This window comes from Streptomyces sp. 8N114 (assembly GCF_052245835.1).
Taxonomy (GTDB): Bacteria; Actinomycetota; Actinomycetes; order Streptomycetales; family Streptomycetaceae; genus Streptomyces.
The window spans coordinates 56,314-169,409 of sequence record NZ_JBQQBT010000002.1 but is presented as its reverse complement, the minus strand read 5'-3'; the positions used below and the strand labels follow the sequence as shown (position 1 = coordinate 169,409).

The window sequence follows — 113,096 nt, the reverse complement described above, 5'->3', positions numbered from 1 at the left end:
CGACGAGGTCGTCGAGCCGCCTTCCGCCGGTGACGGGCCCGTCGGTCACGGAGTGGTCCAGCGGCACGATCAGCAGCCGCGCGGAGTCACCTCCGTACAGCCGCCGCAGCCGCAGCCTGCGGCCGAACGGCGTGTTCAGTTCCGTTGCCATTCCTTCTCCTGCTCGAGAACGGGAAGCGGCTTCTCCTGCTTCAGGACGGGAAGCGATATGCCGTGAGCGTGGCCGTACGGTCTATCGCCGTACTTTCGGGCACCTATCGCATTTCCGGCGCCTCCGGTCGATACGGCGCGTACCACTCGTTCACGGAGGATGGCGCCTTCGAGGGCACGCAGCTGCTCGCCGGGTTCGAGACCGAGCTCGTCGGTGTACCGCAGCCGCAGCTCGCGGTAGACCCGCAGCGCATCGGCACGCCGGCCCGACTGGTAGAGCGCCAGCATCAACTGGGCGCACAGCCGCTCCCGGAAGGGGTGGTCGGCCACGTGGCTCATCAGCTCACCGACGACGCTGTGGTGCCGACCCAGATCCAGCTCCAGGTCGAAGCGTTCCTCGGCGGCAGCGACCCGCTCCTCCTCCAGCCGCGCGGCGGCACCGGCGACCAGCGCGCTGTCCAGCCCCGCGCCGAGCGGGCCGTGCCACTCCGCTTCGGCGGCGCGCAGCAGCCGTACGGCCTCCTCCGCATGGCCGTCGCGCGCCGCGTTCCTGCCGCGGGCCGCCAGTTCGCGGAAGCGCAGCAGATCCACCTCGCCGCGGCCGGCCCGCAAGGCGTACCCGGCCGGGTGCGTCTCGACGACCTCGCCCGCACCGGCTTCGGCGAGCCTGCCGCGCAGGTTCGAGACGCAGATCCACACCTGTCCCTTGGCCGAGGCGGGTGGCCGCTCGCCCCAGATGCCGTCGATCAGCCGGTTGACCGGCACCGCCTGGCCGGCCTCCAGAACGAGCAGTGTCAGCAGGATCCGCTGCCGGAGCCCGCCCACCCGCACCGCCCGGCCCGCGTGTTCGACCTCCAGCGGCCCCAGCACCCGGTACTGCGTGTCCCCCATGTGCCCTCCCCATCCGCGTAGGGCTCCACCCTCGCGGCCGGCCCTCTGGGGACACATCACGTACATCCGGGATAGCCGGACGCGGCGGGCCGGGGGTTTCAGGGGCGAAGCCCCTGAAATTTGTCCCCGCCGCAACGGCGACAAGCCACGACGGCGAGGGGCCGGCGGAAGACCGACGGGCTGGGCCGCAACGCCCGGTCACGCGTAGCGATAGAACCGCGTGTGGTCCAGGAGGTCCGCCGGGGACATGGTGCGCCACGGCGGCAACTTCATGCGCAGCGATGGGACGTCAGCCGTGTCATCGCTGGGCAGATAGTGGGGCACGTCGGGGTGGAGCCGCATCCAGTCGGCCCAGATCTTGTCGATGAAGCAGTGGTGCAGGAAGAAGACGGGGTCGTTGGGCGAGCCGATGTAGAGCATGTGGCCGCCGACCCAGGTGTGCCCGGCGCCGTGCAGCTTCCCCAGGTGGGCCTCCCACGGGAACTTCGCGTATCCCTCAAGGTGGTTGCGGAAGCTCTCGTAGGGCGCCTCGGAGCCGGAGGTGTAGTTCCAGGGCGGGCAGTCGTAGACGGTCAGCGCCATGGTGTCCGCCAGCTCCTTGGGCGTGGGCAGCTCGGGAATGAGGCTGCCCAGCTCCCGGACCAGGAAGTCGCGGTCGTCCTGGGTGTAGTGGCCGTTGAGGGAGGGGTGTTCGTCCCCCACCGGGACCACGCTGTTGCGCAGCACCCAGCCGTTGTCCCGCGCGAACGGCCCCGTCATCACCCGCCGGTCGCCCGGGCGTCCGTCGCCGCCCATGAACTCCTCGTCCCACAGCGGCGAGTCGGCGCCGTGGTCGGTGGTCCAGTCCCAGTACGGCAGGGTGACCCGGGGGTCGACGCGGCGCAGCGCCCGCTCGAAGAGCAGCAGGTACTGGCGGTGCCAGGGGAAGAACCCCGGGTTGATGTGCCCGAGCCGCTTGCCGGTGTCCTTGTCGATGTAGTCGGTGGAGTTGATCCGGATGTGGATGCGCACGAGTTCGTCGTAGTAGCCGCGGCGCTTGATCTCCTTGACGGCGGCGACGAAGCGGCGCTTCTCCTCGCGCGACAGATCCAGGTGGTTCCTGCGTACGTGTGTCACGCCTACGCCCCCCGGTGCCCTGAGTGGCCCGCGCCGTGTTCCAGGGGCAACAGCTGTGCCCCGCGCAGTTCTTCGACCGCCCGGCGAGCCGCGGCCAGCGGGCCGGCGGCCGGCCCGTAGTGGCACATCGCGCTGAGGTAGGCGTCCTCGCCGAGCTTCATCAGATGAAGCTCACGGCCGTCGATACGGACCGTCTGTGCGCCCTTGTGGCCGGTGATCTCGATGTTCCGGCCTCGGTAGGTCTCGGTGTGTACGGGCGCTGCGGCTGCCTCGGTGTCGGCGGCCGCCTTGCCGGGCGCGTCCTCGGCCGAGACCATCACCCAGCCCGCGGCCCCGGACAGCGCCATCGCCGTTCCGAGGCCCGTCGTGGCCTTCACCATCTCGCGTCGTCTCATCTTCTTCCCCGTTCTCTTCCCCGTTCGGACTTCGAAGGTCAGGGCAGATCGCCGACGACGCCTTTGGGCTCCAGCAGGAACCCGGTGAAGCTGCCGTCGTGCGGAATGCCCGGGGCGGTGTGCCAGGGCGGTACGGCGCCCGTGGTCACCTTGCGGACCGTGGGCTCGGCGACCGCGTCGGCGACCAGGCCGGTACGCGCGGTCAACAGGTTGAGGGCCAGCGAATCCCGCAGCGGCGCCGTCCCGTCCCGCGGCTCCCACGGGGCCACGACCAGGAACGGGAAGGGCAGTTCGGTGCCGACGGCCGGGTGGTCGTGCCGCGGTGCGGACAGCACGACCGGACGGGGACAGTACGAACCGTCCGGCAGCCGCACCGCGACCGGACGGGGGTCGAAGCGCGCGCTGTGGTCCTCCAGCCCCTCCGCCAACCGCGCCACCTGCCGGGTGAGTTGCCCGGCACGTTCGGCGCCGACGGCCGGAAGCACGGCTTCGGGATCGGTCACCGGCAGCGCCGGGATGCGGCTGAGCCGCTCGGCAATACGGTCGGCGGTCTCGGCCGGCGGCCCGTTGACCAGCAGCACGGACAGGTTGGTGCAGCGCGTACCGCCGTCGAAGGACACGGCGTGCACGAGGTGGTCGAGCACCTGGTCGGTGAGCGGGGTGTCCAGCAGCGCCTTGGCCCGGCCGGGGCCGCGGACGGCCACGGATTCCCGGCCGCGCCACCGGCTCACTGCGCTCTCCTCGCCGTAGACGATGCCCACATCGGCAGCCTCCAGCAGGAATTCGCCCACTTGGTGCTCGCTGGGCAGCACCGCCAGCCGTCCGGCGGGCAGCCCGGCGGCCAGCAGTGCCGCGGCCAGCCGCGCCGGCGTCCACGGGTCCCGACTGCCGGGCCGTACGAGCACTCCGTAGCCATGGAAGAGTGCCTGTGCCCAGGCGCCGTGCGGCGAGGGGTGGTTGCTGGCCATCACCGCGGCGAAGACCCGGCCCCGGGGCACCCACCGGGTGCGCAGGCCCTCGCCCAGCTCGCCCGAGGGCAGCTCCGCGGCGGTGACCTGGCGCAACTCGGCCAGCTCGGCGGCCAGTTCGTCCAGCGACCGGCGTACCGCGCAGGAGGCGAGGCCGGTGCTGAGCGCCACTCGCCCGACGTACCGTTGCGGCGTCTCCCCGGCGAGCTCGTCCTCGGTGAGCAGCTTGGCCGCGCGGGCGAAGAGCGCTGGATCGGGGGCGGGGCCGGGTACGGCGGCGCGCACCGTGTGCACGGCGCCCTGCGCCATCAGCCGCGGGGCGAGCCCCACATCGGCCAGCGGCTCGCCGTGCACCCCGCTCAGCTCGGTGCGGTCGGCGCTGGGCTGCGGCCTGCCGTCGATCAGCGGGTCCAGGACGGGGAGCCGGTCAGGAGCGGAACGCGCGCGTGCCGCCATCAGTAGACCCCTTCGATGAGGTCCTGCCCGTCGGCCGCACGGTAGGGCGCCAGGTCGGCCAGCCCGTCCTGTCCACCACCGGGCGCCGGCGGTACGCGCACGGCGGTGTCCCGCTCCAGCACGTTGGGCAGCAGCATCTCCTCGCTGACCAGATGCAGCCGCACCCTGCCCCGCTGCCCGTACGGCACCACCGCACCGGACTCGTCGACGGGCTGGACGAGGGTGGTGTGCGGGTGCGTCTCGAAGACACAGGCATGGCTGTCCCCGGGCGCGGGCGGGCGCTGCGGCGCGAGTCCCATCAGGGTGTTGCCGTAGACGCCGATGAGCCGCGCCTCGGGGAGGAAGACCTCGTCCAGCTGACGCAGCGTCTCGGCCGAGGCCGAGGTGCCGCTCCAGATGACGGCGCGTACCTGACGCCGCACCCGCTCCAGCAGCGCGGGGCGCCCGCACAGGCTCTCCAGCAGCGGCGGTGTGCTGCTCAGCACCTCGATGTGCTGGGTGGCCAGCACGTTCTCCGCCTGGTCCAGCAGATGCTGGACATACTCCTCGGCGAGGTCCTTGCGGCCCTGCGCCACGGCGCGTTTGACCCAGCGCGGGTCCAGGTCGACGGTGTGGCACAGGCCGCCTCCCATGGCCGCGTGCCGCAGTACGTCGGCGCCCACGACGTGCGGGCCGCTGGGCGCCAGGCAGAGCCAGTCCCCGGCCGGGGGCAGCCCCGCCGCCAGCAGCCGCTCGCGGGCCCAGCGCAGCATGGGCAGCCGCCCCTCACCCGACACGATCCGGGCGGGTGCGCCGGTGGTGCCGCCCGACTCGTGCACCCGGAACTCGCGCCCCGCCAGACCCCGCGGCACGAGGTCGCGTACGGGCACGGTGCGCAGCTCGTCGCTGACGTCGGGGAAGCGCACCAAATCCGCTGCTGAGCGGATGTCGGCAACGGGGTCGAAGCCCAGGCCGGCGCGTTTGCCGAGCCAGAACGGGGAACCGGTGTCCGGATCGAAGTGCCAGGCCAGAAGCGTACGCATCCGGCTCTCGAAGTCGGTGCGTTGGGCGCTGTTGCTGGCTGTGCTGTCTGTGCTGGCGACGGACGCCGCCGGGACCGCATTCATGCTGGGAACCTCCGCTGTTCCGCTGTGCCGATCAGGGTGCGCGGGGCGCCTATCCACAGGTTTTCGTCCGGCTATCGCGCCCCGTCAGGGCGTGTCCGGCGGATCTTGCGTACCCGGCATGGGGGCTGCGCTTGCCCACCCTGCGCCCTGGGGGCACCTCCCGGACGGAGTCTGGGGGAGCAGACTGCCCAAGCTTCGCAACAGGGAGAGCGCCCCGAAGGGGCGCGGGGAACTGCGCGACCAGCCACAACGAACCCGCAGCCCGCGGCGGCCGGGCAGGGGCACCCCCTCATCGGCACAAAGGAGGGCCCCGCAAGATCCGCCGGACCAGCCCTACCGCGCGGCCCCCGGCAGAGCCGCAGGCCGCGGAAGAGTCAACGCAACCAGCGCGCCGACCAGCGGCAACAGGCCGATGAGCCCGAGCACGGTGGTGAGCGCGTAACTCTTGGCGAGGGCCCCGGCAACCGCCGAGCCGACACCACCGCCGACGAAAAAGGTCAGGTTGAGCAGCGCGATAGCGCCCCCGCGCCGCATCGGCTCGATCAGCCCGGACAGCAGGCCCGTGGTGACCACCTGGGTGACGGCGAAGGAGGCGAACCCGAGCGAGGCACCGGTCACGATCAGGGCCGGTCCGCCGGAGGTGAGGCCGGTCAGGCCGAGCGCCACGGCTGCCGCCGTCGCCGTGCCCGCCAACAGCACATTGCCGCGGCTGCCGGTGGTGAACCGGCTGGCGAAGCGGGAGAGTACGGCGCCGACGACGGCTCCGGGCAGCAGCCACAGACCGACCGCCAGCACGCTCCAGCCGTGCGAGCCCACCAGCGCCTGCGGTACCGCGTACATGGCGCCGAACAGTCCGGCGTAGACCCCGGCGCCGACCACGGCCGCGCGCAGGAAGGCGCCGTTGGTGGCCAGTTGCCGGGGCACGAACCCGTCGGGCTCGCGGGCGATACGCAGGACGAGTCCGACGGCGCCGAGCACCAGCAGCGCGGCGATGCCCACGGTGAGCGTGGCGCCGAGCTCCAGTGCCGAGGACTGGACGAGGAGCAGGAAGGAGGCGGCGGTCACGGTCAGCAGCGCGGCGCCGGTCAGATCGGGTGCCTTGCCGGTGCCCGGGCGTGCTGCCGCCTGCCGCAGACAGAAGGGGACGGCGAGCACCGAGAGCGCGGGCAGGATCAACGCGCCCCGCCAGTGCATCCACTCGGTGACGAGCCCGCCCGCGAGAGTGGCACCGGCGGAGAACAGCGCCATGGTCGCGCCGAAGATCGCCAGAATCCTTGGCCGCGAAGCGGGTTCGGAGCCGGCGGCGAGGGCCAGCGCGCTGGAGGACATCGCGCCGGAACCGGCCGCCAGTACGAACCGCCCGGCGACCAGCGTGCCCAGATTGGGTGCCGTCAGACAGATCACCGCGCCCAGCAGCAGCGCGACGGTGCCGGCGAGCAGTGTGGTGCGGATGCCCCAGGTGTCGGAGAGCCGTCCGGACAGCGCGGTGCCCACGCCGAGCGCGAGGGCGTGCGCGGTCAGCACCCAGGCGGCTCCGCCGGGGGTGGCGTGCAGCGCGGCCGCGACGTCGGGGAGAGCGACGCCCGCGGCGGTGACGCCGAAGATGGCGGGGCCGAAGAGCGCTCCCAGCCGGACGCCGGCGGACCGGGCGCTGAGCGTGCCGGCACCGGTGGCAGGCTGTGCCTGGCCCGGCGCCGAGGAGTTGGTCGTCATCGCTGAGTCCTCTGCTGAGTGGTCAGGGTCGCTCGGTGGTGGCCGGAGCGTGGGGATCATCGACGGCGCGGCCCGGCGCCGGCGGGATGTTGTGGTTGAGCCGGAAGAGGTTCTCCGGGTCCCAGGTGGCTTTGAGCTGTCCGAGCCGGGCGTAGGTCTCGCGGTCGTACGCCGTCCCGGCGGAGCCCGCAGTCCCGGGCCCGGCAAGGAAGTTGACGTACTTCAGCCCGGTGCCCCAGGGCGCGAGCGCGTCCACGAGCGGGGCGGCCGGGGCGGTGCCGGGTGCCGTCGGCGGCGAGATGGTGGTGAGCGCGAACCGCGCTTCGCGGTGTCCGACGGCGTTCGGCTGTGCGGGGGCCCGGCCTGCCGCGCCGCCCAGGTGCCGCAGCTCGATCACGTAGTCGTCGCAGTCGGCGCTCTCACCGGCCAGGGCGAGGAGGCGTGCGACCGCGTCGTCGCCGAGGTCGGCGAGCATGAGGGAGTTCTGGTGGTACTCCTGGGGCCCGTCGGGGTCCATGTGGATGTCGCCGACGGCGGTGTAGGGCATGTCCCCGACGGTGTCCAGCATCGGGTGCAGCTCGCGCAGCGGCTCCACCAGCCGTTCCCCCTCCTCGGGCGGTCCCGCATGGGCGACGCGCACATGGACGGTGAGCCGGCCGCGCAGCGGTTCGGGGGTCTCCGGCAGATCGGGCAGCCGCAGCAGGGCGAGCGATGAGGTCATCTCCTCGGGCACCGTGTCGGTCCACTTCCGCCACACCCGCAGCGCCCGGCCCGCCTGCTCGCCCGGGTAGAAGAGACCGCCGCCGTACAGCCGCGACACGGGCACGAGGCCGAACTCCAGCGCCGTGACCACGCCGAAGTTGCCCTTGCCGCCACGCAGCGCCCAGAACAGCCCGGGGTTCTCCGCCGGGCTCGCCACCCGCGGCATCCCGTCGGCGGTCACCACCTCGATACGGGTGACATGGTCGGCCGCGTAGCCGTACTTGCGCGCCAGCAGCCCGAGCCCGCCGCCCAGTGTGTAGCCGACCACGCCCGCCGTGGGGGACGAGCCGTTGAGCGGCGCCAGCCCATGGTGCGCCGCCAGGGTGATGACCTGGTGCCACTGTGCGCCGGCCGCGGCCCGCGCGGTCCTGGTAACGGGGTCGACCGTGACGGAGCGCAGGTGCCGGGTACTCAGAAGCAGGCCGCCGGCCGAGGCGGCGGCCGGGCCGTGACCGGTGGCCTGCACTCCGACCGGCAGCTCCCAGGTTCGTGCGAAGTCCACGGCGGCGCGGACATCTGCGTCGCACAGCGCGACGACGATCAGCGCCGGCCGGTGTCCGGAAATCCGGTTGTAGCCCGCGAGTTCGGTTTCATAGGCGGCGTCCCGCGGCAGCAGCACCTGTCCGCGCGTCTGCTCGACGAGCCGCCCGACGGCTTCGGGCGGTGGTGCCTGCGGTACGTGGTGCTCCCAAGTGGACGTCACAGGGCCTCCTGCGGCATGGGTCGAGGTGAACGCCGTCATCCTGCGGGAGCTTCACGGAGCGTCACATCCCTCATCTGAGGGGGTCGGCCTAGAACAGAGGCACATGCCCGGCCCTGGTGGGCATGCAGGAGCGTGGAAACGGATTCCGCTCGCGACGTGCCGCGTTGACGAGTCCCGGCTGCCAACGAACGGGTCCGGAACGGATTTGGACACACTTCCGCATACCGGACAGGAGAAGCATCGATGGGAGACGCTGCGCCTCTGGTGCATACGGCCATCACCATCACCGCGGTGGTCCTGCTCATTCTCAAGGCCAAGGTCAACCCCGCGCTTGCGATCGTGCTCAGCGCCATCTACCTCGGCATCGTCTGCGGCCTGGGTGCCGAACACACCCTGGAGATCGTCAACAAGGGCTTCGGCGACCTGATGGCCAAGGTGGGGCTGCTCATCGTGTTCGGCGTCCTGCTGGGCACGCTGCTCTCGGCGCTCGGTGCCATCGAGAAACTGATGGAGCTCCTGCTGCGCATACTCGGCCCGAAACTGCTGCCGTACGCCTTCGCCCTCCTGCTGGGAACGGTCCTCCAGTTCATCTTCACCGATGTGCTGTTGGTGGTGTCCGCGCCGCTGGCCCGGTCCCTGGGCGCCCGTATCGGGCCGGGCGGTGCGGCGCGGATGGCGGCGGCCCTGGCCCTGGGCCTGGAGGTGGGAGTCGCGCTGTCGGTGCCGGGCATCGGCACCATGGCGCTGGCCGGACTGCTGGACATCCCGCTGGGGGTCATACTGCTGTACGGCCTGCCGGTGGCTGCCGTAACGATCGTGCTGACGCTGCTGCTGTTCAGCGCACTGGTCAAGCGGGGCTTCTGGGACCCGGAGCGGGACGAGAGCCCGGAGCCGCCCGCGGAGACCGGCTCGCCGGGGGTAGCGGATGTGGGGCAGGGCCCGGCGCCGTCGAGTACGCCGTTGCTGCTCTCGCTCTCCCCGCTGCTGCTCGCACTGGTCATGATCGCGGCCGGCGCCGTCGCCGAGATCGCCGGATGGCGTTCGCCCGTCGTGGGCTTCCTCTGCAACCCGATCGCCGGGCTGTTCATGGGCCTGATCTGTGCCTCGCTGATCGCGCGGCGCCGCCTGCCGCGGGGCGCGGTCGGCGAAATGTTCGCGCAGGGCTACCGGACCAGCGGCCCGATCCTGGTGCTGCGGGGGGTGGGTGGCTCGCTGGCCGCGGTGGTCGGGGCCGTGGGACTCGGGGACATGGTCGAGGACTGCGTCTCGGCCGGCACCTGGGCACCGCTCGTGCTGGTCTGGCTGATCGCCGCCGTCCTGCACATGGCCATCGGCTCCGTCATCACCGCCGCCATCACCGCGGCGAGCATTCTCGCCCCGCTGGCGCCGGACCTGGACGTGGAACCGGTGCTGGTGGCCCTCGCGGCGGGCGCAGGCTCGCTGTTCGCCATTCACGCCACCAGCAACACCTTCTGGCTCCTGCAGACCCTGCTCGGCCAGACGACGCGCGGAGCGCTGAAGACGGTGACGATGACCGTCTCGGCTGCCTCCGTGATCGCCCTGCTGCTGATCCAGGCGGTGAGCCTGGCGGTGTGAGCGAGCAGTGAGGGGACTGAAAACCTCGAGATCGTGACTACGGTTTCCTCACCCGACCGGAATCCGTTCCACGAGGGCGCATTGACCCTCAAGAACAGCAGCCACCCATCTTCTTGACCACGGATTTCGTCGAAAAGAGGGTCTTGACTCCGCATCGCCTGAACAGCTTGTATGCGCTGACCGGAACGGTGCTTCCGTCACTCGGACTCCCCCCACCGCGACGCGGTGTCTCACCGGAGGCGATACCCCTCCCCGCCCAGTACGCACAGTACGAACGGAACAGCATGACCGACACCCTCGAAGAGAACAGCAAGCCCAAGCTCACCCGCTCCATCGGCGTGGTGGGCGGCACGCTGCTCACCCTGTCCTGTCTGACCCCGGCCTCGTCACTGTTCGTGATCGTGCCGGACTCGTTCAGCACGCTGGGCACCGGGACGGCACTCACCATCACCGTCGCCGCACTGCTGTGTATCGGCGTCGCCTGCACCTACTCCGAGCTGGGCACCCTCATCCCGAGCTCGGGCGGTGAGTACGCCATGGTCGGCACCCTGATGGGCAGGCTGGCGGGCTGGCTGGTCTTCGTCCTGTCACTGATCGTTGTCATGATCGTGCCGCCGATCATCGCGTTGGGCACCGCCGACTATCTCGAACCGCTCGTACACCTCGATCCGCAGTTCGCAGCCGCCGCCGTGATGCTGCTGTCCACCGCCATGGGCCTGCTGGATCTGCGGGCCAACGCCTGGATCACCGGTGTCTTCCTCGCCCTGGAGGTGGTGGGGGCCGCCATCGTCGCCTTCCTGGGCTTCACCCACACCCAGCGCTCCGCCTCCGTACTGGTGAACCCCGTCATGGACGCCGGCCACGGCCACTCCACGCCGGTCACGGCCGGTCTGATCGTCGCCGGGCTCGCCACCGCGCTGTTCATCCTGCAGGGCTTCTCGACCGCCGTGTATCTCGCCGAGGAGATGGAGAACCCGCGCCGTACCGTCGCCCGCACCGTGCTGTGGACGCTCGCCATCGGGTTCGCGGTCGTGATCGTCCCCGTCGTCGCGATCACGCTGGGCGCCCCGGATCTGCACGCCCTGGCCGGCGGCGACATCGCGGGCATGGTGCAGCAGTGGAGCAATTCCGCCGTCGGGACGTTCATCAGCCTGTGCATCGCGCTGGCGATCATCAACGCCGCGATCGTGATGGTCATCCAGAACTCCCGGGTCGTCTTCGCCTCGGCCCGTGACTCCGCCTGGCCGGCCCCGGTCAACCGCGCCTTCTCCCGGCTCGGCAAGCGCTTCGGCTCCCCCTGGGTGGCCACACTGATGGTCGGCGTACCCGGCGCGATGCTGTGCTTCGTGAACCTCGACATGCTGAGTGAGGTCACCGGGGTGGCCGTGGCGGGGATGTACGTCTTCGTCGCGCTCGGCGCCCTCGCGGCACGCCGTACGGCGTACAAGCACCGGGCCGCCTGGCGTATGCCGCTGTGGCCGGTGCTCCCCGCGCTGCTGATGGCGGTGCTGCTGTGGGTCCTGTGGCAGCAGAGCGCCGAGAGCCTCGCCATCACCGGCGGCATCATCCTCGCCGCGGCCGCCTACTGGGCGCTCTACCTGCGCCCGCGCCGGCAGACGCACTGGGTCATCTCCGTCCCCGAGGACGACCAGGCCCCGACCCCCACCCAAGAGGACAACCGGGACACTCTCCAACCTGTCTGACGCGGCCCGAAGGGGCGCGCCCCGCGGGGAACTGCGCGAGCAACCACAACGAACTCGCGCCACCCGCAACAACCCCAACGGTGCTCCCCTCCCCCGATGCACATGCTGACCTGCAGATCTGTGACCTAGCCGAGACGAGGGATCGATCGCGCCGTCGGCAACCGTGGCCGATAGTGTTCCTACGCAAACGCGGGGGCACGCGCGTTAAACGAGCGAGCGCAGACGTCTCCCCCCGCACCGAGGAGGGGAGCCATGACCTACCCGAGCCCGCCCGAACCCCCCGGCAACGCCGGGGGGTTCGGTCAGCAGCACCCCGGCCCACCCCCAGCGGCGCCCCCGCCGATGCCGCCGGGCCCGCCGGGAACGCCCCCGGGCCAGGGCGGCGGCCTCCACCCACAGTGGGCGCCCGGACAGCACGGCGCACCCGGCATACAGCCGGGGATGCCGCCCGGCGGAGTGCCCGGCGGGATACCCGGAGGCGGCATGCCCGGCAATGGGCTACCGCTGCCGCTGCCGCCGAAGAAGAACACCGGCCGCAACTGCCTCACCATCTTCCTCAGCATCGTCGGCGCCCTCGCCCTCCTCGCGGGCGGCGGACTGACCGCACACACCATCTCCAACGCCAACCAGGACATCCCCAACCGCTCCGGCTTCGGACCGGACATGTGGCGCAACGAGCGGGTGGACACGCTCTTCCCCAAGACGCTCGGGCCGAAGACCAACTCGCAGTCCGGCGCGGACGACCCGAAGATCGCCGAGTGGCACCGTCTCGGCATATCCGAGAAGACCGACTGCGCCGGCGCGCTGACCGGAGCACTGGCCGCCGAGGCGGAGAAGCGGGGCTGCAAGGCGGTGCTCCGCGCCACGTACATCGATCCGACGGGCAACCTGGTGGCGACCGTCGCGCTCATCGTCCTGCCGGACGTCGAGGATCCCGCGGACGGGATGACCACCTTCTTCGACGCGGAGAAGGACAAGCGCACCGCGAGCCACGGCGTCAAGGCGCTCCCGGTCCCGGACACGGCCGCCGCCGGTTGGAAGGACGCCAACCGCAACGGCTCGGACGGCGTACAGGTCACCGACCTGAACCTCCCCTACGCCGTCGCCGTCTCCGCCGGCTCCGCCGACGGCCGCAAGGCGGGTCATCTGCCCGGCGAGTGGGGCAGGACGGACCTCGACGCCAAGTCGGACCGCATGCCCTGGCGGGAGGCTGCCCACTCCCTCGCCAGCGACCTCAATCTGCATCTCGGCGACCTGCTGCTCAAGGAGACGTCTTGAACCGGGGCCTCATGAACCGCCGGCGCATCGGCACGGTGATCGCCACTGCCGGACTGAGCGCACTGCTGTGCACGGTGACCGCGACCCCGGCACAGGCCGACACGCCCACCAGTTGGGAGTCCCGGGCCCTCGGCCTCTCCTCAGCGCAGCGCACCACCCAGGGCGAGGGCGTCAAGGTCGCCGTCCTGGACAGCGGCGTGGAGAAGGACCATTCGGCCCTCGCGGGCAAGGTGACCACCGGCCCCGACTTCCTCAAGGACGGCCTTCAGCCCGGCGATCCGCGCTGGGGCGGCCACGGTACGGCGATGGCCTCGGACGTGCTCAAGGTCGCCCCGAAGGCCGAGATCCTGTCGGTGCGGGTGATCGACGACAAGAAGGAGCACGACGCCGACGACTGGAAGACCGGGCCCAGCCCCGTCGCCCAGGGCATCGAGTACGCGGTGAACCACGGCGCCGACGTCATCTCCATGTCGCTGGGAGGCGACTCCTTCGGCTCCAGTTTCAACGAGGAGGAGACCAAGGCCCTTGCCCACGCCGCGCACAAGGGCGTGACGGTGGTGGCCTCGGCCGGCAACGACGGCGATGTGTTCAACGACTCGTCCTATCCCGCCGGCTATCCCGGTGTGATCGCCGTCGCCGCCGTCAAGCAGGGCGGCAGCCGGGCGGAGTTCTCCACCGTGCGGACGTACAACACCGTCGCGGCGCCCGGAGTCGGCATCGTCAGCGCGAAGAACACCGGCGGCTACGAGCCCGTCAACGGCACCTCGCCCGCCGCGGCCCTCACCTCCGGTGTGGTGGCCCTGATGCTCGGCAAGGACGACAAGCTCAAGCCCTCCCAGGTCCGCGCCATCCTCACCAAGACCGCAGCGCACCCGCCGGGCGGCTACAGCCCGCTGGTCGGCCACGGCGTGATCAACGCCGCGGCGGCCGTACGCGCCGTCTCCAAGCCGCCCGCCGACCGAGCGGCTCCCGCCGAGTACAAGGGCAAACCGCACCTGGCCTCTCGCACCAACGTCAAGCCCACCCAGCACCCGCCGATGGACACGGCGCTGCTGACGATCGGCCTCTCGGCGGCGGGCGTCGGGCTGCTGCTGGTCGTCGGCGCGGTCGTTGTCAGCCGCATGGGCCGCCGCCGCACCTCCACTACGCCGCCCCGCCACGGCCTCGCCTAAGGGGGTGCCCCTGTCCGTTCATCCCGGACTGCGAGTGCGTCGTGGCTTGTGGGGGCACCTCCCGGCCGGAGGCTGGGGGAGCAGTTCCCCGCGCCCCTTCGGGGCGCGGGGTCTCTTTCCGGTCAGGGCGCCATGCGCAGCCCGTCCTGCTTCGCGCCCCGGCTGAAGACCACCTTCCGGATCGACCCGTATGCCTCGTCCTGCGCCGCGTCGCCCGCGCCGCGGCTCGCCTTCGAGGCGAGGTTGATCAGGGTGTGGCGCGGCGAGGTCTGCATCATGAACGGGGTGAATTCCGCCTTGTCGACGGTCCATTCGCCCGTGCCACGCTGCGCGCTCCTCGGGGGCACGAAGTGGAACCGGGCGGCAGTGCCCATGCTGCCGCGCGGGTCGTTCATCTTGCCGGCGATCTGGTCACCCATCCCGTAGACCACCCAGGTTCCGTTGACCTTCTCGTAGGCCTGGGGAATGTGGGCGTGGGTCCCCAGGATCAGGTCGATGTCCCGCCGTCCGTGCGAGCGGGAGGCGGTCAGCTTCTTGGCGACGGAGCGCTGGAGCTGGTCGGGGTTCTCCTGCCACTCGGTGCCCCAGTGCAGGCTGGCCACCACCACGTCGGCGCCTGCGCGACGCGCTGCGCGGGCGTCCCGGATGATGCGTTCGGGCTGGATCAGGTTGACGAGCCAGGGCTTGTCCTCGGGGATGGAGATGCCGTTGGTGCCGTAGGTGTAGGAGAGCTGCGCGACCTTGGCGCCGCCCGCACGCAGTATCGCGGGCCGGCTGCGCTCCCGGGCCGAGCGGGCGGACCCCACATGCTTGAGACCCGCGGTGTCCATCGCCTTGAGGGTGCGGGTCACACCGTCGGCGCTGTCGTCCAGCGTGTGGTTGGAGCCGGTCGAACAGGAGTCGTATCCCGCGTCCTTGACGGAGCGGGCGAGCTGCGGCGGCGTCTGGAAGAGCGGGTAGCCGGTGAACGGCCCGCCGTCGGGGCCGTAGATGGTCTCCATATGGCAGATCGCCAGGTCGGCTTCCCGGGCCGGCGGCTTGGCGGCGGCGATCATACGGCTGAAGTCGTAGCCGGAGCCGCCCGCGTCCGCACGCGCCTGCCGGATGATCGAGTCGTGCACGAGCAGATCGCCGGTGGCGAACAGCGAGAACCCGCTCCGGGCCCTCTCGGCGCGCTGCCCTCGGGCCTGCGCGGCCTGCTCCCCCTTGCCGTGTCCGGCCCGGGCACCGTCCCGGCCGGAGCCTGAGCCGGAGCGCGAGCCGCTGTCCGAGTCCCCGCACCCGGCCACGACGCCGAGCAGCGCGGCGAGTGCGAGTGCTGCCGAGGCGCGGACGCCGGTGCCGCGGACGCCGATGCGGCGGACGCGGGCGCCGCGGGGGCCGGTGCGGCGCGGGCAGGTGCGGTTTCTGGTGTGGTGGGGAGCGTGGCCGGGGGCGGTGTTGGAGATCATCAGAGCTCCTCCGTGGCGAGTAAGTCATATAAGTCCGATTAATGGCACTGGACGATGACTCACCACGGGCCCCCGGCAGCGACACCGCACCTACGGCCGAACGGCCCACAAAATGCACCCGGTCCATCGTTCGCTGTGCTCGCGGATCACCCTGCGCTGTCCCTCCCCCGGTTCCGGCAAGGGGGCGGCCCTGCCCGCAGCCCGCGGGCTGCGGGTATGTCGTGGCTGTGGGGGCACCTCCCGGCCGGAATCCCCCAGCCTCCGGCCGGGAGGTACCCCCAGGGGGAGCAGTTCCCCGCGCCCATTACGGGGCGCGTCTCCCCTGCGAAGCTTGGGCAGTCTGCTCCCCCGGCACGCCTGGAGGAGCGCCCGGGACGGGCCCGGCTCAGGCGCGGGTGACGATGTGCCGGAAGAGGGCGCGGAGGGCGGCGTTCGAGGCGGGCGGGAGGGCTGCCTTGTCCAGTTCGGCGTACGCCTCCGAGAGCTGCCAGGCGGATATCTCGTGCGCCGCGGCCCGCCCGCCCGCGTTCTCGATGAGATCGGCCAGTTCGTCCGGGGGCGGCGGGCAGGCCGGGCCGCCGCCCAGCGACCGGGCGAGGGTGCGCGCTGCCGGGTTGCCCGCCCGCAGCGCGGTGATCAGCGGCAGGCTCGGGCCGCCCTCCCGCAGGCCGCTCATGACGGGCCGTCCGCTCAGCCCCGTACCCGACCAGAGGTCCTCGATGTCGCGGGCCGCCTGCACGGCTATGCCCAGGTGGTGACCGGCGCGGGTCAGCACCTCGACGACCCGCTCCTCGGCGCCGCCCAGCAGTGCCCCGCCCGCCAGCGCGCACTCCAGCAGCGAACTGGTGCGGGCCGCCGCGACCGCCGCGTACTCCTCCACGCTGATCCCCTCGGGTGCGCGGCGGCGCAGCGCCAGTTCGGCGGAGCGGCCACTGATCAGCCGGGACGTGGTACGGGTCAGCAGCCGCAGCACGGCTGCCCGCTCCTTCCGGGCCGCCGCGCCGCCAGGCGCCATGGCGCCCGCCAGCCCCTCGGCTCCGGCTGCCCCTAACCCCTGCGTGCCGGTTGCCGTCAGGTCCTGGGTTGCGGTCGCCGTGAAGTTACTGGTGGCTGCGATCGGCTCCGCGCCGTCGGGCCCGGTGCGGGGTCCGTCCGGGCCCGCGCTCTCCGCCCCGGGCCGGGCTCCGTCCGCCCCGGCCGGCTCTCCGGACAGCAGCAGGCAGCGGGTGGCCGCGCCGAGCAGCGCGTCACCGGCCAGCACTGCCCAGCCCGTGCCGTAGACCGCCCACACGGCTGAGCGGCCCCGGCGGAGCGCTTCACCGTCCATGACGTCGTCGTGCAGCGCGGCCCAGTTGTGGACCAGTTCCACGGCCGCGGCCCCCGGCAACGCCGCGGCCGTGGAGGACTCCGGCGCCCGGCCGTCCCGCTCCGGCTCGCCCGCGCCCGCCGCGTGCAGGGTGAGCGCCGCGTGCGGGTACGGCCCCGGGGTGACGCCGTAGGTGGGGCTGCCGTCCGGCCGGGTCCAGCCGAAGTGGTAGCCGCAGACCCGCCGCAGCTCCGGCTGGAGCGCACCGACGGCCTCCCTCAGCACGGGTTCTGTCCGCTCGTGCGCGTACGCCAGCAGGGAGGGTGCGGCGGGGACGTCGGAGAGGTCGTGAGTCGTCATACCGGAGCGGCTTCTCCTTCCTCCGGCCCAGGCGCGCAGAGCAGCGCGAAGCGTGTGGGAATGGTGCGCTCTCAGTAATCGGCTTTCCCTCCCCCCGGCCCTGTGACTCCCGCTCGGTGGGTCCGGTACGAAGCACGCGGGGGCGCAGGGGGCGGTAGAGCGCGACAAGGGGCAGCACGGCGCAGGCAAGGGGCAGCAGGACGGAGCCCAGCGCGTGAAATGCGAGGTGTGAGCTGCTCGCGGCGTGCAACCCGGGACACATACGCACCGCTCCCGGATGCGGGTGGGTACGCCAGGGGCGAGAGTGAGAGCGCATGCGCCCGCGCTCGGCGGGGTCGGCGGGGCAGCTGAGGTCTGGCATGTACGAAGGGTCACGAAGGGGCAGGAGGAGCGATGGCACGTCCGGTCTGGAGCGGAGTGATCACCTTCGGGCTGGTCACGGTTCCGGTGCGGATGTACGCCGCGACCGAGGACCACACCACCCACTTCCGCCAGTTGCAGCGCGGCACCAACGACCGGGTGCGCAACAAGCGGGTGAACGAGCGCACCGGCAAGGACGTCGAGTACGACGACATCGTCAAGGGGTACGAGATCGCCGACGGCGAGTACGTCACCGTCGAACGGGAGGAGCTGGCCGAGATCGCCCCCGGCAAGTCGCAGGTCATCGACGTCAGCGGGTTCGTGGAGGCGGCACAGATCGATCCGGTCCACTACGTCCGCGCGTACTACCTCTCCCCCAGCGGCGACCAGTACGGCAAGCCGTACGAGCTGCTGCGCGCCGCACTCGCCGAATCGGGGATGACCGGCATCGCCACGTTCGTGATGCACAGCAAGGAATACCTGGTGGCCCTCCGGGCAGGCGACGAGGCGCTCACGCTGCACACCCTGCACTGGGCGGACGAGGTACGCGACCCCCGCGAGGAGCTGCCCGTGCTGCCGGCCCACGAGCGGTCGGGCAGCAAGGAGCTGAAGACGGCACGGCAGCTGATCGAGAGCATGAGCACGGCGTTCCGGCCTCAGGACTACACCGACACCTACGAGGACCGGGTGCGGGCGCTGGTCGAGGCCAAGGCCAAGGGAGAGGAAATCACCCCGGAGGAGGGCCCGCCCGAGGCCACCAACGTCGTGGACCTCAGCGAAGCGCTCAACCGCAGCATCGAGCGCGCCCGTTCCGGCAAGCGGGAGACCAGGCGGGAGACCAAGGACAAGGGCCGCAGCTCCCGGCGCAAGGGCCCGGCCCTCGCCGAGCTCAGCAAGGAGGAGCTGTACCAGCGCGCCACCGAGCAGGGCGTCAAGGGCCGTTCGAAGATGAGCCGCGAGCAGCTGCTCGATGCACTCGGCGGCTCCCGCAAGGCCGCCTGAGCCGCGGCCGTCGCGTTCTCGATATCAGGGACGGTCACTCCGAGGTGGTCGATTCCCCGTGACACATTCTCCGGGGTCCATGCGCGGGCTGCATATGCGCTCCATTCGTTCTCGATGATGACGCGAGAACGGGCAGTACACATACGGGAGTTCAGCATTCGGCCGCCGCCGCGCAGCACCGCGGCTGCGCCTTCGCAGCCTCTACAGCGGAATATCCGCGCAAATGATCTTTCCGCTGCCGGGGTGCAGCCGAATGGTGACGTCGCGGGCCAGATGGCAGACGATGGGCCAGCCGAACCCGCCGCCATCTCCGTCGGCGAAATCCTGCGGAGTACGGTCCCGGGGAAGCGTCGAACTGGAATCTCCGACTTCGACCGTGACGGCGTCGTGCCCGGCGGTCAGCCGGAAGTCCCGGACCCCCTTGCCGTGCCGGAGCGCGTTGGTCACCAGCTCGGATACGACCAGCAGAACTGTCTCTGCGGCGTCGGACGAGGGCGGCGACGAGACCGTGGCCAGGAAATTCCGAGTGACCCGGCGGGCCTGAAAACTGCTGCGCAAATAGCGTGTCCGCACTGTGTCCGCCGCAACACTCTCCTCGTCGCGGAGGGCCGCTGCCTGTTCCATGCCTGTCTCCCGTCTCCGCAGGGCTGTTGCCGCCGAATGCGACCGGACCCGCGAATGTGGGGGTCTTTCCTCTTCCGGTGAGGACTCGCACCTGGGCGAATACCTCTCCGTCCGCTGAACGGTGCCCCGTGTGAACGCTCGAACGGCTGAGGGGTCAGTTACCCGGGGCTTTCGTCTTCATGCATAGTTCGTCGCGGAAGGTACGGACCGGGAAAGGTCAGACCATTCCGGGGGCAGTTGACGATCATCTCGGCCGACGACCGCCCACAGGGAGGCCGCACGGCCCTCGGGATGCGCCCGCCGCAGCACCTGGAAGGTGTCACCCTGCCGGGCGGCAGGACGTACGATCACTGTGCAAGGGGGGCACTGGCGGACGAGTCGCGGGCAACCGCTCAGGCGCCGGGTTTGGGATACTCGGAGACCGCAAGTCCGATCAGGGCGGGACGCGCAGAACACCGGCTCCGTGCCGGGGGACGGAGGCGGAGTGAGGTCGCGGGAGAACGACCGTCTGGCCATCACGCCGCTGACCGTCAAGGACGAGTGCGCGGTGCTCCGCTTCAGCGGCGAACTGGACCGTGCGTCCGAGGAGTTCTATCTGGACCGGATCGGCGCCGTGGTCGCCACCGGGTACCGCCACTTGGTGCTGGACGTGACCGCCCTGGTCTTCTGCGACTCCCGGGGCCTCAACTGCCTGCTCGCCCTGCGGTGGCTGCTCCAGCGGCGGGAGGGCAGTCTGCTGCTCGCCTGTGTGGGGCGGCGACTCGCCGCGGTCCTCGCCCTCACCGGGAGCACGGAGATGCTGCCCGTCTTCTCCAGCGTCAGCGAGGCACTCCGCTCCCTCCCCGCCGACCAGCGTCCCGACTGGCCTCCTACCGAATCCGCGGAGCTGGACATTCCGCTGCACAGCCCGGAGCCCCTCGAGACCTCCTGGCAAAAAGACGCCAACCCCCACCTCCCCATGAACCCCGAGGGCATGGACTCCTAGCGGCAGAACACGCGCACCCGGCAGGGGGACGCGCCCCGAAGGGGCGCGGGGAACTGCGCGCCCAGCCACGACGGACCCGCAGCCCGCACGCTTCCCAGCAGGAGCACCGCGGTGTCGCGGCGGCACCGGACGAGACCCGGGCGAGGATGGAGGGCCCGACCCGCACGCCCTCCCAGCAGCGCAGCGCCCTCGCAGCGCAGCGCCCTCGCACACTAGGAACGGTCCATGGAGCAGCAGCAACAGCCCAAAGCACTGTCCACCCGGGCGTTCGTGCTGTGGGGCCTCGGCCTCACCCTGCTGGTGGTCGGGCTCAGCCTCGCAGCGGGGTCCGAGGTGCGGCTCGTCGGCCTGCTGATCTTCCTCCCGGCCATCGCGGCGAGCGTGGGCACCGTACGGCAGACGCAGGCCGCGTCCGTATGGGCGACTGCCGGGGCCGTGGTGTCCGTCGCGATCCGGCCCGGCTACCACCTCGACGACGCCATCGCGCTGGTGCTCACGCTGCTCTTCGCCGGGCTCGCCGTCATCGGGGTGCGCTGGCGCATCGCGCGGGACACCGAACTGCTGCGGCTGCGCTCGACCGCCGCCGTCATCCAGCAGCACATCCTGCACCCGCTGCCCGAGCTGACGTCCCAGGTGCGGGTGGACGGGGTCTTCGAACCGTTGCAGGAGGACAAGCTGTTCGGCGGCGACATCTACGACGTCGCCGCCACCCCGTACGGCACCCGGGTGCTGATCGGCGACGTTCAGGGCAAGGGGCTGTCGGCGGTGGGGTCGGCCTTCGCGGTGCTGGGCGGGTTCCGCGAGGCGGCCCACCGGGAGCCGACGCTGACCGGCCTGGTGGACGTGCTGGAGAAGTCCGTGGTCCGCCACAACGCCTACGCCCGGCACTCGGGTGAGCCGGAGCGGTTCGTCACGGCGCTGGTCCTCTCGGTCGACCCGCTCGACCGGGGGACCGGGCAGGCGGTCAACTGCGGCCATCTGCCGCCGTTCCTGGTGCGGGACGGCCGGCCGCCGTGCCAGGTGGGACTCGGGGAGACGGGGGTGCCGCTGGGGCTGGCGTCGCTGGTGGGCGAGGAGCGCTCGGCGGCCGGTTTCGGCTTTCCGCCGGACTCGACCCTGCTGCTGTACACCGACGGTCTCTCCGAGGCCCGGGACCGGGACGGCGCCTTCTACCCGCTCATCGAGCGCCTCGCCTCGCTGGTGGAGGCCGCGGGGTCCGCTCCCGGCGACCCTGCTCCGGAGCTGGCCCGTGCGCTGCGCGACGACGTACGCAGCTTCACTCACCCTCATCAGCAGGACGATCTCGCGATCCTCACTTTGCAGCGGCTCCCCGCCTCTTCCCAGGCCACCGCATCCGCCCAGCTGCCCTGACCGGTGCGCTGCTCGCTGCTCGTAGCGGGACCGGTCCGCGGATGACGGGGACGACCGTTATCGTCGGTGCGGACGGGGACGGTGGAAGCGCCGGGGCGTGCCGCCGAGGGGGATACGGAGGGGGAGCCGCATGACATCCGGCCAGGGGCGGCTGCTCGCGGTCAGCGATCTGCACGTGGGCATGTCGGCCAACAAGCCCGTCACCGAGGCACTGCGCCCGCTCACCGACGACGACTGGCTGATCGTCGCGGGAGACGTGGCGGAGCAGTTCGAAGAGGTGGACTGGGCGCTGCGGCTGCTCAGCCGGCGGTTCGCCCGCGTCATCTGGACGCCGGGCAACCACGAACTGTGGACACCGCGCGGCGACCCGGTGCAGTCGCGGGGCGCCGCGCGGTACGCGCAACTGGTGGAGCTGTGCCGGTCGTTGGGCGTCGTGACGCCGGAGGACGCGTATCCGCGCTGGGCGGGACCCGAGGGCGAGGTGGTGATCGCGCCGGTCTTCCAGCTGTACGACTACACCTTCCGGGCGCCCGGGACACACACCAAGGAGGAGTCGCTGGCCCGCGCCCACGCCTCCGGGATCGTGTGCACGGACGAGTATCTGCTGCACCCGGACCCGTATCCCGCGATCGACGACTGGTGCAGGGAACGGGTCGCCGAGACCGAGAAACGGCTGGACGCCGTGGACCCCGCGACTCCGCTTGTGCTGGCCAGCCACTGGCCGCTGCTGCGGGAGCCGACGGACGTGATGTGGTACCCGGAGTTCGCGCAGTGGTGCGGTACGGAACTGACGGCGGACTGGCACACCCGGTACAACGTGGCCGTCGCCGTGTACGGCCACCTGCACATCCCTCGCACCACCCACCACGACGGGGTCCGGTTCGAGGAGGTCTCCATCGGCTACCCCAGGGAGTGGCGCCGCCGCGGCCATCCGCGCGGACTGCTGCGCCAGATCCTGCCCACACCGGACGACAGTTGAGCCCAGGGGCCCTCGTCGTAGGGCCCCTCAACTCTCCGGACGATGCAGCTTCTTCGCCCGGCGTACGGTGGCGAACAGCAGTGCCGAGGTGAGGCCGACAGCGGTCGCCACCGGCCGCAGCAGTGAGGCCGCCTGCGCCCCCGGATCGAGGACGCCGCTCAGCCCGATCCCGGCGGTCAGTGGGCCGACCGCCGTCAGGAACGGCGCGGCGTACCAGAAGGCGAAGACGAAGACGCTGGCGTCGCCCGCGGGAGTCACCAGGCCGAGGGACAACAGATCCGTCCGCACAGGCCCGCGCGCTGCCGCCAGCACCGCTGCGGCGGCGAACGGTGGGACGCACAGCGGCATCAGCAGCAGCGCCCACCCACCGCCGTGCAGCGCGAACGGCACAGCCGCCAGCAGGGCGAACACCACGCCGATCAGCACGGGGACGATCGTGTGCTGGACCATCAGGGAAGCGAGGCGGAACGGCGACCAGGAGGAGCGCCGTATGTCGTCCGCCTCCAGCCGTGCGGTCTCCGCGAGCCTGCTCACCGCGAACCAGCCGAGGGCCAGCGCGAAGGCGAGTACGACGATGCGGGCCTTTCCCTCCAGCGCCACCGCGAGCCCCACCGTGCCCGCTGCCGCGGCGGTCCACAGGGCGGCGCTCACCACGCGTCCCGGAGCACGCAGCAGGGCGACGGCATCCCGCCATACGACGACGAGCCGGCGCGAGCGCGGCATGGGCAGCCGACGCCGGGTGCCGGTTGCGCCGTCCGCGAGGGCTTCACCGACCGCGAGTTTGGCAGCACGCAGTTCGGCGGACCACAGTACGGAAGCGACGGTGGCCGCGGTGGCGGCACGCGCCCGCAGCCGCCGGGTGGGGATCGTTCCTGCCGTCCGGAAGGCATGCGCGACCGCTGCTGCCGTACCGGAGCACAGCAGCACGAGGGCCCACGGCCAGCCCGCTGCCTGCCCACCTGTCGCGTGCAGCACCGGCAGCGCGGCCCAGCCCCACGGCCCGGACCACAGCTCGGCCGCCTCCACGAGTGCTGAACGCCGGCCCGTCGCCGCCCACGCCGCCTGCCCGGCGAGCAGCGTCAGCAGCAGCACGGCGTACGGCGTGAGGACCCGCACCCGGCGCGCCACTGCGGCACTGCGCTCCACGTGGAGGGCGAGCGCGGCAGCCAGCAGCGGCAGGCAGACACCGGCCGGCAGACACAGCCCCAGCGCGGGCCCCAGCTCCGCCAGTCCGGTCAGCCGCAGCAGCACGGCACCGCCGACCGCGCACAGCGCTCCGCCGACGGCCGACAGCACCACCGTCAGCCGGAAGGCGGGCCGCAACACCTTTGCCCGGCGTACCGGTTGGGCCAGCAGCCAGGCCAGGTCGTGCCGCGGCACCAGCACGGGGCCGCGCCACAGCGCGTCCCGTGCCGCGAGCACCGCGAGACCGCACGCGAGCAGGACCAGGGCGGCCGGCATCGCGCGGCGGACCGCCTCGGCGGTGCCGTCCTGCGCGGTGAGGTGCCCGAGCCGCTGGACGAAGCGGTAGCCCAGCGTGCTGCCGTAGCCGATGGCGAGCAGCAGCACTGCGTAACCGGTGACGGCCAGGTCGCGGTTGCGCTGCTTGCGGTAGGCGCGGCGCTTGACGTGCAGCCAGCGCAGGGTCTCGGGAGTACGGTCGTCGGCGTCCGTCCACTCCGCGCCACCGGGCTCGGACCCGGGCTTGTCGGTCCGCTCCGTACCGTCCCGCTGGGCGGTCCCGCTCACCGGGCGCCGCCGGATCCGGCAGCCCCGTCGCTGCCTGCGGCACCGGTGCCGGACGCCGCGTCCAGCTCGTCCAGCACGGCTGGGCCGCCCTCGGCGATGACCTTGCCGTCCTCCAGGACGACCACATGGTCGGCGACGGCGTGGACGAGCTCGGCCTGGTGGGTGGCGAGGAGCACCGCGACACCGTCGGCCTTCTCGCCGCGCAGCAGCTCCGCGAGGCGGATACGCGCTGACGGGTCGAGCCGCTGCTCGGGCTCGTCCAGGACGAGCAGATCGCGGGGCCGCACCAGGGCAGCGGCCAGTTGCAGGGACTGCGTCTGGCCGGAGGAGAGGGCCGAGGGCAACTGGTCCGCGTGCCCGGACAATCGGCGGTCGGCCAGCACCTGGTCGAGCCACACGTCCGCGTCGGCAACTCCATGGGCCACGGTGATCAGTTCGAGGTGTTCGCGGACGGTGAGGTCCGGATAGAACGCGACGGTGTCTCCCGAGACGGCGACCCGGGCGCGCACCTCGGGGTCGTCCTCGTCGACCGGCCTACCGTCGAACAGGGCCGTACCCGTGGTCGGCCGGTCCCGCCCGCAAGCGATGCGCAACAGCGTCGACTTGCCCGACCCGTTGTGCCCGAACAGTGCAGTACAGGTGCCGGGAAACACCTCGAGGTCGAGGGGGTGGAGGGCGTCCCGCTCACCGTAGCGCCGGCTCACGCCCGCCAGCCGCAGCAGCGGTTCGCCGTAATCCCCCGTCTCGGCCATGGGTGTTCGCGTCATCCCTTCGGGTGGCCCGGCCGCTCGTCGGTCCGGTGGTCGGTCCGGTGCAGCATGTGGACGGTGACGGGCTTGCCCAGGAAGGTGTCCTCCCGCCCCCGGGTGAAGCCCAGCCGTTCCGCGACGCGCACGGACGCTGCGTTGCCGTGCACGATCATTGCGGTGAAGTAGTCCGCGTCCAGCCGCCCGAAGCCCCAGTCCACGACAGCGCGCGCCGCTTCGGAGGCGTATCCGCGGCCCCAGCACTCCCGCCGGAACGTCCAGCCCGCCTCCACCTCGTCGAAAACCTGCCAGTAGTTGAGGCCGCAGCGGCCGATGAGCTCGCCGGTCTCCTTCGACTCGACGGCACACATCCCGTGCCCGCGCTCGGCCCACTGCCGCTCGATCTCCGCAAGGCGCTCCACAGCCTGCTCAGGCGTGAACGTGGGTACGAAGCGGGTGACCTCGGGATCGCTGTGCAACTCGACGAAGAAGTCCAGGTGGTCCGAGATCAGCGGACGCAGCAGCAGCCGCTCCGTCTCGATGACGACGCCGCTCCCGCTGCCGTGGGCGGGGAAAACTCGTTCGGTGGGGCGCATGGCGGCCATGCTCTCAAACGATCGTCGTCAGAAATGATCGGGTCACACATGACCGGGGAAGGGTGCTCGGTAGCGCCGGCTTTGATCAGCGGTCACAGCATGGCCATTGCGTCATACTCCTGTCACAGCCAGCGAAGGGCGCTGACCATGAGGGCGATTGGTTGGATAACCTGCAAGGGCGGCGCACCGCGGTCGAGACGTGGATGCGGGTGACGGGGAGGGACTGTCGATGCCGGATGCTCGGGGGAGCTCTGAGGAGAGCCGGACGCCGGGACTGCGTCCGCGGCGGCTGGTCGACGAGACGAAAGAGGCTGACCAGGAGCGCGGCCGGGGCGGGTTCGCGGCGCTGAAGGAGCGCTGTGCCGCGCTGGCCAGGTCCGCCTGGACGGCCGTGCGGCCCAACCGGCGCCGGGCGACCGGCTATATCGCGCTGGCTTCGGTCAGCGCGCTGGTCGGTACGTCCGTCGTGGTGGGCTCGGGCAAGGCAGGCGCGGTGCCCGATCTGGCCGACGTCGGCGCCTGGCTGACCAGTTCCCGCACCGGCGAAGCCGCGCACGCCAACGGCCTCACCGGGGACGTGGACGGCAAGGTGAAGCTGCCCGGGATGGGCGACCATCCGGTCTCCATCGCGCAGGACGGCAAGACAGTGCTCGTCCTGGACGAGAAGACCGGCAAGCTCGTACGGATCGATCCCTCGCAGCTGACCGTCGAGCAGTCCTCGCGTTATGGGACGGGGCTGCAGTTGGTGTCCGGCGGCCGGTACGCCTATCTCGTCGACCCGGTCAAGGCGCGGGTGCAGCGCATCGATCCGGTGCGTACGACGCCGATCGGCGCCCCGGTCGACCTGGGCTCGGGACCGCTGGGCAAGGCGGTGGCGGACCCGAAGGGCACGCTGTGGGTTCCGGTGCCGGGCAAGGGCACGGTCGTGCCGTTCCCGCACGGCAAGAAGGCGCCGGGCATCAAGGTCGCGGGCAAGAGCAGCAAGCCCGCCACGCTGGTGATGACCCTCGCCGACGGCCGCCCGGTGGTGACCGACACCAAGGGTGGCACGGTGACGCTGCTCAAGCGCACGGGGAGCGGGATGCGCTTCAAGCTGCCGGACAACATCACCAAGGCGCCGACCGGTTCGGTGCTGGTCCCCGCGGCGACCGCCGGGGACGTGGTGCCGGTACTGGCGAAGAACTCGGGCCGGATGGCGCTGGTCAACACCCGTACGGGCTCGCTGACGACCGCGTTCGTGGGTTCCTCGAACCACGAGTACGGCACACCGCAGGTGCTGGGCTCGAAGGTGTACGTGCCCGACGAGAGCAACGGGACGCTGAAGGTCTACGACACCGAGGAGGCCGCGATCACCAAGCCGGTCAAGGTGACCGGCAAGCCCGGCAAGTTGAGCCTGTTCGTCCGCGACGGACTGCTGTGGGTCAACGACGCGGACAACGCGACCGCCGTGGTGATCAACTCGTCCGGGCGCGTCAACCGCGTGCACAAGTACGACACCGATGTGCCCTCCGGCCGTAAGCCCAAGGAGAACGACCGTCCCGGTGACGACGGCAGCCGCGACCCGGCACCGGGCCCGGAAGCGCCCAACCCGCTGCCCGAGGGACCCTCGGGCCCGGGCCGGGACGATACGCCTTCGGGCCCCGACGCTCCGGCGGAGAAGCCGGGCCGCAGCGACAAGCCCGGCAAACCCGTACCGAAGCCGAAGGACCCGAAGCCCTCGGGGCCGGACGAGGACGAGCCCGCGAAGCCGCAGCCGCCCGGCGTCCCGCAGGCGGAGTCCGGCTCCGGCGTCATCCGCGTCTCCTTCGCCCCCTCCTCCGGGGTGAAGCCGACCGGGTACCGGCTCAAGGGCGCGCCGCCCGGTGCCGAGGTGAAGCCGGGCAGAACCGGCCCCGGCGGGCCGTTCACCTTCGAGGTGAACGGCGGCTCCTGCGACCAGCAGTACACCTTCACCGTGGAGGCGGAGTTCTCGGACGGACAGAAGGTCGAATCGGGCCGCTCCGGGCCCGCCCGGCCGTGCGTGGCCCCGGGACAGCCGCAGAACGTCAAGTACACGTTCCCGCAGGGCGGCAAGGGCATCGACCTCACCTGGCAGGCGCCCGCCAACGCGGGGAACGGCACCACGTACACCGTCACCGGCGCGGGTCCCGACCAGGACAACAACCCGCGCAACACCCAGGCCACGCTGCGGAACCTGCGCAACTTCCAGACGTACAACGTGACGATCGCCGCCAAGAACGGGGCCGGCTCGGGAGGCAGCGTCGTCCAGCAGGTGAATCTGTCCAACACGAAGACGATCCGCGTCGCCGACAACGTGAACGACGGCGACGACGTGGGTGTCCGCAGCGAGCCCACCACCCAGGGCGGAACGCGCCGCGGCAGCATTCCCGCCGGACAGACTCCCGAGCTGAAGGTGATCTGCCAGGTCAAGGGCAGCCCGGAGGAGCACGACACGCACAAGTGGAAGAGCGACGTCTGGGACCGCATCGAGTGGGAAGGCGGCACCGCCTACATCAGCGATTTGTGGGTCGGCACCAGCAATCATCGCGAAGGTAAGTTCTCCCCGGAGGTCTGGCAGTGCGACTAGAACATCACCAACCGGCCGCGCCCGCCGCCCCCGCCTCCGCGGAGTCCGTCGCGCTGCTCGCGCAGTGCTTCCACGCGCTCGGCGACAACATCGAGCGGGTCGTCAAGGGCAAGCGGGACACCGTGGAACTGGCACTGGTGTGCCTGTTCTCGGAAGGACACCTGCTCATCGAGGACGTACCGGGGACCGGCAAGACGACGCTGGCCCGCTGTCTGGCCGCCTCCCTGGAAGCCAACTGGCACCGGGTGCAGTTCACGCCCGACCTGCTGCCCTCGGACATCACCGGGGTGACCATCTACCGGCAGAACACCGGCACGTTCGAGTTCCTGCCGGGTCCAGTCTTCGCCAACATCGTGCTCGGCGACGAGATCAACCGCGCTTCGCCCAAGACGCAGTCCGCGATGCTGGAGGTGATGGAGGAGCGGCAGGTCACCGCGGACGGCAGCACCCACCCGGTGCCGCGCCCCTTCATGGTGATCGCCACCCAGAACTCGGTGGACATGGGCGGCACTTATCCACTGCCGGAGGCGCAGCTGGACCGGTTCCTGATGCAGGTCACCCTGGGCTACCCGGACCACGCCTCGGAGGTCGCCGTGCTGTCTGGCGCGGCGTCGCAACCGGCCATCGAGCAGCTGCCGACGATCGCAACGGGCAAGCATGTCGCGGAGTTCATCCAGGTCGCCCGGCAGATCCAGGTGGCGCCGCAGCTGTACGACTACCTGGTGCGGGTGGTCGCGGCCACCCGGGAGCTGCCCGAGGTGCGGCTGGGCGCCAGCCCGCGCGGTTCCGTGGCACTGCTGCGTGCGGTGCGGGTGCGGGCCGCGTCGCAGGGGCGTACGTACGCGCTGCCGGAGGACGTCAAGGCGCTGGCCGGCCCCGTGCTGGCGCACCGGCTGATCCTCACCCCGGAGGCGGAGCTGAGCGGCCGCAGCAGCGCCGATGTCATCGCCGAGGCGCTGGCCACGGTTCCGGTACCGCAGGCGGGGGCACACGGCTGATGCTGTCGCCGACAGGTTGGGGGGCACTGGTCGGCGGCGCGGCACTCACGGGGGTCGGGTACGGGTTCGGCTACGCGGAGGCGGCGATCCTCGGGGTCGGCTGCCTGCTCGCGGTGGGCGTGGCTCTCGTCTGGACGGGGCGCTCGCCGCAGCTGACGGCACGCCGCCGGGTCACTCCGCGCAAGGTGGCGCGCGGGGACCGCGCCGAGGGCTCCGTCACTCTCGGCAACACCGGGCGCCGCACCCGGCGCGGGATGGAGGCCACCGACAGGTGCGGCGAGCTGCCGCTCACCCTCCAGGTGCCGCCGCTCGCAGCCGACGCCGAGCACACCGTGCGCTATGCGCTGCCCACCGAGCGGCGCGGCCGGATCGCGCTGGGCCCGCTGCGGCTGGAGCGTACGGACCCGCTCGGACTGGCCCGCCGGGTACGGGTCTTCGGGCCCGGCGAGGGCGGTACGGACACCCTGCTGGTGCGGCCGCGGGTGTGTCTGCTGCCCGTCCTCCCTTCGGGCACGGCGCACCATGTGGAGGGGCCGACCTCGGACACCGCGGACGAAGGGTCGCTGACCTTCCACGCGCTGCGCGAGTACGTGCTCGGCGACGATCTGCGGCGGGTGCACTGGCGGTCCACGGCCCGCACCGGAACGCTGATGGTCAAGCAGTTGGTGGACGTCTCGCTGCCGCACACCACGGTCGTACTGGACACCCGGGCCACCGCCTACCGCACCGAGGACGACTTCGAACTGGCCGTGGACAGCGCCGCGTCCGTCGCGTTCGCCGCCGCGCGCTCCAACTTCCCCGTCGATGTGCTGAGCGAGACCGGCCCGGTGCTGCGCACGGACGGCGCGGGTGGCAACGACGCGGAAGCACTGCTGGACCGGCTGGCGCTGGTGCGCCGTTCGGACCGCACTTCGGCGGCGGGGGCTTTCGACGATCTGGAGCGGGCGCGCCGCCGCGGCTCCCTCACCGTCATCACCGGCACGGGTGATGTCACCGGGCTGAGCGCACTGGAGCGGGTGCGCCGCCGGTTCGACCGGACGGTGGTGCTGCGGGCCGGGGCGCAGGCGGAGGACGACCCGCACGAGCCGCCCAGTGTCGGCAGCGATGTTCCGCAGCTGCGGGTGACAGGGCTCGATTCCCTGCTGGCAGCCTGGCGTTGGGAGGCGGTGCGATGAGCCCGGCCTCCAGCCCCCGTACCGCCGCGCTGCCCGGCGTGAGCCCCGCAGGCTCCGCCGGTCACGACGGCCCCTCGTGGGCGCCACCACGTCCGACGGCGGCCGAAGTGCCGGGCCCGGCGCCGACGATCCAGGGCACGGACGACGGGACGACCGGCAGCGGGCCGGACGACGGCCGGGTGCGGACTGCCCAGCCGGCGCCGCACCGGCTGTCGCTGCGCCGTCGGCTGTGGTCGCTGCTGCCCGTCGCCGGGCTGCTGGCCGGTGCGGGTCTTGGCTTCCACCGGGTGTTCCCGACGGGGCCGCTGCTGCCCGTGCTGGTCGTCGCCGTGCTGGTGCCGATGGCCCTCGCGGCCGGGCTGTTCCTGGCACAGGGCCGCAAGGGACGCCCGGCGCCGCTGTGGCCCTCGCTGGTGCTGGGTGCCGTGGTGTGGCTGGTGACGGCGCGGGTGACGCTGTTCCAGGACGCGGCGGGCGGGCTCGCCTCGGGCGGTGCCGTCGGTGAGGTCTTCTCGGCGCTGCTGGACTCGCCGCACGCGATCCTCACCACGATCCTGCCCGCGCCGACCGGCCCTGACTTCCTCGTACTGCCGCACGCGGTGGTGTGGCTGGCCTCGCTCACCGCCACCGAGCTGGCGCTGCGGACCCGTTCCCCGCTGCTGCCCGCGCTGCCGCCGGTGCTGGCCTTCGGCTTTCCGCTGGTGCTGGGCGTCTCGGGGCCCAGCTCCAACACGCTGCCTGCGACGGGTCTGGTGGCCGGTACGGCGCTGCTGGTGCTGCTGCGGTCGCGGGCGGCCCGGCGCGGCACCGTACGGGCGCTGAGCACCGGGCTGCCCGTCGTCGCTGTACTGGCGCTGGCCGCGGCGCTGCTCGGGCCGCGGCTGCCGGGGCTGTCCTCGCGCGAGCCGTTCGACCTGCGCGAGGATGTGCGCCCGCCCACGGTCCACCCGCAGTCCACCAGCCCCCTCGACCAGGTGGGTGCCTGGCTGCAGCACCCGCAGACGCGGCTGTTCACGGCGCGGACCGCGGGGAAGGAGCACAACTGGCGGCTCGCCGTGCTGGACCGCTACGACGGAGTGAAGTGGACGTCCGGCGCCGAACTCGCCCGCTCCGGCGGCCGGGTGCCCCCGCAGCTGGGCGCCGACCCGGGCCGCCGCGAGCGCGTGGAGCAGCGGGTGACCGTCCAGAACCTGCCCGGCATCTGGCTGCCCGCCGCGGACCGGCCCTCCTCGGTGGAGATCACCGGCAAGAGCACCAAGGGCAGGGACGGCAAGGGCAAGAGCGGCAAGCGCGAGGGCGACGGGGCCGACCCCGAGGCGAGGCAGCTCGCCGTCGATCCGGCCAGCGGCGTGCTCGCCCTCGGCAAGGGCGGCGCCATCGGTACCCGGGTCAATCGCGGGCTGTCCTACACCGCCGTCTCACAGGCGCCGGTGTTCGACGCGAAGCGGCTGCAGTACGCGGCCGTGCCGGACGGGCCCGCGTACACGACGCTGCCCCGTACCGACGCGACGGGCAAGCCGATCAAGGCGGTCGAGACGTTCTCGAAGCTGGCGGCCACCGCCACGGCCGGCAGCAGCTACCCGTACGAGCAGGCGCACAAGCTCGCCGCCTGGCTGCGCGAGCGCTACCGCTTCGACCCCAAGTCGATTCCCGGGCACGCCTATCGCAATCTGGAGTTCTTCCTCACCACGGGCAAGCACGGCACCTCGGAGCAGTTCGCCGCCTCGTTCGCCGTGATGGCGCGGACGCTGGGGCTGCCGACGCGGGTCGCGGTCGGCTTCCGCGCGGACGGCGCCGACAAGAAGGGCACCAGGCAGCTGACCGGGCGGGACGCGCTGGCCTGGCCGGAGGTGCGGTTCAAGGGCGTCGGCTGGGTGCCGTTCTATCCGACGCCGGGGCAGGCGTCGGAGGACGGTTCGTCCGTCCCGCCGGCCGGCCAGCCCAAGGAGCGCGAGAAGGCCGACCGGGACATCGCCGAAAAGCCCCGGCCGTCCGTACCGCCCAAGCAGCAGAACGACGGCAAGGACCGGGACAGCCAGGCGGCACCGGACGACGGCGGCGGACTGCCCGCGTGGGCGTACGCGCCGCTGGCGGTGCTGGTGTTGCTCCTGGGGTACTGCGGCTATGCGGCCTGGGCCCCGTACCGCATCCGCAGCCGGCGCCGTGGCGCCCGCGATCCGGGGCAGCGGGTGCTGGGCGCCTGGCAGCAGATCGTCGACCGGCTCACCGAGATCGGGCTGCCGCCCACCGCGGCGCACACCGCTACCGAGGTGGCGGCCTTCGGGACCGAGCGGATCGGCGGCAGCAGCAGCGAACAACTGCCCGCGCTGGCCAGGCTGGTGAACGAGGTCGGCTATGGGGGCCGGACGCCCGACGAGGCGACCGCGGACGCCGCCTGGCGGCACTGCGATGCGATCGAGGAGGTCGTCGCGCGGACGGTACCGCGCCGTGAGCGGGTCAAACGGGCGCTGCGGCCCCGCACGTTGCTACGTCACAGCCGATCAGGAGCACGCCAGTGAACGCCACACCGAGCTGGGGAACCGCGAAGACGGTCGGTACGACCGGCCCCGCCGCCGCGGCTCCCTCCGCATCCGCCGACGTGCCTGTCCTGCCCGACGGCTACCGGCCCCGGCGAGTTCTCGCCATGGGCGCGCTCAGCACGGTGGTGCTGTGCCAGGAGGTGTCGAGCAGCCGGGAGGTGGCCGTCAAGGTGCCGGCGCCGAGGGTGGAGGACCCCGCGCGCCGCCTCGCCGCGCACTCCGAGCTGCTGGCCGCCGGCGCTGCCGCCAAGCACCCGTGCGCCGCCACGGTCATCGACGCCGGAGCCACCAGCGCTGAACAGCTGTATGTGGTGGAGGAGTTCTGCCCGGGCGGCTCGGCCCAGGACCGGCTGGCCGCCTCCGGCCCGTTCCCGGTCGAGGACGTGCTGGTGATCGGCGTACGGCTGGCCCTGGCGCTGCACTCCTCGCACCGACGCGGCGTGCTGCACCTGGATGTGCGCCCGGCGAACATCCTCTTCGACGCCCAAGGCGGTCCGCTGCTGGCCGGGCACGCGCTCGGCCGCGTACTCCAGCGTGCCGTACCGTCCCTGGGCGCCGTCTTCGACCCGGCGTACGCGGCACGGGAGATGTTCGGCTGGGAGGCCCCCGGTCCCGCCGCCGACGTGTACGCGCTGGGCGCGACGCTGTACGCGCTGCTGGCCGGTGAGCCCGCACGCGCTGAGGCGGTACGCCAGGGTGGCTCGGCGCCGTACGAGGCGGTGCTGGCAGGCGAGCTGCCCCGGCTGCCGCGCGGCGATGTGCCCGAGCCGCTGTATGCGCTGCTGCACCGGATGACGGCTCCGCACGCGGAGGGGCGGCCGCCCCTGACGGAGGTGCACCGCATCCTGCGGATGCTGCTGCCCGTCTCGTGTGCGTCCCGGGTTCCGGATCTGCAACCGGAGGCCGACCCCGAGATTCCGCTCCCGGGCTGGGACCCCGCCGACGACGCCCTGACCGAGCCGCCGCCGGAGACGGACGACGACCCCGACTCGCCGGAGGCCGTCGCACGCCGCCGCCGCACCCGCAACCGGGTGCTGGCCGCCGTCGGGGCACTGCTGCTGGTCGGTGGGGCCGGGCTGGCGCTGTTCCTGGTGCGGTCCGCGAACCAGGCGAAGCACGAGAACGCCGACAAGCCCCCGAAAAAACCGGCCAAATCGGCGCACCCACTGCCCAGGGGCCAGGTCCCGGACTTCCAAGCCCAGGATGTGAAGGTCACCAGGGTCGGCAAGCAGGTGCAGGTCGTCTGGAGCAAACCGAAGAAACCGCAGCCCGTCTACGGCTACGCCATCACCGCGCAGTCCCGCGACGGCGAGACGGTGAAGGTGAAGAACACCAACGCGGACGAGCCGAGCGTCATCTTCTCCTCCCCGCCCGTCAAGCCCGGCTCCTGCTACGTGGTCACCTCACTGGTACAGACCGCCGACGGCAGCGTGGGGCTGGCTTCGGCGGAGTCGGTGTGTGACAGGGGGGAGCAACCCGGCTGAGCGGCCCCCCGCGAATGTCAGTGCGGCACGTCACAATGGCGGAATACGGCTGCTGCTCCACCGTGCGGAGCGGGGGAAAATGCCGTACTCAGCAGCTTTGCGGCGTACGGCGGTGCGGTTCGCGCCGTCGGCCGACAACGGGGGGAGCAAGCGGGATGGGTGAGTTCACCGGAGTCGATCCACTTCGGCTGCGCGAGTTGGCCGACGCACTGCAAGGCTTGGCGGACGCGCTGGACACGGAAGGCGGCACCATTCATGGCCTGTTCTCGAAGTGGGAGGGGGCGCTCAGCCAGTCGGTCCTGACGCAGCAGACCACCCAGGTCGCCGACGACGCACACAACATGGCGCTGCGGGCCTCCCTTGCCTACAGCCTCTTGCTGCAGCCCCGGTTCACCTCGGCGAACAGCCCGCACACGAACTGGGTCAACATCCAGTGGGACGTCTCGCAGATCGACACCGCGCTGGAGGGACAGCGGGAGGCAGTCGCCCTGCTGGAGGCGTTGAACGACCCCGACAATCCACAGTCCCGCACCACCATCGAGATGCTGTCCCAGTCACTCGAGGACCACGCGGACGACCCGGCGTATCTCCAGGCGTTCGTGAACAACGGGGGCCTGCACGCGTCGGCACAGGTGGCAGAGTTCCTTCACAACCAGGACGGCACCCACGGCAGCACCGTGCTCTCCTCGGACTCGCAGGAGATTCTCGCCAACTTCGGGCTGGCCGTGCAGTCCGCCACCAGCCTTGCCGAGCAGGGAAAGATCAATGTGTCGTCCACGTACTTGGAGCCGCTGACGAACCCCCCAAACGGGAACATGTGGTCGGTGGGCATGCTCTTCCAGTACGGACCGACGGGCGACAAGTGGGACCCGAAGGTGTTGTCCACGGTCGGCGGCGCCATGCTGGACTGGCGCTCGAATCAGCAGATGCGTCCCAACTACTCCGAGCCCACCATCCTGGGCACCGGATACGTCCCCGGCGGTTACGTCGAAGGCGACAACCCCTGGTACGACAGCCTGGGCCTGGATGTCTCGTACATCACGGTGGGTGCCGACGACGCCGCCGACCGCATCCAGGCCATCGCCGCCAACGACCCCTCGGTCATCCTCATGCAGCGCGTCAGCGAGAACCCGGACGCGTCCCGCCTGCTGCTGACCGGCCCTGACGGCGACGATCACGCCAAAGTGCTGGTCGACGACAAGTGGCATACTCCGGGCCCGCAGTCGTTCAACGAGGCCCAGTGGCCGGCCGCCGTCATCACCGCCGCCACCTCGGACCGGGCCGGACACCCGGCGGAGTCGGCCGAGGCCGCGGCCAACGTCATCAACGCGGGAGCGGCCGAGTACGGCGACGAGAAGGACAAGAGCGACTACGAGAAGTCGCAGTATCCGGTCCCTGGTCAGATCACCCACGCCCTGGCGCAGGTGTTCGCGACGTACGTGCCTGATTTCGCCCAGTCCCACGGCATGCCCTCGGACCAGGCGGCAGCGCCGGCGACCGGTGCGGACAATGCGGGCATGCTGATCGTGGGCCACGAGACGGCGCTGAATTTCATCAGCGTGATCGCGCAGAACAGCGGCGACGCCGGACACCTGGTCAACTCCGTCAACGCACAGATCTCCCTGACGGCCGCGCACGGAATGGACTCTCCCGAGGCGACGACCTACTTGAACAACCTGGCCGAGTTGCAAGGCGTGGTGACCGCCGGCGCCGACCAGGTGGGTCTCGACGCGGCGAAGCTGAAAGACGAGGCGAACAAGACGGCGGTGCTGTGGGTGGACTCGGTCGGTGGCGCCATCACCGCCGTTCCGGGGCCGGACCCACTCGGGTGGGTCCAGACAGCGATCACGGCCGGCCTGCCCGCCGTGAAGGAAAGCTTCTCCACGGACAACGCCCAGAAGTACCAGGACGAGTCCGGATCGAAGTTCTACGACGACCAGTCGTCCATGCGGCTGCCACTGCTGCAGGGCCTGGTCATCAGCGGAGAGATCGAGCCCCCCGAGAACCACCCGGAATGGTCGAACGGACAGATCACGCTCGACGATGCAGCCGATCTGACGGACTTCAACAGTTGGTGGCAGCAGGTCGCGGCGGAGCAGGGCGGCACGTTGGACGGATTCGACGACGGTATGCGGGACGCCTTCGAACGCGGAAACAGCGCCAACTGACAAGAAACCCGCGCCAACTGACAAAGGGGGAAACATGGGCCAGTCGGAAGCCGATCTCTGCAGACAGGACATGGCGAAAATCGAGACCGCGGTGAGCAATATCCGCACGGCCGCGAAGAAGGTGACCGATCTGATGGGCCCCGACACCTGGACGGGCACCTCGGCGGACAACTGGGCCGGCGACTTCAACGGCCGCATGAGTTCGCTCGGCTACCTCTTCGACTCCTACCCGGCGGAGGAACAGCGGCTCATCACCAAGGCCGGGGAGGCAGAGCCGAAGTAGGACGTTCGTGCACAGCCGTTCAAGCACATCGGCTGAGTCGCCGGGAAATCCGGCGACTCAGTTGATGGGCACGAACCGCCGCTCGCCGGTCTTCGGGTCGGGGGGTCCGAGATACTGCTGACCGACGACGTGATCCTCCTTCGCCCCCACTGTGCCCTCGAAGCCGAAGGGGATGCCCTCGATCGTCACCTTTGCGCCCGCCTTCACCTCGGTGGCTTTGCCCTGGTAGGAGACAGCGCTCACCTGCCCCCGCTGGTGCGCCAGTTTGGTGAAGAGGTCCGCGTCGGGAGCCGGCGGGCCGGACGGGACGCCAGGGTTGATCAGGGCGGAGGCGGGCGGAGTCTGCAACCACTGCCGCGCGGCGGCCTGCTCGTCGGCGGCTGCGCCGATCGGCACATTGACCGTCACGACGTTGGCGTTGGTGCCCCCCGACTTGTAGGAGCCGGAGACCTCTGCGGACTTGACGTCGAGTTCGCCGCCGAACGATCCGTTGAGCTTCCCCTCCACTGTCCGGATGAGCCGGACAGCGGTGATGTTGGTGTTGGGGTCCGGGTTGTTCTTGTCCCGGACCACCTGGATCGTGCCGTTGAGGACACCCCCGCTTTCGACCTTCTTCCCGTTGTTGCCCGCGGTGGCCGTGCCTTCCACGACGAAGTCCCGGCTCTCCGTCACCGTTGGGGGCTTGCCGGGGAGGGTGCTGGTGATGGTGGACATGTTGCCGGCGAACTTGGCGTTGAGGGTCAGGTTCCCGTTTGCGATCTCGAGGCTCGCCTCCGTCCCCAGCGTGCCCGTCTTGATCTGTGGCTCACCGATCCGCTTCAGAATCTTGTCGATCTCCATCGTGGCAACGCCCATGGGGTTCATGTCGGGCGCCATCTCCTGCTGCCGCAGCATGAATACCTGGTGGATGTCCTGCTGGAGCCGGTCCGCTTCCGCCTTGTCCTTGAAGACCCAGGTGTCGCCGATCTCCAGCTTGACCGCACCGCTCAGAGTCAGCGCTCCCCCGTTGTCGACCTTGACCCCGGCCTGCCCGTTGTTGATCATCGTGACGCGATAGGTGCCGTCGCTCATCTGCTCGGTGCGGAAGGCGAAGCCCTGGCCGATCTCGAAGATGCCCAGCGACAGCTTGACGCCGCCCGAACTCTCCTCGCTCGACGTCTTGTAGGGCACCACCTTGAAGTAGGCCAGACTCGCCGCCTGCTGCTGGATCTCCGGGGGAAGCCCCTTGAGCGTCTCCAGTACCTCCGGCTTCAGGTACAGGTACTGCTCGCGCTGCGCCGGTGTCAGACCCGCCCACCACTGGGCTATCGCGTCCTCGCCCGCGTTCGGCTTCGGTGTGGCGTTGAGGTCGACCGGAGCGTCGAACAGGCCGCCCGCGTCCAGTTGGGCGCCGAGCGGGGCGGCCTGAGCGACCTGCTCCAGCCGGTCGATCCTGGTACGGATGTCGGTCGCCGTCTGGCGGAGGAACGGATCGACGGAGCCGGGCATCGGCCCGGCGGCAAGCGCCCCGGCCGACATGGAATGCGGAAACAGTTCCACCGGGAAGTCGGTCACGCTCGATGTCGTCGGCAACGGCAGCGGCGCTCCACCCGGCATCTGGAGGGTGGTGAGCACAGGGTCGAGTTCCGGGCTGGTGCTCACCCGCTGCGGCGCCACATCGTTGGCTGCCGCCTCCAAGATCTGTGTCAGCTGCCGGTGCAAGGGCACCATCGAGCCGGCCACCGTGTCCAGGTGCCCGGCCAGCTCCCGTACCCTCGCCGGATCGAAGCCTTGGAACTGTCCCATCAGCGACCCCCTGTACCGGCCGCAGCTGCCTCTTGGTCGAGCAGATCGGCCTGGTTCTCCCAGGTCTGCGCGCTGGTGCGCAGCCCGTTGGCCATGCCCTCCAGCGAGCCCTGGTAGTTGCGCAGCGTTCCTGTGATGCGTTCGGCGTACGGGCCGCTCCACACGCCGTCGGCAGTCGCCTTGGCCACCCCCGAGCTCAGCGTGGAGCCCAGCGAACCGGCGAGGGTGCGGGCCTGTGCCGCGTGCTGCCGAAGGCGCAAGGCCCGAGCCCGCGCCTGCTCCGGTGTCTCCCCCGGTCTCATCGCTCCCAACGTTCCCCCCTGCTGATCAGCCACCGTTGAGCGGTATCTCGATCGTAGGACGAACTTTTGGACGCGAGCGCTCTGTTGCATGATTGCTACGCAGAGCAGAGCGCATCAGTGCAATGGCCGACGAGTCTGGACCACGGAACGGACACCGGCCGACCCCGGGGGAGCTCATATGGAACTGCGGCTTACTGCCGCCGACGCCGCGGGCGGGCGGCGTGCGGACCTGCTGGTGGATGTCGAGCCCGACGCCGCAGTCGGGACCGTCGCGCGGGAGGTCGCCCGGCAGCTGGGCGGCACCGCACCGGACCGCGGCCACCCGGACGGCAGCGCCCCGGGCGGCGACGGCGGTGCACCTGCCCTCTTCGTCAACGGCTACCCCCTCGACCCCGCCCTCCCGGTGGCCGACTCCCCCGTCCGGGACGGCGCGACGGTCTCCGTGGGAGCGCCCGGCGCATGCCCGCAGCCCGAAGCGCAAGGCCCCGTGGAAGTGCGGGTGGTGGGCGGCCCGGACGCGGGGCGGGTGTACCGGCTGGGCCCGGGGGTCGCCGTCGTCGGCAGTGGGCCGGAGGCGTGGGTGCGGCCGGCGGACAGCACGCTGCCCAGCTCGGCCTGCGAGATCGATGTGGCCGTCGACGGCACGGTGACCGTCACCCCGGCGTTCGGCAGCAGCGTCACGATGGACGGCCACCAGCTGGAGCAGCCCGGAACGTGGCGGCAGCGGGGCGTGGTTGCCGCCGGGCACTCGCTGTTCGAGCTGCGCGAGCCCAGCTTCCCGAACGCCGCGCTCAAGCCCTCACAGGACGGTACGGGCCTGGATTACAACCGGCCGCCGCGGATCAAGCCCTCAGCGCGTAAGACGCAGTTCCAACTGCCGTCCAGGCCCACGCAGTCCGAGAAGCGACCGCTGCCGTGGGCGGTCGCGCTGGCGCCGCTGCTGGCCGCCATCGCGATGGTGGTGATACTCGGCAGCGCCATCTACATGATCATGGCCGTGCTGACCCCGGTCACGCTCGTCGCCAACCACTTCTACGACCGCCGGCACGGCAGGACGTCGCACCGCCGCAAGCTCCGCGAGTACGAGCAGCACAAGGTCTCCATCGAGTACCAGGCGCTCAAGGCGATGGCCGAGGAGACGGCGGCGCGCCGGCTGGCCTGCCCCGACCCGGCCGAGCTGTATGTCGTCGCCACCGGACCCGGGCAGCGGCTGTGGGAGCGACGGCTGGAGGACGACGACTACGGCGTGCTGCGCGTCGGCACCGGCGCGCTGCCCTCCGAGGTGGAGGTGAGCGACCCCAACCAGCAGGAACACCGGCGTACCGAGCCGCGGATGCTGACCGACGTCCCGGTGAGCATCCCGCTGCGGACCCACGGCATCCTCGGCGTGGCGGGCCGCGGCGAGCTGCCCCGCGCCGTCGGACGCTGGCTGGTCGCACAGGCGTCGGTGTTGCACAGTCCGACGGACCTGAGCATCTGTGTGCTGACCGACCCGTCGGGCCGCGAGAGCTGGGAGTGGGTGCGGTGGCTGCCGCACGCACGCGGGCGCGAGGGCCAGAGCGCGGTGGCGCTGCTGGGCACCGAGATGGAGAGCGTGGCCCGCCGGATCAGCGAGCTGCTGGCACTGCTGAGCGCGCGCCAGGAGACCGCCGGGGAACGCCGGCCGGGCGCCGACGACCAGTGGCGCGGCCCGTCCGTGCTCGTCGTCCTCGACGGTTCCCGCAGGCTGCGCGCCCTGCCCGGGCTGACCCAACTCCTTCGCGAGGGGCCCCGCTTCGGGATTCACCTGGTGTGTCTTGACGCGGACCGGGGCCTGCTGCCCGAGGAGTGCCGGGCGCTGGTGGAGGAGGACCACTTCGGGCTGCTGCAGGTGTCGCAGTTCGGCGAGAACCTGGTGCAGTCGGTACGCCCTGACTGCGTACCGCCCGCCTGGTGCGAGTCCGTGGCGCGCGCCATGGCGCCGGTCCGTGATGTGAGCGAGAAGGAGTCCGGCGCCCTGCCCGACTCCTGCAGGCTGCTCGATCTGCTGGACCTGGAGCCGCCGTCGGCCGCCGCGATCACGGCGCGCTGGGCTGCGGGCGGCCGGTCGACCGCCGCCGTGGTCGGCGCCTCCTTCGACGGCGCGTTCACCATCGACCTGGTGCGGGACGGGCCGCACGGGTTGGTCGCGGGCATGACCGGATCCGGCAAGTCGGAGCTGCTGCAAACGCTGGTGGCGTCGCTGGCGGTGGTCAACCGGCCGGACGCGATGAACTTCGTACTCGTCGACTACAAGGGCGGCGCCGCCTTCACGGGCTGCGAGCAACTGCCGCACACCGTCGGCATGGTGACGGACCTCGACTCGCACCTGGTGAAGCGGGCGCTGGTCTCGCTCGACGCGGAGGTACGGCGCCGCGAGCGGATCCTGGAGCCGGTCGGCGCCAAGGACATCGAGGCGTACGACCGGGCCACTCGCCGGGACCCGTCCCTGGCGCCGCTGCCCCGGCTGCTGATCGTCGTCGACGAGTTCGCCTCGATGGCCCGGGAGCTGCCGGACTTCGTCACGGGCCTGGTCAACATCGCCCAGCGGGGCCGCTCGTTGGGCATCCACCTGATCCTCGCCACCCAGCGGCCCAGCGGTGTGGTCTCGCCGGAGATCCGCGCCAACACCAACCTGCGGATCGCGCTGCGGGTGACCGACAACTCCGAGAGCCAGGACGTCATCGACGCACCCGACTCCGCGTACATCTCCAAGAGCACTCCGGGGCGGGCGCTGGTGCGGCTGGGCGCGTCCTCGCTGCTGCCTTTCCAGTCGGGCCGCGTCGGCGGGCGCAGGCCGCAGACGGCCGCGGAGCAGACCAGCGAGCCGTGGGCCGTGCCGGTTGCCTGGCCGGACCTGGGCCTTCCGGCGCCCACCCGGCCCAAGCCGTCGGGCCGCCCGGACGACGATCCGCTGACGGACCTGGCACTGCTTGTCGAGGCCGTGGGCGAGAGTGCCGCAACGCTGAAGTGCGAGGAACCGTACCGGCCCTGGCTGGAGCCGCTGTCCGACCTGGTGACGGTGGCCGAGGTGCCCCGCCCTGCGGCCGACCGCCGAAGCGATGTGCCGCCCGCGGTGTTCGGCGTCACCGACGTACCGGCGCGGCAGGCGCGCGAGGCGCTGACCCTGGATCTGGTGGACGGCGACCATCTGCTGCTGATCGGCGGGCCGCGCTCGGGCCGTTCGACAACCCTGCGCACGATCGCCGCCTCGCTGGCCGACATCGCCTCCCCCGCCGATGTGCACCTGTACGGCGTGGACTGCGGCTCCAACGCGCTGGTGCCGCTCTCCGTGTTGCCGCACTGCGGCGCTGTCGTCACCCGGGACCAGCCCGACCGGCTCACCCGGCTGCTGGCCCGGCTTCAGACTGAGATCGCCCGCCGCCAGCAGATCCTGGCGCGGGCAGGCGCCTCCAACGTCGCCGAACAGCGCGCGTCCGCCGTCTCTCCCGAGGAGCGGCTTCCGTGGCTGGTGCTGCTGCTGGACGGCTGGGAGAGCTACACCGCCGCTTTCGAGTCGTACGACTACGGAAAGCTCGTCGACGCCATGACCCAGCTGTTCCGCGAGGGGCCTTCCGTCGGTCTGCGGGTGGTGATGACCGCGGGGCGCAGCGGCCTGTCGGGCGTCGTCTCCTCCTCCTTCGGCGACCGGCTCATCCTGCGGCTCGCCGACCCCAACGACTACACCACGGCCGGTCTGACGCCCCGGGAGGTGCCCTCCCACCTCCCGCCGGGCCGCACTCTGCAGCCCGGTGACGACGGGGTGCTGGAGAGCCAGATCGCGCTGCTGGACCCGGACCCCTCCGGCCAGGCGCAGGTGAGCGCCATCCGGCGCATCGCCGAGCGGGCCGCCACCACGCACGGCCGTCCACCACGCGGCCTGCGCCCCATGCGGGTGGACGCCCTTCCGGGGCGCGCCACCACGAGCGAGGCACTGGCGCTGGACCCGGAGTTCGCCCCGCCGTCCCCGCTGTGGGCGCTGGTGGGCGTGGGCGGCGACGAGCTCGGCCCGCTCGGCGTCGACCTGTCCCAGCACGGCCCCGGCTTCGTCATCGCGGGCCCGCCCAAGTCGGGCCGCTCCACCTCGGTGTGCGCGGCGGCGCGGTCGCTGCTGCGCGCGGGTCTGCCCCTCGTCGTCGTCACCCCCAAGCGCTCGCCGCTGCGCGAGCTGGAGAACGAGCCGGGGGTGCTGGGCGTGGTACGGGAGACGACGGACGCGGCGCCGCTGCAGGAGCTGCTGGAGCGGGCCGCCGAGGACGGCCGGTACGCGGTCGTCGTCGACGACGCCGAACTGGTCTACGACACGCCGCTGGACTCCGTGCTGGAGGCTGTGGTGCGCAGCGGCGTGGACGGCGGCCACGGGCTGGTGGCTGCCGGCACCACCGACTCGCTGACCTCGCAGTACCGCGGCTTCGTCAGGGAATCCCGGCGCGCCCGCAGCGGGCTGCTGCTCTCGCCGCAGAACAACTCGGAGGGCGAGCTGTTCAACATCCGGCTCCCCCGCGCCACCGCCTCCGGTGTCGCGGGCCGCGGACTGCTGGTGCTCAGCGGGGAGATGCTGCCGGTGCAGGCAGTCACAGACGTCTGAGCGCCGGGTGCCGGCCCCCGTACGCCGCCGGGGGCCGGCACCCCGCACACGCAGACGGGCCGCAGCCGACAGCGGCTGCGGCCCGTCCGTGCTGGATCGGTCAGCGGTTGATCAGTGGTGGATCAGTTGGTGGCGTGGTCGATGTTGTCCGCGTTGGTCCGGGCGGCGCGTCCCGCGTCCTGCAGCGTCTGCACGAACCTGTCGAAGGTCGGCTTCAGCCCCTCCCACTCGGTACGGAACTGGTCCGCCTTGCCACCCTTCCAGTAGCCGCCGCTGCTGGTGCAGGCGCTCTGGAGGCTGTTGATCAGTCCCTGGAGCGTGGTGGCGTCACCGTCGAACTTGCCCGCCAGATCCCGCAGCTGCTGCAGATCAGCACCGTTCATCCCCATAGGGAACCCTCCCCGTATTCCGGCATTGACACGTCTTGCAGCACGTTAACGCACTCCGCGGCGAACCGGGTACGGATCGTGTCACAGCCCGTCAACGGCCTTGTCGCGCCCGGCTGCTGCGCGGTGCAACTGCGTAGCAACAAGGAGAGTGCCGGCCCCCATCAGAACACCGGCATGGCCGTCAGGGTGCCGCCCTGGAGGAGGAAGACCCGGTTTCCCGCAGCGGTGGCCTGCCAGGGGCCGGCGGCGCCCTGCACATAGGTCCATGCCTGTGTGCCCTTGCGGGTGTCGACAGCGACCATGCCGTCGGTGCCGTCCTCATGCAGGGCGACCCACGCCGTGCCCCGCTGGACCGTGGGCGCGTCGGGAGGGAGCGTGGTCGTGTTAAGCGTCACCGTCCACTTTCCGGCGCCGTCCGCTGTGCTGCGGGCCTCGACGTCGGCGCCGTTCGACGCGTACAGCACCTTGCCGTCGAGCGCCGGGGCGCCCCAGCCGCTGTCTTCGGCAGCCGGCACAGTCCACTTCCTGGAGCCGTCGGCGAGGGCGAGCGCGGTGAGCCTGTGACCGCCGAGGTAGACGAGGCCGCCAGCGACGGCAGGGACGAGTGCAGCACCCACCTTGCTCTGCTGCCGAGGGCCCCAGACCGTACGGCCGTTCGCCGTATCGACGCCGACTACCTTGCCGTCCGCGCCATGGACGACCAGCCGCCCGCGCGCCACCGCCGCCCGCGCAGGCTGTCGGTCCGTGGAGCGGACGGGGAGCCGTACCGTCCAGACCCGCTTGTGCGAGGTGAGGCTGAGTGCGCGGAGCTTGCCGCCCTCGGTGACCAGGTAAGCGGCCTCCGCGTCGGCCGCCAGCAGGACGGCGGCGTCGGCCGAAGCCGACCACCGTTCTTCTCCGTCCGCTTCCGGGTCGAGGCCGAAGACCTCACCCGACTTCCCGATGCCCAGCACCGTGGGCTGCTCCTCCGCCGAGATCAACAGCGGTCCGGCGGTGGCCGCCAGGGAGACGGGGGCCTTCCAGCGCCGTCCGCCGCTGCGTACGTCGTAGGCGTGCAGACCGCCGCTTTTGGCAGCTACGACCACCACGTCGCGTACGGGCAGCGGGGCCGGGCCCGCGTCACGGGCCACGGCGTACGGGCCCCAAAGCGGGGTGGGAGGTTTTCCGTTCTCGTACCCGGACATAGGCTTCGCATCCCACTGATGCGCCCCGTCGCCCTCGCCGCTCTCGTCGGCGCCCAGCCAGTACCAGGCGCCCGCGCCGCCTGCGGCCAGCAGGGCACCGCCGCCCGCGAGGGCGGTGAGCAGCCGCCGCCGCGAGGGCTTGCCTTCCGGTGGCCCGGCAGCAGTCGGCCCGTCGGTGGGCAGAGCGGTCAACCGACGCGCGGCACGCTCCCGGTCGGCGACGTCCTCGGCGAGAGCGCCCTTGAGCCACGCCCGCTCCGCACCCCGGGGCGGCGCGAGCGCCTGAGCCAGCCGATCGGGCGCGGGACGCCGGCCGGCGTCCTTCTCCAGACAGGACGCGAGCAGCGGCAGCAGCTCCGGCGGCAGCCCGCCCAACCGGGGCTGCCCGTGGACGACTTCGCACTGCACCGCTGCCACATGCTCCCCGGTGAAGACTCGTTCGCCCGTCGCCGCGAAGGAGAGCACAGCACCGAGAGCGAACACGTCCGCCGCCGGGCCGACGCGCTGCCCCAGCACCTGCTCGGGCGGCCCGTACCCGGGGGTGACCGGCACCTGCCCGGTGGTGGTGAGGGTCAGCCCGTGTTCCGGCCGTGCGATACCGAAGTCGATCACGCAGGGCCCGCCGGACGTCAGCACGATGTTCGACGGCTTCAGGTCCCGGTGCACCAGGCCCGCGTCGTACGCCAGTTCCGGCCGCAGCACCTTCAGCGCCGCCGGCCTGCCCCCACCGTCCCGCCCGAGATACACCTTCCCCATCCCTCCGACCCCCAGCACACCGACCAGCCGGTACGGGCCAAGACGGACGGGGTCACCGGTGCCTAGGGGGTTCATGGCGTACTCCACGGAGAGTTCGTTCACTTGAGGGGAAGACCGAAGACCCGGCTGCCCGTGGCGACGACGAGCTGCCCGGAACGGCGGTGGGCGAGGAGAGTGGGTGCCTCCTCGTCGTCCTTCCCGACCGAGGTCCAACCGACCTTGCGTTCCTTCCGGTCGACGGCGGTGATGAGCGAGGGGCCGTCGGAGGGGGAAGTAGACGTATCTGTTGCCGACTGCGGGAACGGCATCGACCGGAATCCGAGAAGCCACCTCCGCCTCGATCTCCCAACGGATCCTGCCGCTTGCGGCGTCGAGCGCGACCACTCCGTTGCCTGATTCGAGGGCGTACACGGTGCCGCCCGCGAAAACGGGGGCTCCATATTCCGCCACGTCCGAAGACTCGGCGTCATGTTTCCGGCCCTTGCCGAATCGCCACATGGTCCTGCCGTCCGCGATGCGCAGTGCGTAGATCTCGTCGAGGTTCAGATAGACATTTCCGCGCGCGTCGGCCCCGGAGGTGCGCACCTCGCGCCCGTAGGGGATGTACATGTCCCAGGCTCTCTTACCGGTCTCTGCATTGATCGCCCACACCTTCTCGTCGACCGAGCTGGCCAGGACGATCAAGCCGTCGGCTTCCGCCAGCACCATCGCGTCGTGGGGGACCTTGCCCCGCCATCGCTGCTTTCCCGTTCCGGCGCCCAGAGCGGCACAGCGGCGGCGCTTTCCGGGCCGGTTCCGCCCATGAGGTCCCGTACGTCGGTGACGGGCTTGCCGAACTTCGCGTCTCGTGTATTCCAAGCGCAGAGCCGCGCTTCCTCACCCTGCAGCCCGTAGATCCGGCCGCCGTCGGCAATGGCGGACCACACTGCCTTCTCGGTGCCGACGATCTTCCCCCCCGTCGGACAGCAGGGCGAGCTCCCCGCCAGTGCCCCTCACACCCACCTGCTCTCCGGCCGACAGCAGGGTGTCCACGCCAGGGATCGGAAGTTCGCGTTCCCAGCGGGATTTCGGTGCGGATGCCGGCTTCGCCGGGGAGGGGGCGGCCCCGACGGTGTTGCCCTCGGAGCCGCCGCCGAATCGCGTCCAGGCCGATATGCCTCCGGCCGCGGCGGCCGCCACGACCCCGCCGCCGGCAAGCGTGAGGATGCGGCGGCGGGCAGGGCCGATGCCTGCGGAGCCGTCAGGCGGCGCCGGGGAGTTGGCTGTCGGCGAGGCCGAACGTGACTGCTGGATGTCCCAGACGGCCGTGCTGCGCCGCAGGATCTCTGCGTGTACGGCATCAGGCAGCGAGTCGGCGTACTCCCCCAGGGCCGTCCTGCAAGGCGGTGGCCAGTTCCCCGGTCGCTGGGCGCTCTTGCGGGTCCTTCGCCAGGCAGTGCTCCAGCAGGGGGACGAGTCCCTCCGAGGCCAGGGAGAGGTCCGGTTCGGCGTAGCGGACGCGGTAGAGCAGGTCGGCGGTCCGGCCGCGCCCGAACGGTCCATGACCGGTGCAGGCGAAGACGAGAACACCGGCGAGCGCGAACACATCGCCGGCTGGCGTGTGCTCTGTGCCGGTCGCCTGTTCCGGGGACATGAACGCCGGGGTGCCCGCTGCCGCTCCGGTACGGGTCAACCGGTCGTCGCCTGCTGCTCGTGCGATACCGAAGTCGATGACTTTGGGCCCGGTTGCGGCCAGCAGGATGTTGGAGGGTTTCAGATCGCGATGGACGACGTCCGAGGCGTGCAGTTGGGCGAGGGCTCGCACAGCCGGGCACCGAGTGCGCGGGTGGCGTCCTCGGGCAGTGGACCGCACAGGGCGACGGCTTCGTCCAGGGGTGGTCCCAGCACGGATTCCGTCGCCAGCCACGGGGTCTCGGCAAGGGGGTCCGCGTCGATGACGCGCGCGCCGTGGTGGCCACCGATGACGCGGGCGGCGTCCGCCTCCAGTCTGAAGCGGGTCCGGAACTCCGCTGCGCGGCGATGTCGGGGTGCATTGTCTTGAGCGCGACCGTCCGGCCCCGCGGGGAGCGGCCCAGGTAGACGGTGTCCATACCGCCGCTGCCGAGGCGGGCGACGAGCCGGTAGGTGCCAAGGCGTTCGGGGCCGTCGTGAGTGAGGGGCGCGGCCATGAGTTCAGTCCACCGGGAGTGCGTAGAGGCTGTCAGCTGCGGTGACGAGGACGACGCCTGTGGCGCTGGCCACGACCGCGCCCCGGGTCCGCGTCCGGTGTGCTGCTTGCCATGGCGAGCCTCCACAGGGGCGATCCGTCGCGGGCGTCGAATGCCTCGGTCTCAAGAGGGCTGCTCCTGAACAACGTGCGTCCTGACGCGCTCCTGTCATTGCGGAGATGAAGAACGGCTCCTTCTCCCCGGCGTTCTGCTTCCGGCGCCACCGCTGTTTCGCTTCCCCGACATCCATCGCATAGATCGTCGACTTGGAGTCCTCGAGGTAGAGCGTTCCCTTCCGCTCGGCGATCGCGGCACTCGCGGTACCACTGACCGGGAATCGCCAGCGTTCCTTGCCGTCGGAGAGCTTCAGCCCGCGAACGCTGTCCCCGCGACCGACAACGAGGAGGTTCCCGCACATCGGCACAGCGAGCTGGTCGCAGTCATTTCCGGTTCCTTATAGGTCCTCCGCCATTTCTTACGGCCGTTACGCGGATCGAGGCGAGGTACGTGAGGTCGTCCTTCAGCGGTGCTTTCAGGCCCGTATTGGCGAGGAGCAGAGAGGAGCCCGACAGCACGGGTCCAGCCGCCCCGCGGCTGGGCACGGCGAGGTAGTCGCCGAACTCGGCAGGAACGGGCGTCCGCCGTGTATGTCCTTTCGTGCCATTTGATGTTTCCGGAGCGCGCCGAGAGGAGGCTGAACTTGCCGTCGTCGCCGTCCGACGGGACCAGGAAGTGACCGTTTCCCACGTCGAGAAGCTGTGGCGAGCTGATGTCCTCCCGCTCCCACCGCTTCCTGCCGCTGCGGACATCGAAGGCGACCATGCCGTCGGTTCCGGTCTCACCGCCGACTATGACGGTTCTGTCCGCCACGACGATCAGTCCGCTCTTCTCGACCGGAGAACCCTGCCGACGCCACAGCGGGTGAGCTCGGCAGAGGCGGAGCCGAGGGCAACCCCCGGTTTCCCCGCGTTCCGCGGAAGCTGCCGCGTCATCGCGTAGGTGAGGACCACGGCCAGCCCGTAGAGGTCTCCCAAGGGGCGGGGGCGTCCGCCCGTGACGAGTTCGGGGGCCAGGAAGGGGTCCAGGGCACGGGGTTCGCCGTCCGGGGCGGTGACCCGGGCGGCGCCGAAGCCCGCGAGGCGTGGGCCGTCGCCGGTCAGCAGGACGTTCTCGGCCGTGACACCCGCGTGAGCGGTTCCGGACGCGTGGAGGTGGGCGAGGGCTTCGCCGAGTGCAGTGCCGACGGCAACCACGGTGCGGAGCGGCAGCGGTCCGTACGTCTCGATGACGATCGGTAGCGGAAGTGCGGGGCGGTACGGCGACGCGCTCCACACAGGCGCCGCGCGCCCCTCCCCGTGTCGGGGACGCACGCCCCCTCGATCTCACTCGCCCCGCTGACCTCGGTGATCGGCAGCAGCCAGGGGCTGCCGGACGCGATCTGCTGGGCGGCCAAGGCTTCGTCCCGGAAACGGTGCACGTAAGCGGTGTCGGCCCGGAACTCCGGCAGCACCGTGGTGACGAGGGCCGTCCGGTCGCCACCAGGTATCAGTCCCAGAAACCGGCTCGAGGTGGCTCGGATCTCGCTTCCCGCGGAGTCCAGGCGACCGACGAGTGCGTACGGTCCGAGCCGTCGCGGATCGTCCTCACGCAGCGGTTCCATTCCCTCCCCTATGGATGACGCAGGGGAGCGAGCCTGCGCCAGCCGTATCCCTGCAGCCACAGAGGGTACTCAGGGGTGACCAGCTCGGACGGATGTGATATAAATCACACTGTATGGGGTGATTTATCCCGATTGTTGGTCACTCGGGGTAGGTGGTGGACGGTTTCCGCCGTTCGCCGCAGGCGCTCCCAGGAAGGAGGACGACCATGGCAGTGCCTACTACCGGCAGCACCATCGAGCACCACCCGGATCTCGTGGAGATGCGCGCCCGGTACGAGAAGGCCGGATCCACTCCGGTCGCACAGCTCGTCGAGGGGCTGACCTTCCTCACCGGTCTCTACATCGCGATCTCTCCGTGGGTGGTCGGGTTCAACGGATCGACCACTCTGACGGTGAGCAACCTCATCGTGGGACTGGCGTTCGCGGTGCTCGCCCTCGGGTTCGGTTCCGCTTACGAGCGGACGCATCTGCTGGGTTGGACGGCGCCGCTGCTCGGAGTCTGGGTGATCATCTCGCAGTGGGTGATCAAGGGGGCTCCGGATACGGCGCAGATCGTGGTCAACAATGTGGTCGCGGGAGGTGTGGCAGCCGTCTGCGGATTCGCGATCATGGGGTTGGCGCTCATGGGCAAGCGGAAGACGACAGGACGCACAGCGCCTGTGACGCGCGAACGCGAACGGGAGACGTGAACACAAGACACCGACAGAAGCCATGACGCGCGGGATCCGACGCGCGTGAGGACGGGCGGAGCGGTCTGACGAGCGACCGCACCGCCCGTTTCCTATGACTTCCCGGCCCCGGCTCCCGGCCCGGACCGCTCCCCTCTCCGACCCGCTCGCCTCCCCCGGCCCGGTTCCGACTCCGGCTTTGGCTCCGGCTTTCCGGCCGCCGCCGGATGGCTCCCAGGGGGTGCGGCCCGGGGCGGACTGGGATTGGCTGGGGTGATGAGGGGCCGCAGCCGGCATGCGGGTGGAGGGCCGCGGCTCGGCGACACGGCACACGGGCAGTCAAGGAGGCGTCCGACGGGCCATGGGCATGGGCACGGCGCAGCGGATCGACGCCTTTCAGCAGCGGCACCGCTGGGCGGGTCTGCCCCTCGCCGTCGTCTACAAGGTCATCGACGACCAGGCCCTCTATCTGGTCGCCCTGCTCACGTACTACACCTTCCTGTCGATCTTCCCCCTGCTGCTGCTGTTCGTCTCGGGGCTCGGCTTCTTCCTCGAGGACAACCCGGAGCTGCAGAGGCGGCTGCTGAACTCGGTGCTCGGCGAGTTCCCGGTGCTCGGTGACCAGCTGCGCGGCCGTATCCATGCGTTCCGCAGCAATGGCATCGCCCTTGCGGTCGGTGTCGCCGGAAGCCTCTATGGCAGCCTGGGAGCCGCGCAGGCCGCGCAGTACGGCCTCAACAAGATCTGGGCGGTACCCCGGTACAAGCGGCACGATCCCTTCAAGTCACGGCTGAAAGGGATGCTGTTCCTGATGACGGTGGCGTGCGGGCTGTGCGTGACGCTGCTGCTGTCGCTGGCGGCTGCGGAGTCCAGGGCGTTCGGCACCGACCTGGGCACCGGACTGCGCGCGACGATCGCGCTGGTGGTGGTGGCCCTCAACGCCGCGCTGCTGCTGGCCACCTACGCCTTCCTCACCCACCATCAGGTGGCTCTGCGACGGCTGTGGGCCGAGTCCGTCGGCGGTGCCTGCGCATGGCAGCTGCTGCAGTGGGCCGGCGGGTACTACGCCACCAAGGTGCTGCGCGGGGCGAGCTTGACGTACGGGATGTTCGGAATCGTGCTCGGTCTGCTCGGCTGGATCTATCTCGGCGCGCTGATCTTCGTGGTGGCGGCCGAGGTGAGCGTGGTGCGCGCCCACCGGCTGTGGCCTCGCAGCCTGCTGACGCCGTTCACCGACCGGGTGTGGCTGAGCTGGGCCGACCGGAAGGCGTACGCCTCCTATGCCACCACGGAGACGTTCAAGGGCTTCGAGACCGTCAGCGTGGAGTTCCATCAGCGGCCACCCCCGGGCGCCCCGCCCGCCGAGGACCCGCCGCCCGATCCCATGTCCGATCCCACGTCCGATCCCGCGTCCGGGGAGGAGCCTCCGCCCGGCCGGCCGGGCCCGGGCTGAGGCTAAGGCTGGGCTTCGCCTCGGTGGTCGGGCTCCTCCTCCACCTTGCCGCGGCCGGTGAACGCGTCGCGGGCGCGGTCGACGAGGCCGACGCCCGGGGCCAGGGCCTTGAGGGCATGGGGCTCGTGAGGGCTCGCGCGGTGCGGGCGGGTGGGAGCGGTCTTCTTGGCGTGCCGGACCTTGTCGCCGAGGTCGGTGAGCTCCGGGGGTGGCAGCACCTCCTTGAGCCGCGGGAACAGGTTGTCCTCCTCGTCCCGCACATGGATACGGACCTCCTGGATCAGGCTGGTCAGGATGTGGTCGAAGGCCGGGTCGTCACCGCCCAGCCCCTCCAGGTCCCTCATCAGCCGCTCGACGCCCTTGTGGTCCTCCAGCTCCCTGTCCGCGAGAGCCTCCCCGCCGACCACATGGGAACGTACGGCCGGGTACAGATACTCCTCTTCCGCCACGGAGTGCCGCACCAGTTCGATCACCGCCCGCTCGGCATAGTGCTTGCGCGCCTCGTGTCCGGGCGGCAGCGCCTCGATCTTGGCGAAGAGCTCCTCCACCTCGCGGTGGTCGGCGGTGAGTTCCTCGATGACCGTTCCACCGTGTGCCATGGCGTCTCCTCCCGCTGCGGCCCGCCGTTCCGGGGCTTGCCTCGGGTCCCCGCGAGGCGTATCCGGCTAACCTCCGCGGCCCGACCGGGTACGGAGCGCCACCGAACGTTTCACCGGCGGCTGCCAAGGAACCCCGTGGCGCGTGTGGCTCCTGAGACTGCCAGGGGTGTACGCCCCGCAAGGCGATTCCGAACTGCTGCTCGAAGCCCTCCACGACGCAGCCGTACCGCGCGGTACGCGGATGCTGGACGTCTGCACCGGCACCGGAGTGGTCGCGCTGGCGGGCGCGCGGCTGGGCGCCGCCGAGGTGCACGCCGTGGATGTCTCGGCGCGGGCCGCGCTGGCGGCCGCCTGGAACGCCCGGTTGCGGAAGCTGCCCGTCCGGGCGCACCGCGGTGACTTCCTGGCACACGCTGCGGGCCGCTTCGACATCGTGACCGCCAACCCTCCGTACGTACCGCACGCGGAGCCGGACAGGAACGCCGGGCGCCGGGCGCGCGCCTGGAACGCCGGACGGGACGGACGCAGGGTGCTGGACCGGCTGTGCCAGGCCGCACCGCAGTTGCTCGCCGTGCACGGGGTACTGCTGGTGGTGCACTCCGCGCTGTGCGGTCCGCAGCGGACGCTGGACATGCTGCACCAGGGCGGGCTGAAGGCGGCGGTGACCGCACGCCGTATCCAGCCGTTCGGCCCGCTGCTTCGGGAACGGGCGCACTGGCTGGAGCAGCGGCAACTGATCGCCCCTGGACAGCGACACGAGGAACTGGTGGTCATCCGTGCCGACCGCACCCGGTGAGCAGAACGAGCCACGCCGCGACCGACGGCGTGTGACCCTGGAGCAGGGCGGACCCGTGCTGGTGGAGGGCCCTGTGGAGGTCCGGCTCGACGACGGGCGTACGGTCGTCTCCGACCGCTTCATGACGGCGCTGTGCACCTGCCGCCGCAGCCGCACCTACCCCTGGTGCGACACCAGCCACCGCCGCCGCTCCCGAGCCAACTCCCGCGACCGGGAGGCCCCCTCCCAGGCCGGCGACGCTCAGGGACGTGACGACGCTGAGCGACATGACGGGGGCGGGACGTGACGGGACGTGACGGAGGGACAGCCACCCGGTGGTCTCAGGGCAGCGGGGTGCCGCCGGTGGCGTTGAGGATCTCCGCCGTCACGTAGTTGGCGTCCTCGGAAGCGAGGAAGACATAGCCCGGCGCCATCTCTGCGGGCTGCGCGGGCCGTTGCAGCAGGCTCTTGGCGCCGAACTCGGAGGTGTCGGGGAGCGTCGAGGGGATCAGCGGCGTCCACACCGGGCCGGGCGCGACGGCGTTGACGCGGATGCCGCGCTCGGCCAGATTCTGCGCGAGACCCTGGGTGAAGGTGACGATGGCACCCTTGGTCATGGCGTAGTCGAGCAGATGCGGCTTGGGCTGGTACGCCTGCACCGAGGTGCTGTTGATGATGCAGCCGCCCTGCGGGATGTGCGCGAGCGCCATCTTGGTGATCCAGAACATGCCGTAGAGGTTGGTGCGCATCACACGGTCGAACTGCTCGGTGCTGATGTCGTCGATACCGCCGGACTGTGCCATCTGGAAGGCGGCGTTGTTGACGAGTACGTCGATCCCGCCGAGCTCCCGCACCGCGCGGTCGACCAGCCGGCGGCACTCGGCTTCCTGGCGGATGTCGCAGGCCACGGGGACGGCGCGGCGGCCCGCCTCCTCCACCAGCCGGGTCGTCTCCTGGGCCTCGTTCTCCTCCTCGGGCAGATGGCCGAAGGCGACGTCGGCCCCCTCGCGGGCGTAGGCGAGCGCGACGGCGCGTCCGATGCCCGAGTCCCCGCCGGTGATCAGGGTGCGCCGGCCGGTCAGCCGGCCGCTGCCCCGGTAGCTGTGCTCGCCGTGGTCGGGGCGCGGCTCCATGGCTTCGGTGTCACCCGGATGGGTCTGCTCCTGCTGCGGAAACTCCGGCTTGGGGTACTTGTCTGCGGGGTGCCCACCGGTCGGCGGGGTGCCGTTGCCTGCTGCGCTCACGTTTCCTCCTCCGTCCATGGTTCGCGGTCGGTCGGCCCCCGCCCGCCTCCTTCAGGGAGGGGCGGGCGGGTCGGGAGGGCGGTTCCGAGCCCGGCCGCCGGATGTCAGTGCGCGGATGCGCCCGCCGGGAAGCGGTCCCAGGCCCGGTGCTCGGCCAGCAGCTCGGTGACCCGGCTGAACACGGAGCGCGGGTCGTCGGCCACCACGACGCCGGGCGCGTCCTGCGGGCACCCGGCCGCGGCGAGCACGTCGGCGCCGGCTCCCCACGCGCCCAGCGCCTTGGCGTGCCGGAACGCCTCGGAGACCAGCAGCAGGACGCGCGGGTCGATGCCGCCGCTGCCGGTGTGCAGGCCCGCTTTGGCGTCGCGGGCCCCGTAGGCGTCACCACCGACGCCGGGTGCCGCGGCGAGCAGTACGGCGTCGAACTCGATGGAGCGGGCGCCTGCGAAGGTCCGCTGGACGACGACGGGCCCGCCGGCGCCCGCGAGTTCACCGCCGTGCGGGGCGATGACGAGCGGCACCATGCCACCGTCGTGGATGGTGGTACGCAGCGTGGAAAGCGCCGCCAGGTCGCTGTTCTCGTCGGCGACGATGCCGACGACCCGCCCGTCGGTGGGCCAGCTGCGGCCGACTTGGGACAGCGCCGGGCTGGGGGACACATCGGGGAGCGGGCCGGAGGGGTCGGGCGCCGGGAGGCCGAGCCCGGCCGCCACCGAGGCGCACAGCTCCGGGTCGATATCGGCGAGCACCCGCAGCTGGCGCTCCTTGATGGACTGCTCGTAACACTTGCTCAGCTCGAAGGTGTACGCGGCGATGACGTGCTCCCGCTCGACCGGGCTGAGGCTGAGGTAGAAGCGCCGCGGGTGGCTGGTGTGGTCGCTGAAGGAGGCGGGGGCTGCCCGCACCTTGGACGCCTGCGGGACGGTGACCGGGCTCTCCACGTAGGCCCCCTCCCCGGGGCCCGCCAGGAACGGGCAGCCGCCGTCCAGCGAGTTGGGGCGGTAGGGCGCCACGCCGCTGTGCACCGCGGTCTGGTGCATACCGTCCCGCGTCATGTCGTTGATCGGTGCATGCGGCCGGTTGATGGGCAGCTGCGCGAAGTTGGGACCGCCCAGCCGGGTGATCTGGGTGTCGATGTACGAGAAGAGCCGACCGGCCAGCAGCGGATCGTCGGTGATGTCGATGCCGGGCACCAGATGACCGGGGTGGAAGGCGACCTGCTCGGTCTCGGCGAAGAAGTTGGAGGGGTTGGCGGTGAGCGTCATCAGCCCGAGGGGCTGCACCGGTGCCCACTCCTCGGGCACGATCTTGGTCGGGTCGAGCAGATCGATGCCCTTGAACGTCTGATCGGAGGTGTCGGGGAAGGTCTGGATGCCCAGCTCCCACTCCGGAAAGGCACCCGCCTCGATGGCGTCGGCCAGGTCCCGGCGGTGGAAGTCCGGGTCCATGCCGCCGGTGATCTGGGCTTCCTCCCAGGTCATCGAATGCACACCGAGCCTGGGCTTCCAGTGGAACTTCACCAGCGTGGTGCCGCCCTGCTCGTCGACGAGCCGGAAGGTGTGCACGCCGAAGCCCTCCATCATCCGGAACGAACGCGGGATGGCCCGGTCGGACATGGCCCAGATGGTGTGGTGGGTGGCCTCGGTGTGCAGCGAGACGAAGTCCCAGAAGGTGTCGTGCGCGCTCTGCGCCTGCGGGATCTCCCGGTCCGGATGCGGCTTGCCGGCGTGGATGACGTCGGGGAACTTGATGGCGTCCTGGATGAAGAAGACCGGGATGTTGTTCCCGACGAGGTCGAAGGTGCCCTGCGCGGTGTAGAACTTGGTCGCGAACCCGCGGGTGTCCCGCACCGTGTCGGCGGAGCCGCGGGAGCCGAGCACGGTGGAGAAGCGTACGAAGACCGGGGTCTCGACGTCCTTGCCGAGGAAGGCCGCCTTGCAGATCTTCGAGCCGGTGCCGTAGCCGCGGAAGACACCGTGCGCCGCGGCGCCCCTGGCGTGCACCACCCGCTCCGGGATCCGTTCGTGGTCGAAGTGGGTGATCTTCTCCCGCAGATGGTGGTCCTGAAGCAGTACGGGCCCGCGCTCACCGGCCTTGAGGGAGTGGTCGGTGTCGTACAGCCGCAGGCCCTGCGCCGTGGTGAGCCGGCCGCCCGTCTGGGCCCATACCGCGGGGTCAACATCGGCGTGCTCGCCGGTGGCGGAGTAGACCTCGGGGCCCGACTGGTCCTGTTTGGGCGGCAGCGGCTCGCGCGGGGTGGTCGGCTCCTCGACGGGGGGTGCTTCGGGCGCTGGACGTCCGGGGATGAACGGCTCCCCTTCGTTCCGGTTCTCGTGGGCCGGGCCGGCCATGGGACCTCCAAGAGCGAGTGAGACGGACCACCGCAGGGGTAACCCGGCCGTCCCGCCCCGAAACGGGAGGTCTCGGAAGTATCCGCTGATGCCGCAGGGCCCCGGAAGCTCGCTCGGCGCAGGGAACTGACAGGGCGTCAACTGGTCGCCGCTGCGCCTCAGCCCGCTTCCGGCAGGCGCACCTCCAGCATGCCGTCCCGCTCCCGTGCCTCGAAGCTGGGCTGCGGTGCGGTGGCGGGGCCGCGTACGTTCCAGCCGTCCGAGAGCCGGAAGGTGCTGCCGTGCCAGGGGCAGGTCACACAGCCCTCGGCCACCGTGCCCTGGGACAGCGGGCCCGACTGGTGGGCGCACCGGTCGGCCAGCACCCGTACCGGCCCCCCGGGCTCGCGGTAGACCAGCAACCCGACCTCGCCGAGCATGGCGCTCGCCGGCTGGCCGACGGGGAAACTGTCGGCCTTGCCCACCGGGTGCCAGCCGGGTTCGACGAGGTGCGGCACCGGCTCGGTCTTGTTGGGGCCCGCCGACTGCCGGAAGGCGAGGTGGCCGCCGATCAGCCCGCCCACACCGGCGACGGTCAGCCCCCCGAAGCCCAGCAGCCGCCCCCGGCACTCGCGGCCGCGCAGCCGGGCCGCCAGGGAAGCCGTGTACAGACCGAGGGCCGCGACGTTGGCCGCCGCGTGGACCAGTCCCACACGCAACTGCGGCTTGTGCAGCTCTGTCCAGTCGGTCGCGCCGCTGACCGCCGCGGGAAGCGCGGCGAGCACCCCGGTGCCGATCAGCACCCGGCCGGCGCGGCGCGTACCGGGCAACAGGTCCAGCAGCGCCGCCGAGGACCAGGCACCGATGGGGACCTGCACCAGCGCGGGGTGCAGCGGGTGTCCCAGCCAGGTGCCGTGCAGTACGTCGCGGAACCTGCTGAGCGGACTCTTCTTGACGGCGCTCTGGAGCGGGCCGATCGCGGGGTCCAGGGCGCTGAGCGTACCCAGCCTGTCGAGCCACGCGGGGAGCGAAGAAGCTTCGGACGGCGTTGCAGCCGATGTCTCGGACGACTTGGACGACGTTTCGGAGGACATATCGCTCCGGTTGCCACACCTGGCCATGGACAAACGGTCCGCGCCGCGCACCACTCTGTCAGCCGCCGTTCCGGCACGCCCTGGCTGTGTCGTGCCCCTGTTTCGGCGCCTTGCGGCATGGGGACCCGGGCGGAGGTCCATCGAGCAGAGACCGAAGTCCACCGAGCAGCAAGGAGTCGAGATGACTACGGCACACGACATCATGAGCCCCGGCGCCGACTGTGTGCGGACCGACCAGACAGCGGCGGACGCGGCGGAGCTGATGACCGAGCTGGGCGTGGGTGCGCTGCCCATCTGCGGGAAGGACAACAAGCTCAAGGGTGTCGTCACCGACCGCGATCTGGTGGTCAAGGTGCTGGGGCCCGGCCGCGATCCGGCGACCTTCCCCGCCGGCAGCCTGAACCAGGCGGAGGCCGTCACCATCGGCGCCGACGACAGCACCGAGGAGGTGCTGGAGACCATGTCGCGGCACCAGGTGCGACGGCTCCCGGTGATCGACGGTGACCAGCTCGTCGGAATGGTCGCGGTCGCCGATGTCGCCCGCTCCCTGCCGCACCCGGAGACGGGGCGGCTGCTGGAGGCCCTCTCGGCGGACTGACCGGGGGGGCAGCCCGCGGTTCGGTCCGCGGTCCGAACCGCGATCCGGGCCGCGTTCGCCGCCGTTGGTGTGCCGTGGCGGGGGCGTACGAGGCAACCGGGCACCCGGGGCGTTTGCCGCCTGGGCGGCGGGGCACTGAGGTATGCGGTCTTCGAGGAGGGCGACCGCATGACACACTCTCGGGCCCGTGCCGCCCGGCGGGCCGCACTGCGCAAGGCCGCCGAGCGCGGGTTCAAAGCCGCGGACCAGAGACTGCCCGTGGCCGCGGGTGGGAAGGCGCTGCTGCGCAAGGCGTTCCCCGAGCACTGGTCCTTCCTCCTCGGGGAGCTCGCCCTCTACAGTCTTCTCGTCCTGCTGATGACGGGGGTCTACCTCACCCTGTTCTTCGACGCGGACATGACGCAGATCCGCTATGACGGCGCCTATCGTCCGCTGCGCGGCCGGCCGATGTCGGTGGCCTACGCCTCGACGCTGGAGATCAGCTTCGAGGTCCGCGGCGGACTGCTGGTCCGTCAGATCCACCACTGGGCCGCGCTGATCTTCATCAGCGCCATCGGGCTGCACATGCTGCGGATCTTCTTCACGGGGGCCTTCCGCAAGCCGCGGGACATCAACTGGGTGATCGGGCTGACGCTCTTCGTCCTGGCGCTCGCCGAGGGCTTCTCCGGCTACTCGCTCCCCGACGACCTGCTCTCGGGTACGGGGCTGCGCATCGCGCAGGGCATCATGCTCTCGATCCCCGTCGTGGGCACCTACGTCGCGCTGTTCGCGTTCGGCGGTGAGTATCCGGGCGACGAGATCATCGACCGGCTCTATCCGCTGCACATCCTGCTGCTCCCGGGGCTGCTGCTCGCCCTGGTGGTGGCCCATCTCATCCTGGTGGTGATCCTCCAGCACACGCACTGGAGCGGACCCGGCAGAACCAACAGGAACGTGGTCGGCCATGCGATGGTGCCGCAGTTCGCCGCCCGGTCGACGGGGCTGTTCTTCATGGTCGCCGGGGCGCTGGGGATCCTCGGCGCGGTAGCGCAGATCAACCCGGTCTGGAACTACGGGCCGTACCAGCCGGGCCAAGTGTCCACGGCCGCGCAGCCGGACTGGTACGTCGGCTTCCTGGAGGGGTCACTGCGGCTGATGCCGCCGTTCGAGACGACGCTGTTCGGGCACACCGTGATGTGGAACGTGCTGGTGCCCGCCGTCATCCTGCCCGCGCTGCTGTTCCTCGTCCTGTACGCGTATCCCCTCTTCGAGCAGTGGATCACCGGCGGGGACGAGACGCCGCACGTGTGCGACCGTCCCCGGAACCGTCCCGTACGCACCGGCCTCGGCGTCGCCGGGGTGACCTTCTACGGCGTGCTGCTGTTGGCCGGCGGGAACGATGTACTGGCGCACACCTTCGACGTCTCCCTCAACGCCCTGACCTGGGCGTTCCGCGTCCTGCTCGTAGTGGGGCCGCCGCTGGCGTTCCTGCTGGCGAAGCGGCTGTGTCTGGCCCTGCAGAAGCTGGACGCCGAGCGCGTCACCGAGGGCGAGGAAACCAGCCATGTGCGGCAGTCGGTGGAGGGCACCTTCAGCGCCGACCACGAGCCGCTGCCGCAGGCCGAGAAGTTCCGGCTGGCGGCCCAGCGCTTCCCGCGCCCGCTCGACGCACAGGCGGCGGCGAGCCGCGCAGCGCGGCTGCGGGCGGCGCTCAGCCGCTGGTACTACCAGGACTCGCCGGCCCGGCAGTGGCGGACCATCGGCCACCAGCGCGAGCGCGCCCAGACCGCGGTCTCGGGCCTGCGCGCCGAGCAGCGCAAGGGCCGGGCGGTCAGTGGTCGGTCTGCGCGTACTGGAAAGCGAACCCGAACACTCCGGCGCCGGTGAGACCGACGCCGATCAGGGCCAGCCACAGGCCGAAGACGGTGCCGGTGCCCAGCGTCGCCACGCCCAGCGCGGTCAGCACCGGGTAGGGGCTGCGGGCTGGAAAGAAGTCCAGCGGCCCGCCCCGCTCGTGGATCTCCCCGTCCCTGCGGTCCTCCGGCCGTACGCCGCGGCGCTTGTACTGCACCGTGAGGAAGAACGAGACCAGTGAGGCCATCAGAGTTGCGATCAGCACGGCGGCTGTGCCCGCCGGATCGTCGCCGTAGAGCGCGTAGGGGATGGTGACGCAGGCGAAGAAGAGCGCGACGCCGGCGAACAGAATGGCTTCGAGCTTCATCAGGGGCTCCCCTTCATGGGCGTCCGCTTCGAGGCTGGGTCCTGCATGGCGGGCGTCGGCGGGCTGGGCGGCTCGTCAGGGCCCACGGGCCGCACTCCGGGGCTCTCCGGCGCGCCCGGGGCCACGATCGCCGCTCCCTCCTCGGCCTCGGGGTGGTGCAGCCAGAAGGCGGGCGAGTCGGAGCGGATGTTGGGCAGGGCGACGAAGTTGTGCCGGGGCGGCGGGCAGGAGGTCACCCACTCCAGGGAGCGCCCGAAGCCCCAGGGGTCGTCCTCGGTGACCTTCTCGGTGTGTGTCGTCGTCCACCAGACGTTGTAGAGGAAGACCAGGGTGGACACGCCGAGGGTGAACGCGCCGATCGAGGAGACGGTGTTCAGCGCCGTGAAGCCGTCGGCCGGCAGATAGTCCGCGTACCGGCGCGGCATCCCGTTGGCGCCGAGCCAGTGCTGCACCAGGAACGTCGTCTGGAAGCCGACGAGCGTCAGCCAGAAGTGCACCTTGCCCAGACGCTCGCCCAGCATCCGGCCGGTCAGCTTCGGCCACCAGAAGTAGAAGCCGCCGAACATGGCGAAGACGACGGTGCCGAAGAGGACGTAGTGCAGATGGGCGACGATGAAGTAGCTGTCGGTGGCGTGGAAGTCCAGCGGCGGGGAGGCGATCAGGACGCCGCTGAGTCCGCCGAGCAGGAAGGTGACGAGGAATCCGACGGCCCACAGCATCGGTGTCTCGAAGCTCAGCGAGCCCTTCCACATGGTGCCGATCCAGTTGAAGAACTTCACCCCGGTCGGCACGGCGATCAGGAAGGACATCAGGGAGAAGAAGGGCAGCAGCACGGCACCGGTGGCGAACATGTGGTGCGCCCATACGACGGCGGAGAGCATGGCGATGCTGGCCGTCGCGGCGACCAGCCCGATGTAGCCGAACAGCGGCTTACGGCTGAAGACCGGCAGGATCTCGCTGATGATGCCGAAGAACGGCAGCGCGACGATGTAGACCTCCGGGTGCCCGAAGAACCAGAACATGTGCTGCCACAGGATCGCGCCGCCGTTGGCCGGGTCGTAGATGTGCGAGCCGAACTTCCGGTCCGCCTCCAGCGCCAGCAGCGCCGCCGACAGCACCGGGAAGGCGAACAGCGCCAGGATCGAGGTGAACAGCACGTTCCAGGTGAACAGCGGCATCCGGAACATCGTCATGCCGGGGGCGCGCAGGCAGATGATGGTGGTGATGAAGTTGACGGCACCGAGAATGGTGCTCAGCCCCGCCACGGCCAGCCCCATGGTCCACAGATCACCGCCGGTGCTGGGGGTGTACTTGGGGCCGTTGAGCGGGGCGTACGCGAACCAGCCGAAGTCCGCCGCGCCGTTGGGGGTCAGGAATCCGCCGACCACCATCAGCCCGCCGAACAGATACACCCAGTAGGTGAAGGCGTTCAGCCGGGGGAAGGCGACATCGGGGGCGCCGATCTGCAGCGGCATGACGGCGTTGGCGAACCCCGCGAACAGCGGGGTGGCGAACAGCAGCATCATGATCGTGCCGTGCACGGTGAACAGCTGGTTGTACTGCTCCTGGGAGACCAGCTGCATCCCGGGGTGGGCCAGCTCGGCCCGCATCATCAGGGCCATCGCGCCGGCGGCGAGGAAGAAGCAGAAGGACGTGACGAGGTAGAGGTTGCCGATCACCTTGTGGTCGGTCGTCGTCAACCACCGCACTGTCGCCTCCGCGATTCGGCCGAACGTTGTGGTTGGGCCCGCCGACTTTCCGCCGGACCCTGGATCGCTGTGGTTGCTCGCCGTCGCGGCGGACATGGTGGCGGGGGCTGCGCCCCCACCGCCCCCGGTTGCGGCAGCCCCTGAGGCGCAGCCTCGCGTTTGTTTCCGCCGGAGCGGCGAGCAACCACTGGGGGCACCTCCCGGCCGAAGGCTGGGGGAGAGGGTCCGGCGGAGGTGCGAGCACCGCAACGACAGGAGTAGCCCGCTTGCCGGTGCGGAAACCGGATCGGGGTGACATGAACCCCCTTGCGGGTGAACCGCCCCGGGGCGGGGGAGCGCATGTCCGCGGCTGATCACCCACTCAGCTCCGGGCAGCGCGGCCCACAGCCAGGGCTGCCGCACCCGCGGCCAAGACGGCGGGTGCCCCGAGGCGCGCGGCGCGGCGGTACCAGGGCGGTGCGGGCTTCACCGTGCGCTCCGGCCCGTGAGGGCCCTGGCCAGTTTCCCGACGGCGATCAGCCGGCCGGCACGTGGCGGCCCGGGGACCGCGGGGTCGGTCTTGGCGGGGATCTCCCCGGTACGCGAGGTGCGGGGCAGGTGCGAGGTGCTGGTGCGGTCGGGTGTGTGGGCCATGCGGGTCGCCTTCAATCACGTTCGTCGATCGAGCCGTCACCGTGGGTGAAACCGAGCCCGGTGAACGGCCCAGCACCTTTCGCGGCCTCCCTCTGCTGTCCCTCGGCTCTCCGCGGTCCACCCGGCGGCGACCGCGCGCGGTCATGGGTACCTCGCCCACCGGCCGTGAAACGGTCCCCATAGCTGAGCAGCGACGCGTTTGCGGGCGTCCGCGGCGTGGGACCCGGGCCGGGACCGTCGCGTCGACCATGTGAATGGGAGTACCAATGGCGCAGCAAGTAGCCGACTACGTTCTTCAGCGCCTCCGCGAATGGGGCGTGCACCGGGTCTTCGGGTACCCCGGCGACGGCATCAACGGCATGCTGGGCGCCTTCGACCGCGCCAAGGGCGATCCGGAGTTCATCCAGACCCGGCACGAGGAGATGGCCGCGTTCATGGCGTGCGGGCACGCCAAGTTCACCGGTGAGGTCGGGGTCTGCGCCGCCACGTCGGGACCCGGCGCGATCCATCTGCTCAACGGGCTCTACGACGCCAAGCTGGACCACCAGCCGGTGGTGGCCATCGTCGGGCAGCAGAAACGGCTCGCCCAGGGCACCCACTACCAGCAGGAAGTCGGCCTCGAACAGCTCTTCTCGGATGTGTCGGAGTACTGCCAGATCGTGATGCATCCGGGGCAGATGCGGCATGTGCTCGACTCCGCGTTCAAGACGGCACTGACGACGCGCGGCGTCGCCACGGTCATCGTTCCTGAGGACATCCAGGAGTCGGAGGCGCAGCCCTCCCCGCCCAAGACGCACGGCTCGGTCTACTCCAGCGTCGGCTGGAGCCGGCCGCGGGTGCTGCCCAACAAGGACGAGCTGCGCAAGGCCGCCGACATCCTCAACGAGGGCAAGAAGGTCGCCATCCTCATCGGCCAGGGCGCCGCCGACGCCGAGGCCGAGGTCGTCGAAGTGGCCGAACTGCTGGGCGCGGGGGTCGCCAAGGCGCTGCTGGGCCGCGAAGTCGTCCCGGACGACCTGCCGTTCGTGACGGGCCCGATCGGGCTGCTGGGCAGCAAGGCCAGCGACGACATGATCATGAACTGCGACACTTTGTTCATGATCGGCAGCAGCTTCCCGTACGCGGAGTGGCTGCCCGACGAGGGCCAGTGCAAGGGCGTCGAGATCGATATCGACGGCCGGATGATCGGCATCCGGTACCCCATGGACGCACATCTGGTCGGCGACTCCCAGGAGACGCTCAGGGAGCTGATCCCGCTGCTGCAGCGCAAGGAGGACCGCTCCTGGCGCAAGCAGATCGAGGAGAACATCCGCGCCTGGAACGCCGTCCTGGAGAAGCGGGCCGCGCAGACCTTCGACGGCAAGATCAATCCGCAGGCGGTGGCCCACGAGGTCTCCTCGCTGCTGCCGGACGGCGCCATCCTCACCGCGGACTCGGGCTCGGCGACCAACTGGTGGGCGCGCCACATCAAGCTCCGCAAGGGAATGCAGGCTTCCCTCTCCGGCACCCTGGCCACCATGGGCCCTGGAGTTCCGTACGCGATCGCGGCGCGCTTCGCCTACCCGGACCGGCCGGTGATCGCCTTCGTCGGTGACGGTGCCTTCCAGATGAACGGCATGAACGAGATGATCACCGTCAAGCGCTATGCGGACCGGATGGCGGGCTCACCGCCGCTGGTCTTCTGCGTCCTCAACAACCAGGACCTCAACCAGGTCACCTGGGAACAGCGCGCCATGGGCGGCGACCCCAAGTACCCGGGCTCCCAGTACATCCCGGACTTCCCGTACGCCGAGTACGCGGAGCTGGCGGGGCTGCGCGGTATCCGCTGCGACGAGCCGAAGAAGGTCACCTCCTCCTGGGAGGAGGCGCTGGCGGCCGACCGCCCGGTCGTGCTGGAGTTCGTGGTGGACAACGAGATCGCCCCGATCCCGCCGCACATCATGAAGGAGCAGGCCAAGAAGGCCGTCAAGGCGGGGATTCGCGATCCCGAACGCGGCGGTATCGCGGCGCGCGGCTTTCGCCAAAAGCTGACGGAGGTCACCGAGCATCTGCCGGGCCGCAAACATTGAGGGAGTCGGACGTTGTGGTTGCGGCTTTCGACGATTCCGCCGCACCCTCGCCGTCGTGGACGCGCCCCGTAAGGGGCGCGGGGAACTGCGCGCCCAGCCACCAGGCACCCGCAGTCTGCGGGCGTCCGGCAGGGGCAGCCCTCTGCCCAGAATGGGCGAGGGCAAGGCATGAAGTGCGCGGCGCCCCTGGGGAATTCGGCGGTCTACCTGACGGAGCATCGGCGCATAGCTAACGTGAACGCATGGATGACAGGGACGCTGACCACGACCCCGCTGACGCCTGGCCACTCCCTCCTGTGTGGATGTGGGGGTGTGAGAAGTGCATCGAGCTGTACAAGGGGATGAAGCACGCCTGTGAGGTGACCAACGCAGCGCGGGAGGAGTACGGTCCGGCGTTCGACTGCGATCCGTTCGACACGGTGCTCACCAGCCAGATCCGGCTCGCCGAGCACCTCGTCACCCAGCACGCGGACGACATCCCCGCCGAGGACCCGGCGTGCGGCAAGTGCACCTCGCCGGAGATGCTGCACCTGCCCCGGCGCTTCGTGCTGGAGCACCGCGCACGCCACCTGTTCGCCCCACCGAGCATTGTGGACCTGCTGTGACCCCCTGGGCCCGTAACCCCCTGGGCCCGTAACCCCCTGGGCCGGTGACGTCCTGGGAGGGGGTGCTATGCCGTCGGCTTGAGACCTACCGCGGCCCAGCAGCCGACCTCCTCAGGGCTGATCGAACCGGGCGGGCGGCGCATGCCGTCCTGGCTGTCCGCCATGTCCGGGCGCCAGTCGCAGGTGGCCACGATGCCGGGCTCGACGAGGGAGAGGCCGGCCGCGGCGAAGAACTCGCGGACCTCGTCCGTGCCGCGCAACTGCACGGTGATGCCCTGCGATCCGTAGATCTCGACGACCTTGCGGAGCGTGACGTCGAGCTCGTCGGTGCCGTGGGAGAGCACCAGGGCGCTGCCGGGGGCGAGCGCGTCGACAAGGGTGCGGACGATGCCCTGCGGGTCGTCGGCGTCGCCGACGAAGTGCAGCAGGGCGACGAGGGAGAGCGCGACGGGCTGCTCGAAGTCGAGGGTGCTGCGTGCATGGTCGAGGATGCGCTTCGGGTCCCGTACGTCGGCTTCGATGTAGTCCGTCGCACCCTCCGGCGTACCGGTCATCAGTGCCCGGGCGTAGGTGAGCACGATCGGGTCGTTGTCGGCGTAGACGACCCGGCAAGTCGGCTCCTCCCGCTGGACGACCTGGTGCAGATTGGGGGCGCTGGGGATACCGGTGCCGATGTCCAGGAACTGCCGGATGCCCTGCTCACGGGCCAGACTGCGGACCGCACGGTGCATGAACTCGCGGTTCTCCCGGGCCGCGGTCAGCACATTGGGGAGGGCGGCCATCGCCTGCGCCGCCACCTGGCGGTCCGGACCGTAGTTGGTCTTGCCCCCGAGGAAGTAGTCGTACATCCGGGCCGAGTGTGCCTTGGCTCCGGTCGACTCGGGCATCTGGTGGCTCATGTGCGGCGGCTCCTGAGTAGCGGACAGGGGCAACTACTTTCGTACACAAGGCGTTTGAAATCCAGGCAGTCCCCGGAAGTCCGGACCGGCGGACTTCCGGGGACTGCACACTGAGGCACACTCAGCGACGCTCAGGGACGCGCAGGGACGCGTCGCTCAGGACTTCGGGCTCTTCGCCTTGATCCGCAGGAACGTCACCGAGTTCGGCGGGAACGTGTGGGTGAACTCGTCACCGACGCCGCGCAGCGTGGAGCGGCCGGGTTGGATCGGCCGGTCCGTTTCGGTGTTGACCGCGTCCGGGTCACCTTCGAGCGTGGTCAGCTGGGCCGTGTCACCGACGGCCGTGCCGCGGCCGAGCGCAACACGGGTCCTGGCCTGCGCGTCTTGCGCGTTGACCACCTTGACGACGAGTTCGCCGTGCTTGTCGTCGTAGGTGACGACCTGGCGGAAGGGTTCGGCGGGCGCCGAGGGTGTTCCGGAGGCTGTGCTGGGCACGACCCGGTCACCCACGTTGTTCATGAACAGCTTCTGCGTCTCGTAGCTGGCCGAGCCCCATGAGGCGTGGTTGTTGAACCAGATCATGTCGGGCTTCCACTGCACATAGTCCTCGTTGGCGAGCAGCGGCGCGTACGAGGCCAGCTTGACGACGTCGGCGTTGCGCTCCAGCCCGGTCATGAACGCGGCTTCGGCGAGCGCGTTGCGGAAGCGGTTGTCGCGGGAGGCGTACTCGCCGAGGAAGACCTTGGGCCCCTTGCGGTCGTAGTTGTCGTAACGGTCGTTGTTCTCCAGGAACCACTCGGGGCTGTTGTAGTAGTGCTCGTCGACCATGTCCACACCGGATTGCCGGTTGAGCTCCCAGTGCCGGTCGAAGACCTGCCCGGAGTCGTCGGGGCCGGAGTTGCTGATGACGGTGATGTCCGGGTACTTGGCCTCGATGGCCTTACGGAACTCCTTGAAGCGGGCGTGGAACTCGTCGGGAAGGTTCTCCTCGTTGCCGACTTCGAGGTGCGTGAGGCCGAACGGTTTCGGGTGGCCCATCTCGGCCCGCTTGGCGCCCCATTCGGAGGTCGTGGGACCGTTGGCGAACTCGATCAGGTCGAGCGTGTCCTGGATGTGGCGCTTGAGGAGCGCCGGGTCGTCGGTCACCTTGTTCTGGCCGCAGCCGGTCACCAGCGCGGGGACGACGGGCAGTGGCATGGCTCCGGTGTCCTCGGCGAACTGGAAGTACTCGTAGTAGCCGAGGCCGTAGGACTGGTTGTAGCCCCAGACGTTGGCGTTGGTCGCCCGCTGTTCGACCGGGCCGATTGTGTCCTTCCACTGGTAGGAGCGGCGGCGCTCGAAGTCGGGCGCTTCGTAGCCTTTGTGGCTGCCGGTGTTGACGAGGCAGCCGCCGGGGAAGCGGAGGAAGCCGGGATCGAGGTCGGCGATCTTCTGGGCGAGGTCGGGGCGCATCCCGTTCGGCCGGTTCTTGAACGTCTTACGGGGGAAGAGCGAGACCTCGTCCAGCCGTAGCGTGCCGGAGCCGCCGGCGGCGACGGTCAGCCTGCCGTCGTTGCTGGTCTGTTCGGCGGTGAGGGTGCCGGTGTACTTGGCCCAGCGGTCGCCACGCGCGGTGAGGCGCAGCGGCTCGGCGAGGGCGCCCGCCGATTTCGCGTCGGCCGCCGATTTCGCATCGGTGAGGGAGACGGTCAGCGGGGTGCCCGAGGGGCGGTCGGTGCGCGCCCATACGGAGAAGTCGTACCGCTCGCCCTTGCGTACGGCCAGGCCGGAGTTGTAGCCGGAGTTGGTGAGGCGGAAGTCCTCGTTCCCGCCGGTGAGGGAGGCCCGCAGATAGTTCCGGTTGCGGGTGTTGAGGCGGGCGTCGTCGTTCGCCACTTGCGCGGTGCCCGGCCCGGAGGCGGTCCAGGCGGTCATGGGCGTGTACTGCTCGTTGTCCGCCTTGTCGTACTCGAAGGAGCGGTTCTGGACGAGTTCCGCGTAGAGCCCGCCGTCAGCGGCGCGGTTGATGTCTTCGTAGAAGACGCCGTACATGGACTTGTCGATGTCCGGGCCGCGCTCCCCGGCGTCGACGGTGAGGGTGTAGTCCGTCGTCGGGGCAGCGGGCTCGCCGGAGGCGACGGCCGGGACGATCCCGACCGTGCAGGCGAGCAGGGCGCCGATGGCGAGCCGGAGACGTGGCCGCAGCCATCTTCTGGCAGGTGCGCGTGGCCCGGTGGGGCGGGTCTTCATCTGCTCCTCCTCGACTCAGCTGTTCGAGATATCGAATGCAGTTCGGTATTGCGCAAGCTGAGAATGAGGGAGCCCACAGCCACGGGTCAATGAGCGTGCAGCGAACTTGGATTGGCGCGGCGCGAGGTGTTGACAGCCGAAACGCGGAGCCCTTCACTGGTGCCGCCTTATCGAACGATGACCGAAATATCGAACAGCACTTTCCGCCCAGGCCGAGGAGCCCAGGACCGATGACGACGAGCAGACGCACACTTCTGGCAGCGACCACCGGCGTCGCAGCAGCAGCCGCCACCACCTCAGCGGCCAAGGCCGCAGCGCCGACGACGGCCACCCGCAGCACAGCAGGCGGCCATCAGCCGCCTGTCCGGGAGCACTTCGGCAAGCTGGACAACGGTGACCGCGTCGACCGCTGGACGCTCGCCAATGGCGGAACCCGGCTGCGTGTGCTCTCCTACGGCGGCATCGTCCAGTCCCTGGAGATCCCCGACCGGCGGGGCCGTACGGCAAACGTCTCGCTCGGCTTCGACGCGCTGGACGACTACGTGGCGGACAGCCCCTACTTCGGCGCCCTGATCGGCCGTTACGGCAACCGCATAGCGGGCGCGAAGTTCACCCTGGACGGCAAGACGTACCAACTGCCCGCCAACGACGACTCCAACAGCCTGCACGGCGGCACCAAGGGGTTCGACAAGCGGGTGTGGGACGTCGAGCCGTATCGCAACGGCCCGGACGTCGGCCTCACGCTGCGGTATGTCAGCCGGGACGGGGAGATGGGCTACCCCGGCAAACTGCGCACCAAGGTCCGCTATCTCCTCACTCCGCGCGGCGAGTTGCGTATCGACTACACGGCGACGACGGACAAGGCCACGGTCGTCAATCTCACCAACCACACCTATTTCAACCTCGCCGGTGCGGGCAGCGGCAGCATCGAGGGCCATACGCTGCGCATCGCCGCCTCCCGCTACACCCCCGTCGACAAGGCCCTCATCCCCACGGGCGCACTGGCGCGGGTCGCCGGGACGCCGTTCGACTTCCGCAACGGCAAGCCGATCGGCCAGGACCTCCGCGAGGGGCATCCGCAGATCCTGCGGGGCCAGGGATACGACCACAACTTCGTTCTCGACAAGGGCATCACCGACCAGCCGCGCCCGGTGATCACGGTGACCGAGCCGGAGTCGGGCCGTACGATGCGGGTCTCCACCACCGAGCCCGGCGTGCAGTTCTACAGCGGCAACTTCCTCGACGGCACCCTCAAGGGCGCCTCCGGCCGCGTCTACCGCGCGGGGGACGGCTTCTGCCTGGAGACCCAGCACTTCCCCGATTCGCCGAACCAGCCGGACTTCCCCTCGACGGTGCTGCGCCCGGGTCAGAAGTACCGGTCCACGACCGTCTACTCCTTCGGCACGGACCGGTGACGGTGACGGCGCACAGGTGACGGTGACGGCGCACAGGTGACGGTGACGGCGGACGGGCGAGAGGGGCGGCGGGGCGGTGAGAGGGGCGGCGGGGCGGTGAGAGGGACGGTGGGCCGGTGGGCGCTGGACCATGAGATAAGGTCCGGCTAAGTTAGGCCCGCCTCACCTTGGAGGCTCGTCACACTCATCCCGCTGGGAGTTCGCCATGCGTCCCGTCCGCGTCTGTGCCGTCAGCGCTGCCCTGGCCGCGATATCGCTTGCCGCAGTCAGCGGGTGCGCCGAGAAAGCCGACGCCGGCGGGGAGGGCGCAATCAAGGTGACCGCCACCGACGACTCCTGCAAGGTGTCCCGCAAGTCGTTTCCCGCCGGCCATGTCCAACTGGCGGTGGAGAACAAGGGATCCAAGGTCAACGAGGTCTACATCCTCTACCCGGACGGCCGGATCGTCACCGAGCGGGAGAACATCGGCGCCGGGACGAAGGCGAAGGTCACCGCGGAGGTCAAGGCGGGCAACTACGAGATCGCGTGCAAGCCCGGGATGAAGGGCAACGGCATCCGTCAGAAGGTCAAGGCGACCGGCGGCTCCAAGACCGCCAAGCGTGACCCGAAGCTGGACGCCGCCGTCTCCGCCTACCGCGACTACACGCTCCAGCAGGCCGAACAGACCCTGCCGAAGGCCAAGAAGTTCGCAGAAGCCGTCAAGGCGGGCGACATGGAGAAGGCGAAGGAGCTGTACGCGCCCTCCCGCATCGGCTGGGAGCGCACCGAGCCGGTCGCGGAGTCGTTCGGCGACATCGACCCCAAGGTCGACCTGCGCGAGGACGGTCTCGAGGACGGCCAGGACCCGGAGAAGGACTGGACGGGCTGGCACCGCCTGGAGAAGTCGCTGTGGAAGGACAAGAAGATCACCGCAGCCGACAAGAAGCTCGCCGACCGGCTGATAAAAGACCTCACCGACTGGCAGAAGAGGGTAGGGAAGGCCGAGATCACCCCCACCTCCATGGCCAACGGTGCCAAGGAACTCCTCGACGAGGTGGCCACCGGCAAGGTCACCGGCGAGGAGGAGCGCTACAGCCACACCGACCTGGTCGACTTCAAGGCGAACGTGGAGGGCGCCCAGAAGTCGTACAAGCTGCTCAAGCCGGTCGCCAAGAAGAACGACCCGGCGCTGGTCAAGGAGCTGGACACCCAGTTCTCCGCGCTGAACAAGCTGCTGGACAAGTACCGCGAGGACGACGGCAAGGACAAGGACAACTACGCGTTCAAGTCGTACGACAAGGTCGGCAAGAGTGAGCGCAAGGAGCTCTCGGACGCGGTGAACGCCCTGGCGGAGCCGCTGTCCAAGCTGGCGGCGGCCGTCGTCAAGTAGCCGCCGGAGCCGACGTCCGGACGGCGGAGACGGCGACCGGACGGTGAGTACGAGGAGCGCGTCCGTGACAGCGGAAGACAGCAACAGCACTGAGCAGAACCGGGTCGAACCGGACCACGTACCGGACCAGGGACGAACCCCCGAGCCCGAGCAGAGCCAGGAACAGCGCGGCCCGGGAGAACAGCGCGAACAGGACGAGCAGGACGAGCAGGCCGGACAGCCCGGACAAACCCGACCGGCCGAGGCCACCAGTGCCCGGCCCGCCGTCGCGCGGCGCTCCCTGCTCGGCTGGGGCGGGGCCGGAGTGGCGTTGGGCGCCGTCGCAGCGGGTGGTACGGCAACGGCGCTGCACCACGACAACGCGCGCGCCGCTTCCGACACCGCCGGGCAGGCCGTGCCCTTCCACGGCGCACACCAGGCGGGTATCGCCACCGCCGTGCCCGACCGGCTGCACTTCGCGGCGTTCGACGTGACGACCAAGGACCGCGCCGAGTTGATCCAGCTCCTCAAGGAGTGGACCGCCGCCGCGGCACGGATGACGGGCGGCCACGCGGTCGGTGAGGGCGCGTTCGGGCCGATCCCCGAGTCGCCGCCGGACGACACGGGTGAGGCGGCGGGGCTCAAGCCGTCCCGCCTCACTCTGACCATCGGCTTCGGCCCCGCCCTCTTCGACAAGGACCGCTTCGGACTGGCCGGACGGCGGCCCGAAGCGCTCGTCGATCTGCCGGCCTTCCCCGGCGACAAGCTGGAGAAGGCCCGCAGCGGCGGCGATCTGTGCGTACAGGCGTGCGCGGACGACCCGCAGGTCGCCGTGCACGCGATCCGCAATCTGGCCCGTATCGGCTTCGGCAAGGCCGCCATCCGCTGGTCCCAGCTCGGCTTCGGCAAGACCTCGTCCACCACGCCCGACGCGCAGACCCCACGCAATCTGTTCGGCTTCAAGGACGGCACCCGGAACGTCTCCGGCACCGACACCAAGGCCCTCGACGCGCATGTGTGGGTGTCGAAGAAGGACGGCCCCGAGTGGCTGGCCGGCGGCTCCTATCTGGTGGCCCGCCGGATACGGATGCACATCGAGACCTGGGACCGCACCTCGCTCAAGGAGCAGGAGGACATCTTCGGCCGGGACAAGCGCATCGGCGCGCCCGTCGGCAAGGCGAAGGAGCACGACGAGCCGTTCCTCAAGGCGATGCTGCCCACCTCCCACGTCCGCCTCGCCCACCCGGACAGCAACGACGGGGCCCGGATGCTGCGCCGCGGCTACTCCTTCACCGACGGCACAGACGGTCTCGGCCGCCTCGACGCGGGGCTGTTCTTCCTTGCGTACCAGCGGGATGTACGCCGCGCGTTCATCCCCGTCCAGCGCAGGCTCGCGCGCAACGACGCGCTCAACGAGTACATCCAGCACGTCGGTTCGGCTGTCTTCGCCATCCCGCCGGGCGTCCGCGACAAGGACGACTGGTGGGGCCGCGAGCTGTTCTCTTGACCGGAGTACCCGAAGAAGCTGCTCAGGCGGCAAGCGGCTCGTCGGCGAGGTAGGGCGGCGCGGGCTCGTACTGGATGTAGCGGCGTACGGCGCGGGCGTGGTCGCGGCCGTGCAGGGCGCCGATGAGCCACAGGGCGCTGTCGATCCCGGCAGACACGCCCTGGCTGGTGACCAGATTCCCGTCCACGACATAGCGGGCTTCGCGTGCGACCGTCACATCGCCGTGCGCCTCAAGGGTGTCCTCATAGTTCCAGTGTGTGGCCACTCGGCGACCACGCGCCGGACCGGCCGCGTGCAGCAGGGCGGCGCCGGTGCACACGCTCGCCAGCCAGGTGACCTGCCGGGCGGTTTCGGCGATCCAGTCGAGCAGTACGGGGTTGTGCAGCTGACCTATGCGGGCGCCACGACCGCCGGGGACCAGCAGCACGTCCAGCGGCGGATGGTCGTCCAGCGTGTGGTCGGGCAGCACCCGCATGCCCTTGTTGCAGCGGACCGGGTCAGGCTGTTCGGCGATCAGCACGGCGGTGTCGGCGTCGCTGCGGAGCATCGAGGAGGCGGTGAACACCTCCCAGGGGCCGATGAAGTCCAGCTCCTCGGCCTCGTCGAAGATCAGCAGACCGTAGGTCGTCATGAGTGCTCCTGTGCGGTAAGGGGGTCGGCAGTGGACCGGAACCTGCTCCGGTAGTCGGACGGCGCGACGCCGAGGTGCCGGTGGAAGGTGCGGCGCAGGGTCTCGGCGGTACCGAAACCGCAGCGGCGCGCGACGGCTTCCACCGGTTCGTCGCCCTCGGCGAGCGCCCGCTGTGCGGCCTCGACGCGGGCGCGTTCGACGTAGGCCGCGGGTGGGACACCGAGTTCGGCGGTGAACCGGCGTTGCAGGTGGCGCGGGCTGAGCCCGGCGTGCGCTGCCAGTTCGTCGATGGTGTGCCGGGCGCGCATGTCCGCGTGGATGGCTGCGACTGCGGCTCGGACGGGGTCTGTGGCCGGTGGTGCGGTGGACAGCGCCACGCTGAACTGTGCCTGGCTGCCGGGCCGCCGCAGGAACAGCACCAGGTGGCGGGCGACGGCGTGGGCGACGTCGCGGCCCAGGTCGTCCTCCACCAGCGCCAGTGCCAGGTCCATACCGGCGGTGACACCGGCCGAGGTCCATACGCGGCCGTCGCGGACGAAGATCGGCGCGCTGTCGACGTGCACCCGTGGGTACTCGCGGGCGAGCTGCCGGGCACGGCCCCAGTGCGTGGTGACCCTGCGGCCGTCCAGCAGTCCGGCTGCGGCCAGCAGGAAAGCACCGCTGCACACTGAGGTGACGCGCCGCGCACCGGCCGCCGCGGCGGCGATCCACCCGGTCAGCGCCGGGTCGTGCCGGGCCCTGTCGACGCCCGAACCCCCGGCCACCACCAGCGTGTCGACACCGTCGGACGGCGCGTCGTCCACGCCGTGCCCGGCGTGCACCGGCAGTCCGCTGCCGGAGCGCAGCAGCCCGGCGCGGGCCGCGACGATGTCGCATTCGTAGCCGCCGGCCAGGAGGTCGGCGCGCTGGAACACCTCGTACGGGCCGGTCAGGTCGAGGGTCTGGAACCCGTCGAAGATCACGAAAACGATGCGGCGTCCTTCCACGCCGTCCACCCTCGATCGCCACCGCGCAGGCGTCAACGACGACTACCCCACAGATCGCGCCACCCGTTCCGGAGCCGCCGGAGCCGCGAACGTGGCGCGGTAGGCGGTGGGCGACGTCCCCAGGACCCGCCGGAAGTGCAGCCGCAAGTTGGAGGGGCTGCCCAGCCCGCACCGCTCGGCCACCTGGTCGATGGTGAGTCCGGTGCTCTCCAGGAGTTCCCGCGCCCGGTCGATCCGGGCCGCGAGCAGCCACCGCAACGGCGTGGTCCCGGACTCGGCGACGAAGTGCCGGGCGAAGGTCCGGGGCGCCATGTGCGCGTGTGCGGCGAGCCTGCGGACCGTCAGCGGTTCGTGCAGATGGGCAAGGGCCCACTCCCGGGTGGGTGCGAGCGTGCTGCCGTCCGTCGCGCCGGCCAGTGGGCGCCTGATGTACTGCGCCTGCCCGCCGTCGCGGTGGGGCGCGGCAACCACGGTGCGCGCGGCCTCATTGGCGGCCGCGGCGCCCAGGTCGCGCCGCACCAGGTGCAGACACAGGTCGATGCCGGCCGCAACGCCGGCCGAGGTCAGCACCTGCCCCTCGTCCACGTACAGCACCCGCGGGTCCACCGACACCCGCGGGTGCCGCGCCGCCAGATCATCGGCGAACAGCCAGTGGGTGGTGGCCGTGCACCCGTCCAGAACGCCGGCGGCGGCCAGGGCGAACGCACCGGTGCAGACGGACGCCAGCCGCCGCCGCTTGGCGTGGGCTTCGGCCAGCGCTTCGAGCACGGTCGCAGGCACCTCGGCCAGATGCGGCGCGTAGCCCGGGACCACCACGGTGTCCGCGCGCTCCAGCGCCTCCAGCCCCGCCGTCACCGTCACGGCGAACCCTGCCGCCGTCGGCACCGGGCCCGCCGAACGCCCGCACAGCACCATCTCGTACGGCTCGTCCGGCACCGCGGTGAAGACCTGGGCCGGAATGCCCATGTCCAGGGGCAGCACACCGTCCAGCACCAGCACCGCCACCCGGTGCGGCGCACCACCACCGCACTCGCCGTCGGGATTCGTCGAGGCAGTTTCCTCTCGCATGGCGGCAATCCTGCCACTGTCGCGCCTCGGTGTCCCCGCCGAGCATGGAGGCATGCCCGGCCCGGCGCCGAGGACCAGCCCTGTCCGCACCTCTCAGAAAAGACACCTGATGGACACCATGGACGCTTACGAACAACTGCCGTTTTGCCGCACCGAGATGGCGCTGAAGACGCTCCAATTCGTCAAGGGCATCGAGGATCCCGCGATCTTCAACCACAGCCTGCGCACCTACCTCTACGGGCGCACCCTCGGCGAACAGCAGGGCCTGCGCCCCGATCACGACTACGACGACGAACTGCTGTTCCTGGGCTGCGTACTGCACGATGCCGGGCTCAGCTCCGAGGGCAACGGGGATCAGCCCTTCGATATCGACGGCGCCGATCTGGCCGCCCGATTCCTCAGCGGGGAGGGGATGTCGGCCGACCGGGTCGAGGTCGTATGGGATGCCGTCGCCCTGCACCTGCACTACGAGATCGCGCAGCGCAAGCGGCCCGAGATCGCCCTCGTGACGGCCGGTGCCGGACTGGACCTCGGCGACGAGGACCCGCCCGTCCTTCCGGCCGGCTACGCCGACCGCGTCCATACCGTGCTGCCCCGCCTGCATGCCGCTGCCGTGCTCTACGACACGATCGTCGGTCAGGCACTCGACAAGCCGCACAAAGCGCCGCCCTTCACCATGCCCGGCGAACTTGTCCGCCAGCAGACCCAGGAGCCTTGGCCCACCTGGAAACAGCTGATGAGCCAGCCCTCCGGCTGGAACGACTACGCGGGCTACGAACCGACCCGGTAGGCCACCCGCGCCCTTGTCGACCTGCCCGGACGTAAGACTCAAGGACCTCGCGGAGATTTGCCTCGTTCTTTTCACTCAAGATCGATCTCGTAATACTTGCCGTCCAAGCCAAAGAACAAATCGATCTCTTCTGCGTCATTGACGAATTCCTTCTCGGGCACCAGGTGAGCGTGTAAACGTTTCTGCAAGATATTCAATTACCGTACGGCCCGGAGGTGTTAGCTCGGTGTTCAATCCCTGGAGTCTTATGGCCGGGAGAGGGGGGTCCTACTGTCCTCGGTGACCAGTCGGCGGCGCTCAACACGATCATCCGTCCCTTCTTGACGAAGGAGTACACGTGGAACGCCGTTCTCTTCTCCGTGCCACCGTCATCGGCGCCGGCGCGGCAGCCTTCTCCGGCTCCCTATGGCGGCAGGCCGCCGCCTACCCCGCTCTCCCCGGCACCGGCCCGTACGGAGCCCTGCAGGCGGCCGACGCCAACGGCATCATGCTGCCCACCGGGTTCACCAGCCGGGTGATCGCCCGCTCTTCCCAGACCGTGCCCGGCACCAGCCACACCTGGCACAGCGCACCCGACGGCGGCGAGTGCTTCGCCGACGGGACCGGCTGGATCTACGTCTCCAACGCCGAGGTCGGCAGCAACGCGGGCGGGGCCGGCGCGGTGAAGTTCAACAGCAGCGCCGCCATCACCGGCGCCTACACCATCCTGTCCGGCACCAACCGCAACTGCGCCGGCGGCTCCACCCCGTGGAACACCTGGCTGTCCTGTGAGGAGGTCAGCACCGGCTTCGTCTACGAGACCGACCCGTGGGGTGTGAACGCCGCGGTCCAGCGGCCCGCCATGGGCCGGTTCAACCACGAGGCAGCCGCCTCTGACCCGGTCCGGAAGGTGATCTACCTGACCGAGGATGCTTCCGACGGCTGCTTCTACCGGTTCGCGCCCACCACTTGGGGCGACCTGTCGTCGGGCACCCTGCAGGTACTCAAGGAGGTCTCCGGCGTGCTGTCCTGGGCGAACGTGCCCGACCCGGACGGCAGCCCGACCCCGACCCGCGACCAGGTCTCGGGCGCCAAGCTCTTCAACGGCGGCGAGGGCTGCTGGTACCGCAACAACATCTGCTACTTCACCACCAAGGGCGACAACCGCGTGTGGGCCTACGACGCGTCCGCCAACAGCATCGCGATCGTCTACGACGACAACGTCTCCGGCGCCCCGCTCACCGGCGTGGACAACGTCACCGCCTCCGCCGCCGTCGGTGACCTCTACGTCGCCGAGGACGGCGGCAACATGGAGATCTGCATCATCACCCCGGACGACATCGTCGCCCCGTTCCTGCGGATCACCGGTCAGTCCTCCTCCGAGATCACCGGACCGGCGTTCAACCCCGCGGGCAACCGCCTGTACTTCTCCTCCCAGCGCGGCACCTCCGGCTCCAGCAGCGGTGGCATCACCTACGAGGTCACCGGCCCCTTCCGCACCAGCCTGTGACCAACCCGAGACCGGCCGCTCGGTGACCGGGGCGGCGCGGGCTGTCCACGCTCCACCGCAGCCCGCGCCTCCTCGGGGCGCCCCTCCCTCCCCCATCCGTGCAGGTCAGGCCGCCTGTAAACTCGCGTGGACGCAAATCAGCGGCGGCGGCATGGGTGGCAGGGAAGGACCGGGATGCTTGGTAACTATCTGATAGGTCTGCGTGAGGGCCTGGAGGCCAGCCTCGTCGTCTGCATCCTCGTCGCCTACCTGGTCAAGACGGAGCGGCGGGATGCCCTGCGCCCCGTCTGGCTCGGCATCGCGGCGGCCTGCGCCATCTCCCTCGCCTTCGGCGCGACGCTCGAGTTCGGCTCGAAGGAGCTGACGTTCGAGGCGCAGGAGGCGCTCGGCGGCTCGCTGTCCATCCTCGCCGTCGGGCTGGTCACCTGGATGGTCTTCTGGATGCGCCGTACGGCCCGCCATCTGAAGAGCGAACTGCACGGCAAGCTGGACGCCGCTCTCCAGATGGGCACCGGCGCGCTGGTCGCCACCGCACTGCTGGCCGTCGGCCGCGAGGGGCTGGAGACCGCCCTGTTCGTCTGGGCCTCGGTACGGGCCAGCGGCGAGGGCAGCTCCTCGCCGCTGATCGGCGTCCTGCTGGGCCTGGCCACCGCCGTCGTCCTCGGCTGGCTCTTCTACCGCGGCGCCCTGCGGATCAACCTCGCCCGCTTCTTCACCTGGACCGGCGCCATGCTGGTGGTCGTGGCCGCGGGGGTCCTCGCGTACGGCGTCCACGACCTCCAGGAGGCGCGCTTCCTGGGCGGCCTGGAGAACAAAGCCTTCGACATCAGCTCCACAATCTCCCCGGACAGCTGGTACGGCACCCTCCTGAAGGGCGTCTTCAACTTCCAGCCCGACCCGACGGTCATCCAACTCGTGGTCTGGGTCCTCTACTTGGGTGTGACGATGGCCTTCTTCCTGGCCCCGCAGCGCGGCACGTCCACACGGAAGCCGACGACGACGACGGCCTGAGCAGCTCGTCGCTGAGGCGCAGGGGACGCGGCTCGCTTCTGAGATGGGCTCACTTGCCCTTGGCGAGCTGATCGACACGCGGAACCGAGAGGCCGAGCAGTTGCGCGACTTCGCGCAGCTTCATGTTCTCGCGCAGCTCGACCACCGCCTCACCCCGTACTGATTTCACGCGCCGAGCCGCCTCGGGCAGCAGGTCGTCGGCCAAAGCCCGGGCCGTCACCTCGCGGTCGACCGGGTCGGGGATGGAGTCAAGACAGGCGAGTGCGGCTTCGATGTGTGCAGCCATGGCCGCGCGCACTCCGGGGGCTACTTGCGGGAGGGGAGCGGGCGTGTCGGTCATACGGTAAGCCTACGACGCTCCGCGAGCCCCTTCTACCCCCTCTTGATTTCTTCTAGCCCCCCTCTAAAAAATGGGTGCTACACCGACAGAGGGGGTCCGCGTGAGCAAAGAGGACGTGACCCTGATCCTCACGGCCGTCTCCGCACTGTCCAGCGTGATCATCGCGATCGGGACCATCACCTCCGTCTGGATCGCCTGGGAGTCGATCAAGCGGCGGGGCAAACGCCGCCGCCGCTGAGATGGATGCCGCACCGCTTCATCAATGGAGCCCCCAACGGTGGTTGGCCGTCGCCACCTTCGCCGACATCACCTCGGCGCGGGTAGCCGGCCGCAGGTCCTGCGGATCAGCCGCCCATGCGGGCCCGCCGGGGCGTACGAGCCGCACCGTACCGTCCTCCGCAACCGAGTGGACGAAGCCCGCCGTGCGGCGGGCGAGGTCGGTGACGACCTCGCCCTTCCGCCATTCCGTATGGCTCAACTCCCTTGCTCACCCAGCGCCTTGGCCAGCTTCTCCGCCGTCGCGAGATTGCAGCCGCCCAGTTCGAGGAGTGGGCTACGCAGTGCGGTGGTTGTGCAGGAAGCGAGGTCCACCCGAAGCGAGGGCAGCATGATGTCCGCCCCCGCCAGCGCGGTACGGAGCCGCTCGCATGTCTCCTCCGCATCGCGGAGCTTGGCCAGCGTCGGGTTCTCGTGACGGCCCTCTGCCATGGAACGCGCCTTTCTTGAGGGGGATTTCACGTTCTGTGGTCCCAGCGTGGCGCTCCGGACATAGCCTTGTGGAGAGCAATTGCTGTGCACCTGTGCTTGTCAAGAGGCGGAGAGTAAAAATGGCCGCAGAGAACGCCCTTGAGGGCGATCCCAAGGTGTCGACCCTGGCCTATTTCGGCACCGAGTTGCGGATCAGGCGGGAAGAGGCCGGGCTGAGCCAGGCCAAGCTGGGGCAGCGCACGTTCTGCACCCACTCGTACGTTTCGCGGATCGAGTCCGCGAGCCGGGTCCCGAGTGAAGAGTTCGCCCAGCGCTGTGACGATGTGCTGGGCACAGGCGGGATGTTCGCCCGCCTGTGGCCCGTGGTGATCGAGCACGCGTACCCGGACTGGTTCAGGCCGTTCGTGGAGCTGGAGAAGGACGCGGTCAGCATCTGGGACTTCGAGAACCAGGTGGTGCCGGGGCTGTTGCAGACGGAGGAGTATGTGCGCGCGGTATTCGAGGGTGGGCGCTCACACCATGCACAGGAGCTGATCGCGGCGCGGCTGACTCGCCAGCACATCTTGGAGCAGGAGTCTCCCCCAGAGATCTGGACGATCCTCGACGAGAGCGTCCTGCGACGGCCGATCGGCGGGCCACTCGTCATGCGCCACCAGCTCGATCATCTCCTCGCGTGGGCGGCTGTTCCAAGCGTTGTTCTACAGGTGCTGCCGTTCGCCGCAGGCGCCCACGCGGGGCTCCGTGGAGCCTTCGCGGGGCTGTCGATGGGGGAGGGAGACGGCCCTGACGTGGTGTATGTGGAAGACATCGCGCGTGGCCACGTTCTGGCCGGTCCAGGGGACGTCCATGCGGCGCGACGGGCCTATGATCTGTTGATGGCCGACGCCCTGTCCCCCAAGGCTTCCGTCGACCTGATCGCGGCAACGGCAAAGGAACTAGTCCCATGACAAGCGCAAGCAGCCTCCCCTGCACCGCATGGCGCAAGAGCAGCTACAGCACCGACAGCGGCGGGAACTGCCTCGAAGTTGCTACTGACTACCCCGGCCCCTCCCTCCCCGTCCGCGACTCCAAGAACCCCCACGGCCCCGCACTCCTCATCTCCGCCCCCGCCTGGCAGGCATTCATCACGCAGGTTCGGCAAGGTGGTTCGGGCCGGGGGTGAGTCACGTCGGTGAGGGGACCAACTCGCTGCGCGGTAGCAAGGTTGTCGGTTAAGTTCGACGGGTGGCAACGTCTCCCCTCCCACCTCCCGTTTCTCCGCCACGGCCGAGCTTGCGGGGTCGGTTGCGGTTGTGGTGGGGGTCGCGGGATGCGCTGTCGCGGACGCGCCGTTGGGTGCTGTTGCGGGCGGCTCCACTCCTCATGGCGTGCGGCGCGCTGTTCGTGGTGAACGGGCTGGCGAACGGCTGGGTGGACGCGTACAACGTGCTGCTGGGGATCACCTCACCCGCCGATGTCCCCGCCCAGTGGTGCGCCTGGCCGCTGTCCCTCACCGGCTGGGCGTTGCTGCCGGCCTTCATCGGCGGTCTGGTCGGTTATGTCGTCACCGCGCAGATCAACCGGCACCGCACCCGCGATCTGGATGAGATCCTCACCGAACTTCGTACCCTCACCGGTCCACCGGACGGCGGGGGGACCTGACGGTGCGATCGCTGTACGACATCCATGAGGGTGGTCCGCAGAGCGACCGGAAGACTGTCGAGCAGTTCGCCACCCAATGGCACGCGACCGACTGGCAGCACGCCGAAGACCACTGGACCTCCCTCGTCGGCGAAGTGCTCAAGGCCAAAGACATGGAAGCCCACTCCCCGACCGAAGCGTTACGCCGCGCCGAAGCCGTCATCCTCGACCTCCTGGCAGTGGCCTTGTCCCGACCGAACAGCCGCTGCCCCGTCTGCGCCCGCTGCCGCTGACCCGCCGACCGACCTACTCTGGAGCCATGGTGGAGAACAGGACATCCGCCCAGGTCCTACGCGACCTGCTCTACCTGGCATGCCCCGACGCCGCGCCTGCCGCTCGCAAGTCCGTCACCGACGCCATCGAAGCGGCGGCAGACCAGGGCCGACGGCTGGACCACGGGAGCATCCCCGACCTCGCCGACGGCCTGATGCCGGACCCTGGCGCATCGTCCGATGTGCGCGGCGCAGACTTGGCTGACGCGGGACTGAGCGGGGCGAACCTGGCCCACGTCAACCTGAGCCGCGCCGACCTGAGCCACGCCAACCTGGGCCGTGCCGATCTGCGCGACGCCGATCTGTCACACGCCGACCTGACCAACGCCGAACTGGGTGGCGCCGACCTGAGCCGCGCCGATCTGGACAGCGCCCGTCTGTATAGCGCGCACCTGAGCATCGCTCGCCTTGAAGGTGCCAATCTGAACCGCGCCAACCTGACCGACGTCGGCGGGAGCAGCGCCAACCTGGATGGCGCCAACCTGAGCCACGCCGTCCTGAACAGCGCCCGCCTGTTCAACGCCACCCTGGATGGCGCTTACCTGCGCGCTGCCGACCTGACCGACGCCAACCTGACCGGAGCCAGCCTGGCCCGAGCAAGTTTGGGCGGCGCCAACCTGTATGGCGCCCATCTGACGAGCGCCGACCTGACCCGCGCCGAGTTGAGTCGGGCCCGGCTGCACGCCGCCAATCTGACCGACGCGGACCTGCGCGACGCCGATCTGTCAGGTGCCAACCTGACCAACGCCCGCCTGTTCGCCGCCGACCTGTCAGGTGCCGACCTGACCGACGCAAAAGGAATCGTTCCCGCCTCGCTTGCCGGGGTGCGGTGGTCGTCAACCACCGACTGGCCAAACGCACTTCTTCATATGGAGCTGCTCAGCATCTCCGAAGACCTGGGGAACGGCATCTATCGTGTCCCCGGCCCGGGCGGAGCCCGGGAAACCACCCGAACTCCCGTCACCTAGGGCTTGTCCGGCGGGTCTTGCGTACCCGGCAAGGGGGCTGCGCTTGCCCGCCCTGCGCCCTGGGGGTACCCCCTGCTCGAAGAGCGTGGGAGAGCAGACTGCCGAAGCTTCGCAGCAGGGGACCCGCCCTCAAGTGACGTCGGCCGCCGCCAGGCTCGCTCAGCCGAGGGCCGTGCCCTGGCGCTCTGCCAGGTGGGGCGGGGGCTCGATTCCCGTGGGGAGGGCCGGGTCGGCGCGTAGGGTGCCCCAGCGGGTGTGGAGGGGGAGTTCGCCCGCCCACAGGCCAAGCTCGGCGTCGGGGGTGTCGCCGTCGTCCGGGGCGCCGGTGCGGATCTTGACGGACGCCTCGTCGAGGGTGAGGGCGAGCAGGGACGTAGCGGCGAGTTCCTTGCGGGTGGGGCGGCGGGCGTAGTCCCACTGGCCGGGCGTCACCTGCTCGGTGAGGCAGCGCAGGCCCGTCCACTTCTCGTCGGGGTCGGTGACGCGGCGGGGGACGCCGAAAATCATGGCGCTGCGGTAGTTGACACCGTGCTCGAAGACGGAGCGGGCCAGCACCAGTCCGTCCACGTGGGTCACGGTGACGCACACGTTCGCCGCCGGGGAGGCGACCAGGCTGCGGCTGGCGACCGAACCGTGCACATACAGCGTGCTGCCGTCGGAGCCGTAGACGGTGGACACCACCATGACGCTGCCGTCGACGGCGACCCCGAGGTGGCACACGAACCCCGCAGCAAGGATGGCGTCCAGGTCGGCCCGGTCGTGGCTGCCTTGCTCGCGCAGTCTGCGGTGTCGGGTGCGGTCCGTCTGTGACAGGGACCGGCTGGGGGCTGGCTGGCTCATACGGGACCTCGTGGGGCGCGCTGCGATGGACCCGGCTCAAGCTACTGTTTCCTTCGCCGTACGACCAGAGTGCCATGAAAAACGTTGCGTAAAAGAGGACAGGCAACCGATTCCGCAGCGCCTTCCACACCGGATACCGGTTCCTCGTGCGCAGTTGCTTGTCGGGGTCCCCGGTGGCTGTTTGACTGCTTGGTTGGCTGCGCCACGTCGGTCCGGCTCCCACGCCTTCGCCGGGAGGCCCCATGGAGATCACGCGTAGACATGTGCTGTCCCTCTTGTCCGCTGCCGGGCTGGCAGCGGTGATTCCCACCCCAGAGGCGTTCGCCGCGCCGGGCAGTGCCCATGGCGGCGACGCCGGTGTCGAGCGGCTGCTCGGCAATATCCGTGCCGTCCTCGCCGGGACGGCGGAGTCCAACTCGCGCCCCGAGACGGCGGCCAAGCTGGCGGCGGTCGCCGAGGCGGCGCGCAGCCATCTGGCGGACATGGCTGCCGCGGGCGAGAACGAGCTGTTCCGCGGGTTGCCGCTGGGCAGCAGCGACGCGAACCTCAACACCTCGTTCCGGCGGCTGTACGAGATCGCCCTGGCCGCCCGCACCCCGGGCATCCCCTCCGGCGGTCCGCCGAACGACGCCGCCACCCGGCGCCGGGTCGTCGACGGGCTCGTCTCGCTGCACGAGCGCTACTACGGCGACCAGTCGCAGGGCTACTACGGCAACTGGTTCAACTGGGAGATCGGCATCTCCACCAGCGTCACGGCCGCACTGGTGCTGCTCGCCGAGGACGTCGCCGCACAGCGGCCCGAGCTGACGCGCCGTTACATCGCTTCGATGGACGCCTATCTGCGCAACGGCAAGGACGGCGACGTCGATCTCGACTCACGGTTCCACACCGGCGCCAACCTGGCCGACATCACCACCAACCGGATTCTGCAAGGCGCTCTGCTGGGCGACGAGGCGCGGATCCGCAAGGCGCTGGAGGATCAGCTGACCGTCTACGCGACGATCGACCCGTACCACCTGAATCACGGCGTCACCGACGGGCACTACGCGGACGGCTCGTTCATCCAGCACACGTCCGTCGCCTACACGGGGTCGTACGGAAAGGCCCTGCTGGCCCGGGCCGTGCAGATGCTCAAGTTCCTCGACGGGACCGGGTACGCCAACACCGAGGCGCTGGTGCCGGTGGTGCACCGGTGGGTGACGGACGGTTTCGCGCCCGTCGTCTTCGAGGGCTGGATGATGGAGATCGTCAAGGGCCGGGCCGTCTCCCGTACGGGCGGCGGATACGCCGACAGCGCGGCGGTGGCCGAGGCCGTCACCGATCTGACCGGTTACGCGGACGGGGAACGGGCCGCCGCGCTCAAGAGCTACGTCAAGCATCTGGACGCGGCCTCGGCCACCCCGCCCGACCCGGCACGCTTCGCCTCACCGCTCACAGTGGTGCGCTACGCCGAGATCCTCGCGGACGGTTCGGTATCCGCCGCCGACCTGAATCCGGCAGCCCGTTGCACCGCCTTCAACGCCATGGACAGGACGGTGCACCGGCGCCCCGGGCACGCCTTCGCGCTGGCCCGCAGCTCGGAGCGGATCAGCAAGTACGAGTACATGAACGGGGAGAATCTGCTGCCCTGGTTCCAGGGCGACGGTGCGTACTACCTCTACCTCGCCGGGGAGGACCAGCGGGACGCGTTCGGTGTGGACTACTACACCACCGTGCCGCCCTACGGGCTCGCCGGTGTCACCGCCCCTGACGAGCAGCGGAAGAGCGTCCCCGAGCTGTACGGGAAGCCGTACTACGACAACCCGGACCACCCGCTGCACTTCACGCCCTCTTCCGAGTCGCAGAACACGTATGTGTACTTCCCGCGGGGCACCAACCGCCACTCCGGCGGCGCCGTACTGGGTGCGTACGGGGCAGCCGGAATGGTGCAGTCCGACGACATCGCCTACGCCGAACGCGACCGGCTGCCCGACGACTTCACGGTGTACCGGAATGCGGCGGCCACCAAGTCGTGGTTCCTGCTGGACGACGAGATCGTGGTCCTGGCGGCAGGCGTCGGGGACGGGGCGGGAGGCGGCCGGGCGGTGACCACCACCGTGGACGCGCGTATCGCGGCCCCGGACGCCACTGTGCGGATCAGCGGCGAGCTGGCCGCGGGTGGTGCCTGGCGGGGCAGCGGCACCGGAGAGCTGCGCTGGCTGCGGTTCGCCGACGAAACGCGGGGGACGGCTGTCGGCTATCTCTTCCTCGACTCCCCCGGCGCGGACGGCCACCCGGTCACCGTCGGCCTGGAGACCGTCACCCGCAGCCGCCGTGTCGTCCGTACCTCGAACCCGGACACCACCGTCACCCGCCAGGTCTTCCGCGCCGCCTTCCGGCAGGAGGCGGGTGCCGCGCCGCGGTCCTTCGCCTACGCGCTGGTGCCCCACGCCACCGAACGGGACCTGGGCGCCTACGGCGCGGACGGCGGCCCCCTCGCCGTCCTCGCCAACACCACCCGCCTCCAAGCGGTGCGGCACACCGGGCTCGGTCTACTGGCCGTCAACTCCTTCGGCGCCGGCTCGCGGACGGTCGCGGGACTCCGCCTCGACGGCCCGGCCTCGGTCCTTGTCCGCCGCGAGCGCGGCGACGGCCGGGTGACCGTCGCCGCCGCCGACCCCACCATGCGCCGTGATCGGCTCACCCTGCTGCTGCACGGCCGCAAGCTGCGCGCCGTCTCGTCCGACCCTGACGTACGGGTCAGCCACGTGTCCGGCGGGACGCTGCTGAGTATTCGCACCCGCCACGCCTACGGGCGCAGCTTCACTGTCACTCTCCGTTAGCTACGCGTACCCGGCGTGGGAGCTGCGCCCCGAAGGGGCGCGGGGAACTGCGCGACCAGCCACGACGGGCCCGCAGCCTGCGGAAAGGGGCAAGGGGCACCCCGTGCCCAGAACAGCAGGAGGGGGCGGCTTAGACGGCGGGTCTTGCGGGGTACCCCGAAGGGCGCGGTCTGAGCGAGAGGAGACTCACGATGAGTGACCAGACCCCGACGCCCTCCCAGGCCGAGGGCGAGCGCGACAACGGCTTCGCGGAGGCCCGTTCCCTGCCGCCCGCTGAACACCGCAAGGCTGAGCACCCGGACCTTCCGCGCACCACGCCGTCCCAGGCCGAAGGGGAACGGGAGGAGGACTCCGGGTGAGGCTGACCGGTCGGCTCAGCTGCCCGCGTGGGCGTCGCGCAGCCGCTCGGCATCCAGGCCCGCTTCCGTCAGGACGGTGCCGCCGGCGCCGCGGCCGATCTCGGCGATGCCGAGGAGCAGGTGGTCGCAGCCGATGAGCTCGGCACCGGACTGCTCCGCCTGCTCCTCCGCGATGGCGATGGCCTTGCGGGAGTACGGGGTCCAGGCGATGCGCTCGGCCGCCTGGGAGGCGCCCATGCTCAGCCGGTCCCCCACGGCCCGGTGGATCTCCTTGGGGTCGGCTCCCGCCGCGGCCAGCAGCGCTGTGGCGCTGTTGTCCTCCGAGGTGAGCCCCCACAGCAGGTGTTCGGTGCCGATGTAGTTGTTGCGGTGCTGCATGGCGGCCTGCTTCATATGGGCCAATGCCTGCTGGAGTTCCTCGGTGAGGACCTCGGCCGTGTATCTCTTGTGCGGGGCGTGGAAACGCTGTTGCACCGCTTGCCGGGTGACACCGAGGGCGGCACCGATGTCCGTCCAGGAGATGCCGTGCAGCCGGCAGTGTTCCACGTAGTCTTCGACCAGGTCGTCCGCGAGGACCTGGAGTTGGGATGCCAGCTCGGCGGCCGAGGTCAACAGGGCGAGCCAGTCGGGCTGTTCGTGCCCGCCGGGGCGGTGCGCGACCTCGCAGGTGCGGTCGACTTCCGCGATGAGAGCGTCCAGATCAGGAAGAGCCATACGTCAAGTACGCCTTGACAAAGAGAGGTTGTCAAGGCCGCCTTGCCTACCCCCCCAGCCTGCGGGAGGGGCCCGCCGTGGGGGCTGCTGCCGGTCGCCGACTGCGGCTTCGTTGTGGCTGATCGCGCAGTTCCCCGCGCCCCTTACGGGGCGCGGTCCCGTGCTTTCCCGACCGCGCGGTCGGCCTGGCGTAGCCGGTGGCGGGCTGCCCGCAGCTCTGCCTCAACCTGGCGGAGTTGCTCCCGTGCTTCCGCGACATTCTGTTCGGCCTGCCGATGGCGTTCCTCGGCGCTGTCGGCCTCGGTCTGCGCCGTACGCTGTTCGGCTTCGCGGGCCCGCAGCTCGCGCTCCGCCTCGCGCGCCTGCTCGCGGGCCTTCGCCGCGCGCGCCTTGTCGGCCCGCTGTTTCTTCGGCGGTGGCTGCGCCGCGGTGGCCGCCGCGGACTCCGCGAGGTCGCCGGTGAAGCCGACCGGGGCGGTCAGGGGTTTGGCCAGGTGGCCCGCGGCCCATTCGCGGCCGGCGTCGGGGTCGGCCAGTGCGGCGTGCAGGGTCTCGGTCACTTCGCGCTGGGCGTCGTCGCTGATCCGTCGGCCCGCCCGGGCCGTCAGCTCGCGGGCCTGCCGGGCGAGGGCTGCGGTGATCTGCCGCTGCCGCGCTGACAGCTCGCGGAGCTGGTGGCCGTCCAGGTCGCGGTGGGCCGCTCGCAGTGCCTCTCCCAGCTCCAGCAGCAGCCGCGCCTCCTCGGGTTCCTCACGGACGAGGAGGTTGCTGGCCCACGCCGCCGCCGTCGGGCGGCGCAGCCCGCGGATCCGCTCGGCCAGCTCCCGCTCCCCCGCCGCCCGGGCCTGCTGCGCCCGCGCGTCGCGGGCGGCGGTGAAGTCACCGGGCTGCAACCCGTACAGCTCGTCCGCGACAGCGTCCAGGTCCAGATCCAGATCCAACCGTCCTCCAGGAAAGCGCGTCCGGCACCTGCCCCATGGCCGTTCCCGCGGCCCCGTCGGGCACAGCCGGAACCGGCGGAGAAGTACCCGACGGCGCCACCGGTTGACCCGGATGCCCGCATGGGCAGCTGTGTTCTACGACGCGGTCCTCCCGGCACTCCTCGGTGCCACCCGCACACGGGCACCGCACAGGGGCCGTACGCGAGCTGGGTCGGCCGCCCGGCCCGAGTGGGGACCGACGCTGCGGACGGCGCACGTACGCGATCCGGAGGGAAATGTGCTGGAGTTCCAGTCCTACTGAGTACAAACAGAATCCGGTAGCAAAGCGGCGATTATCCGCTGTTCGACTTTTCACCTTCACCGGGCGGGGTGTGGGGAATATGGTTCTGGATCAGTCACGTGGGACGGTGCGCCCCATGCCCAGGTCATGCGCCCCTGGCGCTTCAACTCCGTCCCGTCGGGGGGTTATTCGACGACTCCCTTGCTTTCCCTCCGGTCGCTTTCTGAAATGGATTCTTGAAGTCCGTCATGGAGAGCGAGAACCCAGACGTCGAGAAAGAAAGGGAGCCGCGTTCGAGGAGATGACGGTTTCGGAGCCCGAGGCGTTCGCCGGCCGCAGCTTCCTGCCCTCCACAGGAACCGCGCCTAAAGCCTCGTAGGGCACCCGTGCCCCTGGCCGCCTGCACCGGACGGTCAGGGGCACGGCATACGGCGAAGCCCAGCGGCGGTCCCGCCCCTGCGCAGGGACTGATCCCGCCCTGGAACACTCTTCGGGTGCGTGACGCGGGCCACGGGAACTCCCGCCGTCCGGCGGAGAGGGAACGGGTGTGAGGGACTCAGAGAACGAAGTGCGCCGCCGCGTACGCGAGGGGGAACGCGAGGCGTTCGCCCAGCTGTACGAGGAGTACGCCCGTGCCGTCTACAACCACGCCCTGCGGCTGACGGGCGACTGGTCGTCGGCCGAAGAGATCATGTCCGAGACGTTTCTGACCGCGTGGCGTACCCGGGCGCGCGTGCACGAGGAGGGCGGCTCGCTGCTGCCCTGGTTGCTGGGCATCGCCACCCATAAGGCGGACAACGCCCGGCGGGCGCTGCGCAGACGTCAGTTGTTCCTGGCGCGGCAGCCCCGGCCGCGCGCGGAGGAGGACTTCGCGCCCCGGACGGCCGCGCGCATCGACGACGCCCGGCGGCTGCGCGCCGTCCGGGCAGCGCTGGGTCGGCTGCGGCGTCAGGAGCGGGAGGTGCTCGCGCTGTGCGTGTGGGCGGGGCTGGACTACCAGCAGACGGCCGAGGCCCTTGGCATCGCCGTCGGCACCGTGCGTTCCCGGCTGTCGCGGGCCCGCAAGAAGCTGGCCCGGCTGGCGGACGAGGCTGCGGACGAAGCGGCGCGGGAGACCTCGGACCCGCGAGAAACCTCGGAACCGGGCTGCGCCCGCGGAGAGATGACAAGTGCGGCCGCGATCGCGGCCCTGCCCGTGCGGGAGGAGCTCACATGACCGGCAAGCCCATCTCCACTCCCCCGGGGTCTTCCCCGGAGCGGCGCGACGACCGCGAAGAGCGCGACGACCGCGAAGAGATCGCCCGTCTGCTTCCGCCTCCTGCCGACGAGGACCTCCCGCACGAGCAGCACCTTCGTCACAAGGAACTGCTGATGCACCACATCGACCGCGACATCGAGAGCGGCCACGGCTCCCGTACCCGGGCGGCGGCCCGACGGCTGCGAAGGCCCGCGCTCCTCCTGCCGGCGACCGCGCTGGCCCTGGCCGCCGCGCTCACCGCGGGAGTTGCGCTGAGCGGCAACGACGGCGGGAGCGCCGGGACCACGCAGCACCGCGCCTCCACCCGGATGCAGCCCGCGGCGGCCCTTCTGCACCGGATCTCCGACGCCGCGGAGAAGCACGAGGCGCCCACGGTGCGGGACGACCAGTTCGTCTACACCAGGAAGAAGATCCGGGAGACGGATCTGACCAGCGGGAAGGCCGTGATCGGACCGCTGAAGCAGCATGAGACCTGGGCCGCGCAGGAACCCGGTCCGCTGCACAAGCTCGGCGTCATGCGGGTCGACGGCGAGACGCTCCCCATCAACGCGAACCTCGGCGACACCGAGGGCACTCCGGCCGGCATCGACCGGCCCACCTACCGCTGGCTCAGCTCCCTGCCGACCGACCCGGACAAGCTGCTGGACTATCTGTACGCCAAGACCCCGCGGGCCGAGGGCACGGGGCCGGACCGACGCGAGCGCGACCAGGCGGTGTTCGAACGGATCGGGTCGCTCCTCGGCGGTGTGATGCCACCCGAGACCAGCGCTGCTCTCTACCGGGCCGCGGCCAAGCTGCCCGGAGTCACCCGGGCTCCGGGGGCTCACGACGCCATCGGCCGACAGGGGCTCGGTATCGCCCGTGACGACAAGCAGCACGGCGTCCGGACCGAGTGGGTCTTCGACAAGAAGGACTTCTCCTTCCTCGGCTCCCGCAGCTACCTCACCAGGGACACCAGCTACGGAAAGGCGGGAACGCTGCTGTCCAGCGAGGCGGAGCTGGAGCACGCCGTCGTCGACAAGGCCGGCCGCCGGCCCGGCGGCGCGGACGAGCAGACGGCGACCCAGCGCAGGAGCTGACCGCGCCGTGGAGGGCGGGAGTGAGCAGCGTCACAGTTTTTGATGGGTCCCGCGGTGAACTTTTCGCTCGGTGAACGCATCCAACTTTCCGTAAGCGCACAATTGACCGACCTGGAGGGGGAAGACCGAAATGACGGAGAAGCGCCACCACACCAGCGCGGCGGGGTCCATATGCAAGCGCGTCGGCGCTGCGGGCCTGGCAGTCGCCGCAGCCGCGGGGCTCGGACTCGCCGGAGCCGGGGCCGCACAGGCACTCGGCAGCCAGGCGACGGCCACTGTACCCACCTGCCGGACATCGGGGCTGACCGCCTCGTTCGGGGAGAAGCTCGGGGGCGGGATGAACCACGAGGGGGTCATCCTCAAGCTGAAGAACACCAGCGGCCACACCTGTAATCTGCGCGGCTACCCGGGACTGGGCCTGGAGGACTCCGGCCACCGGACGCTGGGCTCGACCGTCCACTGGGGCGACACCTACTACGCACAGGACCCCGGCAAGAAGACGCTGACGCTCAAGAACAACCAGAGCGCCGAGGCCGTCATCGCCTGGACCCACGCCAACGCGGGCAGCCCCGAAGCGCGGCACGCCGGCTACCTCCAGGTCACGCCGCCCGCCAACACCACCCACAAGACCCTCAAGCTCCCCACCTGGGTGGACCACGGCCGCCTGGAAGTCACCGCCTTGGCCCGTAACGTCCCCGTCGGCTGACCCCGTCCGGCCGGCCACGGACTCCCTGCGAGCACATCCTGTGCCCCTGTCAGCGTGCAGCCGACAGGGGCACAGCTGTACCGACCGGGTGTCCAGGCTCGTACGGCACCGGTTTCGCCTGTCGGTGCCGTACGAGCGCTCTGGGTCGGCCACGCCTCGGCTACCTCGCCGTGGACACGCGCTTGCCGTCGGCGACTTCGGTGACGCCCAGGGCCAGCCGAAGTTTCCGTACCGCGTGATACAGCCGCGACTTCACGGTGCCCGGCGGGATGCCGAGCACGAGGGACACCTCGCGCGTCGACCTGCCGGTGTAGTACGTCTCGTACAGCACTTCCCGGTGCGCGGGCGAGAGCGTCCGGAACGCCTTTACGAGCACCAGGGAGGAGAGCACCCGGTCGACATCGTCGGTGTCGGCCAGCACGTCCTCCAGCCAGGCGGTGCCGTCGACCTCCTTGGGACGGGCCCTGCGCAGGCGGTAGTCGTCTATGACGAGGTTGCGCGCCACCTTGAACAGCCACGGCCGCAAATCCTGCCCGCCCCCGGCCAGTTGCTGGTTGCGCCAGCAGCGCAGCAGCGTTTCCTGCACCACGTCTTCCGCTCTTTGCAGATCACCGCCCAGCAGCTGGAGCACATAACCCTGTAAGGGCCGCGCGTGCTGTTCGTAGAGCGAACGTGTCGCCCGTTCCTGGGCGCTTGCCGCGCCGACGGACCCCAAGATGGTCCAGCTCACGGTTGTACCCCCTCGTTTCGAGCCGCCAGCAAATGGCGGTCTGGCCTGGGGACTCGCACACAGCGGCCCCCTCACGAGGCGAGAGTTTTGTGAGGGCGGATCCACGTGCCGTTGATGACCGATTGCCGTGAAGCGGCGCGACGCTGCGCCACCCGAAAAGGGCAGAAAGCGGCCTTATCCCACTAAGCCAGGTACTAGTGCGCTTTACGAGGAATTAGATGCGCACTCAGCGAAGGAAGTTCACGACAGAACCAACCGAGTACTGTGACGCCGGTCACTCGGCGCCGCCGGTGCCCCTTCCGAAGCGGCGGCCCTCGGTGTCAATGCGATGTTGATGCTGCTGGTCAGGAACCTGTCCCCGATGTCAGGACAGCCAGCCGCAGCTGCACGTGGCGGGGGAGCGTCGCGTCGTCGGCTGCCGGTCCGGCCTCCGCGGCGAGGGCGGACCAGGTGTCGAGCAGCGCCTGTCCATGAGTGCGGAGTGACTGCGGATCCGTGAGCATCTGCCAGTTGCCGACCGCGCGCTTCAGATATCCGTACGCACGGGGATTGCCCTGCCGGTGGCAGATCCGGGCGAGATCGAGATAGATCGCCGTGGCGCTCGCGTAATTGCCGCCCAGGCGGGCGACGTACGCCTCGAGGTCGCGCGCCTCCAGGGTGTAGGGGTGCTCCTCTCCGTAGCTGCGCACGGCGTGTTCCCGCAGACGGAAGGCGAGCACCATGGCGCGCTGCGGCTCGTGGCCGGCAGCTGCCCGGTTGATGTGTGCGACGGCCTCCGCCAGTTCGCCGGGCACCAGCGGCTTGGGGGCGGGCTGCGGCGGCTTGGGGGCGGGCTGCGGCGGCTCCGGGGCGGGTGCCTCCGACCGCGGTGGCGGCGCCGATTCCTGGGCCCGTGGTGGCGCGGACTGCGGTGTGGGGGCAGGCGGGGTCTCGCCTCCGTGTACGAGGAGCCGGCTCGAACCGTCCGGGAAGACCCGGATGTGGGTGGCGTAGCCGTTCTCCCGTAGGTCGAGGATCGTCACGTCGACGTGTTCGCCGCGGTCCTGTGCGGCGCGGTGCACGGCGTCGAGCACCGCGACGTGGACCTCTTGTCCGTCCGTGACGGACAGGCGCTCACCGTTGAGCGCCGCGCTGCCGTTGCTGCTGATGAGGACCTCGAAGCGGGAAGACCGCCGCGCCGGTCGTTCGTCGTGCCGCGCCTGTTCCGGGCGCACTTGCTCGTGGAGCATGAGGTGCTCACTCTCCGCTCGTCGCTCTGCTCGAGGGCAGGTCCTGGAGGGTCACAGGTGGTCGATGGGCTGGTATGCCGGAGGTGGCCTAGCCGGACTCGTCCGGGCTCGGGCTCATGGACGCGGACGGGAATTCGGAAGGGGCCACGGCGCCGCCGATCCCCTCGAACCGGGGGAAGAGCGACCGGATACTGACGACGTAGCTCTGTGCCTTGCTGGACTCGGGGATGCCCTTGGCCTCCTTCACCTTGTCCAGCCCCACCTCGTAGGCGGCGAGCGCCAGATCGAGGACGCCCTCCCCCTCCGGCGCCTCTCCGCTGTCGACGATGGGCTTGACCTCGTCGGCCAGCGAGCAGAGGTACCGGCCCTGGGCCATGATCGAGTCCTCGGCGTCGGTCGCCTTCGTCTCGTCGTTGTCGTCCTCGTCCTCGCCGAACTCCTTGAACTTGTCCGGCGGGAGCTGCGAGATGCCTTCCTCCCCGTTGGGGCCCTTCATGTCCTTGTTGAAGGAAGACTCCTGCTCGATCTGTGCGGCGATGACGACCGGCCCGATGGCGTCACAGATTCCCCCGGCGTCCTCGATGGTCTCCGACAGGTCCTCGGGGACGGTCTCGGGGTTCAACTCTCCTTTCCCGTCCCCTTGGACCGACTCGGCGATTGCTTCCGAGTCGACGTCGTCCGCGGACGAACCACCGTCGTCACCTCCGCCACCGAAGAAGAGGATGATCGCGATGATGGGGGCGAGGAGGACGCCGAGCCCGCCGAAGATGAAGACGAGCACGCCCCCGCCAACCGCCGCGGCCAGGAACGACAGGCAACCGGCACAGCCTCCTCCCCCCAGCATTGCCAGCTTGGCGCCGTTTCCCGACGACCCCTCGCTCCCGCTCATGGGCGCACACCCTCTCTCTCCTCACTCGACGACGCCGGGTTGTCGGAGGCGGTGAACCACTTCCGCTGAAGTCCCGTTGTGGCTCCCGACGGAACGCGCCGCGCATGCAGACCGGAACGTGAACCGGGGCGAATCAGTTCAATGCGCCCGCGGTTCGCGTCCCAGAAGCGCAGAAGCCGCCGCTGTCGCAAAGCCGCAGCTATCGAGGAGTCCAGGAGAGGAGGGCCGACGCGCATGAGCGTCCCGCCAACGGCATCCGCCGGTCCGCAGATGTGGGTACGCGGACCGACCGCTGCCCAGCCGGATGCGGAGCCGACGGCGCCCGCGCCCCCGGCCCGGCAGCCGGCATCCCCGGCCCAGCGGCCCGCGGCCCCGGCCCAGCAGTCGGCACCTGCGGGCGTGGCCGCCCCGACCGCACCCCCTGCACCGACGGATCCGGGGGTTCCGACCGAGCCGTCGGCGCCGATGGGGCGCACTGCCCCGCCGGTTGGCCGTACTGCCCCGACCACCTTCTCGGCGCCGCCGCCTCCTGCTGCGGCAGCCGTGCCGTCGCAGCAGTACCCCGAGTTGGGGGAACCACCGAGGGGCGGGGGCGGCCCGGTCAGCTGGGTGGGGGCGCACGGAGGGGCCGGGACGAGCACGCTCGCCGAATTGGTGGGCGGCTGCGACATGGGACGCCGTTGGCCCGACCCGGCCAAGGGCGATCCCGGCGAGGTGCTGTTGGTGGCGCGGACGCACGGCGCGGGGCTGCGTGCTGCGGGCCGGGCGCTGGAGGCCCTGCAAAGGGGACAGCACCCGGCAGGAGTTGAGCTGCTGGCCGTGGTGCTGGTCGCTGATGCGCCCGGGCGGCTGCCGCTCCAACTGGGGAGACGGGTGAGGGTGCTGCGCTCTGCCGCGGACGTTCACCGCGTGCCCTGGATTCCGTCGTGGCGAGGAGAAGAGCGTACGGGGCCCGTGCCGAAGGTCTTACGCGAACTCGCCGCACTGGCAGGAACCGGGCTCGACCGGCCCGGGAAGCAGAAGAAAGCACGGTGACCGCCATGAGCCGGATATTCCAGCTGCTGGCCGACGAAGAACTCCCGCCCTACAAACCGGTGGGAGCAGCGGACAACCTCCTCAACTGGCTCGCCTGGGGAGCCTCGGCAGCCGGCGTGCTCGGCCTGATCATCATCGGCACGCAGCTGTCCATCCAGTTGCGCCGCGGAGAAATGGGCGAGGGCTCAACGTACTTCAGGGGGTTCTTCTTCATCGTGCTCGCGGCGATCGTCTCCACGACTGCCGGGCCCATCGTGCAGTGGTTCGGACCGTACAACCCCTGATCCCTGCCGGAGCTTTTCCGGCGGAATTCTCACTCCCATACGCACATCAACGGCAAGTTGCCAACAACTCACCGGAGAATCCCATGAAAACCGATCTGTACCGCCTCTACCTGGCCGTTCCGCAGCCGAGCAAGCAGAAGCCCGGAGGGCTCGGTGGGAAGGTCGATCAAATGCTCGGCATGGCCGCCTGGGTCGGCACCGCGGCAGGTGTTCTGGGCATCATCATCACCGGCGCGATGATGGGAATTTCCCTGAAGCGCGGCGAGAGTTCCGAGCACATGAGCCGACTCGGCATGGTGCTGTGCGGCTGCTGCCTCATCGCTTGCGCAGGACCGTTCGCCTCCTGGCTCTTCAAGTGAGCCGAAACGGAAATGAGTAGCCGTGTTCGGACGCAAGCAGGACAACGAGGCGACGGATTCGCCCTTCTGGAAGCAGCGCGGCTGGATCTTCTCAGCCGTGTTCCTGGCGACCGTGCTGCTCGTCGCGACCGTTTCCTACATCTCGGATGCGGGCGGCGACGAAGCCAACGCCGCAGCTCAGCACAGGAAGCCCCGAAGCGGGCCGCTGCCCACCCAGGAGGCGCAGGGCGGCAAGCGGGCCACGGCGGAGGAGCGGCCGAAGGGATGCCGGACCGAGGACGACAAGGGGGAGGACACCGCGCGGCCGACATCCGCACCGAAGGACGTGGCGTGGAAGAACCTCAACGACACCCTGGTGCCGACCTCCCCGTCGGCCGGGCCCACACAGGTCAGCGGACCGGTGTGGTGGTGCTACGCCCGCACTCCCATGGGCGCGGTCATGGCCGCACACAGCATTCTCACGCATATGAGCGATGCCGATTGGCGCACTGTCGCCGAGCAGCAAATCGTCTCGGGGAAGGGCCGCGAGGAGTTCATATCCCAGCGGTCCGCCATGTCGCAGGCGGCGGTGGAGAGCGAGGAAACCGGGGTGTACTCGGGGTTCTCCGTGGTGTCGTATTCCAAGAACGCCGCAGAGCTGCGCATCCTCATCAAGAGCGCGGGCGGCACCTTGGGATCGACCACGGTTTCGATGCGCTGGAGCGGCGGTGACTGGAAAGTGAAGCCGCGCACGAACGGGGCTCTTTTCACTTCCTCGACCTCCGCGATGAGCTCCGGCGGGTTCATCAAGTGGGGGGCGGCGTGACATGGCCTGCGAAAGCGGTACGGGAAATCCTCTCCTGGATATTGCGAAGGGATTCTTCGATTTTCTGGGTGATCCGATCGGCACCATCGTCAAGGGCATCGCCAACGCCATCATGGCCGGGGCCATCGCCGCGTTCGGGGCGGTGACAAAGGCGGTCCCGACCTTCGAGCCGGCGAAGTCGGGGCCGGTCAACGACCAAGTGCAGTGGCTCGTCGTCTACGTCGCCGTGGGCTCGCTCCTCTTCGCCTGCATCCGGATGGCCGCGGAGCGCCGTGGCGAGCCGGGCCAGACCGCGCTGAAGGGCATGGTGCGGCTCATTGTCGTCGCCGGTGGCGGGACGGCCATCGTGGGCGCTGCTGCCACCGTCGGCGACAACTACGCCAACTACCTGTTCGCCGGTGCCGTGAACGAGCAGGTGCAGGACATGGGGTGTGGTCCTTCGTCGGGAATCGAGCCCTTCCTGCTGCTGGTCCTCGCGTTCCTGCTGCTCATTGCCGCCATCGTGCACACGATCCTGCTCTATGTGCGGCTGGGCGTCATGATCATTCTGTTCGGCACGCTGCCGCTGGCCGCTGCCGCGTCCATGAGTGACTGGGGCGGCGGCTGGTGGCGCAAGCACATCGGCTGGATGATCGCCTGGCTGCTCTACAAACCCGCTGCCGGACTCGTCATCTACGCGGGCTCGGATCTGCTCACAGGCGGCGAGGGCGGAGAGGCCAGCGACAAGATCCACACCAAGATCGCCGGTATCTGCGTGATGCTGCTGTCGGCCATCGCCCTGCCCGCGCTGCTGAAGCTGGTCGTGCCCGCCACCGCGGCGCTCGGCGGTGACAGTGCCTACAGCACCGCCGTCTCGGGCGCCGCCGGGGGCATTGCCTCCGGGGCGAAGTCGATCGGCGGCGGCGCCCCGTCGGCGGCGGCCCGGGGTGCCGCCGGGTCCGGCGGAAGCTCCGGTGGTTCCGGGCCCTCAGGCGCTTCGGGGTCCTCGGGCGGCGGCGGCCAGTCCGGGCAGGGAGGCCGGACCGGACCGTCGGGAACGGTCACCGGCGCAATGGGCAACTCCGACGGCTCCGGCGGGGGCGGTTCGGGCCCGTCCGGAGGCGGCCAGTCCGCAGGCGGCGGCGGTGGCGGCCAGTCCGCGGGCGGCGGCCGCGGTGCCGGTGGCGGAGGTACGGGCGGCGGATCCGCAGGAGGCCCCAGCGGCGCCGCGCGGGGCGCGGGTGCCGCGGCGGGCCCGGCCGGTATGGCAGTCGAGGCAGCGGTCGCCGCAGCCAAGACCGCCGGGAAGCTCGTCGCCGGCGGCGTGGACGGTGCGGATGGGGCCAAGGGCCACAACGAGTAGGGCCCCCGGGCTTGCCGACCGATCTCGCGTACCCGGCACGGGGGCTGCGCCGCGGCCCTCGTGGTTCCGGTCAGGGGGTGCCCCTGACCGACGACTGCGGGCTGCGGCTGACGTTGTGGCTGGTCGCGCAGTTCCCCGCGCCCCTGCGGGGCGCAGCCCTCTACGTACTTTTCCGTAACTCGCCCTCTCTGGAAGGAAGCTGAACGCATGTCATCCCATGCCGTGTCGTCGAGCCCCACCTACGGGAACTGGCGCCGGCCGCGACGGCCGGGGCTCGGGTCCTTCGGCATGCTCGGTACCGCCGGGCTGTTCGGCGGGCTCGTCGTCACGCTGCTGGCCTCACTGATGTCGCTGATCGCGGCGGCGGTCGTGATGGTCCCCATGGCCTTTGTACTGATCCCGCTGGTGATGCGGACCCAGGACGGGCGCAACGCCTACCAGTTGATCGCCGTACGTATCGGATGGATACGCCGTAAGTCCAAGGGGGCGACCACCTATGTCTCGGGCCCGCTCTCGCAGCGGCCCGGTGGGCGGTTCCAGCCGCCCGGGCTGCTCGGCCGGATGGAGATGTACGGGGGCAGGGACGCCTACGACCGTGATTTCGGCGTGCTGTACCACGGAAGCCGCCGTCTCTACACCATTGTGCTCGCCTGTGAACCTGACGGTGGTTCGCTGGTCGACCCCGACCAGGTGGACACCTGGGTGGCCTCGTGGGGCCAGTGGCTGTCCCGGCTGTCGCATGAACCGGGGCTGCGGGGCGCCTCCGTCATCGTCGAGACGGCGCCCGACTCGGGCACCCGGCTCGCGCACGAGGTACTGCCCCGTCTCTCCCCCGATGCGCCGGCCGCAGCGCGTGCCGTGATGGAGGAGGTCGTCGAACGGTATCCGGAAGCCTCCTCCGAGATGCATACGTACATCACGCTCACCTACGGCGTCCCGGTGGGGCAGAAGATCAACCACGACGACATGATCATCGATCTCTCCACCCGGATCCCGGGCCTGCTCGCGGGACTGGTGGGCGCGGGCGGCGGAGTCGCCTACCCGCTGTCCGGCGAGCGCATCGCCGAGGTCGTACGGGTGGCGTACGACCCCGATGTCGCGGCGGAAGTCCTCAGCGTCCGCTCCCAGTACGGCTACACCGGGCTGGAGTGGGACGACGCAGGCCCTGCTGCCTGCGTGGAGAATGTGGCCTCCTACCAGCACGATTCCGGAGTGTCCAGGACTTGGATGCTGACTCTCGCGCCTCGCGGCACCGTGCGGGCCAATGTGCTGCGCGGCCTGCTCGAGGCCAGCCCCGGTACCCGTCGTAAGCGGGTGGCGCTGCTCTACCGGCCCATCGATCCGGCGACCTCCGCCCGCATCGTGGAGGCCGACCGGCGGGCCGCCCAGTTCATGGCCACGTCCGGACGCGGTCTGGTCCAGGCGCGGGCCGCCACCGAGGTACGCGCGGCCGAGCAGACCGCGCAGGAAGAGGCGACCGGTGCCGGACTGGTGGAGTTCTCGATGATGCTCACGGTCACGGTCGACTCCGACGAAGAACTGGCCGACGCCAATGTGGCCATGAAGAACCTCCAGGGAGCGGCACGGCTGTCGATGCGTCCTGCCGACCGGATGCAGGCAGCGGCCTTCAGCTGCACCCTGCCGGTCGGGCTCCTCCCGTGGGAGCTGTCGCTGATCCCGCGGGATCTGCGGGAGGCGCTGTGAGTCCGCGCGGCAACGACTGGCAACTCGACGAAGCGGAGCGGGACATGACCGACGCCAAGCGGAAGCAGAAGGGCAAGAGCGGCAAGGACCGCAACGGGCCCAAGTCGCAGCCCAGGCAGAAGCTGCCGACCTCGCGCGGCTGGCCGGGGCCCGGCGGCGGGCAGGTCGGCGGCATGGACCCGCCCACGATGTGGCGGGCGACGACGGTGCAGGCTTGCGGGCTGTGGCCGTTCGCCGCAGGTTCGGGCGCGCCCATGTCCGGCGTGCCGCTGGGGCAGCACATCCACACCGGCGCCACGGTGTGCGGGGACCCGCTCTCGTGGTTCACGCGGGCGCGCTACATCTCCAACCCGTCGCTGTTCATGCTCGGCATGCCGGGCCTGGGAAAGTCGACGCTGGTCAACCGGATGCTCATCGGCCTTGCCGCGACAGGCGTGGTGCCGCTGGTGCTCGGCGACCTCAAGCCCGACTACGCGGACACGGTACGCGCCCTGGGCGGTCAGGTGATCTCCATCGGGCGTGGCATGGGCGGCATCAACCTGCTCGACCCTGGCGCCATGGGCGCGGCAGCGCACAGGATCGGCGGAGCGGCGGGCCGGGCCCTGGCCGCCGAGGCGCACGGCCGTGTGCTGAACATGGTGGCCGCACTGGTCACCATCGTCCGCAACCGCCCCATGGACGACCACGAGCAGGCGGTGGTCTCCGCCGTACTGCACCACCTGTACGAAAGGACTCCCCCCGGCCGGACCGTGGTGCTGCCCGATGTGCTGAGGGTGCTCAACGAGGGACCCGACCGGATACGGGCCGTGACCCTGGACCGTGGGGACGAGACCCGCTATCGCGATGCCGTCGACCCGCTGCACCGCTCGCTGCTGGGCATTCTCGACGGGCCGCTGGGTGACACCTTCGCTTCCGAGACCTCGACACGCGTCGATCCGAACGCGCCCGCGGTCTGTATCGACATCTCCCGGATCGGTGAGGCGGACACCCAGCTGACCGCGGCGGCGATGCTGGCGGCGTGGTCCGACGGGCTCGGCTCGGTGGCGGCTTCCCACGCGCTGGCCGACGCGGGCCTCACCCCGCGACGCTGGTTCTTCACCGTGCTCGACGAGCTGTGGCGGCCGTTGCGTGCCGCGACCGGCATCGTCGACCGTATCGACGCACTCACCCGCCTCAACCGCACCCTCGGTCTGGGGGACGCCAAGATCACGCACACGCTCAAGGACGCGGAGTCGCTGGGCACCGAAGCCGACAAGGCCAAGGCGCGCGGCTTCGTCGAACGCGCGGGCATGGTCGTCTGCGCGGGTCTGCCCCGGGCCGAGATGGAGGAGCTGGGCAAGATCGTCGGGCTGTCCGAGCGGGAGATCGAGCTGGTCTCCTCCTGGTCCTCTCCCCCGGGCTGGGCCATCTCCGGTGAGAGTGAGGAACCGCCCGGCCGTGGCCGCTTCCTCATCAAGGTCGGCGGCCGGCCCGGCATCCCGATCAGGGTCAGCATCACCGACACCGAGCGCCATCTGCATGACACCAACACCCGCTGGGTGCAGAACGACCACCCTGGGGGGCAGTCGATCGAGGGCCTCGCCGGGGACGGTACGGGGACGAGTGCCGAGGCCGGTGTCGGGGGCGGTGCTGAGCCGGCGCCGGCCGCTGAGCCAGCGGCGGCAGCTGAGCCAGCGGCGGCAGCTGAGCCGGCGGCGGCCGCCGAGCCGGTGCCCGCCGCTGAGCCGGTGCCGAGGCTGGGACCGGTGACCGGGCCGGGGCCAGAGGTGTGGACGAGGGCAGCGTCGGAGACGGTGCCGCGGCAAGGGCCGGATCAGCGGCCCGGACACGACCCGTGGCCGGGGCAGGGTCCGGACAGGAGGACGGCGTGATGAAGGCGGGTATGAACACCCGGGATATGGCCCCCTGGGCCATCGTGGCTGCGGTGGCCACAGCCCTGATGACGTCCGGAGGCATCTGGCTCGGCGGGACCCTGGGCGCAGCGCTGAACGGCGCGGGCTGGCAGCCCCCGCCGTTCTCCGTCTCGATATCCGCCACGCTGGTCGCGGACGGTCCGCAGGAGATGTGGCCGGACGCATCGCCCGTCGCGGTGTGGATCGGCGTCGTGCTGGTCTTCGGCTCGGTCATCGCGGGGGCCGTCCTCGCCGCACGGAAGATCGTGTCGTACGCCTCCCGGCAGAAGGGACTTGCCGGGAGGCGGGAGCTGGCCTCCATGTGTCCCGAGGGCATCGAGGCGCGCGCCCGCGATCTGCGCCCCTCCCTCAAGGGCCTGCCCCACCCCCTGCACCCGGACCAGACCGGCAATCTGCTCGGCGATCTGGAGCCGAACGGGCCCGAACTCCGCTCCTCCTTCGAGGACGTGGAGCTCGACCTGATGGCCCCGCGCGCTGGCAAGTCCACCGGCATCGCCGTCCCACGGGTGCTACGGGCGAACGGTGCGGTGCTGCTCACCTCGAACAAGTCGGACGTCTACGCCGTCACCCGGGCCGAACGCGAAAAGACCGGCATCGTCTGGACGTTCGACCCGCAGGGCATCGCCCACACACCCCGTGGCATGTGGTGGAACATGCTGGCCGACTGCCACACCATCGAGGGCGCCCGCCGGCTGGCCGGGCACTTCGTCGCCTCCGTCAACGACGACGCGTCGAAGAAGGACTTCTGGATCTCGGCGGCCCAGAACACACTGACGGCACTGTTCCTGGCCGCCGCGCGCGGCGGAGCCTCCGTCACCGACCTGCTCGGCTGGCTCGCCGACCCCGCCGACCGCACCCCCGTCGACCTGCTGCGCGACGCCGACATGGTCGCCATGGCCGAGCAGTTGCAGGGCACCGTACGCGGCGCGGTCGAGACCCGTGACGGCATCTACGAGACGGCGCGGCAGTGCGTGGCCTGTCTGCTCGACCCGGAGATCGCCGCCTGGGTCAGCCCGGACCCCGACCTCCCGGAGTTCCGCCCGCACGAACACGTACGCGGCCGCGACACCCTCTATCTGCTCTCCAAGGACGGCGGAGGCTCAGCCGCCGGCGTCATCGCGGGCCTTGCCGATGCCACCCTGCGCGCCGGGGTGATGGCCGCCGAAAGGATGGGCGGCCGGCTCGATCCCCCGATGACGGCGGTGCTGGACGAGGCGGCCAACGTCTGCCGCATCTCCGACCTCCCCGACCTCTACAGCCACCTCGGCTCCCGCGGCATCAACGTCGTCACCCTGCTGCAGAGCTACCGCCAGGGCGCCCGCGTCTGGGGCGAGGCCGGTATGGACGCGCTGTGGAGCGCCGCCACCGTCAAACTCCTCGGCGCGGGGCTGGACGACGCCGACTTCGTGGACAAGGTCTCCAAACTCGTCGGCCAGCGCGATGTCAAGACCCCCAGCTACTCCAGCGGCAAGGACGGCGGTTCCCGTTCGGTCTCCTACCGTCTGGACCCGATCCTCCCGCCGGACAAGATCCGCGCCCTTCCCAAGGGCACGGCGCTGCTGCTGGCCACCGGTATTCGGCCCGCGCTGATCCGGCTGCGGCCCTGGTACAAGGAACCGGGCGCGGCGGCGATTTCCGCCGCCGCGAAGGCTGAGACGGAGGCGATCACTGAGCGGGCCGCGCGGGCGTGGGCCGGCGGGGTCACCGTGCCCGGCGGTCTGTCCTGGGAACGGGGTGCCACTTCCTGACGCCCGCAGGCTGCGGGTGCTCCCCCAAGCTCTTCGAGCAGGGAGGTACCCCCAGGCTGATCGCGCAGTTCCCCGCGCCCCTTATTTGCTTCCCCGCAAGCGTGCCCACCCTGCGCCAGGGGCGAAGGGTGGGCACGCGCAGCCCCCTTGCGGGTCAGCGGGCGCGGGCCCGGGTCACGGTGTGGAGGAGCCGTTCGACGGGGCCGTACCGAACGCGGCGAAGCAACCAGCGGCTGAGCGCCAGTTGGGCCGCATAGAGAACGCAGCACCCGGCCAGTACGGGGACCAGGCCGGCGCGGCCGTACCAGGCGAGCCCGTAGCCGGTGAAGACCAGGGCCATCACCAGCGACTGGGACAGATAGTTGGTGAGCGCCATCCGCCCGGCCGGCGCCAGGCCCTCGCCGAGCCGTCGGCCGTGCCGCGTACGCAGGAGGAACAGCAGTCCGCAGGCGTACGCGGCGGTCAGCGCCGGGGCGGTGAGCACGCCGACGGCCATGCCGACGTCGGACCAGCGCGCGTCCAGCGGGCCGTTGCCGCACATCGCCATGAACCCGCTCCCGGCCAGGCCGACCGGCAGCCCGTAGGCGACCAACCGTCTGGCCTGCGCGCGATACCGGTCGAACTCGGCGAGCACCCGCCGTTTGCCCGCGGCCAGGCCCGCCAGAAAGGCCGCCAGGATGTGCGGCGCGTAGAGCAGATCCCCGGCGAGCAGCTCCCGCCACTGCCGCAGATTGGCATGCACGACGGAGACGGGATCGCCTCGGTACGCCGCCACGGCCGTCGCCTCCCGCGGGTCGGCGGCTTCGGCCGGCGCGGTGACAGCGAGGGCGAGGAGGCCCTTGCCGAGCAACAGGACGGCGAGAGCGGCGACGAGCCAGACCGCGCCGCGCACCGCCGTGCGCGGCGTCACGCCACGCGCGGCGAACAGCACCAGCCCCAGCACCGCATACGTCATCAGGATGTCGCCCGGAAACAACAGCACGGCGTGCGCGAGACCCAGAACGAACAGGCAGAGCACCCTGCGCAGATGCCGGGCTGCGAACCCGGCGCCCTCCCGCTCGGCCGAGCGCACTTGCAGGGTGAAGCTGTACCCGAAGAGGAAGGCGAACAGCAGATAGAACTTGCTGCTGACCAGCGCGGTGACGAGCCAGACCGCAACCCTGTCGCCCACCGAAGCGGACGGCCCCTGGCCCGCATACGGATCGGCCATCACCTGAACGTTGACCAACAGAATGCCGAGCAGCGCGAAGCCACGCAGGGCATCGACGTCTCGGATCCGCCGCGACGAAGCGGTGGTCGTGGGCGTTGCGGGGGCCGCCGGTGTCGTTCTCTCGCTCACGGACAATGCCGTCCTCGCCATTCCAGGGTGCTGTGCGGCATGACCGCGCCGAACGCGGCGTAGAGGCTTCCTGACCAGCGTTACTTCCGGCCCGGGGATTTCGCTCGCTGTTGGGTGTTTGCCGGTCGCACCGCGGAGCTGTACGGCGGTGGCGACTGCGGCGTCGGGGGTCCCGTCCTTCCTCTCTCGCTGCCGGAGCGGTGGTACGCGAGTGACTCGTTGGCCACGGCGGCTCTGAAGCTGGGCGAGGAGGACTGCAACATGGGGCTTACGGGGCTGGGGGGACGGGACGGCTGAGGGCTGGTGGGAGGGGAGACCTCCCCGGAGGCGACGGGGGCGTCACGAGGGAGCTTGGGGGGTACGGGCGGCCCGGGTGCGGGCGCGCCGGGGTTCCCTTGGGAGGGAGCCACGGCGCGGGCCACGGCCTGGAGGGCAGTGGTCGCAGGGCGGGGACCGACGGCTTGGCCCTGGGTGGGCATGGGAGGACGGGGGGCCTGCTGGGGTGCCGCGTTGGGGGGCGCCGGTGCCGGGTGCCCGGGAGCGTAGTGGGGGAGCTGGGGCATTTGGGGCGGTGCGGTCATGCGTGCGTTGGGGTCCGGGACAGCCGCAGATGCGCGTCCGCGACCGTTCTCCTGAGCGGCTGTCTCGGTGTTGCGGGCGGCCTTCGCCGGCCTCCAGGGGTTGAGCCTGGACAGCCAGGACTTCCGCTCGTCGGTGCCGTTCGCCTTGGCCGCGGCTGCCGCCAGCTGTCGGGCGTATGCCTCACCGGCGAGTTCCGCCGCGAGGCCCAGCTGCAGCGGGTTGCGATCGTACGCGTCCCTGTACCGGCTCTTGCTGGTGATCAACTTCAGTGCAGCGTCCTGGACCGCCTTCTGTTGCTCCGGACGGAGATTCCAGTACTGCGCAGAGGGCGAGTTGGCGCCTTCCGGCTGCGGTTTCGTGAGGCGCTGCCGGGCCTTCGGCTGTGGCGGAGGCGGTGCAAAGCCTGGCTCCGGAGCAGGCTGCTGGACGTCCTGTCCTTGCCCGGGCTCTCCCGCCGCCTCTCGTCCCCGCGGGTTGCGCAGCAGGGTGCGCAACAACTCGCGCAGAGCGCGGAACATTTCGTTCGCCGTCTCGTCGAGCTGGTCCGCGGCTCGGCTGGACGAATCCTGCTCCGCCCGTTGCGGGGCACTCCCCCACCCAGGGTTCTCGGGCGGGCTGTTCTGCTGCGTGGCGGCGTTCAGCTCCTGATCGAGCAGCTGTCGCGCCAGCCGCTTGGGCCTCGTACGGCGTGGACCGGTCGGCTCAGGCATAGCGGCGTCCTCCGTGTCGTCGACGACCGATGCTCAAAGAGACACGGATGGGCTCGGTGACCGGTTCACTCGGTCCACTGGGTGAGAAAAGCAAGAGAGCGCTTCCGGATCGTTCCCGCATCGGTAGAGTCGAACGCGTGAACGTGAGTCGTGCGACCTCCCTGCGCCTCGCCGTCTTAGGACCTGTTCGGGCATGGCGCGCGGAGCGGGAACTGGCCCTCGGATCACCACAGCAGCGGGCGGTGCTGGCTGCGCTGCTGTTGCGGCGTGGACGCCCCGCGACGATCGGTGAGCTGGTCGACGCCATCTGGGGCGAAGATCCGCCGACGGGAGCGGTGACGGTTCTCCGTACGTACGTCTCGCGGCTGCGCAAGGTGCTGGAGCCGGGGCGGGAGGCGGGCGAGGCGCCGCATGTGATCGTCTCGGCCGCGGACGGCTACCTCGTTCGCGTCCCCGAAGACGCCCTGGACCTGAGCGTCTTCGAGCGAAGAGTGGCCGAGGCGAAGAAGCTCCGCACCGGTGGCGACCTCGCTGCGGCCGGGGAACTGCTGTACGCCGCAATGGAGTTGTGGGAGGGCAAGCCGCTGGCGGGGCTCCCCGGCCCGCTGGCCGAGGCGGAACGGTACCGGCTCGACGAGCAGCGGCTGCACGCGCTGGAGGCCCGGCTGGATGTGGACCTCGAACTGAGACGTCACGAGGACGTGGCCGCCGAACTGACCTCGTTGACAGCTGAGCATCCGCTGCGCGAGCGGCTGTGCGAGCTGCTCATGCTGGCGCTCTACCGGTCCGGGCGTCAGGCCGAGGCGCTGGCGGCCTACCGCAGGCTCCGGGAGACGCTGGTGGCGGAGCTCGGCGTGGAGCCCGGTCCGGCGCTGCTCGACCTCCACGCCCGGATACTGTCCGCCGACCCGTCGCTGCGCGCCCCCACCCCGCCGGAGCCGACCACGCCCCGGGACGCCGGCCCGCCCGCCCCGGCCGCCGCAGCGCGCCCGGCACAGCTGCCCGCCGATCTGCCGGTCTTCACCGGCCGGGACACCGAACTCGCCCAGAGCCATGCGCTGCTGCCCGCCGAGGGGCGGCGTCCGACCGCCGTGGTGATCAGCGCGATCGGCGGCATGGCGGGCGTCGGCAAAACGACGCTGGCGGTGCACTGGGCGCACGAGATCGCCCACCGCTTCCCCGACGGCCAGCTGTACGTCAATCTGCGCGGCTTCGATCCGACCGGCTCGGCCATGCCGCCGGACGAGGCCGTCCACACCTTCCTGGACGCGCTCGGCGTCCCTCCGGGGCAGATGCCAGGGCGCCCCGACGCCCGTGCCGCGCTGTACCGCAGCCTGCTCGCCGACCGACGGGTCCTGCTCCTGCTGGACAACGCCCGGGACACCGAACAGGTCCGGCCCCTGTTGCCCACCGGGCCCGGCTGCCTGGCCATCGTCACCAGTCGCAACCAGCTCACCGGCCTGATCGCCAACGACGGGGCACATCCGCTGACGCTGGCCCCGCTCCCCCTCGCCGAGGCACGGGACTTCCTGGCCCGCCGTATCGGTGCCGAGCGGCTGGCCGCGGAGCCGGAGGCGGCGGACGAGATCATCGCCCGTTGCGCCCGGCTGCCGCTGGCCCTGGCCATCGTCGCAGCCCGTGCGGCCACCCACCCCAGCTTCCCGCTGCACGCCGTCGCCGACGAGCTGCGCGACAGCCACGGCAGCCTCGACGCCTTCACGGGCGGCGACATCAGTACCGATGTGCGGGCGGTGTTCTCCTGGTCGCACCACGCGCTGTCCGCCCCGGCCGCCCGGCTGTTCCAGCTGCTGGCCGCGCATCCTGGCCCCGACATCTCGGCGCCCGCCGCTGCCGCCCTGGCGGGGCTCGCGCTGCGCGAGACGCGCGGCCTGCTGGGCGAACTCACCCACGCCCATCTGCTCACCGAACACTTCCCCGGCCGCTACGCCTTCCACGATCTGCTGCGTATCTACGCCGCCGAGCGCGCCCGCTGCGAGGAGGCAGCAGCGGACCGTGACCAGGCAGTCGAGCGGGTCCTCACCTGGTATCTGCACACCGCGGATGCCGCCTCCGGGTTCATCACTCCGAAGCGCCCGCGCGTCCCTCTCGTTCCGCTGCCTCCCGACTGCCGGCCCCTGGAGTTCACCACCTACGACGAGGCGCTGGGCTGGTGCACGGCCGAGCGTGCCAATCTCGTCGCGGCGATCACCCATGCGGCCACACATGGGCAGTCCGGCATCGCATGGCGGCAGACCGCCGCTCTGTGGGGGTTCTTCTACCTGCGCAGCCATACGAACGACTGGATATCCACCAACCGGACGAGCCTGAGCGCCGCCCGCAGCGCCCACGACCGGCTGGGCGAGGCCGAATGCCTCACCAGTCTGGCCAACGCCCTCGCCAACGCGGGCAGTTTCGACGAGGCTATCGACCACTACGGCCAGGCGCTGCCCGTCTGGCAGGAACTCGGGGACGAGCAGGGCGTCGCACGGATCACGGGCAACCTCGGCGACGTCTGTCTGCGGGCCGGTCGGATCGAGGAGGCGATCGGCCATCTCCGGCGATCGCTGGAGACCGACCGCGCCCTCGGCTACGGCTGGGGCGAGGGGATCTGCTTGAACAACCTGGGCGATGCGTATCTGCGACTCGGCCGGCTCGACGAGGCGCAGGAGTATCTGGAGCAGGCGCTGGTCGTCCAACGCGCCACCGACAACCGCTGGGTCGAGGGCATCTCGCTGGACTTCCTCGGCACCGTCCACCACCGGCTCGGCCGCCACGACGACGCGGTGGAGCACTATCACCGTGCGCTCGAGGCGCACCGGGAGGTCGGCAACCGATGGGCCGAGGCCCACACCATCAGCCACCTCGCCGACGCCTGGCTGGCTGTCGGCGAACTGGAAGCCGCCCGCAGCGGCTGGGGCCAGGCGCTGGAGCTGCTGGAGGAGTTCAACCATCCCGACGCCGAGGAAATCCGCGACAAGCTGCGCGGGCTCGATGACGGCCTCGATGACGGCCTCGATGACGCCGGCATGCAGCGAACCGCTGAGTGAGCCGTCGGCCGGGTGAACCGGCGTCGGCACCGTGGCCGACGCCGGTACGGGTTCACGGCTTCCGGAAGCTCCACTGGCGAACGGCGCCGTCGCAGCCGGAGATCGTCGCAGCGGCGTTCGCCTTCCCCGCGTTCGCCACGTTGAGGCACAGGTTGCCGCTCTTCTCATTGCGGATGCTGAACGTTCCGTTGGACCGCTTGTCGAGCCACCACAGCTGGTTGTCCTCGTCGGCACGGCAGTGGAACTCGGTCACCGGTGAACCGGCCGCGACAGGGCCGAAGGCTGCCAGGTCCAGGCAGAGGTCGTCCTTGACGTTGCGGACCAGGTAGAGGTCGGTGCCCCGGGGACCGGCGCCCTTCTTCTTGAGGTCCAGAACCCACCGCTGGTTGCCGCCACGGGACCCGGGGGTCGTGTCGCAAGGGCCCTGCTGGACCCGGCCGTCCGGCTTGCCGCCGCCGGTGCCGGGCAGGTCCAGGCACCGATTGCTCTTCCGGTTCACGACCATGGTCGCCCCGGAGGGAATCTTGGCCGTGGTCCCGGCTGCATCCACGTCGTCGTCGCCGTCATCGCTGCCGCCCGGACTCTCGGGCGCCCCGGCGGAGTCCTCGTCATCCGCCGAACCGCCGGACTCCGAAGGCGAGGGCTTCGGCTCGCCGGTGGGGTCCTTGTCCTTGTCCTTGTCCTTGCTGGACGGGTCGGACGAAGGGCTCCCGGAAGGAGAGTCGGTGGGGTAGCCCGGAGGGGAGGGGCGCACAGTCCCCGACGGGCCACGGCCCGCATCGTCCTTGGTGCCACTGGCCTGGTTCTTCCGGTCCTTGCCGCTCTCCTTCTCCTCGCCCCCGGAACCGGCCAGCGCGATCGGAGTCGTGATGAGCGCCGCAAGGGCCACAGCCGCGGCGGCGACGGTCCATGGCTTCTTGAGCAGGCTGCTCGGCCGGAACTCCTCGTCCGACCCTCTGGCCCCCGCCTTCCCGGCACCGGGCGAACGCCGGGAAGCCGACAACCGGGAAAGCGACGGCCGGGAAAGCGAGGGGCGCGGGATCGACGGACGCGGAATCGACGGCATCGCGACCCGCCGTTTGTCCGAGCCGGACGGGCCCTGAGGCGACGGGCCCTGAGGCGACGGGCCCTGAGGCGGCGGCCCCTGAGGCGACGGGCCTTCCTGTCCGGGCACGCCGGACATCGCGTCGCCGGCAGGGACTGACGGGCCGCTCGCGGCCGGCGTCCCGCCTCCCGCATCGGACCCGGCGTCCTGCGCCAGGAGTTGGCTGGAGCCATCGGGGCCGACCTCGATGCGTACGGCATAGCCCGTGCTCGGGTTGGAGATGGCGGCCGTGACGGGGGTGTCCCGGAGCTGCGCGTACCCGTGCAGTGTGTCGAGTATCGCGATGTCGAGCGGCTGGTCACCGATCACCGGGACCGGCTCGCCGTCGATGGAGGCGGATCCGTCGTCGGCGATGAGCACCTCGAAAGGTGCGGAACGCCCGGGCGGCGCGCCCGACGGCTGTGTTTCTCCGTCCTCGCTCATGTGAACCCTTCCTGATGCCCTGATCAACTTCCGACGAACGAACTCAAGGGTGAGAACGGCCCCTTGGGCGAATCGGTTCAGACCGCCTCGGGCAGGGGCCCCTCCTGAACACGGTTCACCGCATCACCGCGCCGGACGGCGGCCCCTCACTTGTTCCACCTCTTGTTGGTGTTGTTGACGTCCAACTCCCCCGGAGTCAGGTCCACATGGACCGGGATGCCGGGGCGGCTGCCGACCTTGACGAGGAAGTTGCCAAGGCCGGGTGGGTCGGCCTGGCGGTTGCGGGAGCTGTCCCAGGCCGGGGGCGTCGACCAGTCGACCAGCAGCCGCTTCTCGACCTCCGTCAGCTCGACCACCTGGCCGAGTTGCGGCATCTCGGCCGGTGGCAGTCCGGCGCAGACCACCATGCCCGCGCGCTCGACGAAGCCCTTGGCCTTGATGCGGTCCTCCTCGGTGGGCAGCGCGAGCAGGTCCCCGATGGTGTGGGTGACCATGGCCAGGCCCACGCCGCGCTGCCGGTCCAGGCGGGTGAGCGCGTTGACCCGGTCGACCAGGCCCCGGCCGGCTTGCAGCACCCGCCACAACTCGTCCATGACCAGGAAGTAGTTGCGCTGCGGCTCCAGCCCGGCGTCCGCGAGGGCGTGCGCCGCTGAGACCGCGCCGAAGCCGTACGACCAGCAGGACAGCAGCGCGGCGGCCTGGAGCAGGGTCTCGCTGTCGTCGATATGGCTGACGTCGAAGCACACCGGGCGGTCGAGCTTCATCGGCTCCGTGGTGGGGCGGGCGAAGGAGTCGCCCAGCAGGCCGTCTCCGAGCAGCGCGGTCAGCGAGGCTTCCAGGTTCTCGGTGATGTCCCAGTACCGCTTGATGTCACCGCGGTCGAGGGCCACGGCGCGCACCGGCTCCGGGGCGTCCTTGATGACCTGCACCAGGTCCGCGAGCACCGGTGTGCGACCGGGGCCGTGCCGGTCGTCGAGGATGTCCAGCGCCGCGGCGAGGATGGTCTCCTCCCGGTCGCCGGGCGGCTCGGAGCGCAGGATGGTCAGCAGCGCCGAGACCATGTGCAGCCGGCGGCTGTGGATGCCGGCGAGGAGCTGCCGGCGCGCGTCGCCGGTGAGGCGGGCCGCCGCGGCGGTGGACTCGCCGGGGTCGAGGACGTTGAGGTGGCCGCGCCCCCGGCCCAGGCTGATGACCTGCCCGCCGATCGCCCTGATCAGGTCCACATAGTCGGGCTTGAGGTCGCCGAAGATCAGCGGATGGACGCCGTAGCCGGACAGTCCGAGCGCCATCCGCCGCACCACGGTCGACTTGCCGAGACCGGGGCGGCCGAGTACGAACATCGAGGGGTTGGCCAGCAGCCCCGTACGCATGAACCAGCTCACCGGGTCGCAGCACACCGTGGCCCCGGAGTCCAGGTCGCGGCCCAGCGGCACCCCGACCATCGGGGTCCCGGCCCCGGCGCCGAACGGCCACAGCCCGCAGACCTGCACGGACGTGCCCCGCCATTCGGGGGCGGGGTCCACGTAGCCGACCATGCCGCCGCCGCGGCCCGGCCACCCCCGCGCGGTGGCCTGCGGCCGGCTGGTGTCGGCCTTGCGGGCCCGCGTTTTCGCGGTCTTACGTGCCATCGAATCCTCCTGTGCTGTATGGCCGTGTCCGGGGGTGCCCCTGCCCGTCGTCCGCGGGCTGCGGATGCGTCTTGGCTGATCGCGCAGTTCCCCGCGCCCCTTCGGGGCGCGTCTCCCCCTGCGAAGCTTGGGAGGTCTGCGCCAGAGGCGCAGGGCTGGCAAGCGCAGCCCCCCATGCGGGGTACGCAACGTCCGCCGGGCCCTACATCGCGTCCCGCACCGTCTGTGGGAGGGCCGTGTGGAGT

At 70.7% G+C, this 113,096-nt stretch carries 100 protein-coding genes and 1 pseudogene (2 of these 101 only partly in view); 52 read left to right on the top strand and 49 right to left on the bottom strand.

Annotation, left to right across the window (positions count from 1 at the left end; genetic code table 11):
* From ACTWQF_RS06305 to ACTWQF_RS06270, 8 genes are all read right to left on the bottom strand, one after another.
* On the bottom strand, positions 1-151 hold the beginning of the coding sequence (locus ACTWQF_RS06305; protein WP_443277864.1) for a 2-amino-3,7-dideoxy-D-threo-hept-6-ulosonate synthase. The gene continues 686 nt to the left of window position 1, outside the view; the window shows 151 of its 837 coding nt (coding positions 1-151); it begins with the start codon at positions 149-151; its stop codon lies off the left edge, out of view.
* On the bottom strand, positions 136-1,041 hold the full coding sequence (locus ACTWQF_RS06300) for an AfsR/SARP family transcriptional regulator (RefSeq protein ID WP_443277862.1): 906 nt from the start codon (positions 1,039-1,041) through the stop codon (positions 136-138). The genes ACTWQF_RS06305 and ACTWQF_RS06300 overlap by 16 nt, the downstream gene beginning before the upstream one ends.
* A 198-nt stretch (positions 1,042-1,239) precedes the next feature.
* Positions 1,240-2,157 (bottom strand): tyrosinase family protein, encoded by a 918-nt coding sequence (locus ACTWQF_RS06295; RefSeq protein ID WP_443277860.1) that lies wholly within the window; start codon positions 2,155-2,157, stop codon positions 1,240-1,242.
* A gap of 2 nt (positions 2,158-2,159) precedes the next feature.
* Complete coding sequence (locus ACTWQF_RS06290; protein WP_443277859.1) at positions 2,160-2,552, bottom strand: tyrosinase family oxidase copper chaperone; 393 nt, start codon at positions 2,550-2,552, stop codon at positions 2,160-2,162.
* Positions 2,553-2,590: 38 nt separating this feature from the next.
* Positions 2,591-3,976 carry an aldehyde dehydrogenase family protein gene (locus tag ACTWQF_RS06285; RefSeq protein ID WP_443277858.1) on the bottom strand — a complete coding sequence of 462 codons (1,386 nt, stop codon included), beginning with the start codon at positions 3,974-3,976 and terminating at the stop codon, positions 2,591-2,593.
* Positions 3,976-5,082: a phenazine biosynthesis protein gene (locus tag ACTWQF_RS06280; protein WP_443277856.1), complete on the bottom strand. Its 1,107-nt coding sequence runs from the start codon at positions 5,080-5,082 to the stop codon at positions 3,976-3,978. Before ACTWQF_RS06280 ends, ACTWQF_RS06285 begins: the two co-directional genes overlap by 1 nt.
* A 333-nt stretch (positions 5,083-5,415) precedes the next feature.
* Positions 5,416-6,795: an MFS transporter gene (locus ACTWQF_RS06275; protein WP_443277854.1), complete on the bottom strand. Its 1,380-nt coding sequence runs from the start codon at positions 6,793-6,795 to the stop codon at positions 5,416-5,418.
* Positions 6,796-6,817: 22 nt separating this feature from the next.
* Complete coding sequence (locus ACTWQF_RS06270; RefSeq protein WP_443277852.1) at positions 6,818-8,260, bottom strand: FAD-binding protein; 1,443 nt, start codon at positions 8,258-8,260, stop codon at positions 6,818-6,820.
* A 243-nt stretch (positions 8,261-8,503) separates the two neighbouring features.
* Between ACTWQF_RS06270 and ACTWQF_RS06265 the strand changes: the two genes are divergently transcribed.
* The 4 genes from ACTWQF_RS06265 to ACTWQF_RS06250 all read left to right on the top strand — a co-directional run bounded on the left by ACTWQF_RS06265 (position 8,504) and on the right by ACTWQF_RS06250 (position 14,009).
* Positions 8,504-9,856: a GntP family permease gene (locus ACTWQF_RS06265; RefSeq protein WP_443277850.1), complete on the top strand. Its 1,353-nt coding sequence runs from the start codon at positions 8,504-8,506 to the stop codon at positions 9,854-9,856.
* 284 nt (positions 9,857-10,140) lie between these two features.
* A complete protein-coding gene (locus tag ACTWQF_RS06260) occupies positions 10,141-11,559 on the top strand; it encodes an APC family permease (RefSeq protein WP_443277848.1) in 1,419 nt (472 codons plus the stop codon).
* 252 nt (positions 11,560-11,811) lie between these two features.
* On the top strand, positions 11,812-12,837 hold the full coding sequence (locus tag ACTWQF_RS06255; RefSeq protein ID WP_443277846.1) for a hypothetical protein: 1,026 nt from the start codon (positions 11,812-11,814) through the stop codon (positions 12,835-12,837).
* Positions 12,834-14,009 (top strand): S8 family peptidase, encoded by a 1,176-nt coding sequence (locus ACTWQF_RS06250; RefSeq protein ID WP_443277845.1) that lies wholly within the window; start codon positions 12,834-12,836, stop codon positions 14,007-14,009. The genes ACTWQF_RS06255 and ACTWQF_RS06250 overlap by 4 nt, the downstream gene beginning before the upstream one ends.
* 122 nt (positions 14,010-14,131) lie before the next feature.
* Here the strand turns inward: ACTWQF_RS06250 and ACTWQF_RS06245 are convergent, their stop codons facing one another.
* Complete coding sequence (locus ACTWQF_RS06245; protein WP_443277843.1) at positions 14,132-15,460, bottom strand: CapA family protein; 1,329 nt, start codon at positions 15,458-15,460, stop codon at positions 14,132-14,134.
* Positions 15,461-15,845: 385 nt separating this feature from the next.
* Positions 15,846-17,126 carry a polyprenyl synthetase family protein gene (locus tag ACTWQF_RS06240; RefSeq protein ID WP_443277841.1) on the bottom strand — a complete coding sequence of 427 codons (1,281 nt, stop codon included), beginning with the start codon at positions 17,124-17,126 and terminating at the stop codon, positions 15,846-15,848.
* Between the two features lie 393 nt (positions 17,127-17,519).
* On the opposite strand from ACTWQF_RS06240, the gene ku reads away from it, so the two are divergent.
* Entirely contained in the window at positions 17,520-18,488 is a 969-nt protein-coding gene (ku, locus tag ACTWQF_RS06235; protein WP_443277839.1) for a non-homologous end joining protein Ku, read from the top strand.
* Between the two features lie 201 nt (positions 18,489-18,689).
* Here the strand turns inward: ku and ACTWQF_RS06230 are convergent, their stop codons facing one another.
* Positions 18,690-19,112, bottom strand: coding sequence for an ATP-binding protein (locus ACTWQF_RS06230; RefSeq protein ID WP_443277837.1), 423 nt, complete (start codon positions 19,110-19,112; stop codon positions 18,690-18,692).
* Between the two features lie 484 nt (positions 19,113-19,596).
* On the opposite strand from ACTWQF_RS06230, the gene ACTWQF_RS06225 reads away from it, so the two are divergent.
* From ACTWQF_RS06225 to ACTWQF_RS06215, 3 genes are all read left to right on the top strand, one after another.
* Positions 19,597-20,097, top strand: coding sequence for an STAS domain-containing protein (locus ACTWQF_RS06225; protein ID WP_443277835.1), 501 nt, complete (start codon positions 19,597-19,599; stop codon positions 20,095-20,097).
* A gap of 225 nt (positions 20,098-20,322) precedes the next feature.
* Positions 20,323-21,468: a PP2C family protein-serine/threonine phosphatase gene (locus ACTWQF_RS06220; RefSeq protein ID WP_443277833.1), complete on the top strand. Its 1,146-nt coding sequence runs from the start codon at positions 20,323-20,325 to the stop codon at positions 21,466-21,468.
* A 130-nt stretch (positions 21,469-21,598) separates the two neighbouring features.
* The gene (locus ACTWQF_RS06215; protein ID WP_443277831.1) at positions 21,599-22,447 is read left to right on the top strand and encodes a metallophosphoesterase family protein; all 849 of its coding nucleotides are present in this window, start codon (positions 21,599-21,601) and stop codon (positions 22,445-22,447) included.
* Between the two features lie 27 nt (positions 22,448-22,474).
* Here the strand turns inward: ACTWQF_RS06215 and ACTWQF_RS06210 are convergent, their stop codons facing one another.
* The 3 genes from ACTWQF_RS06210 to ACTWQF_RS06200 are packed head-to-tail and all read right to left on the bottom strand — an operon-like array spanning position 22,475 to position 25,538.
* The gene (locus ACTWQF_RS06210; RefSeq protein ID WP_443277829.1) at positions 22,475-24,196 is read right to left on the bottom strand and encodes a hypothetical protein; all 1,722 of its coding nucleotides are present in this window, start codon (positions 24,194-24,196) and stop codon (positions 22,475-22,477) included.
* On the bottom strand, positions 24,193-24,948 hold the full coding sequence (locus tag ACTWQF_RS06205) for an ABC transporter ATP-binding protein (protein ID WP_443277827.1): 756 nt from the start codon (positions 24,946-24,948) through the stop codon (positions 24,193-24,195). Before ACTWQF_RS06205 ends, ACTWQF_RS06210 begins: the two co-directional genes overlap by 4 nt.
* 11 nt (positions 24,949-24,959) lie before the next feature.
* The gene (locus ACTWQF_RS06200) at positions 24,960-25,538 is read right to left on the bottom strand and encodes a GNAT family N-acetyltransferase (protein ID WP_443277826.1); all 579 of its coding nucleotides are present in this window, start codon (positions 25,536-25,538) and stop codon (positions 24,960-24,962) included.
* 229 nt (positions 25,539-25,767) lie between these two features.
* On the opposite strand from ACTWQF_RS06200, the gene ACTWQF_RS06195 reads away from it, so the two are divergent.
* From ACTWQF_RS06195 to ACTWQF_RS06165, 7 genes are all read left to right on the top strand, one after another.
* Complete coding sequence (locus tag ACTWQF_RS06195; RefSeq protein WP_443277824.1) at positions 25,768-28,125, top strand: fibronectin type III domain-containing protein; 2,358 nt, start codon at positions 25,768-25,770, stop codon at positions 28,123-28,125.
* Complete coding sequence (locus tag ACTWQF_RS06190; RefSeq protein WP_443277822.1) at positions 28,116-29,123, top strand: AAA family ATPase; 1,008 nt, start codon at positions 28,116-28,118, stop codon at positions 29,121-29,123. The genes ACTWQF_RS06195 and ACTWQF_RS06190 overlap by 10 nt, the downstream gene beginning before the upstream one ends.
* Positions 29,123-30,298 carry a DUF58 domain-containing protein gene (locus ACTWQF_RS06185; RefSeq protein WP_443277820.1) on the top strand — a complete coding sequence of 392 codons (1,176 nt, stop codon included), beginning with the start codon at positions 29,123-29,125 and terminating at the stop codon, positions 30,296-30,298. Before ACTWQF_RS06190 ends, ACTWQF_RS06185 begins: the two co-directional genes overlap by 1 nt.
* Positions 30,295-32,817, top strand: a complete 2,523-nt coding sequence (locus ACTWQF_RS06180) for a DUF3488 and transglutaminase-like domain-containing protein (protein ID WP_443277818.1) — start codon at positions 30,295-30,297, stop codon at positions 32,815-32,817. The genes ACTWQF_RS06185 and ACTWQF_RS06180 overlap by 4 nt, the downstream gene beginning before the upstream one ends.
* Complete coding sequence (locus ACTWQF_RS06175; RefSeq protein WP_443277816.1) at positions 32,814-34,322, top strand: protein kinase domain-containing protein; 1,509 nt, start codon at positions 32,814-32,816, stop codon at positions 34,320-34,322. The genes ACTWQF_RS06180 and ACTWQF_RS06175 overlap by 4 nt, the downstream gene beginning before the upstream one ends.
* Before the next feature lie 155 nt (positions 34,323-34,477).
* Complete coding sequence (locus ACTWQF_RS06170; RefSeq protein ID WP_443277814.1) at positions 34,478-36,490, top strand: hypothetical protein; 2,013 nt, start codon at positions 34,478-34,480, stop codon at positions 36,488-36,490.
* A 34-nt stretch (positions 36,491-36,524) separates the two neighbouring features.
* Complete coding sequence (locus ACTWQF_RS06165; RefSeq protein WP_443277812.1) at positions 36,525-36,773, top strand: hypothetical protein; 249 nt, start codon at positions 36,525-36,527, stop codon at positions 36,771-36,773.
* A 57-nt stretch (positions 36,774-36,830) separates the two neighbouring features.
* On the opposite strand, the gene ACTWQF_RS06160 is transcribed toward ACTWQF_RS06165, so the two are convergent.
* On the bottom strand, positions 36,831-38,558 hold the full coding sequence (locus ACTWQF_RS06160) for a hypothetical protein (RefSeq protein ID WP_443277810.1): 1,728 nt from the start codon (positions 38,556-38,558) through the stop codon (positions 36,831-36,833).
* Positions 38,558-38,860: a hypothetical protein gene (locus tag ACTWQF_RS06155; protein ID WP_443277808.1), complete on the bottom strand. Its 303-nt coding sequence runs from the start codon at positions 38,858-38,860 to the stop codon at positions 38,558-38,560. Before ACTWQF_RS06155 ends, ACTWQF_RS06160 begins: the two co-directional genes overlap by 1 nt.
* A gap of 178 nt (positions 38,861-39,038) precedes the next feature.
* Here ACTWQF_RS06155 and ACTWQF_RS06150 point away from each other — a divergent pair, with 178 nt between their 5' ends.
* A complete protein-coding gene (locus tag ACTWQF_RS06150; protein WP_443277806.1) occupies positions 39,039-43,466 on the top strand; it encodes an FtsK/SpoIIIE domain-containing protein in 4,428 nt (1,475 codons plus the stop codon).
* A 122-nt stretch (positions 43,467-43,588) separates the two neighbouring features.
* Here the strand turns inward: ACTWQF_RS06150 and ACTWQF_RS06145 are convergent, their stop codons facing one another.
* The 8 genes and pseudogenes from ACTWQF_RS06145 to ACTWQF_RS06110 all read right to left on the bottom strand — a co-directional run bounded on the left by ACTWQF_RS06145 (position 43,589) and on the right by ACTWQF_RS06110 (position 49,372).
* A complete protein-coding gene (locus ACTWQF_RS06145; RefSeq protein ID WP_443277804.1) occupies positions 43,589-43,849 on the bottom strand; it encodes a WXG100 family type VII secretion target in 261 nt (86 codons plus the stop codon).
* Positions 43,850-44,016: 167 nt separating this feature from the next.
* A complete protein-coding gene (locus ACTWQF_RS06140) occupies positions 44,017-45,870 on the bottom strand; it encodes an outer membrane protein assembly factor BamB family protein (RefSeq protein ID WP_443278474.1) in 1,854 nt (617 codons plus the stop codon).
* Between the two features lie 23 nt (positions 45,871-45,893).
* On the bottom strand, positions 45,894-46,103 hold the full coding sequence (locus tag ACTWQF_RS06135) for a hypothetical protein (RefSeq protein WP_443278494.1): 210 nt from the start codon (positions 46,101-46,103) through the stop codon (positions 45,894-45,896).
* Positions 46,104-46,125: 22 nt separating this feature from the next.
* Positions 46,126-46,653, bottom strand: a pseudogene (locus ACTWQF_RS06130) (outer membrane protein assembly factor BamB family protein); the annotation flags it as partial.
* 481 nt (positions 46,654-47,134) lie between these two features.
* Positions 47,135-47,599 (bottom strand): serine/threonine-protein kinase, encoded by a 465-nt coding sequence (locus ACTWQF_RS06125; RefSeq protein ID WP_443277802.1) that lies wholly within the window; start codon positions 47,597-47,599, stop codon positions 47,135-47,137.
* A 368-nt stretch (positions 47,600-47,967) separates the two neighbouring features.
* Complete coding sequence (locus ACTWQF_RS06120) at positions 47,968-48,420, bottom strand: outer membrane protein assembly factor BamB family protein (protein ID WP_443277800.1); 453 nt, start codon at positions 48,418-48,420, stop codon at positions 47,968-47,970.
* Positions 48,369-48,824, bottom strand: a complete 456-nt coding sequence (locus tag ACTWQF_RS06115) for an outer membrane protein assembly factor BamB family protein (RefSeq protein ID WP_443278473.1) — start codon at positions 48,822-48,824, stop codon at positions 48,369-48,371. The genes ACTWQF_RS06120 and ACTWQF_RS06115 overlap by 52 nt, the downstream gene beginning before the upstream one ends.
* A 53-nt stretch (positions 48,825-48,877) precedes the next feature.
* A complete protein-coding gene (locus ACTWQF_RS06110; protein WP_443277798.1) occupies positions 48,878-49,372 on the bottom strand; it encodes a protein kinase domain-containing protein in 495 nt (164 codons plus the stop codon).
* A gap of 496 nt (positions 49,373-49,868) precedes the next feature.
* On the opposite strand from ACTWQF_RS06110, the gene ACTWQF_RS06105 reads away from it, so the two are divergent.
* Positions 49,869-50,351 carry an SPW repeat protein gene (locus tag ACTWQF_RS06105; protein WP_443277797.1) on the top strand — a complete coding sequence of 161 codons (483 nt, stop codon included), beginning with the start codon at positions 49,869-49,871 and terminating at the stop codon, positions 50,349-50,351.
* Positions 50,352-50,691: 340 nt separating this feature from the next.
* Positions 50,692-51,783 carry a YihY/virulence factor BrkB family protein gene (locus ACTWQF_RS06100; protein ID WP_443277795.1) on the top strand — a complete coding sequence of 364 codons (1,092 nt, stop codon included), beginning with the start codon at positions 50,692-50,694 and terminating at the stop codon, positions 51,781-51,783.
* 2 nt (positions 51,784-51,785) lie between these two features.
* On the opposite strand, the gene ACTWQF_RS06095 is transcribed toward ACTWQF_RS06100, so the two are convergent.
* Positions 51,786-52,382 (bottom strand): hemerythrin domain-containing protein, encoded by a 597-nt coding sequence (locus ACTWQF_RS06095; RefSeq protein ID WP_443277793.1) that lies wholly within the window; start codon positions 52,380-52,382, stop codon positions 51,786-51,788.
* 142 nt (positions 52,383-52,524) lie between these two features.
* Here ACTWQF_RS06095 and ACTWQF_RS06090 point away from each other — a divergent pair, with 142 nt between their 5' ends.
* Both ACTWQF_RS06090 and ACTWQF_RS06085 read left to right on the top strand, forming a co-directional pair.
* Entirely contained in the window at positions 52,525-53,178 is a 654-nt protein-coding gene (locus ACTWQF_RS06090; protein WP_443277791.1) for a HemK2/MTQ2 family protein methyltransferase, read from the top strand.
* Positions 53,159-53,464 carry a CDGSH iron-sulfur domain-containing protein gene (locus tag ACTWQF_RS06085; protein ID WP_443277789.1) on the top strand — a complete coding sequence of 102 codons (306 nt, stop codon included), beginning with the start codon at positions 53,159-53,161 and terminating at the stop codon, positions 53,462-53,464. The genes ACTWQF_RS06090 and ACTWQF_RS06085 overlap by 20 nt, the downstream gene beginning before the upstream one ends.
* Before the next feature lie 34 nt (positions 53,465-53,498).
* On the opposite strand, the gene ACTWQF_RS06080 is transcribed toward ACTWQF_RS06085, so the two are convergent.
* The 3 genes from ACTWQF_RS06080 to ACTWQF_RS06070 form a co-directional block, all read right to left on the bottom strand.
* The gene (locus tag ACTWQF_RS06080; protein WP_443277787.1) at positions 53,499-54,419 is read right to left on the bottom strand and encodes an SDR family oxidoreductase; all 921 of its coding nucleotides are present in this window, start codon (positions 54,417-54,419) and stop codon (positions 53,499-53,501) included.
* Positions 54,420-54,505: 86 nt separating this feature from the next.
* Positions 54,506-56,752, bottom strand: a complete 2,247-nt coding sequence (locus ACTWQF_RS06075; protein WP_443277785.1) for a catalase — start codon at positions 56,750-56,752, stop codon at positions 54,506-54,508.
* A 158-nt stretch (positions 56,753-56,910) separates the two neighbouring features.
* On the bottom strand, positions 56,911-57,825 hold the full coding sequence (locus ACTWQF_RS06070) for a Rieske 2Fe-2S domain-containing protein (protein WP_443277783.1): 915 nt from the start codon (positions 57,823-57,825) through the stop codon (positions 56,911-56,913).
* Between the two features lie 181 nt (positions 57,826-58,006).
* Between ACTWQF_RS06070 and ACTWQF_RS06065 the strand changes: the two genes are divergently transcribed.
* Both ACTWQF_RS06065 and qcrB read left to right on the top strand, forming a co-directional pair.
* Positions 58,007-58,423 carry a CBS domain-containing protein gene (locus ACTWQF_RS06065; RefSeq protein ID WP_443277781.1) on the top strand — a complete coding sequence of 139 codons (417 nt, stop codon included), beginning with the start codon at positions 58,007-58,009 and terminating at the stop codon, positions 58,421-58,423.
* A gap of 168 nt (positions 58,424-58,591) precedes the next feature.
* A complete protein-coding gene (gene qcrB / locus ACTWQF_RS06060) occupies positions 58,592-60,289 on the top strand; it encodes a cytochrome bc1 complex cytochrome b subunit (RefSeq protein WP_443277779.1) in 1,698 nt (565 codons plus the stop codon).
* Here qcrB and ctaF read toward each other — a convergent pair.
* The 3 genes from ctaF to ACTWQF_RS06045 all read right to left on the bottom strand — a co-directional run bounded on the left by ctaF (position 60,234) and on the right by ACTWQF_RS06045 (position 62,965).
* Positions 60,234-60,623 (bottom strand): aa3-type cytochrome oxidase subunit IV, encoded by a 390-nt coding sequence (ctaF, locus tag ACTWQF_RS06055; RefSeq protein WP_443277777.1) that lies wholly within the window; start codon positions 60,621-60,623, stop codon positions 60,234-60,236. The genes qcrB and ctaF overlap by 56 nt on opposite strands.
* On the bottom strand, positions 60,623-62,428 hold the full coding sequence (gene ctaD, locus ACTWQF_RS06050) for an aa3-type cytochrome oxidase subunit I (RefSeq protein WP_443277775.1): 1,806 nt from the start codon (positions 62,426-62,428) through the stop codon (positions 60,623-60,625). Before ctaD ends, ctaF begins: the two co-directional genes overlap by 1 nt.
* A gap of 369 nt (positions 62,429-62,797) precedes the next feature.
* Entirely contained in the window at positions 62,798-62,965 is a 168-nt protein-coding gene (locus ACTWQF_RS06045) for a hypothetical protein (protein WP_443277773.1), read from the bottom strand.
* Between the two features lie 266 nt (positions 62,966-63,231).
* On the opposite strand from ACTWQF_RS06045, the gene ACTWQF_RS06040 reads away from it, so the two are divergent.
* Both ACTWQF_RS06040 and ACTWQF_RS06035 read left to right on the top strand, forming a co-directional pair.
* Complete coding sequence (locus ACTWQF_RS06040; protein ID WP_443277771.1) at positions 63,232-65,034, top strand: thiamine pyrophosphate-requiring protein; 1,803 nt, start codon at positions 63,232-63,234, stop codon at positions 65,032-65,034.
* 242 nt (positions 65,035-65,276) lie between these two features.
* Positions 65,277-65,639 (top strand): hypothetical protein, encoded by a 363-nt coding sequence (locus ACTWQF_RS06035; RefSeq protein WP_443277769.1) that lies wholly within the window; start codon positions 65,277-65,279, stop codon positions 65,637-65,639.
* A 65-nt stretch (positions 65,640-65,704) separates the two neighbouring features.
* Here the strand turns inward: ACTWQF_RS06035 and ACTWQF_RS06030 are convergent, their stop codons facing one another.
* Positions 65,705-66,538 (bottom strand): SAM-dependent methyltransferase, encoded by an 834-nt coding sequence (locus tag ACTWQF_RS06030; protein WP_443277767.1) that lies wholly within the window; start codon positions 66,536-66,538, stop codon positions 65,705-65,707.
* A 156-nt stretch (positions 66,539-66,694) separates the two neighbouring features.
* Positions 66,695-68,767 carry an alpha-L-arabinofuranosidase C-terminal domain-containing protein gene (locus ACTWQF_RS06025; protein WP_443277765.1) on the bottom strand — a complete coding sequence of 691 codons (2,073 nt, stop codon included), beginning with the start codon at positions 68,765-68,767 and terminating at the stop codon, positions 66,695-66,697.
* Positions 68,768-68,997: 230 nt separating this feature from the next.
* Between ACTWQF_RS06025 and ACTWQF_RS06020 the strand changes: the two genes are divergently transcribed.
* From ACTWQF_RS06020 to efeB, 3 genes are all read left to right on the top strand, one after another.
* A complete protein-coding gene (locus ACTWQF_RS06020; protein ID WP_443277763.1) occupies positions 68,998-70,182 on the top strand; it encodes an aldose epimerase family protein in 1,185 nt (394 codons plus the stop codon).
* 205 nt (positions 70,183-70,387) lie between these two features.
* Positions 70,388-71,551, top strand: coding sequence for an iron uptake system protein EfeO (gene efeO / locus ACTWQF_RS06015; RefSeq protein WP_443277761.1), 1,164 nt, complete (start codon positions 70,388-70,390; stop codon positions 71,549-71,551).
* Between the two features lie 64 nt (positions 71,552-71,615).
* Positions 71,616-73,037, top strand: a complete 1,422-nt coding sequence (gene efeB, locus ACTWQF_RS06010) for an iron uptake transporter deferrochelatase/peroxidase subunit (protein WP_443277759.1) — start codon at positions 71,616-71,618, stop codon at positions 73,035-73,037.
* 22 nt (positions 73,038-73,059) lie between these two features.
* Here efeB and ACTWQF_RS06005 read toward each other — a convergent pair whose 3' ends face one another.
* From ACTWQF_RS06005 to ACTWQF_RS05995, 3 genes are read right to left on the bottom strand one after another with little or no spacing between them, the layout of a single operon-like run.
* Entirely contained in the window at positions 73,060-73,668 is a 609-nt protein-coding gene (locus ACTWQF_RS06005; RefSeq protein ID WP_443277757.1) for a DJ-1/PfpI family protein, read from the bottom strand.
* Positions 73,665-74,654: a GlxA family transcriptional regulator gene (locus ACTWQF_RS06000; RefSeq protein ID WP_443277755.1), complete on the bottom strand. Its 990-nt coding sequence runs from the start codon at positions 74,652-74,654 to the stop codon at positions 73,665-73,667. Before ACTWQF_RS06000 ends, ACTWQF_RS06005 begins: the two co-directional genes overlap by 4 nt.
* Before the next feature lie 42 nt (positions 74,655-74,696).
* Positions 74,697-75,722: a GlxA family transcriptional regulator gene (locus tag ACTWQF_RS05995; protein WP_443277753.1), complete on the bottom strand. Its 1,026-nt coding sequence runs from the start codon at positions 75,720-75,722 to the stop codon at positions 74,697-74,699.
* A gap of 109 nt (positions 75,723-75,831) precedes the next feature.
* Between ACTWQF_RS05995 and ACTWQF_RS05990 the strand changes: the two genes are divergently transcribed.
* The 3 genes from ACTWQF_RS05990 to efeU all read left to right on the top strand — a co-directional run bounded on the left by ACTWQF_RS05990 (position 75,832) and on the right by efeU (position 79,012).
* Positions 75,832-76,512 carry an HD domain-containing protein gene (locus ACTWQF_RS05990; protein ID WP_443277751.1) on the top strand — a complete coding sequence of 227 codons (681 nt, stop codon included), beginning with the start codon at positions 75,832-75,834 and terminating at the stop codon, positions 76,510-76,512.
* Positions 76,513-76,849: 337 nt separating this feature from the next.
* Positions 76,850-78,001, top strand: a complete 1,152-nt coding sequence (locus tag ACTWQF_RS05985) for an alkaline phosphatase PhoX (RefSeq protein WP_443277749.1) — start codon at positions 76,850-76,852, stop codon at positions 77,999-78,001.
* Between the two features lie 174 nt (positions 78,002-78,175).
* Positions 78,176-79,012, top strand: coding sequence for an iron uptake transporter permease EfeU (gene efeU, locus ACTWQF_RS05980; RefSeq protein WP_443277747.1), 837 nt, complete (start codon positions 78,176-78,178; stop codon positions 79,010-79,012).
* Between the two features lie 49 nt (positions 79,013-79,061).
* On the opposite strand, the gene ACTWQF_RS05975 is transcribed toward efeU, so the two are convergent.
* Positions 79,062-79,352 (bottom strand): hypothetical protein, encoded by a 291-nt coding sequence (locus ACTWQF_RS05975; RefSeq protein ID WP_443277745.1) that lies wholly within the window; start codon positions 79,350-79,352, stop codon positions 79,062-79,064.
* Between the two features lie 100 nt (positions 79,353-79,452).
* On the opposite strand from ACTWQF_RS05975, the gene ACTWQF_RS05970 reads away from it, so the two are divergent.
* Complete coding sequence (locus tag ACTWQF_RS05970) at positions 79,453-79,590, top strand: hypothetical protein (RefSeq protein WP_443277743.1); 138 nt, start codon at positions 79,453-79,455, stop codon at positions 79,588-79,590.
* Between the two features lie 21 nt (positions 79,591-79,611).
* Here ACTWQF_RS05970 and ACTWQF_RS05965 read toward each other — a convergent pair whose 3' ends face one another.
* A complete protein-coding gene (locus ACTWQF_RS05965; protein WP_443277742.1) occupies positions 79,612-79,830 on the bottom strand; it encodes a hypothetical protein in 219 nt (72 codons plus the stop codon).
* A complete protein-coding gene (locus ACTWQF_RS05960) occupies positions 79,827-80,060 on the bottom strand; it encodes a hypothetical protein (RefSeq protein WP_443277740.1) in 234 nt (77 codons plus the stop codon). The genes ACTWQF_RS05965 and ACTWQF_RS05960 overlap by 4 nt, the downstream gene beginning before the upstream one ends.
* A gap of 119 nt (positions 80,061-80,179) precedes the next feature.
* On the opposite strand from ACTWQF_RS05960, the gene ACTWQF_RS05955 reads away from it, so the two are divergent.
* The 5 genes from ACTWQF_RS05955 (at position 80,180) to ACTWQF_RS05935 (ending at position 82,980) form a co-directional block, all read left to right on the top strand.
* Positions 80,180-81,007 (top strand): helix-turn-helix domain-containing protein, encoded by an 828-nt coding sequence (locus tag ACTWQF_RS05955; RefSeq protein ID WP_443277739.1) that lies wholly within the window; start codon positions 80,180-80,182, stop codon positions 81,005-81,007.
* The gene (locus ACTWQF_RS05950) at positions 81,004-81,222 is read left to right on the top strand and encodes a DUF397 domain-containing protein (RefSeq protein WP_443277737.1); all 219 of its coding nucleotides are present in this window, start codon (positions 81,004-81,006) and stop codon (positions 81,220-81,222) included. Before ACTWQF_RS05955 ends, ACTWQF_RS05950 begins: the two co-directional genes overlap by 4 nt.
* A gap of 62 nt (positions 81,223-81,284) precedes the next feature.
* Entirely contained in the window at positions 81,285-81,701 is a 417-nt protein-coding gene (locus tag ACTWQF_RS05945; protein WP_443277735.1) for a DUF6313 family protein, read from the top strand.
* Positions 81,702-81,703: 2 nt separating this feature from the next.
* On the top strand, positions 81,704-81,973 hold the full coding sequence (locus tag ACTWQF_RS05940; RefSeq protein ID WP_443277733.1) for a DUF6313 family protein: 270 nt from the start codon (positions 81,704-81,706) through the stop codon (positions 81,971-81,973).
* A gap of 26 nt (positions 81,974-81,999) precedes the next feature.
* Entirely contained in the window at positions 82,000-82,980 is a 981-nt protein-coding gene (locus tag ACTWQF_RS05935; protein ID WP_443277731.1) for a pentapeptide repeat-containing protein, read from the top strand.
* A 159-nt stretch (positions 82,981-83,139) separates the two neighbouring features.
* Here ACTWQF_RS05935 and ACTWQF_RS05930 read toward each other — a convergent pair whose 3' ends face one another.
* Positions 83,140-83,820 carry a pyridoxamine 5'-phosphate oxidase family protein gene (locus ACTWQF_RS05930; RefSeq protein ID WP_443277729.1) on the bottom strand — a complete coding sequence of 227 codons (681 nt, stop codon included), beginning with the start codon at positions 83,818-83,820 and terminating at the stop codon, positions 83,140-83,142.
* Positions 83,821-84,062: 242 nt separating this feature from the next.
* Here ACTWQF_RS05930 and ACTWQF_RS05925 point away from each other — a divergent pair, with 242 nt between their 5' ends.
* On the top strand, positions 84,063-86,642 hold the full coding sequence (locus ACTWQF_RS05925; protein WP_443277727.1) for a polysaccharide lyase family 8 super-sandwich domain-containing protein: 2,580 nt from the start codon (positions 84,063-84,065) through the stop codon (positions 86,640-86,642).
* Between the two features lie 191 nt (positions 86,643-86,833).
* Positions 86,834-87,001 (top strand): hypothetical protein, encoded by a 168-nt coding sequence (locus tag ACTWQF_RS05920; protein WP_443277725.1) that lies wholly within the window; start codon positions 86,834-86,836, stop codon positions 86,999-87,001.
* 15 nt (positions 87,002-87,016) lie between these two features.
* On the opposite strand, the gene ACTWQF_RS05915 is transcribed toward ACTWQF_RS05920, so the two are convergent.
* Entirely contained in the window at positions 87,017-87,715 is a 699-nt protein-coding gene (locus ACTWQF_RS05915; protein ID WP_443277723.1) for a Clp protease N-terminal domain-containing protein, read from the bottom strand.
* A 143-nt stretch (positions 87,716-87,858) separates the two neighbouring features.
* On the bottom strand, positions 87,859-88,656 hold the full coding sequence (locus tag ACTWQF_RS05910; RefSeq protein ID WP_443277721.1) for a hypothetical protein: 798 nt from the start codon (positions 88,654-88,656) through the stop codon (positions 87,859-87,861).
* A 112-nt stretch (positions 88,657-88,768) separates the two neighbouring features.
* On the opposite strand from ACTWQF_RS05910, the gene ACTWQF_RS05905 reads away from it, so the two are divergent.
* The 4 genes from ACTWQF_RS05905 to ACTWQF_RS05890 all read left to right on the top strand — a co-directional run bounded on the left by ACTWQF_RS05905 (position 88,769) and on the right by ACTWQF_RS05890 (position 91,979).
* Positions 88,769-88,957, top strand: coding sequence for a hypothetical protein (locus ACTWQF_RS05905; protein ID WP_443277719.1), 189 nt, complete (start codon positions 88,769-88,771; stop codon positions 88,955-88,957).
* Positions 88,958-89,504: 547 nt separating this feature from the next.
* Complete coding sequence (locus tag ACTWQF_RS05900) at positions 89,505-90,152, top strand: RNA polymerase sigma factor (RefSeq protein WP_443278472.1); 648 nt, start codon at positions 89,505-89,507, stop codon at positions 90,150-90,152.
* Entirely contained in the window at positions 90,149-91,273 is a 1,125-nt protein-coding gene (locus ACTWQF_RS05895) for a CU044_5270 family protein (protein ID WP_443277717.1), read from the top strand. The genes ACTWQF_RS05900 and ACTWQF_RS05895 overlap by 4 nt, the downstream gene beginning before the upstream one ends.
* Before the next feature lie 130 nt (positions 91,274-91,403).
* Positions 91,404-91,979, top strand: coding sequence for a DUF4232 domain-containing protein (locus ACTWQF_RS05890; protein ID WP_443277715.1), 576 nt, complete (start codon positions 91,404-91,406; stop codon positions 91,977-91,979).
* A 160-nt stretch (positions 91,980-92,139) separates the two neighbouring features.
* Here the strand turns inward: ACTWQF_RS05890 and ACTWQF_RS05885 are convergent, their stop codons facing one another.
* From ACTWQF_RS05885 to ACTWQF_RS05875, 3 genes are all read right to left on the bottom strand, one after another.
* Positions 92,140-92,709: a sigma-70 family RNA polymerase sigma factor gene (locus ACTWQF_RS05885; protein ID WP_443277713.1), complete on the bottom strand. Its 570-nt coding sequence runs from the start codon at positions 92,707-92,709 to the stop codon at positions 92,140-92,142.
* 344 nt (positions 92,710-93,053) lie between these two features.
* Entirely contained in the window at positions 93,054-93,938 is an 885-nt protein-coding gene (locus ACTWQF_RS05880; protein ID WP_443277711.1) for a hypothetical protein, read from the bottom strand.
* An 88-nt stretch (positions 93,939-94,026) separates the two neighbouring features.
* A complete protein-coding gene (locus tag ACTWQF_RS05875; protein WP_443277709.1) occupies positions 94,027-94,827 on the bottom strand; it encodes a lytic transglycosylase domain-containing protein in 801 nt (266 codons plus the stop codon).
* Between the two features lie 234 nt (positions 94,828-95,061).
* Here ACTWQF_RS05875 and ACTWQF_RS05870 point away from each other — a divergent pair, with 234 nt between their 5' ends.
* From ACTWQF_RS05870 to ACTWQF_RS05830, 9 genes are all read left to right on the top strand, one after another.
* A complete protein-coding gene (locus tag ACTWQF_RS05870; protein ID WP_443277708.1) occupies positions 95,062-95,862 on the top strand; it encodes a DUF6668 family protein in 801 nt (266 codons plus the stop codon).
* 5 nt (positions 95,863-95,867) lie between these two features.
* Positions 95,868-96,146: a hypothetical protein gene (locus ACTWQF_RS05865; protein WP_443277706.1), complete on the top strand. Its 279-nt coding sequence runs from the start codon at positions 95,868-95,870 to the stop codon at positions 96,144-96,146.
* Positions 96,147-96,229: 83 nt separating this feature from the next.
* Positions 96,230-96,505, top strand: coding sequence for a hypothetical protein (locus ACTWQF_RS05860; RefSeq protein WP_443277704.1), 276 nt, complete (start codon positions 96,230-96,232; stop codon positions 96,503-96,505).
* Positions 96,506-96,527: 22 nt separating this feature from the next.
* On the top strand, positions 96,528-97,310 hold the full coding sequence (locus tag ACTWQF_RS05855) for a hypothetical protein (protein ID WP_443277702.1): 783 nt from the start codon (positions 96,528-96,530) through the stop codon (positions 97,308-97,310).
* 1 nt (position 97,311) lies between these two features.
* Positions 97,312-98,652 carry a hypothetical protein gene (locus tag ACTWQF_RS05850; RefSeq protein WP_443277700.1) on the top strand — a complete coding sequence of 447 codons (1,341 nt, stop codon included), beginning with the start codon at positions 97,312-97,314 and terminating at the stop codon, positions 98,650-98,652.
* Between the two features lie 77 nt (positions 98,653-98,729).
* Entirely contained in the window at positions 98,730-98,855 is a 126-nt protein-coding gene (locus tag ACTWQF_RS05845) for a hypothetical protein (protein WP_443277698.1), read from the top strand.
* Between the two features lie 4 nt (positions 98,856-98,859).
* Positions 98,860-100,356, top strand: a complete 1,497-nt coding sequence (locus ACTWQF_RS05840; protein ID WP_443277696.1) for an SCO6880 family protein — start codon at positions 98,860-98,862, stop codon at positions 100,354-100,356.
* Positions 100,357-100,529: 173 nt separating this feature from the next.
* Positions 100,530-102,227 carry an ATP/GTP-binding protein gene (locus ACTWQF_RS05835; RefSeq protein ID WP_443278471.1) on the top strand — a complete coding sequence of 566 codons (1,698 nt, stop codon included), beginning with the start codon at positions 100,530-100,532 and terminating at the stop codon, positions 102,225-102,227.
* An 11-nt stretch (positions 102,228-102,238) separates the two neighbouring features.
* Positions 102,239-104,017, top strand: coding sequence for a type IV secretory system conjugative DNA transfer family protein (locus ACTWQF_RS05830; protein WP_443277695.1), 1,779 nt, complete (start codon positions 102,239-102,241; stop codon positions 104,015-104,017).
* 154 nt (positions 104,018-104,171) lie between these two features.
* Here ACTWQF_RS05830 and ACTWQF_RS05825 read toward each other — a convergent pair whose 3' ends face one another.
* Positions 104,172-105,356 carry a DUF418 domain-containing protein gene (locus ACTWQF_RS05825; protein WP_443277693.1) on the bottom strand — a complete coding sequence of 395 codons (1,185 nt, stop codon included), beginning with the start codon at positions 105,354-105,356 and terminating at the stop codon, positions 104,172-104,174.
* Between the two features lie 1,429 nt (positions 105,357-106,785).
* Here ACTWQF_RS05825 and ACTWQF_RS05820 point away from each other — a divergent pair.
* Positions 106,786-109,695: an AfsR/SARP family transcriptional regulator gene (locus ACTWQF_RS05820; RefSeq protein WP_443277691.1), complete on the top strand. Its 2,910-nt coding sequence runs from the start codon at positions 106,786-106,788 to the stop codon at positions 109,693-109,695.
* Between the two features lie 52 nt (positions 109,696-109,747).
* On the opposite strand, the gene ACTWQF_RS05815 is transcribed toward ACTWQF_RS05820, so the two are convergent.
* The 3 genes from ACTWQF_RS05815 to ACTWQF_RS05805 form a co-directional block, all read right to left on the bottom strand.
* Positions 109,748-111,223 carry an RICIN domain-containing protein gene (locus tag ACTWQF_RS05815; protein WP_443277689.1) on the bottom strand — a complete coding sequence of 492 codons (1,476 nt, stop codon included), beginning with the start codon at positions 111,221-111,223 and terminating at the stop codon, positions 109,748-109,750.
* 146 nt (positions 111,224-111,369) lie between these two features.
* Positions 111,370-112,851, bottom strand: coding sequence for an ATP/GTP-binding protein (locus tag ACTWQF_RS05810; RefSeq protein ID WP_443277687.1), 1,482 nt, complete (start codon positions 112,849-112,851; stop codon positions 111,370-111,372).
* A 202-nt stretch (positions 112,852-113,053) separates the two neighbouring features.
* Positions 113,054-113,096: the end of an SCO6880 family protein gene (locus ACTWQF_RS05805; protein ID WP_443277685.1), read on the bottom strand. It continues 1,457 nt past the right edge of the window; only the last 43 of its 1,500 coding nucleotides appear in the window; its start codon lies beyond the right edge, outside the window; its stop codon occupies positions 113,054-113,056.

Bases quoted from the DNA above. Each gene is read 5' to 3' on its own strand.
- ACTWQF_RS06300 (WP_443277862.1), bottom strand. From the start codon at position 1,041: ATGGGGGACACGCAGTACCGGGTGCTGGGGCCGCTGGAGGTCGAACAC.
- ACTWQF_RS06290 (WP_443277859.1), bottom strand. From the start codon at position 2,552: ATGAGACGACGCGAGATGGTGAAGGCCACGACGGGCCTCGGAACGGCG.
- ACTWQF_RS06285 (WP_443277858.1), bottom strand. From the start codon at position 3,976: ATGGCGGCACGCGCGCGTTCCGCTCCTGACCGGCTCCCCGTCCTGGAC.
- ACTWQF_RS06280 (WP_443277856.1), bottom strand. From the start codon at position 5,082: ATGAATGCGGTCCCGGCGGCGTCCGTCGCCAGCACAGACAGCACAGCC.
- ACTWQF_RS06275 (WP_443277854.1), bottom strand. From the start codon at position 6,795: ATGACGACCAACTCCTCGGCGCCGGGCCAGGCACAGCCTGCCACCGGT.
- ACTWQF_RS06265 (WP_443277850.1), top strand. From the start codon at position 8,504: ATGGGAGACGCTGCGCCTCTGGTGCATACGGCCATCACCATCACCGCG.
- ACTWQF_RS06260 (WP_443277848.1), top strand. From the start codon at position 10,141: ATGACCGACACCCTCGAAGAGAACAGCAAGCCCAAGCTCACCCGCTCC.
- ACTWQF_RS06255 (WP_443277846.1), top strand. From the start codon at position 11,812: ATGACCTACCCGAGCCCGCCCGAACCCCCCGGCAACGCCGGGGGGTTC.
- ACTWQF_RS06245 (WP_443277843.1), bottom strand. From the start codon at position 15,460: ATGATCTCCAACACCGCCCCCGGCCACGCTCCCCACCACACCAGAAAC.
- ACTWQF_RS06240 (WP_443277841.1), bottom strand. From the start codon at position 17,126: ATGACGACTCACGACCTCTCCGACGTCCCCGCCGCACCCTCCCTGCTG.
- ku (WP_443277839.1), top strand. From the start codon at position 17,520: ATGGCACGTCCGGTCTGGAGCGGAGTGATCACCTTCGGGCTGGTCACG.
- ACTWQF_RS06230 (WP_443277837.1), bottom strand. From the start codon at position 19,112: ATGGAACAGGCAGCGGCCCTCCGCGACGAGGAGAGTGTTGCGGCGGAC.
- ACTWQF_RS06220 (WP_443277833.1), top strand. From the start codon at position 20,323: ATGGAGCAGCAGCAACAGCCCAAAGCACTGTCCACCCGGGCGTTCGTG.
- ACTWQF_RS06215 (WP_443277831.1), top strand. From the start codon at position 21,599: ATGACATCCGGCCAGGGGCGGCTGCTCGCGGTCAGCGATCTGCACGTG.
- ACTWQF_RS06205 (WP_443277827.1), bottom strand. From the start codon at position 24,948: ATGGCCGAGACGGGGGATTACGGCGAACCGCTGCTGCGGCTGGCGGGC.
- ACTWQF_RS06200 (WP_443277826.1), bottom strand. From the start codon at position 25,538: ATGCGCCCCACCGAACGAGTTTTCCCCGCCCACGGCAGCGGGAGCGGC.
- ACTWQF_RS06195 (WP_443277824.1), top strand. From the start codon at position 25,768: ATGCCGGATGCTCGGGGGAGCTCTGAGGAGAGCCGGACGCCGGGACTG.
- ACTWQF_RS06185 (WP_443277820.1), top strand. From the start codon at position 29,123: ATGCTGTCGCCGACAGGTTGGGGGGCACTGGTCGGCGGCGCGGCACTC.
- ACTWQF_RS06180 (WP_443277818.1), top strand. From the start codon at position 30,295: ATGAGCCCGGCCTCCAGCCCCCGTACCGCCGCGCTGCCCGGCGTGAGC.
- ACTWQF_RS06170 (WP_443277814.1), top strand. From the start codon at position 34,478: ATGGGTGAGTTCACCGGAGTCGATCCACTTCGGCTGCGCGAGTTGGCC.
- ACTWQF_RS06165 (WP_443277812.1), top strand. From the start codon at position 36,525: ATGGGCCAGTCGGAAGCCGATCTCTGCAGACAGGACATGGCGAAAATC.
- ACTWQF_RS06160 (WP_443277810.1), bottom strand. From the start codon at position 38,558: ATGGGACAGTTCCAAGGCTTCGATCCGGCGAGGGTACGGGAGCTGGCC.
- ACTWQF_RS06155 (WP_443277808.1), bottom strand. From the start codon at position 38,860: ATGAGACCGGGGGAGACACCGGAGCAGGCGCGGGCTCGGGCCTTGCGC.
- ACTWQF_RS06150 (WP_443277806.1), top strand. From the start codon at position 39,039: ATGGAACTGCGGCTTACTGCCGCCGACGCCGCGGGCGGGCGGCGTGCG.
- ACTWQF_RS06145 (WP_443277804.1), bottom strand. From the start codon at position 43,849: ATGAACGGTGCTGATCTGCAGCAGCTGCGGGATCTGGCGGGCAAGTTC.
- ACTWQF_RS06140 (WP_443278474.1), bottom strand. From the start codon at position 45,870: ATGAACCCCCTAGGCACCGGTGACCCCGTCCGTCTTGGCCCGTACCGG.
- ACTWQF_RS06135 (WP_443278494.1), bottom strand. From the start codon at position 46,103: ATGCCGTTCCCGCAGTCGGCAACAGATACGTCTACTTCCCCCTCCGAC.
- ACTWQF_RS06120 (WP_443277800.1), bottom strand. From the start codon at position 48,420: ATGTGCGGGAACCTCCTCGTTGTCGGTCGCGGGGACAGCGTTCGCGGG.
- ACTWQF_RS06115 (WP_443278473.1), bottom strand. From the start codon at position 48,824: ATGGTCGCCTTCGATGTCCGCAGCGGCAGGAAGCGGTGGGAGCGGGAG.
- ACTWQF_RS06105 (WP_443277797.1), top strand. From the start codon at position 49,869: ATGGCAGTGCCTACTACCGGCAGCACCATCGAGCACCACCCGGATCTC.
- ACTWQF_RS06100 (WP_443277795.1), top strand. From the start codon at position 50,692: ATGGGCATGGGCACGGCGCAGCGGATCGACGCCTTTCAGCAGCGGCAC.
- ACTWQF_RS06095 (WP_443277793.1), bottom strand. From the start codon at position 52,382: ATGGCACACGGTGGAACGGTCATCGAGGAACTCACCGCCGACCACCGC.
- ACTWQF_RS06080 (WP_443277787.1), bottom strand. From the start codon at position 54,419: ATGGACGGAGGAGGAAACGTGAGCGCAGCAGGCAACGGCACCCCGCCG.
- ACTWQF_RS06075 (WP_443277785.1), bottom strand. From the start codon at position 56,752: ATGGCCGGCCCGGCCCACGAGAACCGGAACGAAGGGGAGCCGTTCATC.
- ACTWQF_RS06070 (WP_443277783.1), bottom strand. From the start codon at position 57,825: ATGTCCTCCGAAACGTCGTCCAAGTCGTCCGAGACATCGGCTGCAACG.
- ACTWQF_RS06065 (WP_443277781.1), top strand. From the start codon at position 58,007: ATGACTACGGCACACGACATCATGAGCCCCGGCGCCGACTGTGTGCGG.
- qcrB (WP_443277779.1), top strand. From the start codon at position 58,592: ATGACACACTCTCGGGCCCGTGCCGCCCGGCGGGCCGCACTGCGCAAG.
- ctaF (WP_443277777.1), bottom strand. From the start codon at position 60,623: ATGAAGCTCGAAGCCATTCTGTTCGCCGGCGTCGCGCTCTTCTTCGCC.
- ctaD (WP_443277775.1), bottom strand. From the start codon at position 62,428: ATGTCCGCCGCGACGGCGAGCAACCACAGCGATCCAGGGTCCGGCGGA.
- ACTWQF_RS06045 (WP_443277773.1), bottom strand. From the start codon at position 62,965: ATGGCCCACACACCCGACCGCACCAGCACCTCGCACCTGCCCCGCACC.
- ACTWQF_RS06040 (WP_443277771.1), top strand. From the start codon at position 63,232: ATGGCGCAGCAAGTAGCCGACTACGTTCTTCAGCGCCTCCGCGAATGG.
- ACTWQF_RS06035 (WP_443277769.1), top strand. From the start codon at position 65,277: ATGGATGACAGGGACGCTGACCACGACCCCGCTGACGCCTGGCCACTC.
- ACTWQF_RS06030 (WP_443277767.1), bottom strand. From the start codon at position 66,538: ATGAGCCACCAGATGCCCGAGTCGACCGGAGCCAAGGCACACTCGGCC.
- ACTWQF_RS06025 (WP_443277765.1), bottom strand. From the start codon at position 68,767: ATGAAGACCCGCCCCACCGGGCCACGCGCACCTGCCAGAAGATGGCTG.
- ACTWQF_RS06020 (WP_443277763.1), top strand. From the start codon at position 68,998: ATGACGACGAGCAGACGCACACTTCTGGCAGCGACCACCGGCGTCGCA.
- efeO (WP_443277761.1), top strand. From the start codon at position 70,388: ATGCGTCCCGTCCGCGTCTGTGCCGTCAGCGCTGCCCTGGCCGCGATA.
- ACTWQF_RS06005 (WP_443277757.1), bottom strand. From the start codon at position 73,668: ATGACGACCTACGGTCTGCTGATCTTCGACGAGGCCGAGGAGCTGGAC.
- ACTWQF_RS05995 (WP_443277753.1), bottom strand. From the start codon at position 75,722: ATGCGAGAGGAAACTGCCTCGACGAATCCCGACGGCGAGTGCGGTGGT.
- ACTWQF_RS05990 (WP_443277751.1), top strand. From the start codon at position 75,832: ATGGACACCATGGACGCTTACGAACAACTGCCGTTTTGCCGCACCGAG.
- efeU (WP_443277747.1), top strand. From the start codon at position 78,176: ATGCTTGGTAACTATCTGATAGGTCTGCGTGAGGGCCTGGAGGCCAGC.
- ACTWQF_RS05975 (WP_443277745.1), bottom strand. From the start codon at position 79,352: ATGACCGACACGCCCGCTCCCCTCCCGCAAGTAGCCCCCGGAGTGCGC.
- ACTWQF_RS05960 (WP_443277740.1), bottom strand. From the start codon at position 80,060: ATGGCAGAGGGCCGTCACGAGAACCCGACGCTGGCCAAGCTCCGCGAT.
- ACTWQF_RS05955 (WP_443277739.1), top strand. From the start codon at position 80,180: ATGGCCGCAGAGAACGCCCTTGAGGGCGATCCCAAGGTGTCGACCCTG.
- ACTWQF_RS05950 (WP_443277737.1), top strand. From the start codon at position 81,004: ATGACAAGCGCAAGCAGCCTCCCCTGCACCGCATGGCGCAAGAGCAGC.
- ACTWQF_RS05935 (WP_443277731.1), top strand. From the start codon at position 82,000: ATGGTGGAGAACAGGACATCCGCCCAGGTCCTACGCGACCTGCTCTAC.
- ACTWQF_RS05930 (WP_443277729.1), bottom strand. From the start codon at position 83,820: ATGAGCCAGCCAGCCCCCAGCCGGTCCCTGTCACAGACGGACCGCACC.
- ACTWQF_RS05925 (WP_443277727.1), top strand. From the start codon at position 84,063: ATGGAGATCACGCGTAGACATGTGCTGTCCCTCTTGTCCGCTGCCGGG.
- ACTWQF_RS05920 (WP_443277725.1), top strand. From the start codon at position 86,834: ATGAGTGACCAGACCCCGACGCCCTCCCAGGCCGAGGGCGAGCGCGAC.
- ACTWQF_RS05915 (WP_443277723.1), bottom strand. From the start codon at position 87,715: ATGGCTCTTCCTGATCTGGACGCTCTCATCGCGGAAGTCGACCGCACC.
- ACTWQF_RS05905 (WP_443277719.1), top strand. From the start codon at position 88,769: ATGCCCGCATGGGCAGCTGTGTTCTACGACGCGGTCCTCCCGGCACTC.
- ACTWQF_RS05895 (WP_443277717.1), top strand. From the start codon at position 90,149: ATGACCGGCAAGCCCATCTCCACTCCCCCGGGGTCTTCCCCGGAGCGG.
- ACTWQF_RS05890 (WP_443277715.1), top strand. From the start codon at position 91,404: ATGACGGAGAAGCGCCACCACACCAGCGCGGCGGGGTCCATATGCAAG.
- ACTWQF_RS05880 (WP_443277711.1), bottom strand. From the start codon at position 93,938: ATGCTCCACGAGCAAGTGCGCCCGGAACAGGCGCGGCACGACGAACGA.
- ACTWQF_RS05875 (WP_443277709.1), bottom strand. From the start codon at position 94,827: ATGAGCGGGAGCGAGGGGTCGTCGGGAAACGGCGCCAAGCTGGCAATG.
- ACTWQF_RS05870 (WP_443277708.1), top strand. From the start codon at position 95,062: ATGAGCGTCCCGCCAACGGCATCCGCCGGTCCGCAGATGTGGGTACGC.
- ACTWQF_RS05865 (WP_443277706.1), top strand. From the start codon at position 95,868: ATGAGCCGGATATTCCAGCTGCTGGCCGACGAAGAACTCCCGCCCTAC.
- ACTWQF_RS05860 (WP_443277704.1), top strand. From the start codon at position 96,230: ATGAAAACCGATCTGTACCGCCTCTACCTGGCCGTTCCGCAGCCGAGC.
- ACTWQF_RS05850 (WP_443277700.1), top strand. From the start codon at position 97,312: ATGGCCTGCGAAAGCGGTACGGGAAATCCTCTCCTGGATATTGCGAAG.
- ACTWQF_RS05840 (WP_443277696.1), top strand. From the start codon at position 98,860: ATGTCATCCCATGCCGTGTCGTCGAGCCCCACCTACGGGAACTGGCGC.
- ACTWQF_RS05835 (WP_443278471.1), top strand. From the start codon at position 100,530: ATGGACCCGCCCACGATGTGGCGGGCGACGACGGTGCAGGCTTGCGGG.
- ACTWQF_RS05830 (WP_443277695.1), top strand. From the start codon at position 102,239: ATGAACACCCGGGATATGGCCCCCTGGGCCATCGTGGCTGCGGTGGCC.
- ACTWQF_RS05815 (WP_443277689.1), bottom strand. From the start codon at position 111,223: ATGAGCGAGGACGGAGAAACACAGCCGTCGGGCGCGCCGCCCGGGCGT.
- ACTWQF_RS05810 (WP_443277687.1), bottom strand. From the start codon at position 112,851: ATGGCACGTAAGACCGCGAAAACGCGGGCCCGCAAGGCCGACACCAGC.